This window comes from Nocardia sp. NPDC057668, from assembly GCF_042799795.1.
In the GTDB taxonomy this organism is placed as follows: Bacteria; Actinomycetota; Actinomycetes; order Mycobacteriales; family Mycobacteriaceae; genus Nocardia.
Genome location: NZ_JBHVIC010000002.1, coordinates 915249 through 1030591 on the forward strand (window position 1 = coordinate 915249; position 115343 = coordinate 1030591).

General features: G+C 70.0%; 66 protein-coding genes (2 of these 66 cut by a window edge). 31 read left to right on the forward strand and 35 right to left on the reverse strand.

Going from position 1 to position 115343, the window contains the following annotated elements; translation table 11 throughout:
- Positions 1-707 carry the 5' portion of an NAD-dependent succinate-semialdehyde dehydrogenase gene (locus ACFVBH_RS16990; RefSeq protein WP_354985289.1) on the reverse strand. The gene continues 745 nt to the left of window position 1, outside the view, so 707 of the gene's 1452 nt are visible here — the first part of the coding sequence; its start codon is at positions 705-707; the stop codon falls past the left edge of the window.
- A gap of 161 nt (positions 708-868) precedes the next feature.
- Between ACFVBH_RS16990 and pgi the strand changes: the two genes are divergently transcribed.
- The 3 genes from pgi (at position 869) to ACFVBH_RS17005 (ending at position 8446) form a co-directional block, all read left to right on the forward strand.
- Positions 869-2512 carry a glucose-6-phosphate isomerase gene (pgi, locus tag ACFVBH_RS16995; protein WP_379002360.1) on the forward strand — a complete coding sequence of 548 codons (1644 nt, stop codon included), beginning with the start codon at positions 869-871 and terminating at the stop codon, positions 2510-2512.
- 181 nt (positions 2513-2693) lie between these two features.
- On the forward strand, positions 2694-5366 hold the full coding sequence (locus tag ACFVBH_RS17000; protein ID WP_379002361.1) for an AAA family ATPase: 2673 nt from the start codon (positions 2694-2696) through the stop codon (positions 5364-5366).
- A gap of 347 nt (positions 5367-5713) precedes the next feature.
- Positions 5714-8446, forward strand: coding sequence for a LuxR C-terminal-related transcriptional regulator (locus ACFVBH_RS17005; RefSeq protein ID WP_379002362.1), 2733 nt, complete (start codon positions 5714-5716; stop codon positions 8444-8446).
- A 360-nt stretch (positions 8447-8806) separates the two neighbouring features.
- Here ACFVBH_RS17005 and ACFVBH_RS17010 read toward each other — a convergent pair whose 3' ends face one another.
- Positions 8807-10201 (reverse strand): DUF1731 domain-containing protein, encoded by a 1395-nt coding sequence (locus tag ACFVBH_RS17010; RefSeq protein WP_379002363.1) that lies wholly within the window; start codon positions 10199-10201, stop codon positions 8807-8809.
- A gap of 110 nt (positions 10202-10311) precedes the next feature.
- Positions 10312-11403 carry a CaiB/BaiF CoA transferase family protein gene (locus ACFVBH_RS17015; RefSeq protein ID WP_379002365.1) on the reverse strand — a complete coding sequence of 364 codons (1092 nt, stop codon included), beginning with the start codon at positions 11401-11403 and terminating at the stop codon, positions 10312-10314.
- Positions 11404-11486: 83 nt separating this feature from the next.
- On the opposite strand from ACFVBH_RS17015, the gene ACFVBH_RS17020 reads away from it, so the two are divergent.
- A complete protein-coding gene (locus ACFVBH_RS17020) occupies positions 11487-11681 on the forward strand; it encodes a hypothetical protein (RefSeq protein WP_379002366.1) in 195 nt (64 codons plus the stop codon).
- Between the two features lie 20 nt (positions 11682-11701).
- On the opposite strand, the gene ACFVBH_RS17025 is transcribed toward ACFVBH_RS17020, so the two are convergent.
- Positions 11702-13324 carry an acyl-CoA dehydrogenase family protein gene (locus tag ACFVBH_RS17025; RefSeq protein ID WP_379002368.1) on the reverse strand — a complete coding sequence of 541 codons (1623 nt, stop codon included), beginning with the start codon at positions 13322-13324 and terminating at the stop codon, positions 11702-11704.
- A gap of 29 nt (positions 13325-13353) precedes the next feature.
- On the reverse strand, positions 13354-13980 hold the full coding sequence (locus tag ACFVBH_RS17030; protein WP_354985962.1) for a TetR/AcrR family transcriptional regulator: 627 nt from the start codon (positions 13978-13980) through the stop codon (positions 13354-13356).
- 65 nt (positions 13981-14045) lie between these two features.
- On the opposite strand from ACFVBH_RS17030, the gene ACFVBH_RS17035 reads away from it, so the two are divergent.
- Together ACFVBH_RS17035 and ACFVBH_RS17040 are read left to right on the forward strand one after the other, a co-directional pair.
- A complete protein-coding gene (locus ACFVBH_RS17035) occupies positions 14046-14807 on the forward strand; it encodes a crotonase/enoyl-CoA hydratase family protein (protein ID WP_379002369.1) in 762 nt (253 codons plus the stop codon).
- A 66-nt stretch (positions 14808-14873) separates the two neighbouring features.
- Positions 14874-16112, forward strand: a complete 1239-nt coding sequence (locus ACFVBH_RS17040) for a hypothetical protein (RefSeq protein ID WP_379002370.1) — start codon at positions 14874-14876, stop codon at positions 16110-16112.
- A gap of 12 nt (positions 16113-16124) precedes the next feature.
- Here the strand turns inward: ACFVBH_RS17040 and ACFVBH_RS17045 are convergent, their stop codons facing one another.
- Positions 16125-16811: a pyridoxamine 5'-phosphate oxidase family protein gene (locus ACFVBH_RS17045; RefSeq protein ID WP_354985950.1), complete on the reverse strand. Its 687-nt coding sequence runs from the start codon at positions 16809-16811 to the stop codon at positions 16125-16127.
- A gap of 81 nt (positions 16812-16892) precedes the next feature.
- Here ACFVBH_RS17045 and ACFVBH_RS17050 point away from each other — a divergent pair, with 81 nt between their 5' ends.
- Positions 16893-17606, forward strand: coding sequence for a DUF4184 family protein (locus tag ACFVBH_RS17050; protein ID WP_379002371.1), 714 nt, complete (start codon positions 16893-16895; stop codon positions 17604-17606).
- Between the two features lie 304 nt (positions 17607-17910).
- Here ACFVBH_RS17050 and ACFVBH_RS17055 read toward each other — a convergent pair whose 3' ends face one another.
- Positions 17911-19158 (reverse strand): PucR family transcriptional regulator, encoded by a 1248-nt coding sequence (locus ACFVBH_RS17055; protein WP_379002372.1) that lies wholly within the window; start codon positions 19156-19158, stop codon positions 17911-17913.
- 909 nt (positions 19159-20067) lie between these two features.
- Here ACFVBH_RS17055 and ACFVBH_RS17060 point away from each other — a divergent pair.
- A complete protein-coding gene (locus ACFVBH_RS17060) occupies positions 20068-20934 on the forward strand; it encodes a DNA-formamidopyrimidine glycosylase family protein (RefSeq protein WP_354985947.1) in 867 nt (288 codons plus the stop codon).
- 90 nt (positions 20935-21024) lie between these two features.
- Here ACFVBH_RS17060 and ACFVBH_RS17065 read toward each other — a convergent pair whose 3' ends face one another.
- The 4 genes from ACFVBH_RS17065 to cobF form a co-directional block, all read right to left on the reverse strand.
- A complete protein-coding gene (locus ACFVBH_RS17065) occupies positions 21025-22536 on the reverse strand; it encodes a carboxylesterase/lipase family protein (RefSeq protein WP_379002374.1) in 1512 nt (503 codons plus the stop codon).
- 136 nt (positions 22537-22672) lie between these two features.
- The gene (locus ACFVBH_RS17070) at positions 22673-22918 is read right to left on the reverse strand and encodes a DUF2630 family protein (protein ID WP_379002375.1); all 246 of its coding nucleotides are present in this window, start codon (positions 22916-22918) and stop codon (positions 22673-22675) included.
- 43 nt (positions 22919-22961) lie between these two features.
- Positions 22962-24401: a PLP-dependent aminotransferase family protein gene (locus ACFVBH_RS17075; RefSeq protein ID WP_379002376.1), complete on the reverse strand. Its 1440-nt coding sequence runs from the start codon at positions 24399-24401 to the stop codon at positions 22962-22964.
- A 224-nt stretch (positions 24402-24625) separates the two neighbouring features.
- Entirely contained in the window at positions 24626-25387 is a 762-nt protein-coding gene (gene cobF, locus ACFVBH_RS17080) for a precorrin-6A synthase (deacetylating) (RefSeq protein ID WP_354985943.1), read from the reverse strand.
- A 20-nt stretch (positions 25388-25407) separates the two neighbouring features.
- Here cobF and ACFVBH_RS17085 point away from each other — a divergent pair, with 20 nt between their 5' ends.
- From ACFVBH_RS17085 to ACFVBH_RS17120, 8 genes are all read left to right on the forward strand, one after another.
- Positions 25408-26241: a thymidylate synthase gene (locus tag ACFVBH_RS17085; protein ID WP_354985942.1), complete on the forward strand. Its 834-nt coding sequence runs from the start codon at positions 25408-25410 to the stop codon at positions 26239-26241.
- Between the two features lie 5 nt (positions 26242-26246).
- Positions 26247-26744, forward strand: coding sequence for a dihydrofolate reductase (locus ACFVBH_RS17090; RefSeq protein WP_379002820.1), 498 nt, complete (start codon positions 26247-26249; stop codon positions 26742-26744).
- A 104-nt stretch (positions 26745-26848) separates the two neighbouring features.
- Positions 26849-27175, forward strand: a complete 327-nt coding sequence (locus tag ACFVBH_RS17095; RefSeq protein WP_354985941.1) for a cupin domain-containing protein — start codon at positions 26849-26851, stop codon at positions 27173-27175.
- Positions 27176-27232: 57 nt separating this feature from the next.
- A complete protein-coding gene (locus ACFVBH_RS17100) occupies positions 27233-28273 on the forward strand; it encodes a Dyp-type peroxidase (protein WP_379002377.1) in 1041 nt (346 codons plus the stop codon).
- 3 nt (positions 28274-28276) lie between these two features.
- Positions 28277-29074 carry a family 1 encapsulin nanocompartment shell protein gene (locus tag ACFVBH_RS17105; protein WP_354985939.1) on the forward strand — a complete coding sequence of 266 codons (798 nt, stop codon included), beginning with the start codon at positions 28277-28279 and terminating at the stop codon, positions 29072-29074.
- Positions 29075-29264: 190 nt separating this feature from the next.
- The gene (locus ACFVBH_RS17110; protein WP_354985938.1) at positions 29265-30140 is read left to right on the forward strand and encodes an N-acetylmuramoyl-L-alanine amidase; all 876 of its coding nucleotides are present in this window, start codon (positions 29265-29267) and stop codon (positions 30138-30140) included.
- Between the two features lie 98 nt (positions 30141-30238).
- Complete coding sequence (locus ACFVBH_RS17115; RefSeq protein WP_354985937.1) at positions 30239-30769, forward strand: hypothetical protein; 531 nt, start codon at positions 30239-30241, stop codon at positions 30767-30769.
- A 13-nt stretch (positions 30770-30782) separates the two neighbouring features.
- The gene (locus ACFVBH_RS17120) at positions 30783-31199 is read left to right on the forward strand and encodes an NUDIX domain-containing protein (protein WP_354985936.1); all 417 of its coding nucleotides are present in this window, start codon (positions 30783-30785) and stop codon (positions 31197-31199) included.
- A 20-nt stretch (positions 31200-31219) separates the two neighbouring features.
- Here ACFVBH_RS17120 and ACFVBH_RS17125 read toward each other — a convergent pair whose 3' ends face one another.
- Complete coding sequence (locus ACFVBH_RS17125; RefSeq protein WP_379002378.1) at positions 31220-32896, reverse strand: MFS transporter; 1677 nt, start codon at positions 32894-32896, stop codon at positions 31220-31222.
- Between the two features lie 349 nt (positions 32897-33245).
- Between ACFVBH_RS17125 and ACFVBH_RS17130 the strand changes: the two genes are divergently transcribed.
- Positions 33246-34505: a TerD family protein gene (locus ACFVBH_RS17130; protein WP_379002822.1), complete on the forward strand. Its 1260-nt coding sequence runs from the start codon at positions 33246-33248 to the stop codon at positions 34503-34505.
- Positions 34506-34518: 13 nt separating this feature from the next.
- Here the strand turns inward: ACFVBH_RS17130 and ACFVBH_RS17135 are convergent, their stop codons facing one another.
- Positions 34519-35172 (reverse strand): TetR/AcrR family transcriptional regulator, encoded by a 654-nt coding sequence (locus ACFVBH_RS17135; RefSeq protein WP_354985934.1) that lies wholly within the window; start codon positions 35170-35172, stop codon positions 34519-34521.
- Positions 35173-35390: 218 nt separating this feature from the next.
- Between ACFVBH_RS17135 and ACFVBH_RS17140 the strand changes: the two genes are divergently transcribed.
- From ACFVBH_RS17140 to ACFVBH_RS17155, 4 genes are all read left to right on the forward strand, one after another.
- The gene (locus ACFVBH_RS17140; RefSeq protein ID WP_379002379.1) at positions 35391-36959 is read left to right on the forward strand and encodes an amino acid permease; all 1569 of its coding nucleotides are present in this window, start codon (positions 35391-35393) and stop codon (positions 36957-36959) included.
- Between the two features lie 83 nt (positions 36960-37042).
- Positions 37043-37795, forward strand: coding sequence for a DUF1989 domain-containing protein (locus tag ACFVBH_RS17145; RefSeq protein WP_379002381.1), 753 nt, complete (start codon positions 37043-37045; stop codon positions 37793-37795).
- Positions 37792-38409: an urea amidolyase associated protein UAAP2 gene (locus tag ACFVBH_RS17150; protein ID WP_379002383.1), complete on the forward strand. Its 618-nt coding sequence runs from the start codon at positions 37792-37794 to the stop codon at positions 38407-38409. Before ACFVBH_RS17145 ends, ACFVBH_RS17150 begins: the two co-directional genes overlap by 4 nt.
- Positions 38406-40469 carry a 5-oxoprolinase/urea amidolyase family protein gene (locus ACFVBH_RS17155; protein ID WP_379002385.1) on the forward strand — a complete coding sequence of 688 codons (2064 nt, stop codon included), beginning with the start codon at positions 38406-38408 and terminating at the stop codon, positions 40467-40469. The genes ACFVBH_RS17150 and ACFVBH_RS17155 overlap by 4 nt, the downstream gene beginning before the upstream one ends.
- Here the strand turns inward: ACFVBH_RS17155 and ACFVBH_RS17160 are convergent.
- Positions 40459-40932, reverse strand: coding sequence for a MarR family transcriptional regulator (locus ACFVBH_RS17160; RefSeq protein ID WP_354985929.1), 474 nt, complete (start codon positions 40930-40932; stop codon positions 40459-40461). The genes ACFVBH_RS17155 and ACFVBH_RS17160 overlap by 11 nt on opposite strands.
- Before the next feature lie 109 nt (positions 40933-41041).
- On the opposite strand from ACFVBH_RS17160, the gene ACFVBH_RS17165 reads away from it, so the two are divergent.
- The gene (locus ACFVBH_RS17165) at positions 41042-42184 is read left to right on the forward strand and encodes a GDSL-type esterase/lipase family protein (protein ID WP_379002388.1); all 1143 of its coding nucleotides are present in this window, start codon (positions 41042-41044) and stop codon (positions 42182-42184) included.
- 41 nt (positions 42185-42225) lie between these two features.
- On the opposite strand, the gene ACFVBH_RS17170 is transcribed toward ACFVBH_RS17165, so the two are convergent.
- The 5 genes from ACFVBH_RS17170 to ACFVBH_RS17190 form a co-directional block, all read right to left on the reverse strand.
- Complete coding sequence (locus ACFVBH_RS17170; RefSeq protein WP_379002390.1) at positions 42226-86487, reverse strand: non-ribosomal peptide synthase/polyketide synthase; 44262 nt, start codon at positions 86485-86487, stop codon at positions 42226-42228.
- A 301-nt stretch (positions 86488-86788) separates the two neighbouring features.
- The gene (gene cobM, locus ACFVBH_RS17175; RefSeq protein ID WP_379002392.1) at positions 86789-87547 is read right to left on the reverse strand and encodes a precorrin-4 C(11)-methyltransferase; all 759 of its coding nucleotides are present in this window, start codon (positions 87545-87547) and stop codon (positions 86789-86791) included.
- A gap of 18 nt (positions 87548-87565) precedes the next feature.
- Positions 87566-87991 carry a PPOX class F420-dependent oxidoreductase gene (locus ACFVBH_RS17180; RefSeq protein WP_354985925.1) on the reverse strand — a complete coding sequence of 142 codons (426 nt, stop codon included), beginning with the start codon at positions 87989-87991 and terminating at the stop codon, positions 87566-87568.
- Between the two features lie 54 nt (positions 87992-88045).
- Entirely contained in the window at positions 88046-88684 is a 639-nt protein-coding gene (locus tag ACFVBH_RS17185; protein WP_379002394.1) for a LuxR C-terminal-related transcriptional regulator, read from the reverse strand.
- The gene (locus tag ACFVBH_RS17190; protein ID WP_379002396.1) at positions 88681-89835 is read right to left on the reverse strand and encodes a sensor histidine kinase; all 1155 of its coding nucleotides are present in this window, start codon (positions 89833-89835) and stop codon (positions 88681-88683) included. The genes ACFVBH_RS17185 and ACFVBH_RS17190 overlap by 4 nt, the downstream gene beginning before the upstream one ends.
- Positions 89836-89966: 131 nt before the next feature.
- On the opposite strand from ACFVBH_RS17190, the gene ACFVBH_RS17195 reads away from it, so the two are divergent.
- From ACFVBH_RS17195 to ACFVBH_RS17210, 4 genes are all read left to right on the forward strand, one after another.
- A complete protein-coding gene (locus tag ACFVBH_RS17195; RefSeq protein WP_354985922.1) occupies positions 89967-91016 on the forward strand; it encodes an ABC transporter permease in 1050 nt (349 codons plus the stop codon).
- A gap of 27 nt (positions 91017-91043) precedes the next feature.
- On the forward strand, positions 91044-91772 hold the full coding sequence (locus ACFVBH_RS17200) for an ABC transporter ATP-binding protein (RefSeq protein ID WP_379002399.1): 729 nt from the start codon (positions 91044-91046) through the stop codon (positions 91770-91772).
- Positions 91773-91840: 68 nt separating this feature from the next.
- Positions 91841-92881: a TIGR03617 family F420-dependent LLM class oxidoreductase gene (locus ACFVBH_RS17205; RefSeq protein WP_379002401.1), complete on the forward strand. Its 1041-nt coding sequence runs from the start codon at positions 91841-91843 to the stop codon at positions 92879-92881.
- A gap of 426 nt (positions 92882-93307) precedes the next feature.
- Positions 93308-94411, forward strand: a complete 1104-nt coding sequence (locus ACFVBH_RS17210; RefSeq protein ID WP_379002403.1) for a hypothetical protein — start codon at positions 93308-93310, stop codon at positions 94409-94411.
- Between the two features lie 347 nt (positions 94412-94758).
- On the opposite strand, the gene ACFVBH_RS17215 is transcribed toward ACFVBH_RS17210, so the two are convergent.
- The 6 genes from ACFVBH_RS17215 to ACFVBH_RS17240 form a co-directional block, all read right to left on the reverse strand.
- Positions 94759-95406: a nitroreductase family protein gene (locus tag ACFVBH_RS17215; RefSeq protein WP_379002405.1), complete on the reverse strand. Its 648-nt coding sequence runs from the start codon at positions 95404-95406 to the stop codon at positions 94759-94761.
- 184 nt (positions 95407-95590) lie between these two features.
- Positions 95591-95947: a hypothetical protein gene (locus ACFVBH_RS17220; RefSeq protein WP_379002407.1), complete on the reverse strand. Its 357-nt coding sequence runs from the start codon at positions 95945-95947 to the stop codon at positions 95591-95593.
- 97 nt (positions 95948-96044) lie between these two features.
- On the reverse strand, positions 96045-96776 hold the full coding sequence (locus tag ACFVBH_RS17225) for a hypothetical protein (RefSeq protein ID WP_379002409.1): 732 nt from the start codon (positions 96774-96776) through the stop codon (positions 96045-96047).
- A 162-nt stretch (positions 96777-96938) separates the two neighbouring features.
- Positions 96939-97439: a GNAT family N-acetyltransferase gene (locus ACFVBH_RS17230; RefSeq protein WP_379002824.1), complete on the reverse strand. Its 501-nt coding sequence runs from the start codon at positions 97437-97439 to the stop codon at positions 96939-96941.
- Positions 97440-97441: 2 nt separating this feature from the next.
- Positions 97442-97714: a DUF1778 domain-containing protein gene (locus ACFVBH_RS17235; protein ID WP_379002411.1), complete on the reverse strand. Its 273-nt coding sequence runs from the start codon at positions 97712-97714 to the stop codon at positions 97442-97444.
- 2262 nt (positions 97715-99976) lie between these two features.
- Positions 99977-100417 carry a hypothetical protein gene (locus tag ACFVBH_RS17240; RefSeq protein ID WP_379002413.1) on the reverse strand — a complete coding sequence of 147 codons (441 nt, stop codon included), beginning with the start codon at positions 100415-100417 and terminating at the stop codon, positions 99977-99979.
- 448 nt (positions 100418-100865) lie between these two features.
- On the opposite strand from ACFVBH_RS17240, the gene ACFVBH_RS17245 reads away from it, so the two are divergent.
- The 3 genes from ACFVBH_RS17245 to ACFVBH_RS17255 all read left to right on the forward strand — a co-directional run bounded on the left by ACFVBH_RS17245 (position 100866) and on the right by ACFVBH_RS17255 (position 102620).
- The gene (locus ACFVBH_RS17245; RefSeq protein WP_379002415.1) at positions 100866-101735 is read left to right on the forward strand and encodes a helix-turn-helix domain-containing protein; all 870 of its coding nucleotides are present in this window, start codon (positions 100866-100868) and stop codon (positions 101733-101735) included.
- Positions 101725-101928 carry a DUF397 domain-containing protein gene (locus tag ACFVBH_RS17250; RefSeq protein WP_354985909.1) on the forward strand — a complete coding sequence of 68 codons (204 nt, stop codon included), beginning with the start codon at positions 101725-101727 and terminating at the stop codon, positions 101926-101928. Before ACFVBH_RS17245 ends, ACFVBH_RS17250 begins: the two co-directional genes overlap by 11 nt.
- A gap of 266 nt (positions 101929-102194) precedes the next feature.
- On the forward strand, positions 102195-102620 hold the full coding sequence (locus ACFVBH_RS17255; RefSeq protein WP_354985908.1) for a DUF4254 domain-containing protein: 426 nt from the start codon (positions 102195-102197) through the stop codon (positions 102618-102620).
- Between the two features lie 11 nt (positions 102621-102631).
- Here the strand turns inward: ACFVBH_RS17255 and ACFVBH_RS17260 are convergent, their stop codons facing one another.
- Genes ACFVBH_RS17260 through ACFVBH_RS17285 form a run of 6 tightly spaced genes read right to left on the reverse strand, consistent with a single transcriptional unit; the run spans position 102632 to position 110668 of the window.
- A complete protein-coding gene (locus tag ACFVBH_RS17260; RefSeq protein ID WP_379002418.1) occupies positions 102632-104572 on the reverse strand; it encodes an acetoacetate--CoA ligase in 1941 nt (646 codons plus the stop codon).
- A 25-nt stretch (positions 104573-104597) separates the two neighbouring features.
- Positions 104598-105422: a CoA ester lyase gene (locus ACFVBH_RS17265; protein WP_354985906.1), complete on the reverse strand. Its 825-nt coding sequence runs from the start codon at positions 105420-105422 to the stop codon at positions 104598-104600.
- Complete coding sequence (locus ACFVBH_RS17270; protein ID WP_354985905.1) at positions 105419-105907, reverse strand: MaoC family dehydratase; 489 nt, start codon at positions 105905-105907, stop codon at positions 105419-105421. The genes ACFVBH_RS17265 and ACFVBH_RS17270 overlap by 4 nt, the downstream gene beginning before the upstream one ends.
- Entirely contained in the window at positions 105904-107064 is a 1161-nt protein-coding gene (locus tag ACFVBH_RS17275; RefSeq protein WP_379002422.1) for an acyl-CoA dehydrogenase family protein, read from the reverse strand. The genes ACFVBH_RS17270 and ACFVBH_RS17275 overlap by 4 nt, the downstream gene beginning before the upstream one ends.
- Entirely contained in the window at positions 107061-109076 is a 2016-nt protein-coding gene (locus ACFVBH_RS17280; protein ID WP_379002425.1) for an acetyl/propionyl/methylcrotonyl-CoA carboxylase subunit alpha, read from the reverse strand. Before ACFVBH_RS17280 ends, ACFVBH_RS17275 begins: the two co-directional genes overlap by 4 nt.
- A gap of 5 nt (positions 109077-109081) precedes the next feature.
- On the reverse strand, positions 109082-110668 hold the full coding sequence (locus ACFVBH_RS17285) for a carboxyl transferase domain-containing protein (RefSeq protein ID WP_354985902.1): 1587 nt from the start codon (positions 110666-110668) through the stop codon (positions 109082-109084).
- 111 nt (positions 110669-110779) lie between these two features.
- Here ACFVBH_RS17285 and ACFVBH_RS17290 point away from each other — a divergent pair, with 111 nt between their 5' ends.
- On the forward strand, positions 110780-111370 hold the full coding sequence (locus ACFVBH_RS17290; protein WP_379002427.1) for a TetR/AcrR family transcriptional regulator: 591 nt from the start codon (positions 110780-110782) through the stop codon (positions 111368-111370).
- 82 nt (positions 111371-111452) lie between these two features.
- Here ACFVBH_RS17290 and ACFVBH_RS17295 read toward each other — a convergent pair whose 3' ends face one another.
- Entirely contained in the window at positions 111453-111896 is a 444-nt protein-coding gene (locus tag ACFVBH_RS17295; RefSeq protein WP_354985900.1) for an SRPBCC family protein, read from the reverse strand.
- A gap of 204 nt (positions 111897-112100) precedes the next feature.
- Here ACFVBH_RS17295 and ACFVBH_RS17300 point away from each other — a divergent pair, with 204 nt between their 5' ends.
- Positions 112101-113318, forward strand: coding sequence for a TetR/AcrR family transcriptional regulator (locus ACFVBH_RS17300; RefSeq protein ID WP_379002430.1), 1218 nt, complete (start codon positions 112101-112103; stop codon positions 113316-113318).
- Between the two features lie 62 nt (positions 113319-113380).
- Here the strand turns inward: ACFVBH_RS17300 and ACFVBH_RS17305 are convergent, their stop codons facing one another.
- The 3 genes from ACFVBH_RS17305 to ACFVBH_RS17315 form a co-directional block, all read right to left on the reverse strand.
- Complete coding sequence (locus ACFVBH_RS17305) at positions 113381-113596, reverse strand: hypothetical protein (protein ID WP_354985898.1); 216 nt, start codon at positions 113594-113596, stop codon at positions 113381-113383.
- A gap of 749 nt (positions 113597-114345) precedes the next feature.
- The gene (locus ACFVBH_RS17310) at positions 114346-114561 is read right to left on the reverse strand and encodes an MbtH family NRPS accessory protein (protein WP_354985897.1); all 216 of its coding nucleotides are present in this window, start codon (positions 114559-114561) and stop codon (positions 114346-114348) included.
- A gap of 102 nt (positions 114562-114663) precedes the next feature.
- A protein-coding gene (locus ACFVBH_RS17315; protein ID WP_379002433.1) for a non-ribosomal peptide synthase/polyketide synthase crosses the window boundary here: on the reverse strand, positions 114664-115343 show its 3' end. The gene runs 18445 nt beyond the window's last position; only the last 680 of its 19125 coding nucleotides appear in the window; the start codon falls outside the window, past its right edge; its stop codon occupies positions 114664-114666.

Consider the following 115343-nt stretch of genomic DNA (forward strand, 5'->3'; position numbering starts at 1 on the left):
GACCCGGTGAAGGTGAGCTTGCGCAGGCGCGGATCGTTCAGCAGCGGCGCGGTGACGGCACCGGAACGACTGGTCGTGATGACCGACAGCACGCCCGCGGGCAGCCCGGCCTCGGCACACAGCTGCGCCAGCAGCAGCATGGTGAGCGGGGTCTCCCCCGCCGGCTTGACGATCATCGTGCAGCCGGCCGCCAGCGCCGGGCCGATCTTGCGGGTGCCCATGGCGAGCGGGAAGTTCCAGGGTGTGATGGCCAGGCAGGGTCCGACCGGCTGCTTGTGCACGAGAATGCGCCCGACGCCGCCGGGCGCGGACTGGTACCGGCCGTGCACCCGGGTGGCCTCTTCGCTGAACCAGCGGAAGAACTCCGCGCCGTAGCGGACCTCGTTGCGGCTCTCGGGCAGTGCCTTGCCCATTTCGAGGGTCATCAGCAGCGCGAAATCCTCCGCGCGGGCGGTGATGGCCTCGAACACCGCGCGCAGGATCTCCCCGCGGTCGCGAGCGGGGGTGGCGGCCCACTCGGCCTGGACCGCGACGGCCGCGTCGAGCGCGCGGGTCGCGTCCTCGGGCGTGGCGTCGGCGATCTCGACCAGGGTGTCGCCGGTGGCGGGGTCGCGCACCGGGAAGGTGCCGCCCCCGGTGGCCGGCACGGATCCCCCTATCCAGAGCCCGGTCGGAATGGATTCGAGTAGTTCGCGCGTCGACACCATGCGAACCAGCCTAGGCGCGCCCGCACCGCTGATGGGAGGCCCCGGACGACTTCGCACCCCCGTGCGTCCCGCGCCCGCCCCCGGGTTCCGCACGTCGCCGCGGCCGCGCTTCGTCCAGGGTTACCTGCGCGTAGCAGTGGCGGGTTGTAATCTCGGCGGACGTGAGCAGCGACATCGCCGCATCGGCGGCCTGGCGGAAACTGCACGATCATCATGCGTCCATCGCGGCCCGTCACCTCAGGGACATCTTCGCCGAGGATCCCGAGCGCGGTCGCGAGCTGACCGTGCAGGTGGCCGACCTGCGCATCGACTACTCCAAACACCGCGTCACGCGCGAGACCCTGGATCTGCTGGTCGAATTGGCCGAGACGGCCGGGGTGGCCGCGCACCGGGACGCCATGTTCGCGGGCGAGCACATCAACGTCTCGGAGGACCGCGCCGTCGGCCACGTGGCGCTGCGCGTGCCCGCCGGGCAGGACATCGAGATCGACGGCGAGAACGCCGGCGCGCAGGTGCACGAAGTCCTCGGGCGCATGGGCGAATTCACCGACGCGGTGCGTTCGGGGCGGTGGCGCGGCGCGACCGGCGAGCGCATCGCCACGGTGGTGAACATCGGCATCGGCGGCTCGGATCTGGGCCCGGCCATGGTCTACCTGGCCCTGCGCCACTATGCCGACGCGGGCATCTCGGCGCGCTTCGTCTCCAATGTCGATCCGGCGGACCTGGTTTCGAAGCTGGCGGGGCTGGATCCGGCGACCACGCTGTTCATCGTCGCGTCCAAGACCTTCTCCACGCTGGAGACCCTGACCAATGCCACCGCGGCCCGGCGCTGGCTGGTGGCCGCGCTCGGTGAGGAGGCGGTGGCAAAGCATTTCGTCGCGGTCTCCACCCACGCCCAGCGGGTGGCCGAGTTCGGCATCGACACCGCCAACATGTTCGGCTTCTGGGACTGGGTCGGCGGCCGCTACTCGGTCGATTCCGCCATCGGGTTGTCGGTCATGACGGTCATCGGCAAGGAGCGCTTCGCCGAGTTCCTGGACGGCATGCACCGCGTGGACGAGCATTTCGCGACCGCGCCGCTGAGCGAGAACGCGCCGGTGCTGCTCGGGCTGCTCGGGATCTGGTACACGAACTTCTTCGGCGCGCAGTCGCGCGCGGTGCTGCCCTATTCCAATGACCTGGCCCGGTTTCCGGCCTATCTGCAGCAGTTGACCATGGAGTCCAACGGCAAGTCCGTCCACCTGGACGGAACCCCGGTCACCAGCGGCACCGGCGAGATCTTCTGGGGCGAGCCGGGAACCAACGGCCAGCACGCGTTCTATCAACTGCTGCATCAGGGTACGCATCTGGTGCCGGCGGATTTCATCGGATTCGCCCGGCCCACCGACGATCTGCCCACCCTAGACGGCACCGGCAGCATGCACGACATCCTGTTCAGCAACCTGATCGCCCAGACCAAGGTGCTGGCGTTCGGCAAGACGGCCGAGGAGATCGCGGCCGAGGGCACGCCGCCGAATCTGGTGCCGCACAAGGTCATGCCCGGCAACCGGCCCTCGACCACCGTCCTGGCCCCGCAGCTCACGCCTTCGGTGCTCGGGCAGCTCATCGCGCTGTACGAGCACCAGGTGTTCGTGGAGGGCGCGGTCTGGGGCATCGACAGCTTCGATCAGTGGGGCGTGGAGCTCGGCAAGGCGCAGGCCCTGGCCGTGGAACCGCTGTTGACGAGCGCGGAAGAGCCCGCACCGCAGTCGGATTCCTCGACCGACGCGCTGATTCGCTGGTACCGCGCCGAGCGCGCGCACTGACCTCGGCGCACCGCGCCGACGATCACAGGCCCGGCCGATCCCGCGCGATCGGCCGGGCCTGTGATGTTCGACGCCCGCGTTTCGACAACCCCGAGCTCGGCGTACCGGCTCGCGAAGTTTTGCGAATACGAATGTTCGCAAAACTTTGCCGAATTCCGCCGCGGTGCATAGGTTGTCGCATGTGCTGTACGGTCGTTCCCCCGAAGTGCGGCAGATACGAACGCTGCTCGCGGCCGCCGAGCAGGGACACAGCGGCGCGCTCGTCATCACCGCCGACGCCGGCACGGGCAAGTCCGCGCTGCTGGACCACACCGCGCGGCAGGCCGCCGGATGGCGCGTGCTGCGCTGCGCCGGGGTGGAGAGCGAATCCGAATTGCCCTTCGCGGGTTTGCATCTGCTGCTCGGCGCCGCCCTGGATCGGCTGGACGCACTGCCCGAACCGCAGCGTCGTGCGCTGGCGGGCGCCCTCGGCCTGTGCGTCCCGGACGGCGCGGACCGCTTCCTCGTCGGCATCGCCACGCTGACGCTGCTGGCCGAACTGTCGGCGGACGGATCGGTGCTGTGCCTGATCGACGACGCCCAGTGGCTGGACCGGCCGTCGGCGGACGTATTGCGTTTCGTGGCACGTCGACTCGGGTCCGAGGGCGTGGTCATGATCGTCGGCGCGCGCTCGGGCATCGATCTCGGCCCGCTGCCGGAACTACGGCTGGGGCCGCTGGATCCACCGGCGGCGGCCGAGCTGCTGACCGAACGCTGGCCCGGGCTCGCGGCGGAGCGGCGCGCCCGGGTGCTGCGCGAGGCGGCCGGAAACCCACTGGCGCTCGTGGAATTCCCGGCGATGGATATGGATTCCGCCGGCCCGTTGCCGCTGCCCCAGCGTCTGCGGTCCGGGTACGAGCGGCAGATCGCGGAGCAGACCGCCGAGGCCCGGGCGGCACTGCTGGTCGTGGCCGCGGAGGAGACCGGCGAGCTCGAGGTGGTGTTGCGTGCCTTGGCGACTTTGGGATTCGGCGCGGCGGCGCTGGCCGCCGCCGAGCGGTCGGGGATGGTCACCGTCTCCGGGCGGTCCGCACGCTTCCGCCATCCCCTGCAGCGCTCGGCCGCCTATCACGGCGCGGGTTTCACCGATCGGCTCGCCGTGCACGCCGCCCTGGCCGCGGCGCTGGCGCCGGACCTCGCGCGCAGCGCCTGGCATCTGGCCGCGGCCGGCACCGGACCGGACGAAACCGTGGCCGCCGCACTGGAATCGGCGGCCGAACGAGCCCGCGAGCGCATCGGGCACGCGTCGGCGGCGGCGGCGCTGGAACGGGCGGCACAGCTGACCCCGGATCCGGTGGACCGGGCCCGCCGGTTGACGCTCGCGGCGGAGACCGCCATGGAGGCGGGGCACACCGACCGCGCGCTACGCGTGGCCGAGGCCGCCGCGCACGCGCCGCTCGACGCCGTGCAGCGGGCCCGGGTGCTCGCGGTCCGGGCGCTGATCGAGTTCGAGTTCGGCTCGCTGCGCCGTGCGCATCAGCTCACCCTCGAGGCCGCGGACCAGGTTGCGACGATCGACCCGGAGCGCGCGGCCTGGCATCTGGTGGAGGCGGGCCGAATCGCTTGGAACGCGGGTGATATCGCGGGCGTTCACGATGCGCACGATCGGCTGTCGGCTCTCCCTGCCGACACCGTCCGCACCCCGCGATCGGCCCTGCGCGGCGGGGTCGCGCTGCTCACCGGTGAGCTGCGGCTCGGCATCGGGCTGATCCGCGAGAATGTCGCCTTCGGCGGCACGGTGCCGATCGAGATGATTTCTCTGCGTTTGCCTTTCGCGCTGCAGTCCGCGCTCATCGGCGACATGGACCGTGCCCACGAGAACCTCCGCGAGCTGATCGCACTGGTGCGCGAGCGCGGGATGATCGGCTGGTTTCCGTTCGTGGCCTGCACTCTCGCCAACGCCGAGCTCATCATGGGCAGGCTGCGCGATGCCGAATCGACCGCCACGGCCGCCCTGCGCATCGCCACCGATATCGGGCAACCCGCACGGGTCGCCGGGGCCGAGTCGATCCTGGCGATGCTCGCGGCCCGGCGTGGTGAGCAGGACCGCTGCCGGGAGCTCGCGGAGCGGAATCTGCGCAGTGCCCCCGGGGATGTCAACGTCCTCGACGTCACGCACTGCGAATGGGCGCTGGCACTGCTGGATCTCGGCCTGGGCAGGCACGACCGGTCGCTGGCGCGCTTCGAGGCGCTGTACCACGGGCCCGCCCGGGCCCGCGGGCACTGGATCGACCTGCTCGCCGATCTGATCGAGGCCGCCGTCCGGGCGCGCCGCCCCGAACGAGCGGACCGTGCGCTGGCCGAAATCGAGGACTGGGCAGCCGCTTTGGATACCCCCTGGGCCGAAGGGCTGCTGCTGCGCTGCCAATCGCTGGTGGCGGGCAACGGTGCGAGCTTCGACCGCGCCCTGAAACTGCACGCCGAGGCCGATCGCCGGTACGACCACGCGCGCACCGCGCTGCTCTACGGCGAATGGCTGCGCCGCGAGCGCCGCATGCAGGAGGCCCGCACCCACCTGCGCGCCGCGTTGCACACGTTCGAGCAGCTGGGCGCGGCCCCGTGGGCCGAGCACGCCCGCGTCGAATTGCGCGCCGCCGGCGCGGACGCGGCCCCGGAACGCGGTGACGATCTCGCCGCGCTGCTCACTCCCCAGGAGTTGCAGGTGACCCGGCTGGCCGCCGCCGGAGCGACGAACAAGGAGATCGCGGCCCAGCTGTTCCTCAGCCCCAAGACGGTCGGTCACCACCTGTACCGAGCCTTCCCCAAGCTGGGTGTGAGCAACCGCGTCGAACTCGCCCGGCTGTCCCTGGCCTGAGTACCGAGTCATGTACCGGGGCATGCGCGCCGTCCGCGGGCGGACCGGATCCTCGACCCGGCGCGTGTGGTGGTCACCGCTCCGTGACCGCCGCACTCCCGCTGGTCTTCGTACCGCTGCTCGCGGGCGTGGTCTTCGGCAGCGCGCCCCGGATCGAATCTGCGCCCCGGTGTCCAGCGGTGGATTCCCGGTGCGGTACGGAATCACGCCCGTCCCCGCCCGGTCCTGGATTTGTGTTCGGTTCCGTCGCGACTTGCGGGTATGGGACGCGGGCGCTTCGGACTTCCATTCGTTGGACGAATGCCGTCCGGGCCCGCGTGCCCGGTTCCTACCCGGAGGTGGACTCGATGCTGTACGGACGGAGTGATGCGGAGCGTGTGATCCGGGGCCTGCTGGTGGCGGGCGCGGAGGGGCGCAGCGGGGCGCTGGCGGTGATCGCGGGCGCGGGTGAGGGCAAGTCCGCGCTGTTGGCACAGACCGCGATCTGGGTCCGCACGGGCGAATCCTTCTCGGCTGCACCGGGATCGGAATCCGCGCCGGTGCGTGCCGTGCGGTGGCGGGTGCTGCGGGTCACCGGCGTGCAGAGCGGAGGTGAGATCGCGTTCTCCGGATTGCGGCGGCTGCTGGAGCCGGTGCGGGAGCACATTTCGGTGTTGCCCGCCCCGCAGCGGACGGCGCTGAGTTCGGCGCTGAGTTCGGATCCGGCGGATCCGCCGGAGCGATTTCTGGTCGGGCTCGCGGTGCTGTCGTTGCTGGCCGAGGCGGCGGTCCGGGGGCCCGTACTGTGCTCGGTCGATGATGCCCAGTGGGTGGACCGGCCGTCCGTGGACGCGCTGCTGTTCGCCGCGCGGCGGCTCGGAAGCGACGGTGTCGTCATGCTTTTCGCGGGACGGCCGGAATTCGAGGCCCCGGGTGTCCCGGTGCTGACGCTGCCTCCGCTGGACGCCGACGCGGCCCGAGCCCTGCTCGCGGCGCGAAATCCTGATCTGGCCCTGGAAATTCGCGAGCGTGTGATCGCCGAATCGGCCGGCAATCCGCTGGCCCTGCTGGAATTGCCCGGCATGAACACCGAGTCACCGCCGGTGGGTCCGATGGCGTTGTCCGAAAGGCTGCAGTCCGGCTTCGGCGGTCAGATCGCGCGATTGCCGGAGAGCACCCGCTTCGCGCTGGTGGTGGCGGCCGCCGAGCACGGTGGCGATCTCGGGGTGATCCTCGGGACACTGCGTGAACTCGGTTCGGGCGCAAATGCTCTGGCGGCGGCCGAAGGAACGGGAATGCTGGCGGTCACCGCTCGTTCGGTGCGCTTCCGGCATCCGCTGATCCGTGCGGCGGCCTACCGCTCGGCCACGGCCGCCGAGCGGGTCACCGTGCACGGCGCGCTGGCGGTCGCGTTGGCGGCGGAACCCGAGCGGGCGGTCTGGCATCGCGCCGCCGCCGCGACCGGACCGGACGAAACCGTCGCGGCGGCTCTGGAGGTCACCGCCGAGAGTGCTCGCGGGCGGACCGGCCACGGCGCGGCGGCGACCGCGTGGGAGCGGGCGGCCCGGCTCACCCCGGATCCGGCGCAGCGGACGCGCCGCCTGGTGCACGCGGTCGAGAATGCCGCCGACGCTGGACAATTCACCCGCGCGTGCCTGCTGGCCCGGCAGGCCCGGGAGTCGACGCGCAGCCCGGCGCATCGGGCCCGGCTGGCGGGAGTACTGGCGCACATCGAGTTCGAGCACGGCTCCCCGGTGATCGCGCACCGGCTGCTGCACGCCGGCGCGACGGAGGCGGCGGCCATGGATCCGGCGCTGGCGGCGGCGATGCTGTTCGACGCGGGCCGAATGGCTTGGTTTCTGGGTGATCTCGACGCGTTTCGGGATTCGCGCACGGTGCTGGCAGGTCTCGCGCCGAGCCCGGATCGCGATCGATTCCTGCGGTACTACGACGGCATCCTCGCGCTCTACGGCGCGGATCTGGCGGCGGGTATCCGCCTGATCCGCGGCAATGCGGCCGCGCCGCAGGATGTTCGGCATCATTCGCCACAGGTCCGGTTCGTGCTCGCGACGCAGACCCTGATCGTCGGCGATCTCGACACCACCCGGGAGATTCTGGCCGACCTCGCCGAGGGCTGCCGGGTGCGGGGCCTGCTCGGCTGGCTGGCTCTGGCCGAATTGTGGCAGGGCACTGTCGAATTCATGCTCGGGCACTTCCGGGAGGCGGAGCTGCTCACCACCGAGGGCAGGCGGATCGCCCAGCACATCGGTCAGCCGGTCCGCATCGTGCATGCCGATTCCAACTTGGCGCTGCTGGCCGCGGTGCGCGGCATGGCCGTCGACGGCCCGGCGGGGGCTGCGCGGGGAGCCGCGGGCGGCGAATTCAGTCCGTTCCACCGCGCGCATGTCGACTGGGCGCGCGCCTTGGCGGATATGGGTGCGGGCCACTACGCCCGGGCGCTGGACCGCATGGAGGCCCTGGGCGCGATTCCGACCGCCCGCCACGCGCAGTGGCTGCCCGTGCTCGCGGACCGAGTGGAAGCGGCGGTGCGCCTGGATCAGCGGGAGCGCGCCGTCCAACCGCTCGCGGAACTGCGACTGTGGGCCGAGGCCCTCGAAACGCCCTGGGCCGAAGCACTGCTCCTGCGCGCCACCGCGCTCCTGGACGACGACCCCGCCGCGTTCGCTCGGGCGCTGGAGTCGCACGCCGCCCAGTGCCGCCCCTTCGACCGTGCTCGCACCGGCCTGCTCTACGGGGAGTGGCTGCGCCGCGAGCGCCGCACAACCGAGGCCCGAGCCGAATTACAGGACGCCCTAAGGACTTTCGAACGCCTGGGCGCGGACCCCTGGACCACGCGAACCCGCAACGAACTGCGCGCCGCCGGGGTCGGCACGCTCCCCGCCCCGCAACCCGACCCAACCGCGCAACTCACCCCGCAGGAGCTCCAGGTGGCCCGCCTGGCGGCCGCCGGCGCGACCAACCGGGAGATCGCCGCACTCCTGTACGTGAGCCCGAAAACGGTCGGCCACCACCTGTCCCGCTCGTTCCGCAAACTGGGCGTGGCCGGCCGCAAGGACCTGGCCCGCCTCGAATTGCACTGACACATAATCCGTTCCGCCGGGAGCGGACGATTTGCGCCCCGCACGAAGCGGGCACAGTCGCCGACGACGCTCTCGGCGCGGCGACCGAGAACCACTCGGCGACCATGCACCACGTCGAGACCATGCCCACATCATCTGTATCACTTAGGCACAGAACAGTTTTGCACCGACCGCTGCGAGCACTATTACTGACGACGGTCGGCACAACATTCCGTGACGCCGTCTAACGAGGGTGCGCCGAGGCTATGGCCGGAGGTGAGTCCGTTACCGGGTGGGGACGTGGAGGGGCGGCGGACCGGCGACGTTGCGGACCGGGGCCGACCGGCGGCGCGGCGGCCGTGGCGGAATCGGCGCGCCGGGTCACCGTGTCGAGCGGGTCGGCAGCAGGTCGGTGAGTGCCTCGTCGAGGGTTGGGAAGCGGAAGCGGAATCCGGCCTGTCGCAGGACCTCCGAGGTGGCGTGGCGGCCGGTGAGGCCGAGGGCGGGATCGCTGCGCAGGAACACCGCGCCGAGGGTCAGCGCCGGGGCGGGGGTGGGCGGGGACCAGGGGCGGCGAACCTGGCGGCGCAGGGTGGTCATGAGTTCCCGGTTGCGGACCGGGAAGTCGGTGGCGGCCACCACGATTCCGCCGGGGAGGGTCACCCGGGGGTCCAGGCCCAGGGCGGCACGCACGATCGCGAGCCAGTCGTCGCGATGGATCCAGCTGAACCACTGCCGTCCCGAGCCGACGCTGCCGCCCAGGCCGAGCGTGGCCAGCCGGACCAGCATGCGCAGCGCGGGCGCGTCGGGATCCAGGACAATCGAGGTGCGCAGGATGGTCGAGTGCGCGGCGTTGGCCCCCTCGAAGGCCCGCTCCCACGGTTCGGCGACGCCGGTCATCTGCGGCAGGCCCGGCTGCGGCAGCGGGGTCGTTTCGGTGCAGCGGATTTCGCCCGCGTCGGACCAGATCGCAGTGGTGCTCGCCTGCACCCAGTGGTCGATCGGCCGATCGAGACCCTTGGCCGCGGTCACCAGCGCCCGGGTGGAATCGACACGGCTGTCGCGCAGTTCGGCGATATTGCGCGGGGTGGGCCGCACGTCGACGAGCTTGCCCGCCAGGTTGACCACGGCGGTCGGTCCCGAATTCCGCAGCGCGGCAACCCATTCACCGACCGTGCGGCCGTCCCATTCGTACTGCTCGTACGGCAGTTCCGGGTTCGCGCGGCGGGTCAGGATGCGAACCCGCTGCCCCCGGCAGGTGAGATCGGCGGCCAGGCTTCGGCCCAATGCGCCGGTGCCACCGGCGATCACGACGGTGAGCGCGTCGGCGGCCGGTTCGAGCCCGGCCAGCCGCGCCAGCCGCGCGAAGCCGGTGTGCGCGTCGGCCTGGAGCAGTTCGCCGACCACTTTGCGGGCGATCGGCGCGGTGAGTCCGGTGAAGGTGAGCCGCTGGCGCAGCTCGGTGCCGCCGTCCCGCGGGGTCAGCGTCCAGCGCAGCCGCATGACGCCGGCGGGTTCGGGCTGCTCGATGGTGATATCGCGATCCGGCACGAAGGTCGCGAGCGTGAAGGGCTTCGCGAACCGCCCGTGTATCGCCTCGGTCGCGCGCCCCCGCGGCAGGTAGTCACCGGTCACCCCGACGCCCGGGGCGGCGTGCATCCGCACCGAGGTGACGGCCGGATTCCATTCGGGCCAGCGGGCCGGGTCGCCGAGCACCGCCCAGAGCCGCTGCGGCGGGAGTGCGATCCACTGGCTGTACGTCGTTGTACGAGGCATGCGTCAACGCTATTACCGCAGTGCCCGGCTGGGAAGCGTGTCCTGGATCGCACCGGGGCGGCCCACCCCGGAATATGAAGCGCGCCACCGGGGTCGGCATCCCACCCGTCCTACCGCCACACCTCGCCGAGCGCGGTCATCGCCGTGGGCGCGGGCGCGGGGACCGGGGGCGGGGTCCGGGAGAAGCGCGGGGCGGGGGCGGGCTGGGTCATGCCGTCCAGGTCGAGCAGGGTGCCGCGGGCGGCGAGATGCGGGTCCGCGGCGGCCTCGGTGAAGGTGCGCACGGGGGTGACGCAGGCGTCGACGCCGTCGAACAGTTCGCACCACTGCGCCTGGGTCCGGCTCGCGAACTTCTCGGTGAAGACCTTGCGCAACTCCTCCTGCCCGTCCGGATCCATCTGCGGCGGCAGCGATTCCGGGTCCAGTTCGAGCACCCGCAGCAGTTCGGCGTAGAACTGCGGCTCGAAGGCGCCCACGGCGAGGTGCCGGTCGTCGGCGGTCCGGTAGGTGTCGTACCAGGCCATTCCGGTGTCCAGCAGGTTGGTTCCGCGCTCCTGCGACCAGTGGCCGCCCTGGTGCAGACTCCAGATCGAATGCGCCAGGGCCAGTACGCCGTCGACCATCGCCGCGTCGACCACCTGCCCCCGGCCCGAGCGCTGACGCTCGAGCAACGCCGACAGGATGCCGACCACCAGGAAGACCGAGCCGCCGCCGTAGTCGCCCAGCAGATTGATGGGCGGGACGGGCCGCTCACCCTTGCGCCCGATGCCGTTGAGCACGCCGGTGAGCCCGATGTAGTTGATGTCGTGCCCGGCCTGCTGCGCGCGCGGCCCCTGCTGACCCCAGCCGGTCATCCGGCCGTACACCAGGCGCGGATTACGGTCGGTCACCACATCGGGTCCCAGACCGAGCCGTTCGGCCACGCCCGGGCGGAAGCCCTCGATCAGGACGTCGGCGCGATCGAGCAGATCGAGCACGTCCGCCACGTCCTGCGGATTCTTGAAGTCGGCCTCGACCAGCGTGCGCCCGCGCAGTTGCGCCCGCATGGGCCCCAGCCCGGAACGGTCGCCGCGGCGCTGGACCCGCACCACGTCCGCACCGAGGTCGGCGAGCAGCATGCCGGCGTGCGGGCCGGGTCCGATGCTCGCGATCTCGACGACCCGAATGCCCGCCAATGGGCCCTGTACGGCGCTCAACGTCAACCCCCTGCGGTTCGCGTGCGAATACCCCAGAAGTAGAACACGTTACAGATTGGCCTGCCAGTCGATCGGGCTAAGCTGCGCTGATGACCGACTCGAATCTGCCGCGCGGGATCGGCAACCCGGCGACCAGCGCCTTCGCACTGGCCGGCTACACCCGCCTCGAACAGTTCTCCGGCGTATCGGAGAAGGAGCTGCTGGCACTGCACGGTGTGGGACCCAAGGCCATTCGCGTGCTGCGGGAAACCCTCGCGGCCGAGGGCCTGCCGCCCATGGGTTGATCCACGGCGCGGGCCCGATCTCAGTCGACGAAGGCGCGTTCGAGAATCGCGCCGGTGTCGACCCCCGCGGGCAGGGTGCCGAACGCGATACCCCAGTCGCCGCCGAACCGCGTGGCGCAGAAGGCATCCGCGACAGCCTGGTGTCCGTGCCGCACCAGCTGCGCGCCCTGCAGCACCAGCGCCATCAGCTCGACCACGCGCCGGGCGCGGAACTCGATATCGGCCAGATCGGTGAGTTCCTTGCCGATGCGGTCGATGGCGTTGTCCAGGTGCGCGTTCGCGCCGCGCGCCAGCGACACCTCGTTGAAGTACGCCTCGACGGTCTCGGGCTGGCGCCCCATGGCGCGCAGCGCGTCCAGGGCCGCCACGTTCCCCGACCCCTCCCAGATAGACATGAGCGGAGCCTCGCGGTACAGCCGCGGCATGCCCGATTCCTCGACATATCCGTTGCCGCCCAGGCATTCCAGGGCCTCGGCGGCGTGCACGGGTGCGCGCTTGCACACCCAGTACTTGGTGACCGCCAGGGCGATGCGGCGCAGATTCGCCTCCGCCGGATCGGTCGCGGCCCGGTCGGTCGCACCGGCCAGGCGCATCATGACGGTGGTCGCGGCATCTGATTCGATCACCAGGTCGGCCAGCACGTTGCGCATGGCGGGCTGGTCGATCAGGTTGGCCCCGAACGCCTTTCGATGCCGGGCGTGGTGCACAGCGTGCACCAGGCCGGCGCGCATGCCGGTGGCCGAGCCGATGACGCAGTCCAGGCGAGTCATATTGACCATCTCGATGATGGTCTTCACGCCCGCGCCCTCCGCGCCGACCAGCCAGCCCACCGCGTTCTCGTACTCGATCTCCGAGGAGGCGTTGGACTTGTTGCCGAGCTTGTCCTTGAGACGTTGCAGGCGAAGGGCATTGAGCGACCCGTCCGGCAGCACACGCGGCAGCAGGAAACAGGACAGACCGCCGGGCGCCTGGGCCAGGGTCAGGAACATGTCCGACATGGGCGCGGAGGTGAACCATTTGTGGCCCACGACCCGGTAGGTGCCGTCGGCCTGCGGCGTGGCCACGGTGGTGTTGGCCCGCACGTCGGAGCCGCCCTGCTTCTCGGTCATCGACATGCCCGCGATCAGACCGGCTTTGGACGCGGGATCGCGCAGCCCGTAGTCGTACACGCGCGAGGCTAGCAGCGGTTCGAACGTCGCGGCCAGTTCGGGATTGTGCCGCAGTGCGGGAATCACCGCGTAGGTCATGGAGATCGGGCACATGTGGCCCGCGTCGGCGATGCCCCAGGTGTAGAACTTGGCCGCGCGCGCCACGTGCGCGCCGGGACGCGGGTCCTGCCACGGGGAGCCGTGCAGCCCGTGCTCGACCGCGACCCGCATCAAATCGTGCCAGTGCGGGTGGAATTCGACCTCGTCGATGCGGTGGCCGTAGCGATCGTGGGTCCGCAGCACCGGCGGATGGTCGTTGGCCAGCCTGCCCCACTCCTGCGCCCGCGCACCACCGGCGAGCGCGCCCAGGGTGCGCACTTCGCTCTCGGCCCAGCCCGCGCCCTCGCGGTGCAGGCCCTCCAGCAGAGCGGGATTGCGAGAGTTGTCGAACGGCACCAGGTTCGGGACCTGATTGAACACTTCATGCGTCGGCATGCGGGACTCCTTGTTCCAATTCCATGCGGTCACCGGCCGGGGACGCCGAGTGCGCGCAAAGCGAAGGCGACGAGTTCGGGCACCACCGACTCGCTCTCGAGTTCTTCGGCCAGCGGTCCGACCAGCACCTCGCCGATCGCGCCGACCAGGGCGGTGGCGCTGGTGCGCGCGTCCTGCGGCGGGAGTTGCCCGGTGGCGACACCGGCGGCGATGGCGGATTCGAAGGTCTCGGCGAAAGCCCGCCGGAAGCGCAGGCGTTCGGCGTCGACGGCGGCGTCCACCGGTTCGGCCAGCAGCACGTAGGCCAGCCGGGGGTTCTTGAGGGCGCGTCCGGCGAAGGTCTCGACGGCCGCGGTGACCCGGTCGCGGGCGAAGACGCCCGCGGCGGTCGGTTCGGCGGGTTCGGCGCCGCCCGCCACGGCGACCGCCGCGACCTCGCGGGTGACCACCTCGCGGAAGACCGCCGTCACCAGTTCGGCCTTGCCGCTGAAGCTCTTGTAGACCGTGCCGGTGGCGACCCCGGCCTCGGCGGCCACCGCGGCGACCGACAGTCCGGCGTAGCCGTCGCGGGACAGCACGGTCATGGCGGCCCGCACGATCGACGCGGCCTGGGCGTCGAGGCGGGCCTGGACAGCGGGAGTTCTGCGGTAGGCCACACAAGAAGTGAACCATTGATTCATTTCTTGACGCAAGGCCTGATTTACGGCGTATGGTCGGCCCGGTGAGCGTACGAGTCGAACGCAATGGCCCCGTGACCACCGTGATCCTGCATCGCCCCGAGGCCCGCAACGCGGTGGACGGCCCCACCGCCGCCGCCCTGGCCGCGGCCTTCCGCGAGTTCGACGCCGACCCGGACGCCGCGGTCGCCGTGCTCTGGGGCGACGGCGGCACGTTCTGCGCGGGCGCCGACCTCAAGGGCCTGGGCACCGAGCGCTCCAACCAGGCCACCCCGGAGGGCGACGGGCCGATGGGCCCGACCCGCATGCGCCTGTCCAAACCCGTCATCGCCGCGGTCTCGGGCTACGCGGTGGCGGGCGGCCTCGAACTCGCGATCTGGGCCGATATGCGAATCGCGGAGCAGGACAGCACTTTCGGCGTCTTCTGCCGCCGCTGGGGCGTCCCGCTCATCGACGGCGGCACGGTGCGCCTGCCTCGGATCATCGGCGCCGGGCGCGCCATGGACCTGATTCTCACCGGCCGCGCGGTCGACGCGACCGAGGCGCTGCAGATGGGCCTGGTCAACCGGGTCGTCCCGGTCGGCGAATCCCGCTCCGCCGCAGAGGAACTCGCGGCACAACTGGCCGCGCTCCCGCAGACCTGCCTGCGCTCGGATCGCATGTCTGCCCTGGAGCAGGAGGGGCTGGACGAACCCGCCGCGGTCGCGAACGAATTCCAGCACGGCGTGCGCGCCCTGCTGGACGGCGCGCTCGACGGCGCGGCCCGCTTCGCGGCCGGTTCGGGACGGCACGGGCAACCGAGCTGAAGCACGCACTCCCGCGCTGATCCGGCGGCTCGAACACGTCGGCGCGCCCCGGTACGCTGCGCAGCGATGAATCGGCTGAGCGTGGTGGACGAGATCTTCCTGCGGGCGCACCGGGGCATGGGCACCCCGATCGCCCTGCAGGGCCTGTGGCGTACCGCCGATCCGATCGACGCCGCACTGCTGATCCGGGTGCACGAGGCGCTGCGCACCGGCCCGCTCGGGCGGCGCGTGGTGCGCGGCCGCGTCCCCGGCGCGCGCCCGCGCTGGCAGCCGAACGCGCAGACGCATCCGCTCGCCCTGACCGAGGCCGCGATTCCCGCTGCCGCCCTGCTGGATTGGGCCGATGGCCAGGGCACGGACCTGGATCCGGAATTCAGCCCCGGGTGGCGGCTGTCGAGCGTGAATCTGCAGGGCGGCGGCAGCGTCGCCGCGCTGACCTGCTCGCACAGCCTGGCCGACGGCCGGGCGCTGACCCTGGCCATCGATCACGCGCTGACCGGCACTCCCCTGGCGGATCCGGCGGCGGGCCATTCGGATTGGGCCGACGCCCGGCGGCAGTGGCGCACCGTCATCGGCGGGACCGCCCGCGCGCTGCGGCGCGGGATCCCCGCACGCCCGCCTGCTCCGGCGCCGCGCCCGGCGCCCCGGATACGCGCCGGCGGCGTGACAGCGTCCGCGGCACTGCAGATTCCGGCTCGCGAGTGGAATCGGGTGGCGGTCGCCCAGGACGGCACCGCGAACAGCCTGTTCGTGTACGTGGTCGCGACAATGCTGTGGGACAGCGGTTTCGAGCCGGATACCATCGCCGCCAGCCTGCCGGTGGACACCCGGGACGAACCCCGGGTCGACAACGACATGGCCATGACCGAGATCGCGATCACGCCCGCCGACACCCCGGCCTCGATCCGCCATCGGGCGAGGGCCGCGTACGAACACCGGATGAGCAGTCCGGGCGGCATTCCCGAGGAACTGCTCCAGGTCCTGCCCGATCGCTGGGCGCACCGGCTCGCCGCGGGCGCGGGCGAACGAGACATCCTGTGCTCCAACATCGGAACCCTGCCGGACTCGCTGCTGTTCCTCGGCGCGCACCCGTGCACCGGGGTGGCGGCTCGCGCCATCCACCCCGGACTGCGGGCCGATCGGTTGCCGCGCACCCGGCTCTCGGGCTACTTGACCCGGATCGCGGATGGCTACACGCTGTCGCTGGTGAGTCTGGATCCCGATGCGGTGCCGGACAATTCGGCGCTGTCCGCGCTCGCGACCGGGGTGCTGTCCGGCCTCGGCCTGGACGCGACCGGCTGGTAGCCGGCGCGCCGTTCACACGGCGGCCGCACTCCGCGTCACCCGGGCCAGCACGTGGCCGGGCACCTCGATTCCCGGCTCCAGATCATCCGCCGAGCTGGGTGGCTCCCAGACCTGACGCAGCGGCAGCACGCCCGCCCACACCCCGCCGTTCTCGATGTCGGCCGCGTCGTCCCGGGGACCGCCGGTGCGAACCTTCACCGACGCCTCGGTGAGGTCCAGGGCCAGCACCATGGTCGCGGCCATCTCCTTCTTGCTCGGCGGGCGCACCCCGTCCCAGGCGCCGGGCGCGGCGTGCTCCACGATCACCCGCAACGCCGCCATCCGTTCCTGATAATCGGTGACCTCGACCGGCCGCGCGTGGATGACGGCCGAGCGGTAGTTCATGGAGAAGTGCATGGCCGAGCGCGCGTAGACGAGCCCGTCCACCAGCGTGACCGAGACCGACACCGGCCCGGTCAGCGCGGCTCGCATGTTCCCGGCCCCCGTCGAGCCGTGCAGGTACAGCGTGTCCCCGGACCGGCCGTAGATGGTCGGAATCACGACCGGACTGCCGCCGAGCACCACTCCCAGGTGGCACAGCAGGCCCGCGTCCAGCACGGCGTCCAGCTCCGCGCGGTCGGTCCGCCCCCGCTCCCTGGAGCGGGTCAGGCTGCTGCGCGGGGTGGGCGACAATGGCACCCGTGTCACTTGCTCGGTCATGGGACCAGCATCGCGCGAAGAATGGCCTCACCAAATAGCCAATTCCCCGCCCGATTCACAGACCACTCGGGGAGGAAGTCCGTGCCGTTCACCCTGGCCCACCCGGCGGCGGTCCTGCCGCTGCGCGGCCGCCTGTGGCTGCCCGCGCTGATCGCGGGCAGTCTCGCGCCCGACGCCGGGTACTACGCGCCCATCGGAATAGACGGCGCTCTCACCCACGAGGCACGCGGACTGCCGCTGACCCTGGCGCTCGGCGCGGTCCTGCTGGTCCTGGGCCGGATCCTGTGCCTGCCCGTGCCCGCGCTGCTCGGCCGGGCCGTGGCCTTCCCGGCCAGGCCCGGCTGGTGGCGGGTGATCGCGGCCCTGATCGTCGGCGCCGCAACGCATCTGGCGTGGGACACCTTCACGCACACCGACGGCGCGGCGGTGCGCCACTGGGAACCGCTGCGCGAATCGGTGATCGGACCACATCGCGTCTACAACGTGATCGGCTACCTGTCCTCGCTCACGGGACTGATCATCCTGGCCTGGTTCGCCGCGCGCCGGATCCGCCGTGCCCGACCGGCGCCGGTTGCGCGGCATCGCGGTTGGGTGCTGTCCGGGCTGGCCCTGGCCGCGGTCGCCGGCGGCATCGCGGGCGCGACGGATCCGGCGTCCGTCGCGAGCCATTACGACCTGGTGCGCTGCGTACTCATCGGCGCGGTGCGCGCCGGGGGTGCGGCCTTTCTCGGCTACGCCGTGATCGTGAGCGGCCGTGCGGAATTGGCGGTTCGCCGGGCCGTAGCGGCCAGCTAACTTGCGAGGTCGCCGGCAAACCCTGGGAAACCACGGACATCCGGTGTCATTCCCGCTGACGTTGAGTCTCAGGTGAGACGAACCGAGGGATCTGACCAGCACGGCCCGATTACAGTTCCGGACAGGCGTTCGGCGGCGGAGTCGGATCGCTACCGCCGCGCTCGTGTCCCGGTTATCACCCGGCACGATCGTCTCGAATGCCGGGCGGAATCACTTCCGCTCCGGGCCGTTTCGCCCAAGCGGCCCGGCCCGGCCCCTTTCACCTGCAACGAAGGGGCCGGGCCAACCCGGTTGGCCGGTTCGGTCAGCTGCGGGGCTCAGCGGTGTTGCGCCCCTGTGGATTCCGGCGCGTCGAGGACGCCAGCATCGCCGAGGCCAGCACCCGCGCGTCCGCGGCGTCGGTGGCGTCGAGACCGGTGACCTCCGCTATCCGGCGCAGTCGGTAGGAGTACGTATTCGCGTGCAGGCCCAGCGCTTTCGCCGCCGCCTGCCGATCCAGTCCGTAGCGCATGTTGACGCGCAGGGTCTCGAGCAGATGGGGGTGTTCACGCAGCGGCCCGAGCACCGCTTCCAGGGCGTCCCGCGCGGGCCCGGGGCGGGTGATCTGGTACTCCACCATGAGATCCGATAGTCGGTAGAGCCCGGCGGGCCGGTCCAGCGCCCGTGCCAATTCGTAGATTTCCCGGGCCAATTCGAAGGCGGCCGGAATGGCCTCGACCTCCGCGGCGGGCGCGAGCGCCGCGGTCACCGGCAGCGCGAACGCCGCGGCCAGATCCCGCACCAGCGCCTCCGGCGACACCGAATCCGCCGCGGGCAGCAGCAGCACGCCGCTGTGCCCGTCGAAGGCGACCAGCCGGTGCTCACCGCCGTGCCGCCGCTCGACCAGATCGTGCGCCTGCCGCACCCGGCGCCGCGCGGACGCCAATTCCCCGGTGTTGCCGGGCCGGCTCGGCACCCCGGCGACCGTCAGCGTCACCACCGAGTAGGAGCGCACCAGCGCGAATTCGGCCTGGGCCGCGAGGTTTCCGGCATCCTGGCCGGCCAGCAACGCGGTGCACAGCGCGTGGCGCGCGTCCCGCTCCACACTGGAGACGGTGGCGTGCACGCGGACGTAGGTGGCGGTGATGGCCACCGTGGTCCGGTGCAGGAACGCCAGCAGATGCGCCACAAAGGAATCCACGTCCGCACGGTCCTGCGGCCCGGCCGCCGCGATGACGGCCTGCCACACCACCCGGGCTCCGGTCAGATACGCGTCGAGCACATCCGACAGCGGTATCCGTTCCTCGGCCCGCCGCCCCGCCGACACCATGATGGCCGCCAGATCCCCCGGCCCCGCTTCACGCCCCTGCTCGGCCACCGCCAGAAACGTCAGAAGATGCGACAGCGCAGTGGCATTCAGCTCCGGCCCCGCCAACTCCGCCGACAGCTGCCGATACACCCCCACCTCGGCCACCGCCCCCGACACCGCGTCCTGCGCCAGCCCGGCCAACTGCCCGACCAACCGCCGCAGCAGCGGTGAATCCATCCGGAGCGGCGTCAAAGGCAAAGGCATACAACGAGTATCGCCGCGCCGATCCGGCCCCGAATCGGTTTCGGCCCCGGCACCCGTTACGGGCGGGCAGCCCGGGTCGCAGCGGTCGCGAGCACGCGCCGGGGGTGGTTTGCGGCGTCGAGACGGCAATCGGAGCGGATCCGCCGAATTCGGCGTTGAAGTGACATCATTCTGTGAATTGCTTCGCAATTCGACTTGATGATCTCCGCTCCGTGGCCCGACGATTCATCATGGCCACGACACACAGCCTCGGTTCGCTGCCGAACCCGATCAAGGATTCCGGCAAATACGACGAAGCGAATACGGTTCCGAAAATAACTGCGGCTAACGAGGATTGATGGCGCTTTCAGCGTCCCCACGATCTCAGAATAATCCGGGTCGCACAGCTTCTCCTACAAGCATGAACCGAGTGCTCGTACTTTTTCGCCATCGAGCCTTGACATAGCATCACTATGCAAAATCTTCACATGCGAAGTAGATCTCGAATTCTCATATTTCAGATATCGTCATTCAGACCCTTTCGACCCCATTTCCGGAGGCCGAAAACTGGGCACCCCCCGGGCCCATCGACGCTGCTCGCTCCCGGTTGCCGGACGGAACAATCCGGCCGCTTCCATCGGGCAAACCGACCCGACGAAACTCGGTGCACGCGACCCGATTACGCGTCAGCCGAACCGTATGGGCAAATGCCGGTTCAGAATTCACGACCGCGATGGCGGGCCGGCATCGCACGTCCGAAGCCTTCCCCCGGCTACTTCCACGCCGCTCCCCCACGATTTTCCACGGCAGATAATCCACGAACCGAGCACACTCCGACACCACCGTCACGTGACCGTGCCCACGGGTAATCGGCGACCTGCCCCGCGCGTGTACTCGGCGGCTGTCGGTACCGATCGGTAGGCTGCGGGGGTGCCTGAATTGCCGGAGATTGTGGCGCTCGAGCAGTTCTTGAGCGCCCATGCGACGGGAGCGGTGGTCGGGCGGGTGGATGTCGCCGCGCTGAGCGTGCTCAAGACATTCGATCCGCCGATCACCGCGCTGTCGGGGCGCGACGTCACCGGGGCGGGGCATTGGGGCAAGCACGTCGGGCTGGACTGCGACGGGATTTGGCTGATCACGCATCTGTCGCGGGGCGGGTGGCTGCGGTGGATCGACGAACCCAGCCAGACCCCGCCCAAGCCCGGCAAGGGGCCGCTGGCCCTGCGCGTGCACCTGTTCACCCCCGAGGGCGCGACGCCCGCGTTCGACCTGACCGAGGCCGGGACCAAGAAGCGGCTGGCCGTGTGGGTGGTGCGCGATCCGCAGGAGGTGGCGGGCATCGCCCGGCTCGGACCCGACGCCATGGCGGTGACCGAGCCCGAGTTCGCCGAACTGCTGCGGGGCACCTCGCAGCGGATCAAGAACGCGCTGACCGATCAGACCGTGCTGGCCGGGATCGGCAACGCCTACTCCGACGAGATACTGCACACCGCCAAGCTCTCGCCCTTCGCCACCGCCTCCGGCCTCGACGCCGAACAGGTGGCCCGGCTGTTCGCGGCCATGCGGGCGATCCTGACCGACGCCATCGCCCGGTCGGTCGGGCAGGACGCGGCCCGGCTCAAGGGCGAGAAGCGGTCCGGCATGCAGGTGCACGGGCGGACCGGGCTGCCGTGCCCGGTGTGCGGCGACATCGTGCGCGAGGTCGCGTTCGCGGACAAGTCCTTTCAGTACTGCGCGACCTGCCAGACCGGCGGCAAGATCCTGGCCGACCGGCGAATGTCCCGGCTGCTCAAGTGATCTGCCCGGAGCGGCATACGGGACCGGCCCCCGGAACAGCCCGCCGCGGGCCGGTCGTCAGCCCGGGCGAGTGACCGCCGGAACCTGCGCTCACGCCAGCGCGGGAACCCGAATACCCTGCCAGGCCAGGCGTTTTGCCCGCTCCGGATCGAACTCCACCCGCTGCGGCGAGTCGATGATCATGGTTGCCCGCTCGTCCTCGGTGTAGGCGGGCCAGGCCGCCAGCGGGGCTCCGGTGCGCGCGAAGGACAGCCAGTTCCGCTGGAACTGCTCGGACACCGAGTTGAACGCCCGCTGCCCGCCCGCCGCGGACAGCGCCCGCCCGAACGGCGTGGCCGTCGCACCGAAGACGGGGATCAGGTCCAGCGCGTGCGTCGCCCCGAAGCCCGCGAGTTGCAGTGCGCGCGGGGCGAAGTCGTAGCGGTAGGCGTAGGTGGGCGCGTATCGGCTGTGCCCGGACATGACCTCCACCGACGGTCGCCAGAACGTGAAGTCGCCGCCGGCGCGCACGGCCACCCTCGGCTTGGGAAAGCCCGGGTAGGCCCCGAGCACCCGGGTCTCGGCGTCGCCGCCCACCTGCCGCAGCAGGCGGCGCATGCGCTCGGGCGTGGTGGGCAGGGTGTCGTCGAAGCGGGAGAACAGCGTGCCCTCGTCCCGGTTCGTGCCGATGATGAGCGGCACACGGTGCGCGCTCCCGCCGGCGAAGGCATCGATGATCGGCAGCGGCAGGTAGTCGCCGTCCACCTGCGGCGCGACCGGGAACAGCCCGGGCTGATCGCGCATGACCGCGCTGACGGCGTGATCCACCGCGCTGCGAATCCGGTTCGGGGTCGCGGTGAGCAGCGCCTGCGCGCCGTCGCCCGCACCCGCGCCGAGCTGCTCGACGCAGCGGCGGGCGAACAGCGCGGCGTCGGCCTGCGACGGTCCCCAGTCCGCGGGCGGGCTCTGGGAGATGGCGCGGTGGAACAGTCCGGCCGCCGCCGGGGTGGCCATGAGCGCGAGCACCGCGTGCGCACCGGCCGATTCACCGAAGATCGTGACGTTGCCCGGGTCGCCCCCGAAGGCCGCGATGTTGTCGCGCACCCACTCCAGCGCCGCAACCTGGTCGCGCAGGCCCAGGTTGTTGTCGAATCGGTGTGCAGGCGTGGAGTATTCGCTGAAGTCCACGTAGCCGAACGCACCGAGCCGGTAGTTGACCGACACCACGATCACGTCGCCGAGCAGCGCCAGCCGGCTGCCGGAGTAGAGCCGCAGCGCCGAGGTGCCCAGCAGGTAACCGCCGCCGTGGATGAACACCATCACCGGGCGCGCGGTGGCGGCGGGTTTGTTCGGCGCGGTGACGTTCAGCGTCAGGCAGTCCTCGCCGGTCGGCTGCTGCTGCCGCGGCCCGATCTGCGCGCCGCGCCGATGCTGCATGGCCGCGAACCCGAAGTGGGTCGCGTCGCGCACCCCGGTCCAGGGCTGCACCGGCTGGGGCGCGCGGAACCGCAGCTCGCCGACGGGCGGCGCGGCGAAGGGAATGGACCGCCAGCGCGAAACCCGCTTGCCCCACAGGCCCCGGACGGCGCCGTCGGCGGTCGTGATGTCTGTCGTTGCCACCATGTGCCTACCCACTCGCTCCGCCGGCACCGCGTCGTGCCGGTCGTGACGGCGGCTCGGCCGCGCGTGCGCGCACGGCCGCCGCCGTCCATCGATGGTAGCCACGAGCTCCGCCGGGCCGGCAGAGCGGAACGGCCATCTACTGCAGGTAGCCCTCGACCTGGCGCACCGAGCTCGCCTGCGCCTCGTCGGGGTTGCGGCCCTGGTCGATGCGGGCGCGGCGCTGGCGCAGCAGATCCCAGCACTGGTCCAGCATGACCTCGAGTTCGGCGAGCTGACGGCGTTCGGTCTCCGGGTCGATCTCGCCCTGCCCGGTGGCGGCGCGCAGCTCGTGTTCCTTGTCGACGAGGCCCTTGATCCGCGCGAGGATGTCCTGTTCGCTCATGCTCTCGTACCCACTTCGGTAGTCGTAGGGTGGTCCGCCTGGCTTACCCGGACCACTGTACGACTTCGGCCAGCGCGGCCCCGGCCAGGCGGACCGCCACCGGCAGTTCCGCCCCGGACAGCGCCGCATAACCGAGCGCGATGCCGAAGGTGTGTCGCGGCCCGAGGTGATGGCGGCCCAGTCCGTCGAGGTAGACCCCGCGCGCCCGGGCCGCGTCCAGCGCCCGGTCCTCCTGGTCCTGGGAGTCGAGCAGCACCACGAGATGGGACCCGGCGTCGTCGCCGCGCGCCGCCAGTCCGAAGGCCCGCAGTTCCTCGATGACCAGGGACCGGCGCACCGGCATCTCCCGGCGCAGGCGGCGCAGGTGCCGGGCCAGATCGCCGTTGCGCGCCAGTTCGGCGACGACCTGCTGCCCGGCGGGGGCGGGGCTGGTCCCGGTGGCCTCGCGGTGCGCCAGCACGGCCGCGGCCACGGCGGGCGCGGCGACCAGCCAGCCGATGCCCAGGGTCGGTGTCAGTATCTTGCTGGTGGTGCCCAGGTGCACGACCACGTCGGGGGCGAGCGTGGCCAGCAGCGGCAACGGCGTTGTGTCGTACCGGAGTTCGCCGTCGTAGTCGTCCTCGAGGACCAATGCGCCCCGCCGGCGGGCGAATTCGACGAGTTCGACGCGGCGCACGGCGGGCATCCGCGCGCCGAGCGGAAACTGGTGCGCGGGTGTGCAATACACCGCTCTGGTGTCGTCCGGTAGCAGATCGACCCGCAGCCCCCGCTCGTCCACCGGCACCGGAACCAGCCGCATGCCCGCGGCCCGCAGGGCTCCCACCGCCCGGACGTAGCCGGGATCCTCGATCGCGACCACATCGCCCGGGCGCAGGCACGCGGCGGCGATTTCCTGTACGGCGGAACTGGTTCCGGCGGTGGACAGCACCACCGAACCGCTGCCCGCGCCGAGTCCGCGATGACGGAGCAGATGTTCGGCGACGGCCGCCCGGTACTCGGGCTCGCCCGCTCGATCGCGCCGGATCAGCGGCGTGCGGTCCGAGGCCGCGCGCCAGGCGCGCCGCCACGCCGCCCGGTCCAGGGTCTCGATGCTGGGCGCGCCCGCGCCCAGATCCAGCAGTCCCGCCAGCGGATTCGCCCGTTCGCCCGCCGCGGAGTGCTCCCCCACCGGTTCGGGCGCGGCGGTCAGATAGGTCCCGGACCCGTGCTGTCCGCCGATCCAGCCCTCGGCGTGCAACTGGTCGTAGGCGGCGGTGACCACGGTCCGGCTCACGCCCAGGCGCGCCGCCAGCTCGCGGGACGAGGGCAGCCGGTCCCCGCTGCGCAGCGCGCCGGCCGCGGCGGCCCCGCGCAGCCCGTCGGCCACCTGCACCGCCAGCGGTGCGGCGTCCGCGCGATCGAGGGTGAACGGCAGATCGTCCACCACCGCCCGCCCGCGCCGGCCCCGCGCGATGCGCGCCGGCGGCTGTGCTCGCTCGCTCATGAAGTGGCCTCCGCGCAGTCGGAAATTCGGACCGTTACAGCCTGCCACTCCGCGCGTGTGGAGCCGCGCCGGACCGACCACCCTCCAGCCCGCGGACCCGCCCCGCTGGTCCGCTTCCTCCGGCGGTCCGGTCGTTCGGGCAGTCCCCGTCGACCCGACTGTTCGGGCGGTCCGGTCGGGCGCACCGCGCGTGGGAGCCGCCACGCCCGAGCCGGCCTGGTCCGCTACTGGTAGCGCAGCAGGTAGGTGTCCATGATCCAGCCCTTGGCCTCGCGCAGGGCGGCCCGGCGGCGCACGATCCGCTGTTCCACGATGCGCAGCGGGCCCTCGATGATCACCTCGTCGGGCATGCCGAGGTACGCGCCCCACCAGATGTAGATGTCCTCGCCCGGAATCTGGGTGAACGAGCAGTCCGCGTCCAGCATGACCAGCGTGGACTGCCCGGCGGGCAGCCCCTCTTCGCGCAGGCGGCGGCCGGTGGTCACGTGCATGGGCTCGCCGATCTCGTGCAGCACCATGCGATGCGCGGCGGCCAGCGCCTGCACGCTGGTGATGCCGGGGATGACCTCGAAGTCGAAGTGCACGACCTCGCGCTCGAGGACGCGTTCGACGATCCGCAGGGTGCTGTCGTAGAGCGAGGGATCACCCCAGACCAGGATGGCCCCGATGTCGTCCGCCTCGGCGAACGCGGCCTCCAGGCGCTCGGCGCGGGCCTCGTGCCAGTCGGTGACCGCGCCCCGGTAGGCGTCGTCGGCGTGCGCCCCGGGCACGCTGCGATCGCGCGGGGGATCCGGGATCTCCACCACCCGGTGCGGCTGCTCGGCGTACTCGGCCAGGATGCCGGCGCGCACGTCGACCAATTCCTGTTTCTCCGCGCCCTTGCCGATGACGAAGAACGTGGTGGCCCGGCGTATGGCCTTGACGGCCTGCACCGTCACCTGGTCTGGATTACCGGCGCCGATTCCGATCACATAGAGCTTCCGCACGGTGCGTAAGCTTGCCAGGCGTGAACAGCGCCTCTCGAGACCCCCGGAGCACGGCCGCAGGCGACACCCAATACGAGGATCTGCTGCGGCTCGTCCTCGAGTCCGGTACGCCCAAGGCCGACCGGACCGGTACCGGCACCCGCAGTATCTTCGGGCACCAACTGCGCTATGACCTGTCGCAGGGCTTCCCGCTGATCACCACCAAAAAGGTGCATCTGAAATCGATTGTCTACGAACTGCTCTGGTTCCTGCGCGGTGATTCGAACGTGGCCTGGCTGCACGAGCACGGGGTCACGATCTGGGACGAGTGGGCCGACGCCAACGGCGATCTGGGCCCGGTCTACGGCGTGCAGTGGCGGTCCTGGCCGCGCCCGGACGGAACCCATATCGATCAGATCGCCCAGGTGTTGCAGACCCTGCGCACGGATCCGGATTCGCGGCGCATCATCGTCTCGGCCTGGAACGTGTCCGAGCTCGATCGCATGGCGCTGGCCCCGTGCCACGCCTTCTTCCAGTTCTACGTGGCCGACGGCAAGCTCTCCTGCCAGCTGTACCAGCGCAGCGCGGACCTGTTCCTGGGCGTGCCGTTCAATATCGCGAGCTACGCGCTGCTGACCCACATGGTGGCGCAGCAGTGCGAGCTCGAGGTCGGCGACTTCGTGTGGACCGGCGGCGACGTGCACATCTACGACAATCACGTGGATCAGGTGCGCGAACAGCTGACCCGCACGCCGTATCCGTTCCCGACACTGGCGCTGCGGCCCGCGCCGTCGTTGTTCGACTACGCGTACGAGGACGTCGAAATCCTGGATTATCAGCATCATCCGGCGATCAAGGCGCCGGTGGCGGTGTGAGCACGGTGCGCACGCGGACCGTCGGGCTGATCTGGGCGCAGACCCCGGACGGGGTCATCGGCCTGGACAACGCCATTCCGTGGCGGCTGCCCGAGGACATGGCGCACTTCAAGGAGGTCACCTGGGGGCACCCGGTCGTGATGGGCCGGCGCACCTGGGATTCGCTGCCCGAGCGGTTCCGCCCCCTGGCGGGCCGCCGCAACATCGTCGTGACGCGGCAGGCCGACTGGTCGGCCGAAGGCGCGGAGCGGGCGGGCTCGGTGGAGCAGGCGCTCGAGCTGGCCGGAGACGACCCGGTGTGGGTCATGGGCGGCGGCGAGATCTACCGCGCGGCAATGCCTTTCGCGACAGAACTGGTGATCACCGAGGTCGACGCCGACATCGACGGCGACTGCTGGGCCCCCGCCATCGACCCGCACTGGCACGCCGAACAGGACGCGTGGCGCGAGTCCGCGGCGGGTCTGCGCTATCGCATCCGCCGTTATGGGCGGGCCCTCGTGTAACGCGCGCATCCCGCGTGCACCAATTCCCGCAACGAACGCCCGAAACCGCCGATCGGCCGACACGTGTCCGGCATACTCACGGATACTCCGGCGAAAGGCAGTCCATGGACAAGAAATCGCTGACCGCGGTCGCCCGTCAGCAGCTCAAGCTGGCGGCGACGGCATCCAGCGGGCGCAGCTCGCAGACCATCTACGGCGGGCACGCGCACAGCCTGCGCCAGACCGTGATCGCCATGGCGGCGGGTCAGACCCTGGCCGAGCACGAGAACCCGGGCGAGGCCACGATGGTTGTGATCAGCGGCGTGCTGGCGCTGATCAGCGGCACCAACGAATGGAAGGGATCGGCCGGGGACCTGCTGGTCATCCCCGATGCGCGGCACAGTGTGAAGGCCGTGGAGGACGTGGCCTTCCTGCTGACCGTCGCAAAATAGCGGCCACGCCGCTACCGGTTGGTAGGCGCACTCCGCCGGGCCTCTAGGCTGGAGTGCATGGGTGAGCCGCAGCCGATCCTCAACCCGCTGTCGCCCGCCGCCATATTTCTCGTCGTCACCATCGACGAGGGCGGCGAGGCGGTCGTGCGGGACCTGCTCGCAGATCTGCCCGGTCTGCGCCGATCCGTGGGATTCCGCATCCCCGGGGCCGACCTGGCGTGTATCACCAGTATCGGCCCGACGGCCTGGGATCGGCTCTTCTCCGGGCCCAAACCCGCTGAACTACACGAGTTTCCGGGCTACGTCGGCGCGAAGCACCGGGCCCCGGCCACGCCCGGCGACCTGCTGTTCCACATCAAGGCCGAAACCCAGTACGCCTGTTTCGAATTGGCGATGGCGCTGGGTGACCGCCTGGCCGGCGCGGGGACCATCGTCGATCAGACCCTGGGCTTCCGCTATTTCGAGCAGCGCGATCTGCTCGGTTTCGTGGACGGCACCGAGAATCCCGAGGGGCAGCTGGCCGTCTCGGCCGCGCTCATCGGCGACGAGGATCCCGAGTTCGCCGGTGGCAGTTATGTGATCGTGCAGAAGTACCTGCACACCATGGGCGAGTGGAACGCGCTGAGCACCGATGAGCAGGAGAAGGTCATCGGCCGCCACAAGATGTCGGACTTCGAGCTCTCCGACGACGAGAAGCCCGCCGATTCCCATGTGGCGGTGAACGATCAGGACGATGTCGGCACCATCGTGCGCGCCAACATGCCGTTCGGCAGCGTCAAGGACGGCGAGTTCGGCACCTATTACATCGCCTACGCGGCCTCCCCGAGCGTGACCGAGGACATGTTGACCCGCATGTTCCTCGGGACCGAGGACGCGGCGTACGACCGCATACTCGATTTCTCCGAGGCCGTGACCGGCACGAACTTCTTCACCCCGCCCGCGGGGTTCTTCGACGCCCTGCCGGACGCTCCCGGGTCCATGGAAGCGGGACAAATGGGTAGTACAACCGTTGAGGAGATCCGGGAATCCTCGGCAACCGATGGTGTTGTTCCTTCGGGTAACGGATCCCTGGGCATCGGCACGTTGAAAAGGAGCTAAGGCATGAACAACCTCCACCGCGAACTCGCTCCGATCACCTCCGCCGCCTGGGCGGCGATCGAAGAGGAGGCGAGCCGAACCTTCAAGCGGCACATCGCCGGTCGGCGCGTGGTCGATCTGTCGGGACCGCACGGCGACGACTACTCCGCGGTCACGGTCGGGCGCACCGCGCCGATCACGTCCCCCGGGGAGGGCATCCAGGCCAGGCAGCGCGTGGTGCTCCCGCTGGTCGAACTGCGGGTGCCGTTCGTGCTGAACCGCTCCGAGCTCGACAACGTCGAACGCGGCGCGAAGGACACCGACCTGGACGCGGTCAAGGAGGCGGCGAAGAAGATCGCCTTCGCCGAGGATCGCGCCATCTTCGAGGGCTTCCCGGCAGCGGGCATCACCGGGGTGCGATCCTCGAGCGTGTGCGAACCGGTCAAGCTGCCGGTCGATGAGCGGCTGACCCCCGAGGCCGTCGCCCAGGCGCTGTCCAAGCTGCGGCTGGCCGGTGTGGACGGTCCGTACTCGGTGCTGCTGTCCGCCGATCTGTACACCGCGGTCAGTGAGACCTCGGACCACGGGCATCCGATCCGCACCCATATCGAACGCCTCATCGACGGCGACATCATCTGGGCCCCGGCGATCGACGGCGCGTTCGTGCTGTCCACCCGCGGCGGCGACTTCGATCTGCAGATCGGGCAGGACCTGTCCATCGGCTATCTCTCGCACGACGCCGACACGGTCCAGCTGTACTTCCAGGAGAGCCTGACGTTCCTGGTCTACACCGCGGAAGCCGCCGTGGCGCTGGAGTCCTGACACCGGACCGTCCCGCACCAAGCCGCCGACACGCCGGTCCGCACCCACTCTGGGTGCGGACCGATCCGCGACCGGCCGCGTGAACGAACTCCTGTCGATCGATACTCACCGCGATTCGCGGGCTCATCCGAGACCGCACCGGCTGTCCTGCCGCTGATACCGCGCTGAGTCCGGACGAGCGGGGGAAATCATGGGGTGGAGCGGCGATCCCGTCTGGCTGGCCGATGTATTGCGGGCCGCGGGCTTGCGAGTCCTCGAACACGACGGGTGGAAAGAACGCGGGCACGGCGACTTCCGTGACATCCGCGGTGTCCTGTGCCATCATACGGCCGGCGGCGGCGCCAATGATTGGCGCATCGTGCAGGACGGCCGTCCCGATCTACCCGGCCCGCTCGCCCAACTGGTGCTGGAGCGTGACGGTCTGTATCGGGTGATCGCGGCCGGCGTCTGCTGGCATGCCGGGCGCGGCCGCTGGCCGGGCTGGCCCACCGACAACGCCAATTGGCACACGATCGGCATCGAGGCCGTCTCCCGGGGCGACGGATCGGATTGGACGCCGGTGCAATTGGACGCCTACCGGCGGGGCTGCGCGGCGATCGTGCGCCGGCTCGGCGGGGGCGATGTGGTCGGGCACAAGGAGTACAGCAGCGAAGGCAAGATCGATCCCGCGGGCATCGACATGGATGCGTTCCGCCGGGATGTACGGAACATCATCGACGAAGGTGGCGGGGATATGTCCGACCGGCAGCTCAGCGAGATCCACAACCAGGTCGGCGTGCCGCACGCCGTGCGCACGGTGTTCCAGAAGGTGTTCTACAACATCAAGGACGGTCAGTTCTGGACTCGTGCGGGGCTGGCCGACATCTGGAACGAGACGGTCTGGGACGGGTATGTCAATCCCGTCGACCTGCTCGACGGCAAGGACGACCCGGATCAGAAGCCCGACTCGCCCAATCGCGCTCGGCGCGGTGCGCTGATCTCCTATGTCCTGGCCACCTACCGGGAGGCGACCCTGGCGCGCCGCAACACCGAGACGATTCTGGAGTTGCTGCGACAGCAGAAATAGCGGATCGGGCGCCGGGACCGCTGGAACGCCGCGGCCGCTGCCGGTACGGTGACGACCGGTCGATCGCGGAGGGCGAGCATGTCTAGGGTTGGGGCGCTATGACGATGGTGCGGGCGGGCGTGGTGCCCGGGCGGCGGGCCGCGGCCTACGGGGTCGCGGCGGTGGCGGTGACCGTCGCCGTCACGCTGATCGTGACGGGGGTCTTCGGCTGGAACCGGGTGTTCACCGGTCTGCTGCTCGGCGTCGCCGCGGGGCTCACGGTGCTGTTCCTGCTCTTCGGCCGGGACGGGCTGGTGCTCAGTGATCAGGCGATCGTGCAGCGCACCCCGTGGGGCGCGCTGGGCATCGACTGGGACCGCGTGGTGGCGGGGCGGTTCGCACTCGACGAGAAGGGCCGCTGGTCCCTGGCCCTGGATCTCAACGGCGGCTCCGAGGAGCACGGCGAACTGGTGCTGCTCTCGATCCCGCCGGTGGTGCGCCCGGTCGCCAACGCCTACGACATGCGCAAGCGCGAGCAGGTCAACGAGATCCGGGAACTGCTGCGGAACAAGCGGATTCCGGTGACCCTGCTGCCCGAGATCGCGCAGGCGCTGCAGCAGCACTGGCGGATCGCCCCGCCGACCCGCTGACCCCCGCGGTCCGATGGCTAGGGTGGACGCCGTGATTCGCACAGCGGCACTGGCGTACATCCGGGACCGTCGGCTGTTGCAGGCCAGGTCCACGGGCAAAGAAGTCTTCTACATGGCGGGCGGCAAGATCGATCCGGGCGAGACGCCGGAGTCGGCCCTGCACCGCGAGGTCCGCGAGGAACTCGGGGTGCGGACCCTGGCGGTCCGCGAACTCGGGGTCTTCGAGGCCGAGGCGTACGGCCACGCGCCGGGCACCCGGCTGCACATGACGTGCTACCTCGGCGAGTTGAGCGCGGACCCGCGGGCGTCGGGCGAGATCGCCGAGCTGCGCTACTTCACGCTCGGCGAGTACGCCGCCATGCCGCACGTCGCTCCGGGGTCGCTGCTGGTCTTCGAGCGGCTGCGCGGGCTGGATCTCATCGATCCCTGAGTCTCACCGGGCTCGCGGGATCAGTCGGATTCGCCCGCCGTCGTGGTCTTTTCGAGGCCGGACGGGGTACCGACCGTCTCGGCGGCGGTCGCCCGGTGCGGAATCTTGGTGGCCGCGGCCAGGCCGAGGGCCAGGAAGATGGCCGCGGCCAGCAGCGTGGTGCGGGTGGCGTCGGTGAAGCCCTGTTCCAGCGCGTCCAGCACCGCGGGTGCGCCGCCGTGCTCGCGCACGCCCTCGATGGCCCCGCCCGCGGACTCGCGGGTGGCGGTCGCGACGGTGTCGGCGGCCGCGGCGGGCAGCTCGGTCACGTCGTCGAGGCGGCGCGGCAGATCGTGGCCCAGCGCCACCGACAACAGCGCGCCGACGACCGCGACGCCGAAGGCCGAGCCGAGCTGGCGCACGGTGCTCTGGGTCGCCGAGCCCTGCCCCGAGTACTCGGCGGGCACATCGCCGAGCACGGTCCCGGTGAGCTGCGCCGAGGCCATACCGAGCCCGAGCCCGTAGCCGACCAGGATGACCGCCAGCCACACCGGGGAGATGTGCGGCGTCACGCAGATCGCGGCCACCGCGATGGACACCGCCTCCAGGGCCAGGCCGATCTGCACCACCCGCACCGCGCCGACCTTGCGCACCAGGCCCTCGGCGACGCCGGCCGACAGGAACGCGCCGGCCGCCATCGCGGCGAGCACGTAACCCGCACCGAGCGTGGACAATCCGAGCACGTTCACCATGAACAGCGGCAGCACGAACAGCAGGCCGAATTCGCCGAGCGCGACCGCGAAGGCGGTGATGTTGCCCCAGCGGAAGCTCGGAATACGGAACAGATGCGGGTCCAGCAGCGCCGAACGCCCGATGAGATTGCGGTGCAGCTCCCATTTGATGAACAGGAACAGCGCCAGCGCGCCGAGCGCGAGCAGGATCGGGACCGGGGAGATGGGCGCGGTGGCCGACCAGGTGAATCCGGCGAGCGGGAAGTCGCGCAGCGGCTTCCACCAGCCGTAGGTCTGCCCCTCGATGAGGGCGAACACGATGAGGGCGAACCCGGCCGCGCTCAGGAGGAAGCCGTCGATGTCGAGGCCGGGCGCACTGTGCTTCATCTTGGTTTCGGGCACGAAGAGCACGAGGCCGATGAGCACGAGCGCGCCGAGCGGGATGTTGACCAGGAAGATCCAGGGCCAGGTGTAGTTCGTGGTCAGCCAGCCGCCGACCAGCGGGCCGATGGCCGCGACCCCCGCGATGACCGAACCCCAGATGGCGAAGGCGATGATCCGGTCGCGCCCGCGGAAGAGCGCGTTCATGGTGGCGAGGGTGCCCGGCATGACCGCCGCGGCACCGATGCCCTGCACGATGCGGCCCAGGATGAGCGGCCAGGCGGCGGTGGCCGAGGCGGCCAGCACGCTGCCCGCGAGGAAGATCAGCACGCCGACGGCGAAGACCGCGCGCCGCCCGAGCCGGTCGCCGAGCCTGCCCGCGGTGATGAGCAGGGCGGCCAGCACCACCGCGTAGATGCTCGTGATCCATTGCGCCTGAGTGAAACTCAGATTGAGGTCCGCGATGATGACCGGCAGCGAGACCGTGACGATGGTGCCGTCGAGCACCACCATGGACAGGCCGAGCGCCAATACCGCGAGCGTGATCCATTTCCTGCCGGAATTCCATTCCGGCTCGTCGAGGTCCGCGCGTCGTGCTTCCGTCATCTCTCGCTCCCGCCGCAGTGGGGCCCTTGCCCAAGGACTGATCCCAGTAGGTAGCTATCGATATGCCGTATGACTGTCGCTCAGTGTAGTTGGCGGCGGCCGGTCGGTAGTCCAAGGTCACGGCCGGGCAACGAGTTGCAGGCGATTCGGCTGTTCCGGACCATTTTTCGAATCGAACGAGTCGTTCGCCGCGGCGTGAGGAGGCTGCTCGGCCGCCGCCCGCCGCCGGTTTGCCAGAGACCCGCACGATCGCGAAACGCCGCCCCGACCCGGGCTCGAACGCCGACCGCGGACGGTTCCGGGAGGGGGACAGCCGGTGTCCGAATCGGATACGTTGGAGCCCGTGTCGATGATGAAGGGTTCCAACGTTCCGGTGGCCGCGAACGCGGTGCGTGTCGAACTGGGTTGGGAGGGGGGTCCCGGCGTTCCGGACGCCGATGCGTCGGCACTCCTGCTGGCCGGGGGCCGGGTGCGCTCCGATGCCGATTTCGTGTTCTACAACCAGCCGGCGCACGCCTCGGGCGCGGTGCGTTACGAGGGCAAGCGCCAGGGACCGCAGACAGTCGACGCGCTCTCGGTCGATCTCTCGCGAGTCGAGCCGCAGATCGAGACCATCGTCATCGCCGCCTCGTCCGACGGCGGCACCTTCGCGCAGTTGCGCGGTCTGCACGTGCGCCTGGTCGACGCCGCCGGCGGCGCGGAGATCGCGCGGTTCGACTCCGCCGACGCCTCGTCCGAGACCGCCTTCGTACTGGGCGAGCTGTACCGCCGCCAGGGCGCGTGGAAGTTCCGCGCGGTCGGGCAGGGCTATTCCGCCGGATTGGCCGGGCTGGCAACCGATTTCGGCATCACCGTCGACGATCCGGGGCCGGCGCAGGCCCAGCCCGCGCCGCCGATGCAGCCGAATCACGCAGCACCGCAACAGGGTTACCCGCAGCCGCCGGTTCCGCCGCAGCCGCAGCCCGCGCCGGTGAACCTGGGCAAGATCTCGCTGACCAAGGAAGCGCCGGCGATCTCGCTGACCAAATCCGGTGCGACCGGCGGCATCATGCGGGTCAACCTGAACTGGTCGGTGCCCGGGGCGAGCAGCGGGCTGTTCGGGCGCAAGCGCGGCGGCAACGGCGGTCTGGATCTGGACCTGTGCTGCTTCTGGGAGCTGACCGACGGGACCAAGGGCTGCATCAGCCCGCTGGACACCATGGGCAATCTGCACCGCGCCCCGTTCATCGAGCTGGACCAGGACGACCGCAGCGGCGCGAGCGCGGGCGGCGAGAACCTGTCCATCAATCTCGATCACACCGCGCGGTTCCGCCGCATCCTGGTCTTCGCCTCGCTGTACGAGGGCGCGCAGGACTTCCGGGGCGTGCACGCCACCGCCACGCTGTACCCGCGCAACTCTCCGCCGATCGAGATGGAGGTCAGCGGCTGCGTCGACGACTCCCGCGAGATGGTGCTGGCGCTGATCGAGAACATCGACGGCGAACTGGTGGTGCGGCGCGAGGGCGTGTTCGTGCGCCCGCCGGACGGTCACCGTTTCTGGGGCAAGCTCGCGGTGGACCAGACCTACCGCTGGGAACTGAAGTGGGGCACGTCCAAGGGCAAGTCCTGAGGGGCCTGCCCGGCTAGCCGAGCGATTCGGTTGCGGCGACCCGGATTTCGGCCAGGTCGCCGTTCCACCCCAGTAGCCGGAGCACGGCGTCGGGAATGAGCCGCTCGGCGTACTCGGGTGACTCCCCCTCGTCCGAGCGCATATTGATGACCGATTCGACCAGCCGGAAGGGCAGCAGTTCCGCGCCCGGGACGGCCGTGTCCCCGGCCGCGGCGATGACGGCGGCGGCGAGCGATTCGTAGTGCCGCCGGAGCTCGTCGCGGCGTTCCCGGAAGGCGGCGAAGCGTTCGCTGCGCAGTTCCGGCAGCAGGTACAGCGCGCCCAGATTCCAGCGGGCGCTGCACAGTTGGCGAACGTCGAACAGGGCCAGTGCGTAGAGCCGCACCGCCGGGTCCGTGGCCGCGGCGGCCAGGCGTTCGGCCAATTCCAGTGGCCCGGCGATGGTTTCGGCCAGCAGCGCGTCCAGGATGTCGTCCTTGGAGGCGAAGTGGTGGTACAGCGACGCCTGGCGGATGCCCACCGCGTCGGCGATGCCGCGGGTGGAGGTGCTGCCGTAGCCGTTGGCGGTGAAGAGTTCGGCGGCGGCGTCCAGGATTTCGGCGCGCGGCGTCTGTCCCGCCCGGCGGCGGGGTTCGAGCCTTGGACGTCCGGGTCCGACTTGGGTCACGCCCTCATTCTGTCCTACCCGGCCGGGCCGACGATGCGGCGCGTACCCGCCTCGCGGCCCGTCCGGGCCCGTCGTGAGTTTCCTGTCACTCGATAGAAATACCCGCAATGCAGAAGTTACGCCGGGAGACGTGACAGATACATCCACGTCATCGGATGAGCGATCGCGGTAGGAAAACTTTCACTCGATAGATATTCACCGCTGCGAAAGATCCGCCGATGGTTGCCTCCGCCGAGTCCCGCACCCCCGACCACCCGTCGAGCACCGCCGCCGACGGCGCCGACCTCGCCAGCTTCGGCTACGAACCCGTCCTGCACCGCAAGCTGGGCCGCTTCGCGTCCTTCGCGGCCGGCTTCTCCTTCGTCTCCATCCTGACCACGATCTTCCAATTCTTCGGCCTCGGTTACTCCTTCGGCGGGGCCGCCTTCTTCTGGACCTGGCCGCTGGTGTTCCTGGGCCAGCTGCTGGTCGCCCTGAACTTCGCCGAACTGGCTGCGCGCTACCCGATCTCGGGCGCCATCTACCAGTGGGCCCGCCGCCTCGGCGGCGAGGCGGTGGGCTGGTTCGCCGGCTGGATGATGGTGATCGCGCAGATCGTCACCGCCGCCGCGGCCGCCATCGCGCTGCAGGTGGTGCTGCCCTCGATCTGGGACGGCTTCCAGCTCATCGGCACCGAGACGGCGCTGACCTCGGCGGACGGGGCGATGAACGCGGTGCTGCTGGGCAGCGTGCTGCTGGCGTTCACCACGACCATCAACGTCATCGGCATCGATCTCATGTCGAAGATCAATTCCATCGGCGTGACGATCGAGATCGTCGGCGTCGCCGCGGTGATCGCGCTGTTCTTCACCCACGCCGAGCGCGGGCCCGCCGTGGTGCTGCAGACCGACACCGCCGCGCCCGGGCCGTACTGGGCCGCCTTCCTGGTCTCGGGGCTGATGGCCGCCTACGTCATGGTCGGATTCAATTCCGCCGGTGAGCTTTCCGAGGAGACCAAGAATCCGCGCCAGGTCGCGCCGCGCACCATTCTCAGCGCGCTGACCGCCTCCGCGCTGGGCGGCGGGCTGATCCTGCTCGGCGCGCTCATGGCCGCGCCCAGCCTGACCGACGGCGCGCTCGGCGCCGAGGGCCTGGGCTACGTCATCACCGCCAAGCTCGGAACCCCGGCGGGCAAGGTCGTGCTGGGCTGTGTCGCGGTGGCCGTCATCGTGTGCACCCTGGCGATCCAGACGGCCGGATCGCGGCTGCTGTTCTCCATGGCCCGCGACGGCAAGCTCCCCTTCGCGACCCAGCTGGCCGCGGTGCATCCGCGCTACGGCACCCCGGTGCTGCCCGCGGTGGTCATCGGCGTGCTCGGCATCGCGCTGCTGGTGGTCAATCTCGGGAACCCGGCCATCTTCGCGACCCTGGCCAGCGTCTGCATCGTCATGATCTACCTGGCGTACGCGCTGGTGACCGTGCCGCTGCTGATCCGCCGGATCAAGGGCACGCACGGCTTCGAGCGCACCGACGCCGACGGCACCCCGCTGTTCAGCCTGGGGCGCTGGGGAATTCCGGTGAACATCGCCGCGGTCGCCTGGGGTCTGGCCATGGCGGTCAACCTGGCCTGGCCGCGTCCGGAGATCTACACCCCGCAGGGCGGCGGCTGGTGGATGCTCTGGGCCGCAACGCTGTTCGTGCTGCTCTCGGTGGCCATCGGCGCGGTGGTGTACCGCACCGTGACGACCCGCCCCGCTGTCGCCGAAACCCGCACGCCCGCAGTGGAACCCGCCGTCGAGCCGGCCTGATCCCGGCCCCCGGGCCGAGTACGACATCGCGCAATCACATCCGGCCGCCGCTCACCGGTGAGCGGCGCAGGGAAGGAGTACCCATGACGACGAACACCGCGGACACCACGAGCGCCCGGGCGCATGCCCGGTCGCAGGCAGCGGCCGCGACCCACACCGGGCCGGAGCTGCCCGCGGGGATCGATCCCGCGAGCATCACTCTCGCCCAGCGGATTCCGTCGGGTGGCTACGCGAATGTCGTGCTCGCCCGGGGCACCCGGGTGCGCCTGTCCGACCCGGCGGGGTCGGCCTGCGCGCACCTGCTGCTCCTGCGCGCCGAATCTCCCTGGGAGCGGCTCAATGTCGCCGACACCGTGAAGGTGCCGTGGCAGGCGTACCTGGGGGCGGGTCATCCCCTGCTCTCGGATCAGGGGCGGGTGCTGGCCACCCTGTTGACCGATACCTCCGGACACCACGACACCCTGTGCGGCCCTTCGGACCTCGCGCGCCGGCAACTGCGGATGGCCGGGGTCAAGCAGGGCCTCGAACCCCGCGACATCGGCCCCTCGGTCTCGTTCTTCCGCGGTGTGCGGGTCGAACCGGACGGCGGGCTCACCCCCACCGGCGGCGCGGGCGCGGGGGCGGCGGTCGAACTGCTCGTGCACCTGCCCGTCACCCTGCTCGTGGCCAATGCCGAACATCCGCTCGATCCCGCGCCGACCACCGATCTCGATCTGGTGGCCTGGGCCGCGCCCGCCGATGCCGCCCTTACGCCCAACACCGATCCGGAATACCTGCGCGCGGTGGAGAACACCGAACAGGACTGGCACGCCCGCACTCTGGAGGCCCACGCATGATCACCGCAGCCCGCACCGTCGTCCTGGACGAGGTCGTCCCCGCCAGCGCGCCGTGGTCCACGGTCGTGCGCGCCGGTGAGCAGCTCGAGATCATCGACCTGCACGGCAACCAGGCCGTGGACTGCCTGCTGTACTCGGCCGCCGACCACACCGAGCGCTACAGCGCCCAGGCCACCGTCACCGCCCAGCGCAACATCTTCCTGAGCACCGGCAGCGTGCTGCGCACCGATTCCGGCGCTGCGCTCATGACCGTGATCGCCGACGAGGTCGGCAACCACGACACCGTGGCCGGCGCGTGCTCGCAGGAGTCCAACACCCTGCGCTACGGCCACCACACCCGGCACCAGCACGCCTGCGTGGAGAACTTCCTGTTCGAAGCCATGAAGTGGGGCCTGGGCAAACGGGATCTGGTCTCCAACATCAACTGGTTCATGAACGTCCCGGTCGAGGCCGACGGCACCCTGGGCATCGTGGACGGACTGTCCGCGCCGGGCAAGACCATCACCCTGCGCGCGGAGATCGACACCCTGGTCCTGGTGTCGAACTGCCCGCAGATCAACAACCCCTGCAACGGTTTCGACCCCACGCCGGTGCGCATGGTGGTGACCCGATGACCGCCACGCTGAGCGGCGGCGCGGCGGCGACCACCCCGCACTCGACCGAGCCCGCCGACGGCGACCACAACACCGCACGGGCGGCCGCGCCCACCCTGCACGTGGTGCGCCCCGGCGCGCAGACCACCGTGCAGGACTGGCCCGGCCGCGTGGGCTACTGGCACGTGGGCGTACCGCCGTCGGGTCCGATGGACGATCTGTCGTTCCGGCTCGGCAACCGGGCGCTGGGCAACCCCGAGGGCGCGGCCGGGCTCGAATGCGTGCTCAGCGGTCCGGCGCTGCGGTTCGACGAGCCCACCCACGTCTGCGTCACCGGCGCGCCGGTACCCGTCACGGTGAACGGGCGGCCCGTGCGGCAGTGGCGCAGCGTCCCGGTGCCCGCGGGCGGCGTGCTGGAGATCGGCGCGGTGCGCGGGCCGGGCATGCGGTGCTACGTACTCGTCGCGGGCGGCATCGAGGTGCCCGAATACCTCGGCAGCCGTTCGACTTTCACCCTGGGCAAGTTCGGCGGCGGCAACGGCCGGGCGCTGCTGGCGCAGGACGAGTTCGCGCTGGGCGCGCCGGGCAGGGTGACCGCCGGGGTGCCCGGCGACGATCAGCCGGTGCTCACCCGCCGCTGGGAGCTGGCGGTCACCGAGGGACCGCACGGTGCGCCGGAGTTCTTCACCCGCAACGACTTCGACACCATCATCGGCACCGACTACGAGGTGCACTTCAACTCCGATCGGACCGGCGTGCGGCTCATCGGGCCGAAACCGCAGTGGGCGCGGCCCGACGGGGGCGAGGCGGGCATGCACCCCTCGAACATTCACGACACGGCGTATTCCATAGGCGCGCTGGACTTCACGGGCGACACCCCGATTCTGCTCGGCCCGGACGGCCCGAGCCTGGGCGGGTTCGTCTGCCCGGTCACGGTGGTGGCGGCCGACCGCTGGAAGCTCGGCCAGCTCACCCCGGGCGACAAGGTGCGCTTCGTGCCGGTGCGCGCGGAGCGGGCGGCCTCGCTGCGCGAGCTGGGCGCCGAACGGCGGGCTGCCTGGCCGATCGTGCTGTCCGCCGGTGGTGACGGCGACGACGGGGTGCTGGCCCGCCGCGACGGCTCGGACGGTGACGCGCCCGCGGTCACCTACCGGCGGGCAGGAAACGACGGCCTGCTGGTCGAATACGGCGACATGACACTGGATCTGGAGCTGCGTGCCCGCGTGCACGCGCTGCACCAGGCCATGCTGGCGCGCTCGGAGCCGGGCGTCACCGAACTCACCCCGGGTATCCGTTCGCTCCAGGTGCGCACCGATCCCGATCGGCTGCCGACCCGCAAGCTGCTCGACCTGCTGGCCGAGGTGGAGGACGAACTGCCCGCCGCGGACGAGCTGGTGGTGCCCAGCCGGACCGTGCGGCTGCCGCTGTCCTGGGACGACCCCTCCACCCGCGAGGCCATCACGCGCTACATGCACGGCGTGCGCGCCGACGCGCCGTGGTGCCCGTGGAACATCGAATTCATCCGGCGCGCAAACGGTCTGGCCACCGTCGACGAGGTCTTCGACACCGTCTTCGCGGCCGAGTACCTCGTGCTGGGCCTGGGCGATGTGTACCTGGGCGCGCCGGTGGCCACCCCCACCGATCCGCGGCACCGCCTGGTCACCACCAAGTACAACCCGGCCCGCACCTGGACCCCGGAGAACGCGGTCGGCATCGGCGGCGCGTACCTGTGCATCTACGGGATGGAGGGTCCCGGCGGCTACCAGTTCGTGGGCCGCACGACCCAGGTGTGGAATCACCGGTCCACCGGCGTCGGTGAAGATCCCTGGCTGCTCCGGTATTTCGACCGGATCAGCTGGTATCCGGTGAGCGCGGACGAGCTGCTGGATCTGCGCGCCGACGTGGCGGCCGGGCGCGGTGAGCTGCTGGCCCAGGACGGCGAGTTCCGGCTCGCCGACTATCGCCGGTTCCTGGCCGACAACGCCGGGTCCATCGCCGATTTCCGGGCCGGTCAGTCGAAAGCCTTCACAGCGGAACGCAATTCGTGGCGCGAGGCGGGCGAGCTGACGGCTAGCCGGTGATCCGGGTGGCGTCGGGGTTGGTGGCGTCGCGGATGACGCGCAGCGCGTCGAGCAGGGCCGTCAGCTGGGCGGGGTCGAGCAGGCCGGTGAGCCAGGTGTCGACGCCGTCCAGGTAGGCGGGCAGGGCCTGGGCGACGCTCGCCGCGCCAGCCTCGGTCAGGACGGCGTAGGAGCTGCGCCGGTCGGTCGGGTCCGCTTCCCGGCGGACGAATCCGTTGCGTTCCAGCCTGTCCACCAGGCGGGTGACACCGCTGGTGGACAGGCGCGTCTGCCCCGCCAGATCCGTCATGCGGAGCCTGCGGCCGGGCGAACGGGTCAGGCGCATCAGGGCATTGAGGTCCAGGCTCGAGAGTCCGCTGTCGCGATAGCTGGGCTCGAGCCGGGCCACCAGGCCGGCGTGCGCCTCGAAGAGCAGGCCGGCCGCGGTCAGCCTGGGGTCGTCGAAGAGTTGCTGGGGGTCCACACGAGTCAGCCTAGACCAAGAAGTTTCACTGCGGATAGTTGACATGAGGAACATTCCGGGTATGTTGTTGCTCAAGCAATATTCCGCACTGCAACTAAATGAGGTTTCGATGAGCACACAGGACTGGATCGCCGGCTTCCGCACCCCGCTGGTGAACCCCGCCGAGGAGATTCGGCTGGCGGAATCGCGCGAATTCGCCGGGGAGACGCTGCGCCAGGTGGTGCGCCTGGCCGGTGGCGGCTCGCGACTGCGGGTGCGCCTGAGCAATCGTTACGCCGCAACCGAATTGGTGATCGGCGCGGCGCGCGTGGCGCCGCGCGAGAATGGGGAGGCGATCGTGAGCGCCGACGAGCACGTGCTCCGGTTCGGCGGTGCGACCGCGGCCCGGATTCCGGCGGGCGGCGAAATCGTCAGCGACCCTGTCGATCTGGCCGTGACCGCGGGCATGGACGTCGCCCTGAGCCTGTACTTCCCGGAGCCGACCGGACCCGCGGCCTTCTCCCAGCTGCCGGGTGAGTCCGGCTGGGTCGTCGCCGGTGACCACACCGGCGCGGGCGCGCTGCCCGGCGCCGAGGAGACCACCTCGCGCTACTTCCTCACCGGCGTGGACGTTTTCACCGCGGCGGCGACGCCGGTCCTGGTCGCGTTCGGCGATTCCTGGTTCGAGGGCGTGGGTTCCACGCACGGGGCCAACCGCCGCTCGGTGGATGTGCTCAACGCCCGCCTGACCCGCGGCTGGGCGGTGAACCAGGGCATCTCCGGCAGCCGGCTGCTGAGCGATCAGATCGGCGAGCGCGGCCTGACCCGTTTCGACCGCGACGTGCTCGCGGTGCCCGGCGTGGCCGCGGTCTGGGTCAACTTCGGCATCAACGACCTGATCCTGGCGGGCGCGGCGACCGCGGCCGAATTGATCGCCGGCTACACCGAATTGGCGCGCCGGTCCCACGCGGCGGGCCTGCCGATCTACGTGAACACGATCGGCCCCTTCGCCGGCGCGATCTACCCCGGCCTGACCGTCGCCGACGGCCTGCCGGTCCGCACCGAGGTCAACGCCTGGCTCCGCGATTCCCCCCTGTTCGACGCCGTCTTCGACGTGGCCGCGGCGGTGGAGGATCCGGCCCGCCCCGGCTTCATCCGCCCCGACTACGACAGCGGCGACGGCATGCACCTGAACGACGCGGGCGCCCGCGCCATGGCCGAAACGGCAACCATCCCCGCCTTCACCGAAACCGCCACCCCCGCAACCGTATAGGTCCGCCGGTGGCGATCACCGAGGTGATCGCCACCCGTGGGTCAGGGGGTGGGGATGACGCGGATGTCCTCGCCTGCCTCGGTGGCCGGCTCGCCCGGGGCGGTGAACCAGTGGGTCACCTCGCCTTCCTCGAGATCCGCGGCGAGGTCGCCGGTGGGCAGGACCGAGAGGGCGCCGGCGGTCGCCGACGTCAGGAACTCGGCGATCGCGGCGGGGCCGGCGGTCGCGGTGGTGTAGGTCGTCGACTCGTAGTCGATCTCGTTCTCGGTGCGCAGGGTCGCCGCGCGGTCGAGAGCCTCGGCCTGGGTGAGGGTGGCCCAGGTGTTGCCGGCGGACTGGAAGACGAAGGCCGCGTCGGTTTCGGTCAGGGGGCGGATCCGGTCGGTGTAGGTGACCGGGTGGGCGGGGCGGGCGGCCAGGTCCGCCTGCACCTTGGGATCGGCGGGGACCAGCCAGCGGATGGAGCTGGCGGCCGGATCCTGGGCGATGCCGAAAGCGGCTCCGGCGGCGAGGATGTCGCCGAAGGACAGGCCCTCGGCGAACAGCGTTGCCGCACCGGCCTTCTGGATCGCCCAGACCGCGACCACGGCGTCCACCGAGCGCGGCAGGGCGACGGCGACGATGTCGCCGGGGCCCGCGCCGCGGTCGATGAGCAACCGCGCGAGCTGGGACGAACGCCGGTCCAGCACGTGGTAGGCCAGTTCCTGACCACCCGCGAGCAGCGCCGGGGCCTGCGGATCCTCTTCCACCACCTCGGCCAGCACGTTGGCCACCGTGCGAGCGCCCACGCGCGCCGGTTCGGCGGCGGAATCGTTCGCGGTGACCGCGCTGTCGGCCAGGATGCGGGCGCGCTCGGTGGCATCGAGGATGTCGATGCCGCCGACCAGCGCGGTCGGATCGCCGAGCAGCGCGTCCAGCACCCGGTTCAGGCGCGCGGCGAGGATGGCGACCTCGTCGGCGCTGAACCGCGAATCCAGATAGCGCATCACGATCTCGATGGCCTCGCCCGCCATGACGGCCAGGGTCATCGGGTAGTGGGTGTCGTCGTTCATGCCGACGCCCGCAACCGTCATGCCGTCGATGGAGCTGGCCGCCGCGATGGCGTCCTTGTCCACCGGGTAGGACTCGAACACCACCAGGGTGTCGAATTCCGCTCCGGCCCCGGCCAATCGCTGGATGTCGGTGAGCCCGATGTGGTGGTGCTCCAGCAGGTCGGCCTGTTCGCGCTGCACCCGTTCGAGCAGTCCCTCGATGGAGAGCCGGTCGTCGATCCGGATGCGCACGGGCACCGTGTTGATGAACAGACCCACGATGGATTCCACGCCCGGCAGTTCGGCGGGACGACCGGAGACGGTCGCGCCGAACACCACGTCGCCGCGGCCGGTGAGCCGCCCGACCAGGATGGCCCACGCGGTCTGCACCAGCGTGTTCACCGTGACGCTCAGTTCACCCGCGCGCTTGGCGAGCTGACGGGTGCGTTCGGCGTCGATGTCGAGCACGTGCCGCCCGATCTCGTACTGCTCGTCGGCCTTGCCCGCGGGCGCGAGCTGGGTGGGTTCGGAGACCCCCGCCAGCGCACGGGTCCACGCCCGCAACGATTCCTGCCGATCCCGCCCGGCCAGCCAGGCCAGGTAGTTCCGGTAGGAGACCACGCGCGGCAGCGCCGAGACGTCCCCGCGCACCGCGTACAGCATGAGCAGATCGCGCATGAGCAGCGGCATGGACCAGCCGTCCACCAGGATGTGGTGGGTGGTGATGGCCAGGTGCCACGCCTCGGATCCGGTGCGGAACAACGTGAATCGCATGAGCGGGGCTGCGGACAGGTCGAAGTGGTTCGCCCGGTCCTGCGCCATGAGCTCCTTGAGGCGCGGAATCCGTTCCGTCTCCGGCAGATCGGTGAGATCGACCTCGGACCACGGCGCGACCGCGCCGTCCAGCGCGATCTGGTGCGCCTGCCCGTCCGCGTCGGTGACGAACGCGGTCCGCAGGCTCGGGTACCGGTCAACGATGGCCTGCGCGGCCGCGTGCAGCCGCTCGGTGTCCACCGTGCCGTTCAGATCCAGCATGGCCTGCATGGTGTAGACGTCCAGCACCCCGCGGCTCTGCGCGAGCATGGCCTGGAACAGCAGACCCGACTGCAGCGGCGAGAGCGGCCACACATCGGTGAGCGCCGGGTACGCCCGCTCCCAGCCTGCGATGTCGGTCTGGGTGACCTTGACCAGCGCCATGTCCGACGGGGTGTACCCGCCCGCGTCCGGCCGTTCGGCGTGCGTGGCCAGCGCGGTCAGCGCCGCCACGAACAGATCGGCGAACTCCTGTACCCGCTCGCGGCTGAGCAGCCCGGTCGGGAAGGAGAAGGCCGCGCCCAGCTGCGGGCCGTCCGCGCCGTCGGTGACGATGGCGTTGATGTCCAGCGTGGCGTTGGCGGGCATGTCCAGGTCCATGTCCGCGTCCAGCTGCCCGAGATCACCGGACGGCGCCCAGCCCAGCTGCGCGAGCTGTTCGGGGACTTCACCGCTGGAGACGCGCCCCAGGTAGTTGAAGCTGATCTGCCCGACGCTGCGCAACTGCCCGGCGGTCTCGCCGTTCAGGTAGCGCAGCAGACCGAAGCCGACACCCTTGTCCGGCACCGCGAGCAGCTGCTCCTTGACCGATTTGACGATATCGCCCAAGGCTTCTCCGCCGGCGAAGGCGTCGTCGAGATCGGCTCCGGCCAGATCCAGGCGCACCGGGTAGGCGCTGGTGAACCAGCCGACCGTGCGCGAGAGATCCGAACCGGGAACGACGTCCTCTTCGCGGCCGTGACCCTCGAGCTTGATGAGCGCGGCGGGGTTGCCGTCGGCCCGCCAGCGCGCGACCGCCATGGCCAGCGCCGAGAGCAGACCGTCGTTCACGCCGCCGCGGAAGCGGCCCGGGATCGAGGTGAGCACCGCGTCGGTAACCGCCGCGGGCACGCTGACCTCCACGCGCTCGACCGTGGCGAAGGTGTCCACCTCCGGATCGAAGGCGCGCGCGCCCAGCAGCGGATCGACGGTGTCGACCACGCCCTGCCAGAAGGGCAGTTCCGCGACGCGTTCGGGAGCCACGGCCGCGTCCAGCAGCGCGTGCGCCCAGCGGCGCATGGAGGTGCCGTTGGCCGGCAGGGCGATCGGCTGCCCGAAGGCCAGCTGCGACCACGCCACCGCGAAGTCCGGGATCAGGATGCGCCAGGAGACGCCGTCGACCACGAAGTGGTGCGCGGCGATCAACAGCACATCCGCCCGGCCGCCGCCGAAGGCGAACCACACGAACTGCATCATCGAGGCGTTCGCGGGATCGAGCCGGCCCAGCGCGCCGTCGAGTTCGGAGCTCGCGACCCGCGACAGCTCCTCTTCGGAGATGTCAGCGGCCACCTCGACGCGATGCACCAGGGCGTCCACGTCGACGCCGCCACGTGCCAGCGCCTCGAATTCCCAGCCGTCCGTTGCGTTTCCACGCAGGCGCGAACGCAGCATGTCGTGGTGATCGAAGACCGCGGCCAGGGTGCCGACCAGCGTCGACCGGTCGATGCCGTCGGGCAGGCGCAGCGCCATGGACTGCGAGAAGCGCTGGTAGGCAGAGCCACTCGACAGAATCGCGGTCATGATCGGGGTCAGCGGAATGTCGCCGACTCCCCCGCCGGGCAGTTCGGCCAGACGTTCCTGCTCACCGTCCCCGCCGAGCACGGCGATCTCGGCCAGCCCTGCCACGCTGCGCTTCTCGAAGACCTCGCGCGGGCTGAACAGGATGCCGCGCGCCTTGGCCCGCGACACCAGCTGGATGGACAGGATCGAGTCGCCGCCCAGGGCGAAGAACGAATCGTCCACGCCGACCTGATCCACCCCGAGCACCTCGGCGAAGACCTCGGCGATGAGTGCCTCGACATCGCTGACGGGAGCGCGGAATTCGCGCGGCGCCAGCACCGGGGCCGGCAGTGCGCGCCGGTCCAGCTTGCCCGCCGGGGTCAGCGGGATCCGGTCCAGCACGGTGATCGCGGTCGGCACCATGTACTCGGGCAGTCGCGCGGCGGCGTGCTCGGTGAGCGCGGCGATGTCGATGACGGCGTTCGCGACCGGCAGCACGTAGGCCGCCAGGATCGTCGTGCCCACCTCGGTCTTGTGCCCGACCGTGACGGCGAAGTCCACGCTCTCGTGCGCGGTGAGCGCGGCGTCGATCTCGCCGAGTTCGATGCGGAAGCCGCGCACCTTGACCTGGAAGTCGTTGCGGCCCACGTATTCCACGACGGCGTTGTCGTCGGCGTCGCGCTGCCAGCGCACCACGTCGCCGGTGCGGTAGAGCCGCTCGCCGGGCTCGCCGTACGGATCGGCGACGAAACGCTCGGCGGTCAGGCCCGGGCGGGCGTGGTAGCCGCGCGCCAATTGCGGTCCGGCGACGTACAACTCACCGGCCACGCCCTCGGGCACCGGGTGCAGGCGCGAGTCCAGCACCAGGGCCCGCATGCCGCGCACCGGCCCGCCGATGACGACGGTGTCGCCGGGCACGAGCGCACCGGAGATGTTGGTGGCGATGGTGGCCTCGGTCGGGCCGTAGGCGTTGTGGAAGCGACGCGGCCCGGACGGGTTGACCGACCACTTGGCCACGAGATCCGCGGACACCGCCTCGCCACCGGCGATGATGACCTCCATGCTCGCCAGCTGCGCCGGTTCGAGGGAGGCCAGCACGGACGGGGTGATGAGGCCGACCGTGACGCGCTCGTCGGAGATCAGCCCGCCCAGTTCGTCGCCGCCGTAGGTGCCCGGGGGCACCACGACCAGCGTGCCGCCCGCCCCGAGCGCCAGCAGCAGCTCGAGGATGGAGGCGTCGAACGACGGCGAAGCGAAATGCAGTGCGCGCGACGAGCTGTCGAGACGGTAGCGCTCGACCTGCTCGCGGCTGAAGTTCGCCAGACCCGAGTGGGTGACGACGACGCCCTTGGGCAGGCCCGTCGAACCCGAGGTGTAGATGACGTACGCGGCGGTCGCCGGGCGAATGGCCGACCAGCGTTCGTCGTCGGACACCGCCGCGGGCGAATGCGATTCGATCTCGGCGATGGTCAGCGCGTCGTCGAGGGCGATCCAGCCGGCCAGGCTCGCGACCGGCGGCAGCGCGTCGATCTCGGCGTTCACGGTCAGGCCGAGCACCGCGCCGGAATCCGAGACCATGTGCGCGATGCGATCGGCCGGGTAGGCCGGGTCGACCGGTACGAAGGCCGCGCCCGACTTGGCCACGGCCCACACCGCGAGCACCGATTCGAACGAGCGCGGAATGGCAACGGCCACCCGCACGTCCGGTCCGGCGCCGCGCTCGATGAGCATGCGGGCCAGGCGCGAGGACGCCGCGTCCAGCTCGGCGTAGCCCAGCACCATGCCGTCGAAGACCACGGCCTCGCCGACCGGATTGGCGGCCACGGCGGCGGCCATGATCTCCGGCAGCGTCATCGGCGCGAGCGCGGGCGCGCCGGTGCGGCCGAGCAGTGCGGTCCGCTCGGCGGCGGCCAGCAGCCCCAGATCGCCGACCGGCGTCTGCGCCTGCGTGGTGATCTGCTCCAGCAGCCTGGTGAAGCGCTGCGCGAACTGCACCACCGTGCGCTCGTCGAACAGGTCACGGGCGTACGCGAATTCGGCGTACATGCCGGTGTCCGGGCCCGCTTCGGCAATGGTCAGCGACAGGTCGAATTTCGCGGTGTCGTTCTCGAATTCGACCGCGGCGACCCGCAATCCGGGCAGCTCGAAGGTGCTGTCGGGCAGATTCTCGAACGAGAGCACGACCTGGAACAGCGGGTGGCGCGCGGTGGAGCGCTCCGGGTTGATGATCTCGACCAGCCGCTCGAACGGAATGTCCGCGTGGGCGAAAGCCGCCAGGTCGGCGTCCTTGGCCCGGGCGACCAGCTGGGCGAAGGTCAGGTCCGCGTCCACCGCGGTGCGCAGCACCAGGGTGTTGACGAACATGCCGATCACGTCGTCGAGTTCGGCTTCGCCGCGGCCCGCGATCGGGGTGCCGATGGCGATGTCCTCGGTCCCGGACAGCCGGGCCAGGAACACCGCGAGCGCGGTGTGCACGACCATGAACATGGTCGCGTTCTGCTCGCGGGCGATGCGCTGCAGCCCGCGGTGCAGTGCGGTCCCGATCGGGAAGCGCACCTTGCCGCCGTGGAAGGACTGCGCGGTGGGGCGCGGCCGATCCGAGGGCAGATTCAGCTCGTCGGGCAGGCCGTCCAGCGCGGTCCGCCAGTACTCGGCCTGGGCCGAGATGAGGCTGGCCGCATCCTGTTCCGAACCGAGCACCTGGCGCTGCCAGAGCGAGTAGTCCGCGTACTGCACCGGCAGCGGCGCCCAGCCCGGGGCGACGCCGGCCGCGCGCGCGGCGTAGGCGATCATCACGTCGCGGGTCAGCGGGCCCATGGACCAGCCGTCCGCGCTGATGTGGTGCGCCACGATGACCAGCACGTGCTCGACCGGGGGCCGCTCGGGCGCCCGGCCGCGGCCCGCGCCCAGCACCGCCGCGGCGGCCTGGTCGCCGACCGCGCGCCGGGTCGCCATCTCGAAGGCGTCGGCCGCGTCCAGCATGGCGGCTTCCATGCCGCGCGGTTCCTCGACCGGGGCGGCCGGGGTCTCGACGCGGAACAACCGGGCGCGCACGGGCGCGACGGCGGTCACGTCGAAGCCGGCCGAGATGATCTCGGCGATGCGGTCCCGCACCTGCGCGGGGTCGACCACGACCGGCGTCAGGTCCGGAATCACCTGTGCGGCGGGCACGATCACCTGCGCGGCAGCGCCGTCGACCTGCGGGTACACCGTCCGCAGGGTCTCGTGGCGGCCGATCACGTCGGCCACGGCCTGCTGCAGCGCGGACACGTCGAGTTCGCCGGTGAGGCGCACCGCGACCGGGATGTTGTAGGCCGCGGACGCGGTGTCGAACTGGTTCAGGAACCACATGCGCTGCTGCGCGAGCGAGAGCGGCACCGTGGCCGGACGCGGCTGCGCGGTGAGCGCCTGCCGGTCCCCCGCACCCGCGAACAGCTCGACCTTGGCGGCCAGCCCGGCCACCGAGGACGCCTCGAACAGGGTGCGCACCGGCACCCGGGTGTCCAGGGCCGCGCCGAGGCGGGCCGCGACCTGCGTCGCCAGCAGCGAGTTGCCGCCGAGGGCGAAGAAGTCGTCGTCCGCGCCGACGCGCTCGGTGTCGTCCACGCCGAGCACCTCGGCGAACACCCCGGCCACGATCTCCTCGATCGGGGTGGCCGGCGCGCGGAAGGCGGTGGTCTCGAACTCGGGCTCGGGCAGGGCCTTCCGGTCCAGCTTGCCGTTCACGTTCAGCGGCAGGGCGTCCAGCACCACGAAGGCCGAGGGCACCATGTACGACGGCAGCGCGGCCGCGAGCACCGACTTGACCTGTGCGACATCGATTCCCGCGTCCCGATCGGACGGGACCAGGTAGGCGACCAGGCGGTCGCCGGTGCGCTGATCGGACTTGGCCAGCACCGCGACCTGCGCGACCTCGGCCAGATCCAGTAGCGCGGACTCGATCTCGCCGAGCTCGATGCGGAAACCGCGGATCTTCACCTGGAAGTCGGTGCGGCCCCGGTACTCCAGCTCGCCGTTGCCCGCCCAGGCGACCAGGTCGCCGGTGCGGTACATGCGCTCGCCGTCGCCGAACGGGTTGGCCACGAAGCGATCCGCGGTCAGGTCGGGACGACCGAAGTAGCCGCGCGCCAGCTGCGCACCGGCCAGGTACAGCTCGCCCTCGACCCCGGCCGGAACCGGGCGCAGGCGCGAGTCCAGCACGTAGACCTCGCTGTTCCACTCCGGCAGGCCGATGGACACCGAGCCGCGATCGGCGTCGGTGACCAGGTGGCTGGTGATGGACACCGCCGCCTCGGTCGGGCCGTAGAGGTTGAACAGCCGGGCCGCCGGGTTGGCGGTGCGGAAGCGCTGCGCCACCGAGGCGGGCAGGGCTTCACCGATGGCGAGCACGCGGCGCAGCGAACTCGTCAGCGCGCCACCGTTCTCGGCGGCGGTCAGCAGCGCGTCGAGCATGGACGGCACCACGTGCAGGGTGGTGACCTGCTCGCGGTCCATCAGCTCGGCCAGGTACACCGGATCGCGATGACCGTCCGGCGCGGCGATGACCAGGCGACCGCCCGAGACCGCGGCCGACCAGAACTCCCAGACCGAGAGGTCGAAGGTGGCGGCGGTCTTGAGCAGCACCGCGTCGTCGGCGCCGAGGCCGAATTCCGCGGTCTTCCACTGCAACTGGTTGACGATCGCGGCGTGCGGCAGCGCCACGCCCTTCGGGCGGCCGGTCGAGCCGGACGTGAAGATCACGTACGCGGAGTTCGACGGCAGCAGCGGCGCGACCCGCTCCCGATCGCCGATCGCCTCACCCGCGAGGGCTTCCAGTGACAGCTGATCCAGGCGCACCAGCGGTGCGGCCTCGGTGCCGAAGCGCGCCTCGGCGTTGGTGAGCACGCACACCGGCGCCGCGGTCTCGAGAATGTAGTCGGTGCGCTCGGCCGGCTGGTCGGGATCGACCGGCACGTAGGCGCCGCCCGCGGCCGAGACCGCGTACATGGCCACGACGAGATCGACCGAGCGCCGCAGCGCCAGCGCGACCCGGGCCTCGGGACCGACCCCGATCGAGATCAGGTGCCGCGCCAGGCGATTGACCCGGCGGCCGAGCTCGGCGTAGGTGAGCACCTCGCCGTCCGGGCCGATCAGCGCGACCGCGGTCGGGATGGCGGCCACGGTGGCGTCGAGCATCGAGGCCAGCGTCGCGGAACGATCGGTGCGATGCGCGGTGGCGTTGCGATCGCCGAGCAGTTCGGCCCGCTCGTCGGCGGCGAGCAGCTCGATGTCGCCGACCGGGATGCGCGGCGCGGCGATGATCTCGCCGATGAGCCGGGTGAACCGGTCCACGAAGCCCTGCACGGTCTCGCGCTCGAACAGGTCGGTGGCGTAGGTGAAGAAGCCGGTGATGCCGGCCGCCGCGCCCCCGTCCGCGTACCGGTCGGTCGCGATCAGGTGCAGGTCGAACTGCGAGATGTCGGTGTCGATATCCAGCCCGGACACGGTCAGGCCGGGCAGTTCCAGGCTGGACTGGGCCAGGTTCTGGAACGACAGACCCACCTGGAACAGCGGATGCCGGGCGGTCGAGCGCACCGGGTTGAGCACCTCGACCAGGCGCTCGAACGGCACGTCGGCATTGGCGAAGGCCGCGATGTCGGTCTCGCGCTGGCGGGCCAGCAGGGCGGCGAACGGCTCGCCGGAGTCCACCCGGGTGCGGAAGACCAGGGTGTTGACGAACATGCCGATCATGTCGTCCAGCGCGGCCTCACCGCGACCGGCCATCGGGGTGCCGATGGCGATGTCGTCGGTGCCGGAGAGGCGGGCCAGCAGCACCGCGAGCGCGGTGTGCACGACCATGAACAGCGTCGCGCCCTCCGCGCGCGCCAGATCGATGAGCGCGCGGTGGGTTTCGGCGTCGATGCTCCAGCCGACCCGGCCACCGGTGAAGGACTGCACGGCCGGGCGCGGGCGGTCGGCGGGCAGATCCAGCTGATCGGGCAGCTCGGCCAGCGCGTTGCGCCAGTAGTTGACCTGCTTGGTGGCCAGCGACTCGGGATCGCTCTCGTCGCCGAGCAGTTCGCGCTGCCAGATGGAGTAGTCGGCGTACTGCACCGCGAGCGGCGCCCAGCCCGGCGTCTCACCCATGGCGCGGGTGGCGTAGGCGGTCATCAGGTCGCGGGTCAGCGGGCCGACCGAGGAGCCGTCGCCGGAGATGTGGTGAATCACCAGCGCGAGTACGTATTCCGGGGTCTCGGTGTCCGCGATCCGGAACAGCGCCACCCGCAGCGGCACCTCGGTGGTGACGTCGAAGCTGGTCGAGGTCAGTGCCAGCACCGCGGCGGGCGCGTCGGCGCCGCTGACGGTGCGCACCTCGAGCTCGGGCACGGCCTGTGCCGCGGGCAGGATGACCTGCACCGCGCCGTCCTCGGTCTGCGGGTACACCGTGCGCAGGATCTCGTGGCGGGCAACGACATCGGCGATGGCCGCGCGCAGCGCGTCCACGTTCAGGTCACCGGTCAGGCGCACCGCGACCGGCACGTTGTAGGCCGCGGACTGGTTGTCGAAGCGGTTCAGGAACCACATGCGCTGCTGCGCGAGCGAGAGCGGGATGTGCTCCGGGCGCGGTCCGGCGGCGAGCGCCTTGCGGCCCCCGGCCCCGGCGTCGTGCTCCACCCGCGCGGCCAGCGCCGCCACGGTGGAAGCCTCGAACATCAGGCGCACCGGCACCCGGGTGTTGAGAGCCTCGCCCAGGCGGGCGGCGACCTGCGTCGCCAGCAGCGAGTTGCCGCCCCAGGCGAAGAAGTCGTCGTCCAGGCCGAGGCGGCCGCCCTCGAGGTGCAGCACGTCGGTGAACACGCCCGCCACGATCTGCTCGATCGGGGTGACGGGCGCGCGGAAGACCGCCTTCTCGAAGGTGGGCTCGGGCAGCGCCTTGCGGTCGAGCTTGCCGTTGGCGTTGAGCGGCAACGACTCCAGCGGCATGTAGACCGCGGGCACCATGTAGGACGGCAGTTCGGCCAGCAGCGCCGACTGCAGCGCCTGCTTGTCGATCGTGCCGGCCGCGCCGACGACGTAGGCGACCAGGCGATCACCGAGCACCGGATCCTGGTGCGCGACAACGGCGGCCGAGACGACGGAGTCCTGGCGCAGCAGCGCGGACTCGATGTCGCCCAGCTCGATGCGGAAGCCGCGGATCTTCACCTGGAAGTCGGTGCGGCCCCGGTAGTCGAGTTCGCCGTTCGCGTTCCAGGCGACCAGGTCGCCGGTGCGGTACATGCGCTCGCCGTCGCCGAACGGGTTGGCCACGAAGCGATCCGCGGTCAGGTCGGGACGACCGAAGTAGCCGCGCGCCAGCTGCGCACCGGCCAGGTACAGCTCACCGGACACCCCGACCGGCACCGGGCGCAGTCGCGCGTCCAGCACGTACACCCGGCTGTTCGCCTCGGGTGCGCCGATGGGGACCGAGATCTCGTCCGCGGCGCTCACCCGGTGGTTGGTGATCGAGACCGCGGCCTCGGTGGGGCCGTACAGGTTGAACAGCTCGGTGCGCGGGCTCTCGCGCAGCACCCGCTGGGCCAGCGGCCCGGGCAGGGCCTCGCCGATGGCCAGGATGCGCCACAGCGAGTCCGGCAGACCCGCGGTGACCAGCGCGTCGAGCATGGACGGCACCACGTGCAGGGTCGTGACCCATTCGCGCGCCATGAGCTCGTTCAGGTACGCCGGATCCTTGTGCCCGTCGGGCAGCGCGATGACCAGGCGGCCGCCGCACGCGACGGCCGACCAGAACTCCCAGACCGAGAGGTCGAAGGTGGCGGCGGTCTTGAGCAGCACCGCGTCGGCCGCGTCGAGCCCGAATTCCGAACTCTTCCACAGCAACTGGTTCACCACCGCGCCGTGGGGCAGGGCGACGCCCTTGGGCCGCCCGGTGGAGCCGGAGGTGAAGATGACGTAGGCGGTGTTCGCCGCGGTCAGCTCGCGCACGCGCTCGCCGGCCGTGATCGGCTTGTCCGACCGGGCGGACAGATCGAGTTCGTCGATGCGCAGCACGGCCACGTCCGCCAGCGCCTCGGCGCCGTCACCGGTGATCTCGTAGGCGTCTCGGCCGGTGCTCAATACACAGGCGGGAGCGGCGGTTTCGAGAATGTAGTTGGTGCGCTCGGCGGGCTGATCGGGATCGATCGGCACGTACGCCGCACCGGCCTTGGCGACGGCGTACATGGCGACGACCAGATCGGCCGAACGCCGGATGGCAAGGGCCACACGGTCTTCCGCGCCGATTCCGCGCGCGATGAGCTCGCGCGCCAGGCGGTTGACCCGGGCGTCGAGCTCGGCGTAGGTGATGTTCTCCGCGACCCCGTCGGCGGTGTCGGCCACCAGGGCCACGGCCTTGCGATCGGCGGCCACGGTCGCGTCCAGCAGCGAGACCAGGGTGGCGGTCTCCGCGCCCGGGAACACCGGGTTCAGATCGCGCCCGGTGTCGTTCCAGCGCTCCAGGATCCGCTGACTGTCGCTCTCGCCCAGCAGGTCGATCTCGCCGATGGTGACGTCGGCGTTCGCCAGCACCGCGTCCAGGATGCGGATGAAGCGATCGGCGAAGGCGCGAATCGTGCTCTCGTCGAAGATGTCAGTGGCGTAACCGAATTCGGTGAGGATCTCGGCGGGCGCCCCGCTGTCGGTGTACCGGTCGTAGAGCGTCACGTGCAGGCCGGTCTTGGCCAGCTGGGATTCGAACTGCACCGCGGCCACGTGCAGACCCGGCAGCTCGAACGCGCTCTCGGCCAGGTTCTGGAAGGACAGGCCGACCTGGAACAGCGGATTGCGCGCGGTGGAGCGCACCGGGTTGAGCACCTCGACCAGGCGCTCGAACGGCACGTCGGCGTTGGCGAAGGCTTCCAGGTCGCGTTCGCGGACCTCGGCCAGCATCCCGGCGAAGGTTGCGGCCGAGTCGACCCGGGTACGGAACACCAGGGTGTTCACGAACATGCCGATGAGGTCGTCGAGTTCGCGTTCGCCGCGGCCCGCGATCGGGGTGCCGACCGCGATGTCGTCGGTGCCGGACAGGCGGGCCAGCAGTACCGCGAGCGCGGCGTGCACGACCATGAACAGCGACGCGTTGTTGGCGCGCGCGAGTTCGTGCAGCCCGGCGTGGCGCTCGGCGTCGATGTCGAAGCGCAGCGCCTTGCCCACGAAGGACTGGGCGGGCGGGTGCGGGCGATCGGTCGGCAGCTCGAGCTGGTCCGGCAGTCCGGCCAGCGCGCGCGTCCAGTACGCGACCTGCTGCGCGGCCAGCGATTCCGGGTCCTCTTCCGAGCCCAGGACCGCGCGCTGCCACAGCGCGTAGTCCGCGTACTGCACCGGCAGCGGAACCCACTGCGGCACATCGCCGTTGGCGCGGGCCACGTAGGCCGCCATCACGTCGCGCGACATCGGTCCCATGGAGGAGCCGTCGGCCGAGACGTGGTGCACGGTGAAGGCCAGCACGTGCTGTTCGACGTCGCTGTCGGTGATGCGGAACAGCTTCACCGCCAGCGGCACCTCGACGGTGACGTCGAAGGTGGTCATGGCGAACTCGATGACCTTGCCCAGCAGATCGCCCTCGCGCACGCCCTCCGGGACCAGCATGAGATCGGTCTGCGAGGCGGGCAGGATGACCTGGTGCGGCCCGTCCGCGGTGCGCGGGTAGATGGTCCGCAGCACCTCGTGGCGGCCGATCACGTCGCCGAGCGCCTGCTCGAGCGCGTTGAGATCGAGTGCGCCGGTGAGGCGTACGGCCAGCGGGATGTTGTCGACCGCGGAGGTGCTGGTGTCGAACTGGTTCAGGAACCAGTAGCGCTGCTGCGCCGGGGACAGCGGCACCTGCGCCGGGCGCTCGCCGGCGACCAGGCGCGGGCGGGCGCGGCCGGAGCCGGCGTGCCGCTCGACCCGGGTGGCCAGCGCCGAGACCGTGGAGGCCTCGAACAGATCGCGCACGGCCAGGTGGATGTCCAGCGCCGCGCCGAGGCGGGCGGTGACCTGGGTGGCGATGAGCGAGTTGCCGCCGAGTTCGAAGAAGTCGTCGTCGACGCCGACCCGGCCGACGCCGAGCACGTCGGCGAAGGTGCCCGCCACGATCTCCTCGATCGGGGTGGTGGGCGCGCGGAAGACCTTGGTCTCGAAGACCGGTGCGGGCAGTTGCTTGCGATCCAGCTTGCCGGAGGCGTTGAGCGGGAAGGACTCCAGGATCACGTAGGCGGCCGGCACCATGTAGCCCGGCAGCCCGTCCTGCAGCTCGGCGCGCACGGCGTCCAGGTCGACGGTGTGCCCGGCGGCCGGAACGAGGTAGCCGACGAGCTGATCGCCGAGGCGATCGTCCGAGCGCACCACGACCACCGACTGGGCGATGGACGCGACCGCGGTGAGCGCGGCCTCGATCTCGCCGAGTTCGATGCGCAGACCACGCAGCTTCACCTGGAAGTCGGTGCGGCCCAGGTATTCCAGCTCGCCCGCGCCGGTCCACTTCACGAGGTCGCCGGTGCGGTACATGCGCCGGCCGCCGTGGAAGGGATCGGCCACGAAGCGGTCCGCGGTCAGATCCGGGCGCGCGACGTAGCCGCGCGCCAGCTGCACGCCCGCGAGGTAGAGCTCACCCGCGACACCGGGGGCGACCGGGTGCAGTCGTGCATCCAGCACGTAGACGCGGGTGTTGAAGACCGGGCGGCCGATCGGCACGGACGCGGTGTCGGCCGGGGTGACCTCGTGGTAGGTGACGTCGACCGCGGCCTCGGTGGGGCCGTACAGGTTGTGCAGCTGCGCGCCGGTCAGCTCCAGGAGCTTGTGCGCGGTGGGCGCGGGCAGCGCTTCGCCCGAGGCGAAGACGTTGCGGAGCGAGACGCATTCCGCCGCACGCTCTTCCGCGACGAAGACCGACATCATCGACGGCACGAAGTGTGCCGTGGTGACCTCGTGATCGACGATGAGCCCGGCCAGGTACGCCGGGTCGCGATGCCCGTCCGGCTTGGCGATGACGAGCGTCGCGCCGATCTGCAAGGGCCAGAAGAACTCCCACACCGAGACGTCGAACGTCGCGGGGGTCTTCTGCAGCACCACGTCGTCGTCGAACAGACCGTATTCGGTCTGCATCCACACCAGGCGGTTGACGATCGCCTCGTGGCTGACCGCGACGCCCTTGGGGCGGCCGGTCGAGCCGGAGGTGAAGATGACGTAGGCGACGTTGCCCGCGAGCAGCGGCGCCACGCGCTCGGCGTCGGTGATCGGCGCGGGCGAGAAGGCGTCCAGCTCGAGGGTGTCGATGCGCAGGGTCCGCACGCCGGCTTCGACGCCGTCGCGGGTGGTGGTGAGCACGCACACCGGCTGGGCGATGTCCAGGACGTAGCGGTTGCGCTCCTCCGGATGGTCCGGATCCAGCGGCACGTACGCGCCGCCGGCGGCGATGACGGCGTACATGCCGATCACCAGGTCCAGCGAGCGTCGCATGCCCAGTGCCACCAGCGTGTCCGGGCCGACCCCGGCCGCGATGAGGTAGCGGGCAAGGCGGTTGACGCGCGCGGCGAACTCGCCGTAGGTCAGCGTCTCGCCCTCGAAGACCAGGGCGGTCGCGCCCGGGGTCTGGATCGCCTGGGTCGCGAACATCGAGGCCAGGGTGACGTCGGCGTCGGACTTGCGCCCGGCCAGCGCGACGCGGGTGACGTCGTATTCGGTGTTGTTCCAGGAGCGCAGCACGCGGCGGCGTTCCAGGTCGTCCAGGATGTCGATGTCGCCGACGAGCGCGGCCGGATCGGCGACCACCGCGTGCAGCACGCGCAGCATGTTGCCCGCGAAGCCCGCGATGGTGGCGGTGTCGAACATGTCGGTCGCGTAGGCGAATTCGGCCGTCATGCCCGCGCTGCGACCGTCCGCGCCGACGCGTTCGGTCAGCTCGAGGTGCAGATCGAACTTGGCGGTGACCACGTCCAGCGGCACCCCGGCCACTTCCAGGCCCGGCAGGGTGAAGGTGGCCGCGCCGGTGTTCTGGAACGAGAGCATGACCTGGAACAGCGGGTGGCGGGCCTGCGAGCGCGCCGGGTTGAGGATCTCGACCAGGCGCTCGAACGGCAGGTCGGCGTGGCCGAAGGCGGCCAGGTCGATGTCCTTGGTGGTGGCCAGCAGTTCGGTGAACTTGGCGCCGGCGTCCACCGGGGTGCGCAGCACCAGGGTGTTGACGAACATGCCGATGGCGTCGTCCAGCACCTGCTCGCCGCGGCCGGCCACGGCGGTGCCGATGGCGATGTCGTCGCCGCCCGAGAGCCGGGCCAGCACCGCGGCGAAGGCCGCGTGCACGACCATGAACAGGCTCGCGCCGTGCTCGCGCGCCAGGGTGTTCAGGCCGTCGAGCAGATCGGCGTCGATCGTGAACTCGTGCACGCCACCGCGATTGGAGGCCACGGCCGGGCGCTGCCGGTCGGCGGGCAGATCGATCTGATCGGGCAGCCCGGCCAGGGTGCGGGACCAGTAGCCCACCTGCTGGGCGATCAGCGAGTCCGCGTCGTCCTCCGAGCCGAGCGTCTCGCGCTGCCACAGCGCGAAGTCCGCGTACTGCACCGGCAGCGGAGCCCACTGCGGCACGGCGCCATTGGCGCGCGAGGCGTAGGCGAGCATGACGTCGCGTGCCAGCGGGCGCACCGACCAGCCGTCACCGGAGATGTGGTGCACCACGAAAACCAGGACGTACGTGGGCTGCTCGGCATCGGAGACGCGGAACAGCCCCGCGCGCACCGGCGCGGTCACGGTCACGTCGAAGCCGGTGAGCACCAGTTCGGCGACCCGGTCCCGCAGCTCGGCCTCGGTGACGTCCACGGGCGCGGAGTCCACGGCGACCTGGTCGGCGGGCAGCACCACCTGCACGCCACGGCCTTCGGCGTTCTCCGGGTAGTAGGTGCGCAGCACCTCGTGCCGTTCGAGCACGTCGCCGACCGCGGCCCGCAGCGCCGCCACGTCGAGTTCGCCGGTGAGGCGGACCGCGAGCGGGATGTTGTTCACCGCGGAAGCGGTGTCGAAGCGGTTCAGGAACCACATGCGCTGCTGCGCCAGCGACAGCGGAATCTCGTCCGGGCGCTGCTGGGCCACGAGTTCCCGGCGCGCGCCGGTGCCCGCCTGCACCGCGACGCGGGCGGCCAGGGCCGCGACGGTCGGGGCGTCGAAGAGCGCGCGGACCGGCACCCGGGTGTCCAGGGCCGCGCCGAGGCGGGCCACGACCTGGGTGGCGATGAGCGAGTTGCCGCCGAGCTCGAAGAAGTCGTCGTCCGCGCCGACGGGCTGCTCCAGTCCGAGAACCTCGGCGAAGACCGCGGCGACCGCCGATTCGGCCGGGGTGGACGGCGCGCGGAATTCGCGCGCCTCGAAGACCGGTTCGGGCAGCGCCTTGCGATCCAGCTTGCCGCTGGTGTTGAGCGGGAAGGCGTCCAGGGCCACCACGGCGGCCGGAATCATGTAGACGGGCAGCGACTGCCCGGCCTGGGCGAGCAGCTCGCGCGGCTCGATCTCGTATCCCGGCGCGGGCACCGTGTAGGCCACCAGCTGATCGCCGGTCGGGGTGGGCACCACCAGCACCGCGGCCTGGCTGACCGAAGGCTGCGCCAGCAGCGCGGTCTCGATCTCGCCGAGCTCGATGCGCTGACCGCGGAACTTCACCTGGAAATCGGTGCGGCCGATGTACTCCAGCCGCTGCGACTCCCCGGCCGGCTCGCGCCACACCACCAGGTCACCGGTGCGGTACATACGCTGCCCCGGCTCGAAGGGGTTGGCCACGAAGCGATCCGAGGACAGATCCGGGCGGGCGACATAGCCGCGCGCCAGCTGATCGCCCGCCAGGTACAGCTCACCCGCGACACCCACCGGGGTGGGCCGCAAACGCGAATCCAGTACGTAGACACGGCTGTTCCACTGCGGAATACCGATCGGCGCGGTCCGGGTGTCGGCGGCGGTCACCTGCCAGTAGGTGATCGACACCGCGGCCTCGGTCGGACCGTACAGGTTGTGCACCGCGATGTCGCCGAGTTCACGGACGGCAGCCGCGGTCTCCGGCGGCAGCGCCTCGCCGATGACGAACACGTCGCGCAGCGTCGGCAGCGAACCCGCGGGGGTGTGCGCGGCGAACACCGTGAGCATGGACGGCACGAAGTCGGTGACCGTCACGCCCTGCGCGGCGATGACGTCCGCGATGTACGCGGGGTCGCGATGCCCGTCGTGCGTGGCGACCACCAGGGTCGACCCGACGCGCAGCGGCATGAAGTAGCCCCACAGCGACACGTCGAACGTGGTCGCGGTCTTCTGGAAGTACACGTCCGCAGCACCCATCGGGTACTCGGCCAGCATCCACTCGATCTGATTGTCGATGGCCGCGTGCGTGACCGCGACGCCCTTCGGGCGACCGGTCGAGCCCGAGGTGAAGATGACATACGCGGTGTTGGACGACCGCACCGGTCCCAGTCGTTCGGCGCTCGCGATGGGCGTGCCCGGGTAGCCGGACAGGTCCTCGACGTCGATCTCCAGCACGGCACGATCACCGGCGTCGAAATCGTCACGGCTGGTGGACAGTACGGCGACCGGCTGGGCGGTGTCGAGCACGTGCCCGATGCGCTCGGCCGGATGGTCGGGGTCCAGCGGCACGTACGCGCCACCGGCCTCGAGCACCGCGTACATCGCCACCACGAGATCCAGCGAACGCCGGATGCCCAGGGCCACCAGCGATTCCGGTCCGACCCCGGCCGCGATCAGGCGGCGGGCCAGCTTGTTGACCCGCTCGGCGAACTCGCCGTAGGACAGACTCGTCCCCTCGAACACGACGGCCGTCGCGTCCGGGGTCGCCGCGGCCTGCGCCACGAAGCCCGAGGTCAGGGTGTAGGCGTCGCCGCCGTCCCGGCTCGCACCCGCGTGCAGCGTGTGCCCGGTGTCGTTCCAGTCCACCAGGATCCGGCCGCGCTCGGCCTGCTCCAGCAGCTCGATGTCGCCGATGGCGAGCTCGGGCCGGTCCGCGATGGACCGCAGCAGCAGTCCGAAGCGCTCGCCGAACAGCTCCATGGTGGCGGCGTCGAACAGGTCGGTGGCGTAGATGAGTTCGGCGGTCAGTCCGGTCGGGGCGGCCGCGCCGTTACCCGAGACATCTTGTGCGGCAGCCTGTTCGGTGAGCACCAGTTGCAGGTCGAACTTGGCGGTGTCCAGCGGCAGATCGACGCCGCTGACGGTGAGGCCGGGCAGTTCCAGCACGGCCGCGGCGTGGTTCTGGAATGCCAGCATGACCTGGAACAGCGGGTGGCGGTTCTGCGCGCGAGCCGGGTTGAGGATCTCGACCAGGCGCTCGAACGGCAGGTCGGCGTGCCCGAAGGCCCCGATGTCGGTGGCGCGCACCGACTCCAGCAGCGCGGTGAAGTCCGCGCCGGTGTCGACCGGCGTGCGCAGCACCAGGGTGTTGACGAACATGCCGATCAGGTCGTCCAGGGCGCGTTCACCGCGGCCGGCGACCGGGGTGCCGATGGCGATGTCGGCCTCGCCGGACAGGCGCGAGAGCAGCGCGGCCAGCGCGGCGTGCGCGACCATGAACAGCGTCGCGCCCCGCGAGCGGGCCAATTCGGCCAGCTTGCCGTGGGTTTCGGCGTCGATGGTGAACACGTGCGTCGCGCCGCGACCGCTGGCGGCCGCCGGGCGCGGGCGATCGGACGGCAGATCCAGCTGCTCGGGCAGCCCGCGCAGGGTCTCGCCCCAGTACGAGATCTGCTGGGCGATAACCGATTCCGCGTCGGCCTCGTCGCCGAGCACTTCGCGCTGCCACAGGGCGTAGTCCGCGTACTGGACCGCGAGCGGCTGCCAGCCCGGCTCGCCGCCCTCGACGCGCGCGCCGTAGGCGGTCATGACATCGCGGGTCAGCGGGCCCATCGACACGCCGTCGGCGGAGATGTGGTGCACCACCAGCGCGAGGATGTGCTCGGTCGGGCTGACCTCGAACAGGCGGGCGCGGAACGGCACCTCGGCGGTGACGTCGAAACCGCGCAGCAGGAATTCCGAGAGGGCGCGCGGCATGTCGGCGTCGGCCACCTCGACCGGGGTCAGGTCCGGGATGACCTGTCCGGTGGGAACGATCTCCTGGTACGCGACGCCGTCGATCTCGGGGTAACGGGTGCGCAGGGACTCGTGGCGCGCCAGCACGTCGGCGACCGCGATCTGCAGCGCCTGGCGATCCACCAGACCCGACAGCCGCACCGCGGCCGGGATGTTCTCCACGGCCGACTCGGTGTCGAAGCGGTTCAGGAACCACATGCGCTGCTGCGCCAGCGAGAGCGGCAGTCGCTCGGGACGCTCGCGCGCCACCAGGGCCTGCCTGCGGCCCGAACCCGAGTGCACCTCGGCGCGCGCGGCCAGCGCCGCGACCGAGGACGCCTCGAAGATCTCGCGCACGCCCAGTTCGGTGTCCAGCGCCGCCGACAGGCGGGCCGCGACCTGGGTGGCGATCAGCGAGTTGCCGCCGAGCGCGAAGAAATCGTCGTCCAGGCCGACGCGCTCGAGGCCGAGGATCTCCTCGAAGATGCCCGCCACGATCTGTTCGACCGGCGTGACCGGGGCGCGGAAGACCGCGGCCTCGAACACCGGCGCGGGCAGCGCCTTGCGGTCCAGCTTGCCCGAGGCGTTGAGCGGGAACTCCTCCAGCACCAGCAGGATGGACGGCACCATGTACGCGGGCAGGCGATCTGCCAGCTCCGCGCGCACGGCTTCCACGTCCACGGCGCGGCCGGCGGCCGCGATGACGTAGGCGACCAGCTGGTCGCCGGTGTGCACGTCGCCGCGCACCACGACCACGGATTGAGCGATCGAATCCAGTGCGGTGAGCGCGGATTCGATCTCGCCGAGCTCGATGCGCAGACCGCGCAGCTTCACCTGGAAGTCGGTGCGGCCCAGGTACTCGATCTCGCCGCCGCCGGTCCACATGACCAGGTCGCCGGTGCGGTACATGCGGTCGCCGGACCCGAAGGGGTTGGCCACGAAGCGATCCGCGGTGATGTCCGGGCGCGCCACATAGGCCGTCGCGAGCTGATCACCCGCCAGGTAGAGCTCACCCGCGACACCCACCGGAACCGGCCGCAACCGCGAATCCAGCACGTACACCTGGGTGTTGAACACCGGGCGGCCGATCGGCACGGTGTCGATGTCGGCCACGTCGACCCGGTGGTAGGTGACGTCGACCGCGGCCTCGGTGGGGCCGTACAGGTTGTGCAGCTCGGCGCCGGTGATCTCGCGCAGGCGCTGGGCGGGCTTGGGGGACAGGGCCTCACCGGAGGCGAACACCAGGCGCAGGCTCTCGCAGCGCACGGCGGCGGGCTCGGCCACGAAGACCGCGAGCATGGACGGCACGAAGTGGGTGACCGTCACCCCGGCCCGGGCGATGAGGTCGGCCAGGTACGCCGGGTCGCGATGGCCGTCCGGCTTGGCGATGACCAGCGTCGCGCCGATCTGCAAGGGCCAGAAGAACTCCCACACCGACACGTCGAAGGTCGCCGGGGTCTTCTGCAGCACGACGTCGTCGGCGGCGAGCCCGTATTCGGACTGCATCCACACCAGGCGGTTCACGATGGCCGCGTGCGGCACGGCAACGCCCTTGGGGCGGCCGGTCGAACCCGAGGTGAAGATGACGTAGGCGGTGTTCGAAGCCCGCAGCGGCGCGAGGCGATCCGCGTCGGTGAGCGGCGCGGCCGAGTACCCGGCCAGATCAAGCAGATCGATGCGGACCTGCGCGGTGTCCACCGGCAGATCCTCGCCCGCGGTCAGCACGGTCACCGGGTCGGCGGTGGCCAGGATGTATTCGGTGCGCTCGGCCGGGTGGTCGGGGTCGAGCGGCACGTAGGCCGCACCGGCGGCCGACACCGCGTACATGCCCACGACCAGGTCGATGGAGCGGCGCATGCCCAGCGCGACAAAGGATTCCGCGCCGACGCCGCGCTCGATGAGCCAGCGTGCCAGGCGGTGCACCCGCCCGGCCAGCTCGCCGTAGGACAGACTCGTCCCCTCGAAGACGAGCGCGGTCGCGTCCGGGGTCCGCTCGGCCTGCGCCTCGAACAGCGCGACCAGGGTGGCCGCGGTATCACCGGAGGCGGCGCGCACGCCGCCCTCGGCGTCGTCCTCGGCCGTCCCGCCGCCGGTGAGCACGGCCAGCACGGTGTCCACGTCGTAGGCGGTGTCGTTCCATTCGGACACCACCTGCTCGCGCTCGAAGATGTCGAGCAGCTCGATGTCGCCCACCGCGGCGGCCGGATTCGCGGTGATGGCGGTGAGCACCCGGATCAGGCGATCCGCGATGCGGCGCACGGTGGCCTCGTCGAACAGGTCCCGCAGGTAGCCCGCGCGCACGCGCAGGCGGGTGTCCAGCTGGGCGATGAGCGTCAGCGGGTAGTGGGTGGCGTCGGCGGCCTCGAGGTTGGTGACCCCCATGCCGTCGATGTCGGCGGCCTGCGCCCGGATCCCCTCGGCGTCGACCGGATAGGACTCGAACACCACCAGGGTGTCGAACAGCCCGCCGATGCGCGCCGCCGACTGGATGTCGGCCAGGCCGACGTAGTGGTGGTCCAGCAGGTCGGCCTGCTCGCCCTGGGTGCGCGTGAGCAGCGCGCGCGCCGATTCGGACGGATCGAAGGCGACCCGCACCGGCACGGTGTTGATGAACAGGCCCACCATGGATTCCACGCCCGTGAGCTGGGCGGGACGGCCGGAGACGGTGGTGCCGAACAGGACGTCCTCGCGGCCGGTGAGCCGGCCGAGCAGCAGGCCCCAGGCGACCTGGAGCACGGTGTTCGGGGTGACGCCGATGTCCGCGGCCAGCGCGGTCAGGCGTGCGGTGGCGGTCTCGTCCAGCTCGAAGAAGTACTCGCCGGACAGCGCGGTGATCTCCCGCCCGGCGTCGGGCCGGGTGAGCAGGGTCGGCTCGGAGACCCCGCGCAGGGAGTGCTTCCAGGCGTCGAGGGAAGCCGTACGGTCCTGCTGCGCAACCCATTCCAGGAAGTAGCGGTAGGAGCGCACGGGCGGCAGCACCGCGGCGTCGGCATGCGTGGCGTACAGCACCAGCAGGTCCTGCATGAGCAGCGGCATGGACCAGCCGTCGAGCAGGATGTGGTGGTTCGCCACCGCCAGCTGCCACTCGTCGGCGGCGGTCTGCACCAGGGTGAAGCGGATCAGCGGCGGTTCGGTGAGGTCGAAACGCCGCACGCGATCGGCCTCGAGAATGTCACCGGCGTACCCGGTCTCGGTGCGATCGTGCTGTGCCCAGGCCGCGTGCACCTTGTCCAGCACGACCTGCACCGGCACACCGGCGGCGTCGGAAACGTAGGCGGTGCGCAGGATCTCGTGCCGGTCCAGCAGCGCCTGCGCGGCCGCGCGCAGGCGGTCCGCGTCCACGCGCCCGGTCAGGGTCAGCACCACCTGCGCGGTGTAGACGTCCACCGAGGTGGCCGCCAGCTGGGCGTGGAAGAGCAGACCCGACTGCAGCGCCGACAGCGGCCACACCTGGTCGATGACGCCGAAACGCTGTTCCCAGCCGTCGATGTCGCGCTGGGTGATGCGCACCAGCCCGAAGTCGGACGGCGTATGCCCACCGGCCTGCGCCGATTCCGCATGCCGCGCAACGGCTTCCAGCGCGGCGACCCACAGCGCGCCGAACTCGGCGACGTCGGCCGCGTCCAGCAGCGTGCTCGGGTAGCCGATATTGGCGGTCAGGTGATCGCCGACCACGATGGCGTTGATGTCGAGCGGGGCCATGGCCGGCATGTCGGCGTCGTACGCGCCGCCCAGATCGGCCAGCTCGGCGGCCGGGATCCAGCCGAAGCCGCGCAGCGCCTCGGGCACCTCGGCGGTGTTGACCCGGCCCAGGTAGTTGAAGCTGACCTGGCCGGGCAGCCGCGCCGGCAGCTGATCGGCGGTGGCCTGGTTCAGGTAGCGCAGCAGGCCGTAGCCGATGCCCTTGTCCGGCACCGCGAGCAGCTGCTCCTTGATCGCCTTGATGGCGTGGCCCATGGCCGGGCCGCCGGCCAGCGCGGCGTCCACGTCGATCCGCGACAGCTCGAAGCGGACCGGGAAGATGGCGGTGAACCAGCCGACGGTGCGGGACAGGTCCGCGCCGGGCACGACCTCTTCCTCACGGCCGTGGCCTTCCAGCCGGATGAGCGCGGAGTCGTCCCCCGCGGCGACGCCCCGGCCGGAGCGCCACTTCGCGACGGCCAGCGCCAGCGCGGTCAGCAGACCGTCGTTGACGCCGCCGTGGAACAGCGCGGGCACGGTGGTCAGCAGCGACCTGGTGACCTCGGCGGACAGCTCGACCCGGTGCTTGTCCAGCACCGCGGTGACGTCGACCGCAGGGTCCAGCGGCCGCGCGGTGAGCAGCGGATCCGGACCGTCGACGACGCCGCGCCAGAACTCGAGTTCGGCCACCCGCGATTCGGTGGCGGCCTCGCGTTCGAGCGCGTGCGCCCAGGTGCGCATGCTGGTCTCGGGCGCGACCAGCTCGGGCGACTGCCCGGCGGCCAGCTGTCCCCAGGCGGTGACGAAATCGGGCACCAGGATGCGCCAGGTGACGCCGTCCACGACCAGGTGGTGCGCGGCCACGATCAGGCGGCCCGCGCGCGAGCCGTCGCTCGGGACCAGCCACACGAACCGGATCACCACACCCGCGGTGGGGTCGAGCCGGTCGAGGGTGGCATCGAGTGCGGCGGAGGCGATCTCGACCAGTTCGGCGTCGCTCGCGGCGGCGTCGAACTCGGTGCGGTCGATGAGCGCGTCCACATCGACGGCCCCGGCCGCGGCCGTCTCCACGATCCAGTCCGCGCCCGGCACCCGGCGCAGGCGCGCCCGCAGCATGTCGTGGCGGTCGATGACCGCGCCGACGGTGGCGGCGATGCCCGCGCGGTCGATGCCGACCGGCAGCTCCAGGGCCATGGTCTGGTTGAAGCGCCCGAACGCGCCGGGGCGCTCGACCATGAACCGCACCACCGGGGTGAGCGGCATGACGCCGACGCCCCCGCCGGGCAGTTCGAGCAGCTTCGGCGCCGAATCACCCTGGGCGTCCGCGGTTTCGGCGACGGCGGCCAGCCCGGCGACGGTGCGCTGTTCGAACACGTCGCGCGGGCTGAAGACCACCCCGCGCGCCTTCGCCCGCGACACCAGCTGGATCGAGACGATGGAATCGCCGCCCAGCGCGAAGAAGGAGTCGTCGATGCCGACCCGCTCCAGTCCCAGCACCTCGGCGAACACCTCGGAGATGGTGTGCTCCAGCGCGTTCCGCGACGCCCGGAAGACGACCTCGGTGGCGAAGACCGGTTCGGGCAGCGCCCTGCGATCCAGCTTGCCGACCGGGGTCAGCGGCACCCGGTCGATGACCATGACCGCGGACGGCACCATGTAGGCGGGCAGGCGCTGCTCCACGAACGCGGTGACCGCGGCGATGTCGATCGACTGTCCCGGCGCGGCAACGACATACGACACCAGCGAGGTCGCGCCGGCGGCGTTCTTGTGGCCGACGGTGACCGCGAAGTCCACGCTCTCGTGCGCGGCCAGCGCCGCGTCGATCTCGCCGAGTTCGATGCGGAAACCGCGCACCTTGACCTGGAAGTCCGAGCGGCCCACGTACTCGACCTCGCCGGTGCGGGTCCAGCGGACCACGTCACCGGTGCGGTACATGCGCGCGCCCGGCACGGCCGGGTTGGCGACGAAGCGGTCAGCGGTCAGGGCCGGGCGGGCGTGGTAGCCGCGCGCCAGCTGGATGCCGGAGATGTAGAGCTCGCCCGCGACGCCGACCGGAACCGGGCGCAGCCGGTTGTCCAGGATCAGCGACTGCATGCCGCGGGTGGGACCGCCGATGGTGACCAGATCACCCGCCACCAGCGCGTCGCTGATGTTGGTCATGATCGTGGTCTCGGTCGGGCCGTACCCGTTGTGGAAGGCGCGAATCGTGCCGTCCGCCAGCGGGACCGCCCACTTGGCGACCAGATCCGCCGGGACGGCCTCGCCGCCGGCGACCAGCACCCGCAGCGAGTCCAGGCCGGTGGGATCGAAGGTCGCCAGTGCGGCCGGGGTGATGAACGCGTGCGTGACGCCTTCGGAGCGGATCAGCTCCGAGAGCTCGTCACCGCCGTACACGCCCGGCGGGACGACGACGAGCGTGCCGCCCGCGCCGATCGCCAGCAGGAACTCGAGAATCGACGCGTCGAACGACGGCGATGCGAAATGCAGTGCGCGCGAGGAGGAATCGAGCCCGTAGCGCTCGGCCTGCTCGACGCTGAAGTTGGCAAGACCGGCGTGCGTGACCACCACGCCCTTGGGCAGGCCGGTGGAGCCGGAGGTGTAGATGACGTACGCCGGATGCTCCGGGCGCAGCGGGCGCACCCGGTCCGCGTCGGAAATCGCTTCGGCGGCGACGCCGTCGAGGTCCAGATCCTCCAGGACCAGCCATTCCACCGAATCGGGCAGATCCGCGCGCACGGACGCGACGGTCAGGCCGACCGGGGAACCCGAGTCGGTGACCATGTGCGCGATGCGGTCGGCCGGGTAGTTCGGGTCGACCGGCACGAACGCCGCGCCGGTCTTGGTGACGGCCCATTCGGCGAAGTACGAATCGTCCGAGCGGGGCACCGCGATGGCGACCAGGTTCTCGGTGCCGATGCCGCGGTCGATGAGCAAGCGCGCCAGGCGATTCGAGCGAGCGTCAAGCTCGGCGTAGGACAGACCCGTCCCCTGGAAGCGGACGGCGGTTCCGCGCGGATCGCGCGCCACGGCCGCGGCCAGCAGGTCGGGCAGGGTGGCGGCCGGGATCGCGGGCAGCCCGTGCCGCGCGACCAGATCGGCGCGCTCGTCCCGATCGAGGATGTCGATCGCGCCGACCGGGATCTCCGGGTTCGCGGCGACGGCCTCGAGCACCCGCAGCCAGCGCTGCGCGAAACCGGCGGCGGTGTCCGCGTCGAACAGGTCGGCGGCGTAGGTCAGCGCCAGCGCCATGCCCGAATCCTGTTCGGACAGCGTGAATTGCAGATCGAACCGGGAGATGTTCTCGTCCAGGTCGAGCGCGGCGACGCTCAGGCCCGGCAGCTCGAGGGCGGCGCGATCCAGGTTCTGGAAGGCCAGCATGACCTGGAACAGCGGATTGCGCGCCTGCGACCGCTCGGGGGCCAGCAGTTCGACCAGCCGCTCGAACGGCACGTCGGCGTTGCCGAAGGCGTCCAGGTCGGCGTGCCGGGCGCGATCGAGCAGGTCGGAGAACGACTCCGCCGGATCGATCCCGGTGCGCAGCACCAGGGTGTTGACGAACATGCCGACCAGGTCGTCCAGCGCGGCCTCGCCGCGGCCGGCGACCGGGGTGCCGACCGAGATGTCGTCACCGCCCGACAGCCGGGCCAGCAGCACCGCCAGCGCGGAGTGCATGACCATGAACAGCGAGGAGCCGCGCCCGCGGGCGAGTTCCTCCAGCGCGCCGATCAGCTCGGGGCTCAGCGCCCGCTGCACGGTCGCGCCGCGGTGGGTGGCCACCGCGGGCCGCGGGCGATCGGTCGGGAGCGCCAGCTCCTCCGGCGCGCCGGCCAGCACCCGCTGCCAGTACCCGACCTGGCGGGCCATGATCGAGCCCGAATCCTCCTCCGAGCCGAGCACTTCGCGCTGCCAGACGGCGAAGTCGGCGTATTGCACCGCGAGCGGAGCCCAGCCGGGCACCGCACCCTGGGTGCGCGCGGAGTAGGCCACCATCACGTCGCGGGACAGCGGGGCCATGGAGAAGCCGTCACCGGCGATGTGGTGCACCACGACCACCAGGACGTGCTCGCGGCCACCGGCCTCGGGCTCGCCCTCGGCGGCGGGCGCGCCCACCCGGAACAGCCGGGCACGCAGCGGAACCTGGTCCGCCACATCGAATCCGACGGTGGCGAAGGCGGTCACCGTGTCGATCAGCGCCGCCGGGGCGACCGTGACCGGGCGCAGATCCAGGGCGATCTGCTCGGCGGGCACGACCACCTGCATCGGCGTGCCGCCGTGCTCGGGGTAGCGGGTGCGCAGCGACTCGTGCCTGCGCACGACATCGGCGACGGCCAGTTCCAGTGCGGCGGTGTCGAGTTCGCCGGTGAGGCGAATCGCCAGCGGCAGGTTGTAGGCCGCCGAGGAGGTGTCGTACTGGTTCAGGAACCACATGCGCTGCTGCGCGAACGACAGCGGCGCGGGCGCGCCGGGCACGCGCGGGCGCGCCACGAGCTTGGCGCGCGACGCGCCGTCGGCGTGCGATTCGATACGCGCGGCGAGGGATTCGACCGTGGTCGCCTCGAAGAGCGTGCGCACCGCGACCGTGGTGTCCAGAGCCGCGCCGATGCGCGAGACCACCCGGGTGGCGATGAGCGAGTTGCCGCCCAGGTCGAAGAAGTCGTCGTCCAGGCCGACCCGCGGCAGGTCCAGGACCTCCGCGAAGACGGCGGCGACCGTCTCCTGCGTCGGGGTCTCCGGCGCGCGGAACGCGCGCGCCTGCACCGCCGGGGCGGGCAGGGCACGGCGATCGAGCTTGCCGTTGACGGTCAGCGGAATGGCGTCGAGGGTGACCACCGCGGCGGGCACCATGTAGGAGGGCAGTCGCTCCCCCGCACCGTCGCGCACCGCGAGCAGCCAGGTCTCGGAGACGGTTTCGCCGGTCTCGGGCACCACGTACGCCACGATGCGCTGATCGCCCGGCTGATCCTCGCGCACGATGACCGCGGCCTGGGCCACGCCCGCCTGCGCCAGGACGGCGGCCTCGATCTCGCCGAGCTCGATGCGGAAACCGCGCACCTTGACCTGATCGTCCGCGCGCCCGAGGTATTCGAGCTCACCGAAGCGGTTCCAGCGCGCGACGTCGCCCGAGCGGTAGAGGCGGCTGCCGTCGGTACCGAAGGGAGCGGCCACGAACCGGGCCGCGGTCAGGTCCGGGCGGCCCAGGTAGCCGCGCGCCAATTGCGCACCGGCGACGTACATCTCGCCCGCGACGCCCACCGGCACCGGATGCAGGCGCTCGTCGAGCACGTACACCCGCAGGCCGGCGATGGCGCGGCCGACCACGCTGCCGGTGGCGGCGGCGATGGTGTCGGCGTCGAGCACACGGTGCGAGACGTGCACCGTGGTCTCGGTGATGCCGTACATGTTCACCAGGTACGGGGTGGAGTCACCGTGCCGGGCAACCCAATCCGAGAGCCGGCGCAGTTCGAGGGCCTCGCCGCCGAAGATCACGTAGCGCAGCGCCAGCGCGTCCGGGCCGGTTCCGCCGCCCGCGATGCGATCGGCCTCGGCCAGCTGGTAGAACGCCGACGGCGTCTGGTTGAGCACGGTGACCCGTTCGCGGCGCAGCAGTTCCAGGAACTGCTCCGGCGAGCGCGAGACGTAGTAGTCGACGACCACGAGGGTGCCGCCGTACAGCAGCGGTCCCCACAGCTCCCAGACCGAGAAGTCGAAGGCGTAGGAGTGGAACAGCGTCCACACGTCGTCCGGTCCGAAACCGAACTCCCGATCGGTGTTGGCCATGAGCCGCACCACGTTCCGGTGCGCCACCGCGACGCCCTTGGGGCGGCCGGTGGAACCCGAGGTGTAGATCACGTACGCGACGTGATCGGGGTGCAGCGGGGCGATCCGATCGGCGTCGGTGATCGGCCCGTCCTCGGCGTCCTCGATGTCGCCGGCTTCCACGCCGTAGCCGTCCAGCAGCACGGTGGGCAGTCCGGCCGGCACCCGCACCTGCACGGTGGAATCGAGCACCACGCTGGTGGGCCGGGCGTCCTCGAGCACGAAGGCGATGCGATCGGCCGGGTAGCTCGGATCGACCGGCACGTAGCCCGCACCGGTCTTGATGACCGCGAGCAGCGCGACGACCAGGTCCAGCGAGCGCGGCAGCAGCACCGCGACCAGCGACTCCGGGCCCGCACCGTCCTCGATCAGCCTGCGCGCGACCACATTCGCGCGCCGGTCCAGATCGGAGTAGGTCAGCTCGTCCGCGCCGAAGCGCACGGCGATCCGCTGCGGATGCGCGGCCACGGCCCGATCGAAGAGTCCGGACAGGGTCGCCTCGGACGCCGCGAACGGACCGGTCAGCGCACCGACCGGATCGGCGAAAAGACCGGTGTCCGAGCCGAACACGCTCTCGGCGATGCTGCGGGTGACCGCGCCGGTGGTGGCCGCGGCCGTCAGGCGCGCGGCGTCGGCCAGCGCGACGATGTCCGCGCCCGCCGAGACCCAGCGCTCGGAGACGTCCAGGCGCTCGCTCTCCCCGAGCAGATCGATGTCGCCGAGCAGGACGGCCGGATCCTCGGTGACCGCGTGCAGGATCCGGACGAGGCGCTCGGCGAACGAGGCCACGGTCTCGGGATCGAACAGATCGGTGGCGTAATTCCAGGACAGGCCGAGCGAACCGTCGGCCCGCTCCCCCACGGTCAGCTGTACGTCGAACTTCGCGGTGCCTGCGTCGAATTCGACCGGCTCGACCACGAGTTCGGGCAGTTCGAGGGCGATCGAGTCCTTGGCGGCGCCGAATTCGCGGCCCGCCGCGGACGCCGCCTCGAAGGTCAGCGCGACCTGGAACAGCGGATGGTGCGCCTGCGAGCGCACCGGGCTCAGCACGTCGACCAGCCGCTCGAACGGCACGTCCGCGTGCGCGAAGGCGGCCAGGTCGGTGCGCCGCACCTCGGCGAGCAATTCCCGGAAGGTGTTGTCCGGCAACACCGGGGTGCGCAGCACCAGGGTGTTGACGAACATGCCGACGAGGTCGTCCAGCGCGCGCTCACCGCGCCCCGCGATGGGCGTGCCGACCGCGACGTCGATCGAACGGGACAGGCGCGCGGACCACGTCGCCAGCGCGGCGTGCAGCACCATGAACAGCGTGACGTCGTGTTCGCGCGCGAGCGCGGTCAGCGCCCGGTGCAGTTCGGCGTCGACCGCGAACTCGTAGGTGCCGCCGGCGTTGCTGGCGACCTCGGGACGCGGGCGGTCCGCGGGCAGTTCGATCTGCTCGGGCAGATCGCGCAGCTGCTCGGACCAGTAGGACACCTGCTGGGCCGCGATGGATTCCGGGTCGCTCTCGACGCCGAGCACCGTGCGCTGCCACAGCGCGTAATCGGCGTACTGCACCGGCAGCGGCGCCCAGTCCGGCGCCTGCCCGCCGCCACGGGCGAGATACGCCCCCACCACGTCGCGCAGCAGCGGCCGCAGCGAGAAGCCGTCCGCGCTGATGTGGTGCAGCACCAGCACCAGCACGTGCTCGCCGGGATTCAGGCTCAGCACCGTCGCGCGGAAGGGCAGCTCGCGGGTGACGTCGAAGTACACGGTGGCGAGTTCGGTGATGCGCGAGGCCAATTCGCTCGCGGTGACCGTCTCGGACCGCACCTGGAAGTCGAGTTCGGCGGGATCGAGCACCCGCTGGAAGCCGTCGCCGGCGACCTCGGGATACACCGTGCGCAGTGCCTCGTGCCGGGCCAGCACGTCGCCGACGGCCGCCCCGAGCGCGTCGAGGTCGATGGCGCCGGTCAGCTTCAGCGCCACCGGGATGTTGTTCACCGCGGTCCGGTTGTCGAACCGGTTGAGGAACCACATGCGCTGCTGCGCCGGCGACAGCGGCGCCAGCGCCACCGTCTCCCCGGTGGGCAGGGTGGTGGCCGCGGGCCGCTCCTGCGGCACCAGCGGCGCCCGGCTGCCGGTGCCGACGCGCGACTCCAGCTGCGCCGCCAGCCCGGCCACCGTGGCGGTCTCGAACAGCGCGCGCAGCGGGATGTCGGCGTCCAGCGCGGCGGACAGTCGCGAGATCACCTGGGTGGCCACGAGCGAGTTGCCGCCGAGCTCGAAGAAATCGTCGTCCAGGCCCACGCGCTCGCCGCCGAGCACGTCGGCGAACACGCCCGCCACGGTCTGCTCCACCGGCGTCACCGGGGCGCGGTACACCTTGGCCGCGAAGGCCGGGGCGGGCAGCGCCTTGCGATCCAGCTTGCCCGAGGCGTTGAGCGGGAAGGCGTCCAGCACCACGTAGGCGGCGGGCACCATGTAGGCCGGAAGCCGCTGCGACAGTTCGTTCTTGACGCTCTCGGTGTCGATCGCGCCGTCGGCGGGCACCAGGTAGGCCACCAGCTGATCGCCGGTGCGCTCGTCGGCTCGCACCACGACCACCGACTGGGCGACCGCGGGCAGCGCCGCCAGGGCGGCCTCGATCTCGCCGAGCTCGATGCGCAGACCGCGCAGCTTCACCTGGAAGTCGGTGCGGCCCAGGTACTCCAGTTCCCCGGTACCGGTCCACACCACCAGGTCGCCGGTGCGGTACATGCGCTGGTTCGCCGCGAAGGGGTTGGCCACGAAGCGATCCGCGGTGATGTCCGGGCGCGCCACATAGGCCGTCGCGAGCTGATCACCCGCCAGGTAGAGCTCACCCGCGACACCCACCGGAACCGGCCGCAACCGCGAATCCAGCACGTACACCTGGGTATTGAAGACCGGGGCGCCGATCGGCACGCTCACCGTGTCGGCGTCGACGACCTCGTGGAAGGTGACGTCGACCGCGGCCTCGGTCGGGCCGTACAGGTTGTGCAGGCGCGCACCGGTCAGCGCGCGCAACTGCTGCGCGGTGGTGGCGGGCAGCCCTTCACCGGAGGCGAACACGTTGAGCAGGTTGGAGTTCTTGCCTCCGCCCCGCTGCGCCGGGTCCAGGGCCGCGACGAAGACGGCGAGCATCGACGGCACGAAGTGGGCGGTGGTGATGCCCTCTTCGTCGATGACGCCCAGCAGGTAGGCGGGATCGCGGTGGCCGTCCGGCTTGGCGATCACCAGGCGGGCGCCGACCTGCAGCGGCCAGAAGAACTCCCACACCGACACGTCGAAGGTGGCCGGGGTCTTCTGCAGCACCACGTCGTGGCCGGCCAGCCCGTACTGCGCGTGCATCCACACCAGGCGGTTGACGATCGCGGCGTGCGAAACGGCCACACCCTTGGGGCGGCCGGTCGAACCCGAGGTGAAGATGACGTAGGCGGTGTTGCCCGGGCGCAGCGGGGTCCGGCGCTCGGCGTCGCTCAGCGGGGTGTCGGCGAAGCCGGACAGATCCAGCTCGTCGATGCGAACCTGCTGTGCCGCGATGCCTTCCAGGTCCGCTCCGGAGGTCAGCACGCACACCGGGCGGGCGGTGTCCAGGATGTACTGCGTGCGCTCGGCCGGATGATCCGGATCCAGCGGCACGTACGCGCCGCCGGCGACCGCGACGGCGTACATGCCCGCCACCAGATCGATCGAACGGCGCATGCCCAGCGCCACATAGGTTTCCGGGCCGACGCCCGCGGCGATGAGCCGGCGCGCGAGTTTGCGCACCCGGGCGGCGAACTCGGCGTAGGACAGACTCGTCCCCTCGAAGGTGACCGCGGTCGCCTCGGGGGTCTGCGCGACCTGCGCCTCGAACAGCGCGACCAGGGTCTGGGCCGCACCCTCGGCGACGTCCGGCAGCGCGGCGTCCAGCTCGAACGCGGTGTCGTTCCAGCCGTGCAGGACCCGCTGGCGCTCGTGATCCAGCAGCAGTTCCACATCGCCGACGCGCACGGCCGGATCGGCCACCACCGCGGTCAGCATGCGCACGAAACGCTGCGCGAACGCATCCGCGAACGCGGCGTCGAAAAGGTCGGTGGCGTAGACGAGTTCGGCCTCCATGGCGGCGGCGTCACCGGCGGCGGGCGCACGGTCCGCCGCGGCGTCGGCGACCTCGCTCAGCGTCAGTTGCAGATCGAACTTGGCCGTCTGCTGGTCGATCTCGAGTTCGGCGACCCGCAGGCCCGGCAGTTCCAGCGCGGTCCGGCCCAGGTTCTGGAAGGAGAGCATGACCTGGAACAGCGGATGGCGCGCCTGCGAACGGGCCGGGTTGAGCACCTCGACCAGGCGCTCGAACGGCAGATCGGCATGCGCGAACGCCTGCAGGTCGCGCTCGCGCACCGTGCCGAGCAGATCGGCGAAGCTCGCGGCGGTGTCCACCGGCGAACGCAGCACCAGGGTGTTGACGAACATGCCGACCAGGTCGTCGAGCGCCTGCTCGCCACGACCGGCCACCGGGATGCCGACGGCGATGTCGTCGGTGCCGCTGGAGCGCGCCAGCAGCGCCGCGAAAGCGCTGTGCACCACCATGAACAGCGTGGTGCCGTGCTGCTGCGCGACCCGCGTCAGCCCGCCGATGAGCTCGCCGGGCACCTGGAACCGGTGCGTGCCCGCGGCGTAGGTGGCCACCGCCGGGCGCGGCCGGACGGACAGGCGCAGTTCGTCCGGCAGCCCGGCCAGGGTCTCGCGCCAGTAGTCGAGCTGTTCGGTGCTCAGCGAACGCGGATCGTCCTCCGCGCCCAGGGTTTCGCGCTGCCACAGCGCGTAATCGGCGTACTGCACCGGCAATTCGGCCCAGCCGGGCGCCTCGCCGCCGCTGCGCGCCACGTAGGCGGTCATGAGATCGCGCACCAGCGGGTTCATCGAGAAGCCGTCGGCGGCGATGTGATGGGCGACCAGCACGAGCACGTGCTCGTCGGCGGCGGTCCGGAAAGCGCGCACACGCACCGGCGGTTCCGCCGTCACGTCGAATCCGCGCCCGGCGAAACCCCGTACCGCGGTGAGCAGTTCGGCGGCGGCCACTTCGGTCACGTCGAGCTGCGGCACCGCGCGGGCGGTGGGCAGCACCCGCTGGTACGCGCGGCCCTCGTGCGAGGGGTAGATCGTGCGCAGCGACTCGTGCCGCGCGACCACGTCCGCGACCGCGGCCCGCATCGCGTCCAGATCCAGTGCGCCCGAGAGCCGCACGGCCGCCGGGATGTTGTTCGCGGCCGAATCGGTGTCGAAGCGGTTCAGGAACCACATGCGCTGCTGGGCGAGCGATAGCGGCGGGTACTCGGGGCGGGTGCGGGCGGTGAGCGCCTGGCGCACACCGGTTCCGGCGTGCGACTCGACCCGCGCGGCCAGGGCCGCCACGGTCGGGGCCTCGAACAGCGCGCGCACGCCGATCTCGGCCTTCAGCGCACCCGAGAGCCGGGCCACGACCTGCGTCGCGACCAGGGAGTTGCCACCGAGCTCGAAGAAGTCGTCGTCCACGCCGATGCGGTCGGCGCCGAGCAGATCGGCGAAGATCTGCGCGACGATCTCCTCGATGGGCGTGGAGGGCGCGCGGAAGCGCTTGGTCTCGAAGACCGGCGCGGGCAAGGCCCGGCGGTCCAGCTTGCCCGAGGCGTTGACCGGGAAGGCGTCCAGCACGACCAGGGCCGCGGGCACCATGTAGGCCGGCAGCGACCGGCCCAGCGCGGCCTTGACCGCGTCGGCGTCGACGACGGACTCCGCGTCGGGAACCACGTAGCCCACCAGCTGATCGCCGGCGTGCGCGTCGGTCCGCACCACCACCACGGACTGGGCGACACCGGGTTCGGCCAGCAGCGCGGCCTCGATCTCGCCGAGCTCGATGCGCAGACCGCGCAGCTTCACCTGGAAGTCGGTGCGGCCCAGGTAGTTCAGCTCACCGGCCGCGGTCCAGGTGACGAGGTCGCCGGTGCGGTACATGCGCGAACCCGAGTCGCCGAACGGGTCGGCCACGAAGCGATCGGCGGACAGGTCCGGGCGGCCCAGGTAGCCCCGGGCGAGCTGATCGCCCGCCAGATAGAGCTCACCCGCGATACCCGGGGCGACCGGGTTCAGGCGCGCGTCGAGGACGTAGGTCCGGGTGTTCCAGACGGGCCGGCCGATCGGCACCGCGACGGCGTCGGCGTCCACGACCTCGTGGTACGTGACGTCGACCGCGGCCTCGGTGGGGCCGTAGAGGTTGTGCAGGCGCGCACCGGTCAGCTCGCGCAGCTTCTGCGCGGTCGGCGCGGGCAACGCTTCACCCGATGCAAAAACTTGGCGGAGACGGAGTTCTTGGCCTCCGCTTCGCTCCGGCGGGTTCGCGGCGCTGGAGGTCTCGTTCTTCCCTCCCTCCGCTCCTCCGCTTCGCTCCCCCGCTCCACTCAGTCCAGAACGAGACGCGCCGCGAACAGGCGGGGATTGCCCATCGCGGGATTGCCCATCGAGAGATTGCCCTTCGAGGGCCGCGGTGAAGACCGCGAGCATGGACGGCACGAAGTGGGCGGTGGTGATTCCGGCCTCGGCGATGAGGTGTGCGAGGTAGGCCGGATCGCGGTGGCCGTCCGGCTTGGCCACGACCAGGCGCGCGCCGGTCTGCAGGGGCCAGAAGAACTCCCACACCGACACGTCGAAGGTGGCCGGGGTCTTCTGCAGGACGGCGTCGCTCGCGTCGATCGGGTACTCGTGCTGCATCCACAGCAGGCGGTTCACGATGGCGCGGTGCTCGACCGCGACGCCCTTGGGGCGGCCGGTGGAGCCGGAGGTGAAGATGACGTACGCGGTGTTCTCCGGCGAGATCGCCTGTCCGCGTTCGGCATCGGTGACCGGAGCGGCCGAGTACCCGTCCAGGTTCAGCGTGTCGATCTCGAGCACGGGCACGTTGCGCCCCGTCACGAAATCGTCCCGGCCGGTGGTCAGGATCGCGGCCGGGCGGGCGGTGTCCAGCACGTAATCGATGCGCTCGTCCGGCTGATCGGGATCCAGCGGCACGTACGCGCCGCCGGCCTCGAGCACGGCGTACATGGCCACGACCAGGTCGGTCGAGCGCCGGATGGCAAGGGCCACCGGCGATTCCGGGCCGACGCCGGACGCGATGAGCTTGCGCGCCAGCCGGTGCACCCGCGCGGCGAACTCGGCGTAGGACAGAGCTGTCCCCTCGAATTCGACGGCGATCGAATCCGGGCTGCTCAGCGCCTGTTCCTGGAACAACGACACCAGCGTCGCGGCCTCCGGTCGCATGCCGACCGGCAGCGCGCGGGCGAGGTCGTACGCGGTGTCGTTCCAGCCCGCGAGCACCTGTTCGCGCTCATCGTCGGCGAGCAGATCGATGTCGCCGAGCGGCCGTTCCGGATCGGCCACCACGGCGGCCAGGATCAGATCCAGCCGCCGCGCGAAGGCCGCGATGGTGTCCTCGTCGAAAAGGTCACGCGCGTAGGAGAACTCGGCGGACATGCCCGCGTTCTCGCCGTCCGGGCCCTGCGCTTCCTGCAGGGTCAGCTGCAGATCGAACTTGGCCAGTTCGGCGTCGTAGTCCACGCCGTTGACCGAGAGCCCGGGCAGTTCCAGGCTGGCCTGGCGGGTGTTCTGGAAGGTCAGCATGACCTGGAACAGCGGATGCCGCGACTGCGAGCGGGCCGGGTTCAGCACCTCGACCAGGCGCTCGAACGGCACGTCCGCGTGCGCGAAGGCGTGCAGGTCGGTGTCGCGGGCCTGGGCCAGCAGATCGGCGAAGGTCCGGCCCGACTCCACCTCGGTGCGCAGCACCAGGGTGTTGACGAACATGCCGACCAGGTCGTCCAGCGCGGCCTCACCGCGGCCGTGCACCGGCGTGCCGATGACGATGTCCTGCGTCCCGGACAACCGGGCCAGCAGCACCGCGAGGGCGCTGTGCAACACCATGAACAGCGAGGCGTTGTGCCGGCGGCCCAGCTCCACCAGGTGCTGCTGGGTCTGCGCCGAGATGGCGAACGGGTAGGTGCCGCCGCGGTAGCTCGCCACCGCCGGGCGCGGGCGATCCGAGGGCAGCACCAGCTCGTCCGGCAGCGCCGCCAGGGTGTCGGCCCAGTAGCGAATCTGCTTGGCGATCAGCGAATCCGGATCGTCCTCCGAACCCAGCACCTCGCGCTGCCACAGCGAGTAGTCCGCGTACTGCACCGGCAGTTCGGACCAGGCCGGGGCCTCCCACGAGGTGCGCGCAGCGTAGGCGACCATGACGTCGCGGGCCAGCGGGCCCATGGACCAGCCGTCGGCGCTGATGTGGTGCACCACCATGCCGAGGATGTACTCGGTCTCGCTGATCTCGAACAGCGCCGCGTGCATCGGCACTTCGCCGGTCACGTCGAAGGCCATGGTGGCCAGCTCGACCAGGTGATCGACCAGATTGTCCTCGGTGACCAGCACCGGGGTCAGGTCGGGCACGATCTGGGCGGCGTCCAGGACCTGCTGCACCGGGCCGTACGGGGTCTCGGGGAAGACCGTCCGCAGCGACTCGTGCCGGTCGATGACGTCGATGACCGCGACCTGCAGGGCCGCGACGTCCAGATCACCGGACAGCCGGATGGCGACCGGGATGTTGTTCACCGCGGAAGCGGTGTCGAACCGGTTCAGGAACCACATGCGCTGCTGCGCAAGGGAAAGCGGGATGTCGGCGGGCCGTTCGCGGGCCACCAGCGCCTTGCGCGCGCCCGCGCCGACCTGCGACTCCACCCGGGCGGCCAGCGCGGCCACCCCGGACGCCTCGAACAGCATGCGCACCGGCACCTTGGTGTCCAGCGCGGTGCCCAGGCGGGCCGCCACCTGCGTGGCGATCAGCGAGTTGCCGCCGAGCTCGAAGAAGTCGTCGTGCGCGCCGACCCGGGCGCCGGGCCCGAGATCGAGCACCTCGGCGAAGATCTGGGCGACGATCTCCTCGATCGGCGTTGCCGGAGCCTGGAATTCGCGCACCTCGAAGGTGGGCGCGGGCAGGGCGCGGCGATCGAGCTTGCCGTTGGGGGTCAGCGGGATCTCACGCAGCAGCACGAAGGCCGAGGGCACCATGTACGGCGGGAGATTGCGCTGCAGTCCGGCCTTGACCGCGTCCAGGTCCATGACGCCGACCGCGGGCACCAGGTAGGCCACGATCTGATCGCCGAGCCGGTCGTCCGGCCGCACGATGACCGCGGCCTGGCTGACCTGCGGGTGCGCCAGCACCGCCGCCTCGATCTCGCCGAGCTCGATGCGGAAGCCGCGCACCTTGACCTGATCGTCGGCACGGCCCAGGTACACCAGGTCGCCGTCGGCGCTCCACTTGGCGACGTCGCCCGAGCGGTACAGCCGCGCGCCGGGATCCCCGAACGGGCTCGCGACGAACCGGCCCGCGGACAGGTCCGCCCGACCCAGGTAGCCGCGCGCCAATTGCTCACCGGCGACGTAGATCTCGCCCGGCACGCCCACCGGCACCGGCCGCAGGCGGCGGTCCAGCAGGTACACCCGCAGGCCCGGGATCGCCTGGCCGATGAGGCTGCCGTTGGCCGCGGCGACCGCGGCGCGATCGAGCGGGCGGTACGTGACATGCACCGTGGTCTCGGTGATGCCGTACATGTTGATCAGGCGCGGCGCGTCGTCGGGATGCCGCGTGTACCACTCGTTCAGACGCCGGAGTTCCAGCGCCTCACCGCCGTACACGACATAGCGCAGTGCCAGCGGGGCGGTGCCGCGCCCGGCGCGATCCATCTCCGCCAGCTGGTAGAACGCGGACGGGGTCTGGTTCAGGACCGTGACCCGCTCCTCCTGCAGCAGTTCCAGGAACTGCTCCGGGGACCGCGAGGTGAAGTAGTCGACCACGACCAGGGTGCCGCCGTACAGCAGCGGGCCCCAGAGTTCCCAGACCGAGAAGTCGAAGGCGTACGAGTGGAACATGGTCCACACGTCGTTCTCGTCGAAATCGAACCAGGCGTCGGTGTTGTCGAACAGCCGCACCACGTTCCGGTGCGGGATCAGCACGCCCTTGGGACGGCCGGTCGAGCCCGAGGTGTAGATGACGTAGGCGATGTTCTCCGGGCGCAGCGCGACCGGGCGCTCGGCGTCCGAGATCGGAGCCGAATCCACCAGTGCCAGTTCGGGATCGTCCACCGCGAGCACGGGAACCGCCGCGGGCAGCGACATCTCGTGCCGCAGGGTGCTGACGACGCAGATCGGCTCGGCGTCCGAGAGCATGAACTCGATGCGCTCGGCCGGGTAGGTCGGATCGACCGGCAGATAGCCGCCGCCGGCCTTGAGCACGGCGAGCAGGGCGACGACCAGTTCGGTCGAGCGCGGCAGCGCCACCGCGACCAGGGTGTCGGGCCGCACGCCCGCGCCGATCAGCGCGCGCGCCAGCTGATTAGCGCGCTCGTCGAGTTCGGCGTAGGTCAGGCGCTCGCCCTCGAAGACGACCGCGGTGCGATCGCGATGGGTGCGCACGGTGGCGTCGAACAGCTCCAGCAGCGTGGATTCGCGCGCGACATCGGGTCCCGCGGAGGTCCATTCGCCGGTGACCAGCGCGCGTTCGGCGGATTCGAGCAGGTCGATATCGCCGATGAGGCTGTCGGGGGCGGCGGTGACCGTCTCCAGGATGCGCCGCAGCCGGGTGGTGAAGGTGACGATGGTGGCTTCGTCGAACAGGTCGGTGGCGTACTGCGCCACCGCCTCGATGCCCTGCGGTTCGCCCGCGCCGCCGCGCCTTTCGGTGAGCGTCCACTGCAGATCGAACTTGGCGATGTCGACTTCGAGCTCTTCGGCGGTGACCGCCAGCTCCGGCAGCTCGACCGTGGCGTGCGACATCTCCTGGAAGGAGAGCATCACCTGGAACAGCGGATGGCGCGCCTGCGAGCGCGCCGGGTTGAGCACCTCGACCAGGCGCTCGAACGGCACGTCGGCGTGCGCGAACGCGGACAGGTCCGACTCGCGGGTGCGCGCGAGGAAGTCGCTGAACCGCTCGCCGCCGTCCACCTCCGACCGCAGCACGAGGGTGTTGACGAACATGCCGATCAGGTCGTCCAGCGCCTGCTCGCCGCGACCGGCGATCGGGGTGCCCACGGCGATGTCGCCGGTGCCGCTGGACCGGGCCAGCAGCACCGCGATGGCGGCGTGCATGACCATGAACAGGCTGACGCCCTGGGCGCGCGCCAGGTCGGTGAGCGAGCGGTGCAGCTCCGCGTCGATGTCGAAGCGCACCCGGCCGCCGCCGAAACTCGGTTCGGCCGGGCGCGGCCGATCCGAGGGCAGGTCGAGCTGATCGGGCAGACCGGCGAGAGTCGAACGCCAGTAGGCGATCTGGCGCGCGGCCATGGACTCGGGATCGGACTCCGCGCCGAGCAGCTCGCGCTGCCAGATGCTGTAGTCCTGGTACTGGACCGCCAGCGGCGCCCAGCCGGGCTCGACCCCGCCGACGCGGGCCAGGTAGGCGGCGATCATGTCGCGCGCCAGCGGCCCGAACGACACGCCGTCCGCGGCGATGTGATGCACGACGAAGGCGACGGCGTACTCGGGGTCCGAGCCGTCGTTCGCGATCTCGTACACGCGCACCCGGATGGGCAGCTCGGTGGTCACGTCGAAGCCGGTGGCCGCGAATTCGGTGAGCACGCCGGGCAATTCGTCGGCGGCGATGGTGCGCACGGCGATGCCGAGGTCCACCTCGTCGGCGGGCACCAGCTGCTGGAAGCCGCCGTCACCGGACTCGGGGAAGATGGTGCGCAGGGCCTCCTGGCGCTCGACCACGTCCATGAGCGCGGCGGTCAGCGCGGGCAGATCGACCCGGCCGCGCAGACTCACCACGAACGGCAGGTTGTAGGTGGGCGAGGTGGGATCGAACTGGTTGATGAACCACAGGCGCTGCTGCGCCAGCGACAGCGGCACCCGCGCCGGGCGCTGCTGGGCCACCAGCGGCGGCCGCGCCGAAATATCGGACGGGCCTTCGGCTTCCACCCGCGCGGCCAGCCCGGCCACGGTCGGGGTCTCGAACAGCGCGCGCACGCCGATCCGGGTGCTGAACGCGGCCGAGACACGGGCCACCACCTGGGTGGCGACCAGCGAGTTGCCGCCCAGATCGAAGAAGTTGTCGTCCACGCCGACCCGGTCGTGCCCGAGCACGTCGGCGAACACGCCCGCCACGATCTCCTCGGCGGCGGTGCGCGGGGCGCGGTAACCGGCGGCGTCCGCGCTGAACACCGGCTCGGGCAGGCCCTTGCGGTCCAGCTTGCCGGAGGTGTTGAGCGGGAAGGCTTCCAGCACCATGATCGAGGCCGGGACCATGTAGGTCGGCAGCTTCTCCGCCGCGAAGCGGGTCAGCGCGGCCGGATCGATGCTCTGGCCCGGCACCGGAACCACGTAGGCCACCAGCTGCTGACCGGTGGCGGTGTCCATGACCAGCACCGCGGCCTGACTCACGGTCGGATGCGCGAGCAGATCGGTCTCGATCTCGCCGAGCTCGATGCGCTGACCGCGGAACTTCACCTGGAAGTCGGTGCGGCCGATGTACTCCAGCGCGCCGAACGTGCCGGACTCGTCACTCGCGATGGTCCAGCGCACCAGGTCGCCGGTGCGGTACATGCGCTCGCCGCCATCGGACAGCGGGTTCGCCACGAACCGATCCGAGGTCAGATCCGGGCGGCCCTTGTACCCGCGCGCGAGCTGCCGCCCGCCCAGGTACAGCTCGCCGGCCGCGCCGATCGCGGCCGGGCGCAGCCGCGAATCCAGCACGTAGACTTCGACATTCCATTCGGGCACGCCGATGGGCACCGTGACGGTGTCGGCGGCGGTGTTCTCCCAGTAGGTCACCGAGACCGCGGCCTCGGTCGGGCCGTACAGGTTGTGCAGACCCGCGCCGCTGATGGCGCGGAAGCTCGCGCCGGTCTCGGGCGGCAGCGCCTCGCCGATGACGAAAACGCTCTTCAGCGTGGCGCATTGGGCCGCGGTGGCGTGCGCGACGAAGACCGTCAGCATGGACGGCACGAAGTCGGTGACGGTGACCCCGTGCCGGTGGATGGTCTCGGCCACGTACAGCGGGTCGCGATGCCCGTCCGGCGTGGCGATGATCAGCTTCGCGCCCACCATGAGCGGCAGGAAGTAACCCCACAGCGAGACGTCGAAGGTGGTGGCGGTCTTCTGCAGGTACACATCGTCCGCGGTGAGCCCGTACTCGTCGAGCATCCACAGTTCTTGATTGACGATGGCGTGGTGGGTGACCGCGACGCCCTTGGGGCGGCCGGTCGAACCCGAGGTGTAGATGACGTACGCGGTGTTGAACGGCCGCAGGGGGGCCAGGCGATCCGCGTCGGTCACCGGGGCGTCGGGGTGGTCCGACACATCGAGGGTGTCGATCTCCAAGCGCCGCACGGACTCCGGCAGTTCGAGCTCGTCGCGCGCGGTGGTCAGCACGCAGACCGGTGCCGCGGACTCGAGGATGTAGGCGGTGCGATCGGCCGGGTGATCCGGATCGATCGGGACGTACGCGCCACCGGCGCGCAGCACCGCGTGCATGCCGATCACCAGGTCGAGCGAGCGCCGCATGCCCAGTGCGACAAGCGATTCCGGGCCGACGCCGTCGGCGATCAGGAAGCGGGCCAGCCGGTTGACGCGCGCGCCGAACTCGGCGTAGGTCAGCGTCTCGCCCTCGAACTCGAGGGCGATATTGTCCGGCGTCAGCGGGATCTGGGCGTCCAGCAGCGCGGGCAGCGTGGTGTCCGGGACCTCGTGGCCGGACTCGTTCCACTCCAGCAGGCTGCGGGTGCGCTCGGCGGCGGTGGTGATGGGCAGACCCCACACCGGCTGCTCGGCGCCCGCCTCGAGGAAGCGGTCGAAGAACTCGAGGAAGCGCGAATGATGCTGCGCCGTCTCGGATTCGGAGTACAGGTTGGGGTTGGTCTCGAAGTCGATGTGGTTCCGCGCGCCACCCCGGGACTGGTACAGGTTGACGCCGAGATCCTCGATGGAGCCGGTGGAGAGCACGCTCAGCTCACCGGTCACGTCACCGAGGGTCACCTCGTTGTGGAACATCATGATGTTGACCCAGGGACCGAAGAACTCCCGGGTCACCACGCCCTCGCCCGCGCTGTCGCGGCGAATGTCCTCGTGCCGGTAGCGCTGATGGCGCAGCGCGCCGGACACCTCGACGGTGACGGCCTTGAGCAGTTCGCTCACCGTGGTGCCGTAGCCCACGCGCAGGCGCAGCGGCACGATGTTCGACACCGCGCCGCCGGAGCGGCGCATGGCGGCGGTGGTGCGCGCGGTCACCGGCAGGCTGAGGATGACGTCCTCGGACCCGGTCCACTGCGCCAGGTACGCCGCGAAGCCCGCGATCAGCAGACCGGCGGGCGAGTTCTCGTGCCGCGCGACCGCGTCGTCCAGCAGGGCGGTCTGATCGTCGGTGAGCGCGGCCGTGGCGATGCCGTTGATGGCCGCCGGCGGGGCGGAGCGCCCGGACAGACTGGTGCCGTCCTCCAGACCGGCGACGCGCTCGGTCCAGTACTGCTTGTCGCCCTGGAAACGGGTGCTGTCGCGGTAGGCGAACTCCTGCTCGACCAGCGTGCTCAGGTCGGTGGCCTTGCTGGGCGCGAGTTCGGTGCCGTGGAAACGGGCGGTGTAGACCTCGGCGACCCGGTTCATGTAGGTCATGGCGCCGAAGCCGTCGAGCACGATGTGGTGGACGCGGGCGTACCAGTAGTAGAGGTCCTCGCCCACATGCAGCACCGCGCCGCGAATCAGGCGATCGGCGGTGATGTCCATCGGACGGCTGTAATCGGCGCGCATCCAGGCCAGGGCGGCCGCACGCGGATCCGCTTCGGACCGGAAGTCGGCGCGATGAATGGTGCGATCCAGGCTGGGATCGACGACCTGCAGCGGCTCGCCGTCCCGTTCGACGATGCGCAGGAAGCCGGAACCGACCTCGAGGGAGGCTTCGACCATGGCGGCTTCGAGCAGCGGGACGTCGATCTCGCCGCGCAGTTCGACGAACTGCGCGATATTGATCGGCACCTGCGGGTCGAGGTGCTGGGCGTACCAGATGCCCAGCTGAGCGGGCGACAGCGGGAAAGCCTCGCCCGATCCCGGCGCGATTTCGCTGCCAGCTTCGTCGTTGCCGCCGAAATCTAGCCGGTCCAACCCAAACCTCGTTTCCGGAACACCACGCAGCGCTCCCCACCGAAAACCCCAACAGGACGCCACACCGACCAGCGTGGCGTCCGATGCTCGAGGCTCACTTCACGTAACAATCAGACAAAGATGTACTTTGGGCTATCTCTTCAGGCAGCCGATCTTGTTACAGCGGCGAGCCCGTACCCACCGGCCATCGCCACGCCGTTTTCCTAGTCCTGCTGCTGAACACCCGAACCAATCTACCGTCCGGCGCGCCCACGCAACCACGAAGGGCCATAGCCCTGCGCTATCGCCGCATTTCGTGGTCTCAGCGAGTGATATGCGTCCTGTCGCGGCTCGGGTCGTAGAGATGCGACTGAGCGCAATCGACACTTTCGGCCAGCGCCGGGCCCACCAGAATCACTGCCGCCTGGCGCAATTCGGCCGCCTCCACGCGATCGGCGATATCGGCCAGGGTGCCGCGCAGCACGAGCTGCTCGGGCTGGCTGGCCCGGTAGACCACGGCCACCGGACAGTGCGCGCCGTACTCGGCCGCCAACTCGGCCGCCAGCGCGCGAACACGGGTTATAGCCAGATGCAATATCAGGGTGGCGCGGGTGCGCGCGAAGTTCGCCAGCGCCTCGGTCTCGGGCATCGCCGTCGACCGCGCGTGCGTGCGGGTCAGGACCACCGATTGCACCTGCTCGGGCACGGTCAACTCCGCCCCGAGGATGGCCGCCGCGGCCGCGTAGGCCGGAACGCCGGGGGTGACGTCCCACGGGATGCCCGCCGCGTCCAGCCGGGCCTTCTGCTCCGAGAGCGCCGAATAGACGGACGGATCGCCCGAGCACAACCGGGCCACGTCCTTGCCCTCGGCGTGCGCCCGCACGCAGTGCGCGATGATCTGATCCAGATCCAGGCCCTGGGTATCGATGAGCTCGGCCCCGGGCGCGCAGTGCGCGAGCACCTCGGGGTCGAGGTAGGTCCCCGCGTACAGGCACACCGGGGCGGACCGCAGCAGGTTCACCGCGCGCACGGTCAGCAGATCGGCCGCGCCCGGTCCGGCCCCGATGAAGTGCACAGTCATACCGGGGAGTCTGGCAGGTCAGGCCGAGACGTCGAAGTGCGCCTGCACCTTGTCCGGCCGCAACCGCACCACCAGCTCACCGGGCACGCCGTTGCGCCTGCCGAATTCCGCGCCGCGATCGGCGCCCATGTACCGCGCGCCGATGCGGGTGGCCGTTGCCACCAGATCGTCCAGGTCCTCGGAAATCTCCGCGACCCCCTGCACCTGCACGAAGGCGTACGGCGGCGTCTCCAGGTCCACCACCAGGCACAGGCGGGGATCCCGCGCGATGGCCTTGCCCTTGGCGGTGTTCGCGCCGGTGTTGAAGACGACGGCGTCGTCCTCCAGGACGAACCAGATCGGGGTGACCAGCGGCCGGCCGTCCGCCGCGACGAACGCGACCTTGCCGGTCCGGGTGCCTTCTTCGAGGAATGCGCGCACTGTCGGATCAGAGAGTGAGGCCATGGGAACACCGTAGGCCGCGACCCTCGCGAACCGGATGAACCAGGCGGGGTCCGCTCAGATCGCGCCGCGTTCGCGCGCCCGGGCCACCGCCGAGGTCCGGGATTTCACCCCGAGCTTGGCGTAGATGTGCACGAGATGGGATTTGACCGTGGTCTCGCTCAGGAACAGCCGGCGGCCGATCTCCCGGTTGGAATGCCCGTCGGCCACCAGCCGCAGCACCTCGATCTCGCGCGGGCTCAGGGTCGTGTCCGGCTTGCGGACCCGGGTCATCAGCCGCGAAGCGACCGACGGCGACAGCACGCTCTCGCCCGCCGCGGCCGAGCGGACCGCGGCCAGCAGTTCCGCGGGCGGGGTGTCCTTGAGGATGTAGCCGCACGCGCCCGCCTCGATCGCGCCGAGGATGTCGGCGTCGGTGTCGTAGTTGGTGACCACCAGAACATTGGGGGGCGAAGGCAATTCGCGTAGCGCGGCGGTGGCGTCGGCGCCCGAGCTGCCCGGCCCGAAGCGCAGATCCATCAGCACCAGGTCCACGCCGGTGGTCGCGCAGAACGCCACCGCGTCCTCGGCGGTCGCCGCCTCCCCCACCACCTCGATGTCCGCGCCGGAATCACTTTCGGCCACACCGGAATCCAGCAGCGCGCGCAGGCCCGCGCGCACGATGGCGTGATCGTCGGCGAGCAGAATGCGAATCATGGCTCCTCCACGGGGAACGACACGGTGACCGCGGTGTGGCCGGGTTCGGACTCCACGTTCATGGTGCCGCCCTGCTGTTCCACCCGGCTGCGCATGGCGGTGAGACCGAAACTGCCCGAGGGCGATTGCGCGAGCACCGCCGGTGCGATGCCCACCCCATCGTCCACCACGTCCAGGTGCACCGCGTCCCCGGCGTAGGTCAGGGTGACCCGCATCCGCCGTGCTCCCGCGTGCCGCACCACGTTCGACACCGCGCTCTGGGTGATGCGCACCAGCGCGGCCTCCACGGACATGGGCAGCGCGTGGGGTTCACCCTCCACCAGGACCTGCGCGTCCAGGCCGGGGGCGGCGGCGCGCTGGGTGATCCGGGTGAGCGCACTCGCGAGCGACTGCCCCTCCAGCGCGGCCGGGGTGAGTTCGGCGATGAGCTGGCGGGTTTCGACGAGACTGTCGGCGGCCGTCTCGCGGGCCAGCCGAATCTTCTCCAGCGCCGGATGATCCGGGGCGGCGCGCTCGACCGCGTGCAACAGCAACTGAATGCTGCTCAGCCCCTGGGCCACGGTGTCGTGGATCTCCTGTGCCAGGCGTTCGCGCTCGGCCATCTTGCCCGCCGTGCGCTCCTGCTCGGCCAAAGTGTTTCGGGTGGCCAGCAATTCGTCGATGAGCCGCTGCCGTTCGGCGGCCTCGCGGAACAGCGCCTCGTATCCGAGCCCGATGGCCACGGCCACCAGGGCGCCCAGCAGCGGCCCGATCACCCCGCCCATCGACCAGCCCCGGTGCCAGGCGAACCCGAACACCGAGAGCACCGTCGCCGCCAGCACCGCGAGCAGACCCCAATTACGCGGCAGCAGATGCAGATACAGGAAGAACAGCCCGAAGACCAGGTACACCGCGATGGGTTCGACGATCACCAGTCCGAGCCACATGACGGTCAGCGCGAGCAGCCACACCCGGGCCGCGGTGAGCCGTCGCCGGAACAGCCCGCCGGTGAAGTACACGCCCAGGAACGCGCCCGCGAGCACCAGCACCGCGTAGGGGTGCGAATCGGCCACGAACGCCCGCCCGACCACCACCGCCGTCAGGGCGACCACCAGCACGTGCAGGCCGACCTGGAGGCCGGAGAAGACGGGGGTCAGGGGCGAACGGTGCACGCCGACCAGCTTATGCCGGGCAACTCGGGCGGCATCCATCGAAAGTAGGAAACGCCGACCCACCGATGGCAGCCCCCGGATTCCTCCGGCGGCGCGATGGTTTCCGGCCGCCGCCGCGACAGGCTGGAGTCATGTTCGTCGCACTCCGAGATCTGCGGGCCGCCCGCGGCCGTTTTCTGCTCATCACCCTGGTGGTGACCCTGGTCGCGCTGCTCGTCACCTTCTTGAGCGGGCTCACCGCCGGGCTCGCGCACCAGAACATCTCGGCGGTGGAGTCGCTGACCGCCGAGTCGGTGGTCTTCGCCGACACCGGTTCCGGCCCGTCCTTCGACGCCTCCAGCCTCGGCCCGGACCAGGTGCGCGTGTGGCAGGAGGCGGGCGGCACGGTGGATCCCGTGGGCATCAGCCGTGCCCGCGCCACCGCGGACGGGGCCGGGGCCACCCAGGTGGCGCTGTTCGGCGTCGAAGGAACGCCTTTCGGCAATCGCACGGCAACCGAACCCGGCCGGGTGATCCTCAGCAGCGCGGCCGCCAAGGACCTGGACGCCGTGGCCGGCGACACCGTGGGGCTGGGCAGCGGCAATTTCATCGTGCAGGGCGTGACCGGCGACGACTGGTACGCGCACACGCCGGTGGTGTGGATGACGCTGTCCGACTGGCAGGCGCTCAACCCGCGGTCCGGGGCGGCGACGGTGCTGGCGGTCTCCGGGGTCGGCGACATGGCGGCGGTGAACGCGAAGGCGCGCACCACCGATACCTCCGCCGCGGATTCGCTGTCCGCCATGAGCTCCTACCAGGCCGAGAACGGTTCGCTCACCCTGATGACGGTCATGTTGTTCGCGATCTCGGCACTGGTCATCGGCGCGTTCTTCACGGTGTGGACGGTGCAGCGCATGCCCGACGTCGCGACCCTGAAGGCGCTCGGCGCGACCACCGGTTCGCTGGTCCGCGATGCGCTGGGCCAGGCTCTGGTGGTCCTGGTGGCCGGTGTGGGAGCGGGTTTGGGCGGCACGGTGCTGGCGGGCGTGTTCATCGGCGACGCAATGCCTTTCACCCTCACGCTGAGCACCACGCTGCTCCCCGCGACGGCCCTGGTCCTGCTCGGTCTGCTCGGCGCGGCGTTCGCCCTGCGCTTCCTGGCCACCACCGACCCGCTCACCGCCCTGAACCAGGCCCGCTGACAAGCCTTGTCCCCCAGGAGATTCGCCATGACCAACACCCTGACCGTCACCGACCTGACCCTCACCTTCCCCGACGGCAACGAGCGCGTGACCGCGCTCGACAAGGTGAATCTGCGGGTGGGCGGCGGCGAGATAGCCGCCATCACCGGCCCCTCCGGATCCGGTAAATCCACACTGCTGGCGGCGGTGTCGACCCTGGTCCGCCCCGACTCGGGCCGCATCGAGCTGGACACCGACGGCGGCCCGGTCGACCTGGCCTCGCTGTCACGCCGAGCGGCAACAGCCATGCGCCGCAACACGATCGGGATCGTGTTCCAGCAGTCGAACCTGATTCCCGCCCTCACCGCCCTGGAACAGCTCGAAGCCATGGCCCACCTCGGCCAGTCCCTGCTGGTCTCGCCCGCCCGCCGCCGCGCGACCCGGGCGCACGCCCGCGAGCTGCTCGACGCGGTGGGTCTGTCCGGCCACGAGAACAAGCGCCCCGCGCAGCTGTCCGGCGGTCAGCGCCAGCGCGTGAACATCGCCCGCGCCCTCATGAACGAGCCCGCCCTGCTGGTGATCGACGAACCCACCAGCGCCCTGGACCAGGAGCGGGGCGCGGCGATCATCGAGCTGATCGTGCGCATCGTCCGCGAACACAACGCCGCGACTCTGCTGGTGACCCACGACCGCGCCCACCTGCACCGGATGGACACCGTGCACCGGATGGTCGACGGCGTGCTGACCCTCGGGAGTACCGCGACAATCGCCGCATAACCGGCGTGCGACTATCGGCAAGCACCCGCTTGCCGCCCCCGGCGAGCACGAGAACGAAAAGGCTCGCCGTGGAAGTTGTGACGTCGCTGCCCGCGGACACCCCGCTGTCACAGGTGGCCGCCCGGATCCGCCGCATCGAGGCGCTCGGCTTCGATACCGTCCACGTCTCCGAGACGATCCACGACCCGTTCGCCGTCTGCGCGCTGGCCGTGGAACACAGCACCCGCCTGACCATCCGCACGTCGATGGTCGTGGCCTTTCCCCGCAGCCCGATGGTGACCGCTTTGGCGGCCTGGGACCTGGCCGGGTTCTCCGGCGGCCGGTTCCAGTTGGGGGTGGCATCCCAGGTGCGCGGCAACATCGTCGGCCGCTTCTCCACCCCGTGGACCGACCCGGTGGCTCAGCTCGGCGACTACGTCACCGCGCTGCGCGCGATCTTCGCGGCGTTCCAGCACGGAACGCCCCTGGACCACCACGGCAGCCACTACGAATTCAACCGTCTACAACCGTTTTTCAACCCGGGACCGCTCGATGTCCCGGTGCCGCCCATCTATATGGGCGCGGTGAACCGCCGCATGTGCGAGCTCGCCGGGGCACTGGCCGACGGTTTCGTCGCGCACCCGACCGGGTCGCATCCGCTCTCCCTGGAGAACCATGTGCTGCCGACCCTCGGCACTGGCGTCGTGCGCGCGGGACGCGCCGACGGCGGACCGCGAATTGTCGTGGTGCCCAAGGTGATCACCGGCCGCGACGAAGCGGCCCTGACGGCGCTACGGCACGAGCGCCGCTCCGAACTCGCCTTCCTGTACTCGACGCCCGCCTACCGGGGCACGCTGGACCGGCTCGGGCTGGGCGACATCGCCGACCAGCTCTCGGCCGGTGCGGCGGCCAAGGAGTGGGGCGCGCTGCCGGGGTTGCTGACCGACGACATGGTGGCGACGCTGGTGCCGCAGGGGACGTACGGGGAACTGCCCGCGGTGCTGGATTCCTGGTACGGGGATCGGTGTCATGGGATCGCGCTGGACGTGCCGGCGGAGCCGCACGAGGACGGGGAGTTCGGGGAGATGCTGGCCGGGATTCGGGAGATTTCGGCTCGTGGGAGTCGGTAGGAACGAGGCGCCGGGTTCGGCGTCGGCCGCGCCACTGCCTGCCGCTGCCACCGCGAGGGGATGAAAGCCGGCGCGTCAACGTGCCCCACGCTCACCGGATGGGCGTCGGTCGTTGGCTGGCGAACCCTGAATGTCAGCGCGTCTGTCGAACATCCGCTCATGCCAACGAGGGGTCTCCATCGAACGCTGCGCTGCTCGCTTCGAACGGCAGTTCCGATCGGCACTATCACGCCAGTTTATTCGGGTGTGCCTGCACCGCCTTCGGCGTACAGTTACTGCGTGATATCCCGGTGCTCGATCGTGTGTCCCGGATGCAATGTGACATTCGTGGTGAGGTTGGGCATCGCGCCCACCAAGATGACACGATTCTATGTCCCGTGTCCGGCCTGCAAACTTCCAATCCGTGGCCGATCACATGGCGAGGCTTTGGACACTTTCAAGGTTGAGTTCGAGGCCACACAACTCGCCGACGATGCAAACCACGAGATGGTAGTGACTGTTGACCCTAACGTGCCGAGTCGTTATCAATCGGTTACGTTTGACGGTCTCGGATCCGGCCCATCGCTGACTCTACTAATGCTTGCTGGAAATGATCGAATCCAAGATCTCATGATGTGCCTGTCGCGGGGAAATTACGCGGCCGAAAATCTATGGCCACAGGCCCGACGCCTATACGAATACTATCTGGAGGGCGATTGGGTAAGGTTCAACAAGATCGCCGAGGAGTTTTTCGGAGACGAGTGGACGCGAGGCGAGACTACTCATGAGCGCGCCTCTGTGGCACACCATGCGGTCGGCACGGCTTTGGCCAATATGATCGATGACCACCATGAAGCCTCATCCATCTTCATGAGGAGATTTCTCCGAAAACACATGGCAGCGATACAGAATGATCGCTACCGGGCCTTCGCAGTGGCGGAATCAGAATCAGGACGGATCAGCGCACTCCAACGATCACTACTCGACGTTACTGACCACTTCGTTCAGCGCTTCGAATGCTGGACAATGGGCGTACTGGGCAGAGTAATTCCCGATGGAAATCGCGAGGCCCTCGCTGATCTTCGATTATTCAGGGATGAATTCGACATTTTGCGCGATCTCTATCAGCAAGGCTTTGAGATTGCCTGCAAATTCTTGCGGTACCTGGTTGCCGTGCAGAATGTCATAAAGCGTGGAGATCCCGAACTTTTTGGCATCGACGTTCCCGCAGGCTTGAGCCGGAAAAATAATCCAACCGGAATTGATTCTTTCGAGAAGATGGCGAACGCGGATAAGCTGCATTACATCTCGGCCGTACCGGGCTGGGAAGGCTGGGCAAGCCTGTTAAGCAACAAGACTCGCAACGACATAGGGCATGCAACAGCAAGGCATGATTTGCGACGCGGACTGATTGTCAGCAGTGAAAATCCTGCTGGAATCCCATATATTGATATGGTAGCAAAAGTCTATGGAGTATTCGATGTACTTGCGACTTGCTTTCAGATAGTTCGCCAGATCCGTGTCGTATCTTCGCCGGACTTTATCGACTGACCGCCGACGCGGCTAAAATGTTCGGTGGAGTCTCTGCTCCACCGCTGGCAGGTATGTTCGATTTGAGATGCCACAGTGCAGTCGAAGTGACTTTGCTCTGACGAGGGTCGGCGCAGTTCAACCGATTGGGTGTCGGCAACCCATGACCGGTGCAATGGGGCGCGACCTTCCATGATGCTCTGCGGTCCGTGTGAATACGGGTGGACAGTCAGGGGTGTTGGTTGGAACGCACTGAAATGCCGCTACCGCGCGTTCCGGTTCGGTCAACGCTGGCGCGCTGACCGAACCTGCCAGCGCGGAGCACTGTCGATTCGTGCCTATCTCGTGCTGATGCAGTCAAGCTGACTTCATGTACATCCCCTGCTCGGATTTGCGACGTACACCGCTGGAGCGATTCGATCAGGACCTCGCCTGGCATCGAAGCCGTCGTGAACCACATCGGCCGCCTTCCGGCAGCGGTGATCCAAGCGGGCCGAAGGTTGTCCCTCGGCTCGATATCCAACGGTGATCGCGCCGATCGGATGGTAGTCCGCGGGCACCCCGAACTCGGCCCGAAATCGGTCGAGGTCGCGGGGCATGATCACGAGGAAACACGCTCCGAGTCCGTCGACTGCAGTTAACAGCATCGCGAACGCGGCCATCCCGGTATCGATATGCCAGTACGGCGCCGGCCAGCACGCCTCGTCCCGATCGGTCCACTCCTTGTCCTCCTCGGCATATCGATCGAGATAGATGTTCTTGTTCGACATCGGCACGATGATCATTGGCGCGTTCTGGATCGCCGGGTTCGCTCGGTACGCGTGTGGGGCGAACTTCCAGAACCGCTCACGGTCTGACTCGAGGGTGAGCACGAGAAACGCCGATCCCTGCGAGAACCCAGCTGAAGGAGCGCGCAGTGCCGCACTTACCACCCGATCGATGACATCTGCGCTCAGCAGCTCGTGGGTGTAGTTCCAAGCCATTCGCCGCTGCCGCAAGACCTCGGAAAAACCCACCGCCGCAGCCTATTCCGCACCGAACCGCCGCCGCGCCCGCTCTCGGAACCGGCTACGCGCAAACTCGGCCGCGAAACGTCCGCACATGCTGCTGATCACGCGGCTCGGCGCACGCCAGCGCGCTCTGCCGCGATCGCGAGCTCCGCGGTAGACGTGCACTCCACCGGTACGCCTGTCCGCCGATCTACGCCACCCGTCGTGGCGCGGCCTGCGCTTCGACCGCACCCTGTCCGGATCCGACAAGATCGCGCTGCCTCTCGGTGAGCACATCGCCCAGCGATACGGCGGCTGCGGCGTCGACCACGACGACCCGGTCCAGGTCGGCAAAGCCCTCAACGTCTCCCAGATGCAGGTCTCCCCCATTCTCGCCCGCACTCTCGCCGCGCTCCGCGAGCGCGCCCTGGACGAACGGGTCCTCGAGGTCGCCTAACCCATCGCGAAATCGCTGGCCGCGCAGAAGGACCGGTACCGACGCGTCGTGCTGGGCCGACGCGCCCGACCCCGGCGCGTCGACTACCGGCCTCGCGTTCCGCCGCGACAACCGTGTCCACGGAGGTGAGAGGCGGCCGGTGTGAACCAACCCCGCGTGGTCGAACGGCCCGGGTCGAAGCGTTCCGAATATCGGGCTGGGTCGCCGGCTAAGCGAGAAGAAGGTCGGCCCAGTCCTGTTGCAGGTTGACCATGTCGCAGGCCATGCCCATGGTGACCCGTTGAGCCGCGCCTGCACGGATCACGTCCTCACCGGATGCCGGGGACACGGTGCTGCGGGGAGCCTTGATGAAATTCAAGCGTGACCGGTCGGCGAACCAGACCGCCGCGGTCCGATCAAGACCCGGGAAGTACGCGCCACCACGCTCCATGAGCGCCTCTTCGACATTGTCGGACTCCAGCGACACGATGGTGTTGGCGAGCCAGTGGTACCGGGCGCGGAATTCCGGTTTGCGGTTGTGGTTCGCGAAGCCGAACGTCGCCTGTGTGTTTCTGTCCGGGCGAATGTTCATGGCCGCGTACTGATCCTCGAAACAACGACTGAGCTCGTACATCGCCTGGTGATAGCAGCCATCGGCGTCCTGGTACTGCCCGCGTGCCAGGCGATGGAGCGTCTCGACCACTGGCGGCTGGTCTGGGTTGGCCGGGTTGAAGTGGCTGCGGCGGACCGTGGAATTCACGAGTTCGATCCGCTGGTATCGGCGCCGGTGCAGGGGCTTTCCCCCCGATGCCAGGTAATCCGCGAGCGTGCCGATCCGGATGTTCAGCGCGATCGACCAATCGACATACCGATCGTTCCGGACCCCGTAGCGCACGTGCAGCTCGGTGACCTCGTTACCGTCGGCGGGGCCCACCGCGCCGACGAACTCGTTGTATTCCACACCAGGCGGGACCTTGTACGGCCGGGGTGTCGTGCTGGTACGGCTGCCTCGCCGCTTGCCCTTCGGGGACATTCCTGCCTCTGAGGATCGCAGTTATAGTGCGCGACTTGTGTTTTCGCCCGGGGAAGGCGGGATGGGTTCGGGCCGGCCGACCGCGGGGGCTCAGCCCACGCCGAAGGTGGCCAGCGCGGTCGACATCTTCATGACCAGACGCCCAGGGGTGAGCTCAACCGGGATGAAGTCGTGCCGCTCGTAGAAACTGAACGCATCGTCATCGATCGCGTCCACCACGATCAGTCGGCCGCCCGAGGCCTGCGCGGCGCCCATCATCTTGGACACCGCGTCGACGAGCAGCTCGGTGCCCAGGCCTTGCCCTTGCAGGGATTTGTCGAGCGCGAACTTGGCGAGCAGGAACGCGGGAACAGACCAGAACCCCGCGGCCATACTGGAGGAGATGCCGTCTTTGGCGCGGTCGACCAACGTCGGGGCGATGGCGTAGTACGCCTTTACCGCGGGATCCTCGTCGAACGCCCACACGTAGGTCTTGCTGGTCATCCCTTTGTCGGCCGAGAGAGCTCTGGTCTGTAGCCATTTGTTCAATACATCTTTGCCGCAATCGAATTGCGACAGATCGTGGTCGGCGGTGAGGCCGGTCGAGTACATCGTCACTTGCGTGTGTACCTACGGGGTTGGGCCACCGCCTTGGCGAGGGCGGGGGCGGGGTCCGGAACATCGAGCGAGTTCAGCATGGCGTCGAACTGCTCGGGTGCCATGAGGGTGCGGCTCGATAGCGCCAGCACTCTGTCGGCGCGTTGGATGGCCGCATTGCGGACGAAGTCAGAGAGAGTTTCGCCGACGGCTCCTGCCGCCGCCTCGATCTGATTGCGTCCTTCTTCGGCCAGTCTGATCTCGAATCGTCCTGACTTGGTGGTGCTCATCGCGTGACCTCACATGGAGTTCTGACGACCGCCCGGTGAGCTGGGGTGAAGCTTGGCGAGACATTGTCGTGGTGATCGGCGGGGATGAGTTGTTGGCTCATCCATCAATGGATGTCCTCAATGTACGGGCAATGTACGGACAAATCCAGAGATTCAGTGCAACGGACACAGAACTGTTGCGAACAGCACGCCATCTAACGCGCAGGTCAAGCCACCGTGCGACAGCCCCGCACCCACCACCGCCCGTGCCGCGGCCGCCCCACTCACACGGCGTTCCCGCGTCTGGTTGCGGCCCCGATGTCAGCGCACACGCCGAATCGATGGCAAGATGGGGCCTCTGGAGAGCGGCTTCCCAACCACATCTCTCCAGAGGCTGGACCACCTCTCAGCAGGTCACGCCTTCTCACCGCTGGTGATCAGGCGCCGGTAGGCGACCTCGCGTTTCCGCCAGTAACACGGCGGGAACGCGCGGTACTGCTCATGGGTCGTTCGGCACCCATGCTGATCCACGTAGTCCCCATCCTCGGGAACTCGTTGGCCCGTTTTCCACGTGTCGTGTGGGCCTTTGGGGTGGTGCCGTCGCTTGCTCGCCGGCATCGCGACTCCTTTCGTTGACCTGCGCGAACAGCGCCACCGTGGCGCATCGCAGGAGATGAACTGATATGCCCCGCGAACGGGAGTGAACGCTTCTTCCTCCCGTACCGGGAGGGGCGCGGGTTCCGAACCGTGACGCCGGTGCGGTGAGAACACCTCGCAATAGCCGAGCTACCCGCTACCGCGATATCCCCCGGCGCCCCGACCGAAGGACTGCTACCAGCGTCCGAACTGGCGCTAGGCGCGAATGCCCGGGAATGCACCGGGACCAGTGGCGTGAGCCATAGGCGCGACCGAATCCTTTCGAAACCACTATCGCCTTCGGGTGTGACCCGATGAATAGACACTACATCTAGTGTCCGACAGATACACACGACACGACATGTTGCGACTAACAAACGTGGGATTCGCATCCGTGAAGTCCCAGGCAGCCTCATGCACAACCCCGGACAAATGCGACTCAAGTCACAAAAGGAGCGATTGGCAAACCTACAGCGAATATCACGTCGTTCCGGCTCACTAAAACCCCTCTCGAGCTGCGCGAATACCGGTAAAGGCTCTGCTCGCGTCAGGCCAACTCGGTTGGCGCACAACGATGTCCACGCCCATGCCAACGGAGGCGCGCACCGCGCCCTCCGGTCACGTTCGGGCAGAACGCAAGAACACCCGCACCCCAGCACAACTCACCTCCCGCAGCACCGCAGGGATATCGCTGACCGCGCGCACTGCCCGTCTGCGTGCCGGACTGCGAGAGCCTCGAATCGGTCGACCCTTCTCTAGGAAGGGAATTCGTGACCGCCGATCTCGTTCCGGCACCGCCCAGCGTGCTCGTACCCGCCGACCTGGCCGCCCGGCTCGACCTGCTCGACGCCGTCGCCGTCGCACGTCGCCCGTCACTGTGGACACGTACCGGGTCCGCCTGGCCGAGACCAGCCAGACCTGCGGCCGAGGTAAAGCCGCCGCGATCAACCTCGCTCAACTCCGCCAAGTCTGCAACGCCATGCCCGTCACCCTCGCCGGACACCGCGACTGCGCCATCGTCCTGGTCGGTTTTACCATCGCTGCGCGCCGCTCGGACCTGGCTGCCCTGGACGTCGCCGACATCACCGAGCACGCCGAGGGCCTCACCGTGCACGTTCGGTACAGCAAGACCGGCCCCGCCACGCCGCGGTGGTCCGCAGCTCCCACCCCGCCACCTGCCCCGTGCGCGCGGTCCATGACTGGCTCGACACCTCCGGCACCGCCGAGGACCCCGGCCCGCTGTTCCGGCCCATCGACCGGAACGGCAACCTCGGCGCCGCCCGCATGTTTCCCCACACTGCGGGGAGATCGTCATCCGCGCCGCCGCGACCGCGTAGGTGAACACGTACCTGACCGGACACAGCCTGCGCGCCGGACTCGCCAGCGAAGCTCGCCGCGCCGGACACGACGCCAAAACCATGGCCGCACAAGGCGGCTGGTCACCGAACTCGGCGCAGCTGTACGGGTACCCCGACGGACGGCTCCGGCCAGATCCGAGCACGGTGATGACACCGACCCGGCCCGGGGTAACGACACCTCCGCCGATCTACGACCGGCCGGAGCCGTCGCGCTGCTCGACCGGGCGAAGGTCGCCGGTCACGCAGCCGACGTTGTACGCGCCGGGGCTGTGGCTGTCATCGAGATACGTCAGTCCACCACCCTCAGCGCGGGCCGTTGGGGGGCGACGGGCTGGTGGCGCGGGTACCGGATCCCGGTCGCGACCAGAACATCGACGTACTCGCGCAGCCTTGTCAGGCCACCGCAGAGATCCGACAGCGCGGACACGAGCACCACGTCGACCGGGCTCTCATCGATGTCCTCGATGATGTGGTCGACCGGGCATTCGGTGTCCTCGTCGATCAGGATCAAGTCCCTGGCGGTCGGTTTCGTCATGCCGGAGCGCCAGTGAAGGCCCCTACTGCGCCGCACATGGTCGAGCCACTCCTCCGACGCGTCCACGTCGAGGGCGACGAACGCCTCGTGGATGACCGCCACGGCGGTCTCGCGGGCGGGTAGTTCCACCACCGTTTCGACCACGCGCAGCGACGAGGTCCCGCCGCCCCGGATCAGCGTGAACGGCCGCGTCATTCGGCACCGCCCACTCGGGCGCTGAGCACATTCGTTCCGAGCGCCTGCCGAGCACGCAGCGCCACCATGCAGGAGTCACCGCAATCCTGATGCAGCCCAATCAGTTTCGTAGCCGCGGCCAGCGAGAGCGAGCCGGGATCTTCACATTTGAGTAGTCCAGTGCCGGTAATCATCGCTATCGCGTCCTCCCAGATGCGCGACGAGGGTGGAGGTGCCCAGGTCTCACAGATTCGCCTCGAGCTGTCCGCCCGGGTGGTGATCCGTTGGACTGGGCGCACTCTCATGCAACACCGGCATCACCCCTGATCACGGCATAAATCGGAAATTCTGAAACAGAATTTCCGAAAGCCCAGGACGCGTTCCGATTTCATGGCACGATCGTTCTGATTCGGAATGTTTGGCGTTCCGAATCAGAACGCGAAACGTTCCGAAATGGAGGGGACGTAGGATGGCCAGCGAGGGAAAGAGTCTGCCCCTGAGGGAACTTGGTCGTCTCTTACGGAGGTGGCGCGAGGATCAGGGGCTGAGCCTGGAGGAAGCGGCGAACAGCATCCGGGGCATCAAGAAGACCGCCCTACACACGCTGGAGAAGGGTGGCAAGGCCAACCCGAAAGAGAACGACATCTTGGAGATCTGCAGGACGTACGGCATGGATGCTCACAGCACGGCCGCCGCCGTGGGGCTCGCCACGCAAGCCGCGAGCGCCGACTGGTGGTGGCACCCGTACGGAGGTCTCATCCCCGCCGAGTTCGATGTGTACATGGGCTTGGAATCGATGTCGCACAAGCTCACCTCCTTCCAGCCCAACCTGATCCCCGGACTGCTCCAGACTTCCAGCTACGTGCTGGCACTCCTGCGCAAAGAACGCCCGAGCGCCGACCCGGACGACTGGGAGAAGCGCGTTCAGATCAAGGCCGGCCGCAAGCGAATCCTGACCCGAGCCAACCCCATCGAGTTCGATGTCGTCATCGGCCAGGCTGCCCTGCATCACGTCGTCGGCGGGCCGGACACGATGGCCGCGCAACTTCGGCACCTCACCGAGATGACCGGCCTTCACCCCAACATCTGCTTGCGGGTCCTCCCATTCGAAGCGGGGTTCCCCAGCGGAGTCGCCGTCCCACCTTTCGTGATCCTCGAACGCCCCGAACAGCGGACCGTGTTCCTGGAGAACGTGCGGGGCGGCATCTACCTGGAGAAGAAGGCCGACCTCGATTTCTATGACCTGACGTACGAAACCATCCGTCAGGCATGCAAAACCCCCCAGGAAAGCCAGAGCCTGCTCACGCGGATTGCAAAGGAGTACGACCGTGAACGATGAACTGAACACCGCCGTCTGGAAGAAGAGCAGCTTCAGCCAGCCTTCTGGAGAGTGCGTCGAGGTGGCACGCCTTTCCGGCGGAAGAGTGGGCGTACGTGACAGCAAGAACCCCGGCGGCCCGGCGCTGGTCTTCACCCCGGGCGAATGGAACGCGTTCATCTCCGGTGTCGAAGGCGGCGAATTCACCCTCTGAGGGATACGGACGACCATAATCGTTCACATGCCGGAAGACACCGAAACCCCCGGTACACCTGGGGGTTTCGTCGCTCCTGCCGCCTGGCGGCGAAGCAGGCCGGGGTCGAACCGCGGGCGTCATCGAGCGGTGGATTTCGGGGGTGTTAATCGCCGGTTCGTCCTCACCACAACAACCTCCCCCTGTTGGAAAACAGGTCATGTTCCCGTCACATCCACTGGTTAGTCTTTTCGGAATTCGCAGTTCGCGGTAGAGGAGTCGTCACAATGACGGACACACTTCCGAGCAAGACCCAGGTGCTTCGCGCCTGCCGAGGCACCCACTCCCCCGGCCACCCGGTGCTACGCGCTGCCCACGATCTCACCGAGATCCACGAACGGCGATTAGCCGCGCTTCCGGAGCATCTAGCCGAATTGGAGCTGATGCGAACCGATTTGGTGCGCGTCATCGACTGCTGGGTGACGGCGCAATTACCGCCCTCGCACGGCGCGGCCAGGGTGCACACCGAAACCATGGGGGCCGTCATCGATCGCCTGGCGCAATTGACCGCCAGCGCCTATGCCGCACTGGCACACGCCACCGGCAAGGATCTCGCCATAGTCTGGGAGAACCTCGCCGAATTGGCCGTGGGCTACGAGGATTTGGCCTCGGAGGTCTGCACCGGCCGCCGCCGGTTACCCGGTACGCACTGAGTCCGCGGCGGCTACTTCGCCGGCGGGCGCAGCGTGGCGTACCAGTCGAGGAGTTCGGGAGCGTCCACCGCGGTGGGCGCTACCACCTTCGCCGGATCCGCACCCTGGAAGATCTTCTTGATCGGTACCTCGAGCTTCTTGCCCGTGCGCGTGTGCGGGATGCCCGGTGCCTCGAGAATGTGATCGGGCACGTGCCGGGGCGAGACCTCGGTGCGAATGGCGGCATTGATGCGAGATTTCAGCTCGTCGGTGAATTCCGCACCGGGAGCCAGGGTTACGAACAGCGGCATCCAGTAGCCGCCGTCGGGCTGTTCCGCGCCGATGACCAAGGCTTCGGCGATTTCGGGCAGTCGTTCCACCGCCTGGTAGATGTCGGCACTGCCCATGCGAATGCCGTGCCGGTTCAGCGTGGAATCCGAGCGGCCGTGCACGATGACGCTCTCGTGCTCGGTGAGCGTGATCCAGTCGCCGTGCCGCCAGACGCCGGGGTACATGTCGAAATACGCGTCGCGGTAGCGGGATCCGTCCGCGTCGTCCCAGAATGCCACCGGCATGGACGGCATGGGCGCGGTGATCACCAGTTCCCCGACCTCCCCGTGCACCGGTTTGCCGGATTCGTCCCAAGCCTCCAGGGCTACACCGAGATACGGCGCGGAGAGTTCACCGGGCCACACCGGAACGGTGCGTACGCCACCGATGAAGGCCGACACCACGTCGGTGCCACCGCTGATCGAGGCCACCGGCACGCGGTCACCGACATTGTCGCGCAACCACAGTGACGAGGACGGCGGCAGCGATGATCCGGTGATGCCGACCAGGCGCAGCGCGGACAGATCATGATCAGCGCGGGGCACCGATCCGGCCTTGGCGCACGCCAGCACGTAGCCGGGGCTGGTGCCGACGACGGTCGCTCCCACGCGAGACGCGATGGCCCACAGCGCATCCGGGGTGGGCGCCGACGGACTGCCGTCGTAGCAGACGATGGTCGCGCCCACCAGCAGTCCGGCGACCTGGAAGTTCCACATCATCCAGCTCGGGCTGGTGTACCAGAAGAACGTATCGTCCGGACCGATATCCGACTGCAGCGCAACCGCTTTCAGATGCTCGAGCACGACTCCGCCGTGCCCGTGCACGATGCCCTTGGGCTTGCCGGTGGTGCCGGAGGAGAACAGCACCCACAGCGGATGATCGAAGGCGACGGGTTCGGCGACCAGCGTCGCCGAATCCCCCGCGCGCTCGATGTCCGCCCAGGACAGCGCATCCGGCACGTTTCCGCCGAACCGCGACACCACCACCGTGGCGGCCAGGGACGGCAATCCCGCGCGCAGCGCCGCGATGTCGGCGGTCTTGTCGTGCGTCTTCCCGCCGAATCGATACCCGTCCGCGGTGATCAGCACCTTCGGTTCCAGCTGCCCGAGCCGATCCAGCGCGGCCTGGGCGGAGTAGTCCTGCCCGCACGCGCTCCACACCGCACCGATGCTCGCGGTGGCGAGGAACGCGATGACCGCTTCCGGGATGTTCGGCAGATAGCCCGCGACGCGATCCCCGGCCGCCACGTCGTGCGCACGCAATACCGCCGCGAAAGCCGCTGTCGCACCGATCATGTCGGCCCAGGACAGTTCGGTGACGCTGCCGTCCTCGTCCACTCCGAGGATGGCCGGGCGATCGGTGCGCGCCCGGCGCAGCACGTGATCGGCGTAGTTCAGCTCGGTGCCCGGAAACCACCGCGCGCCGGGCATTTCCGCCGATTCGAGCACTTCGTCCCCGCGCTCGCCGACGTCGAAGTAGTCCCAGAGCGCACCCCAGAAACCGGGCAGATCGGCGACCGACCACTGCCACAGCGATCGATAGTCCGGCGCCTGTACCCCGGTTCGCCGCCGCACGAAATCCGCGAAATCGGTGACCCGCGCACCGGCGATATCCGCCGTGCTCGGCACCCACTGTGGTTCCACCGTCAATCCTCCTACGCTGCGCTGCCTACGACGCGGATTCGGCGGTCTGCGCCCGCTGCACGATCCGCTCGGCCTGCCGGATGACCGGCATGTCCACCATGCGGCCTTCGAAGGTGAAGACCCCGGGCTGATTCGGCACTTCCGCCAGTAGCCTGCGCGCCCAGTCGACCTCGGCGGGCGCGGGCGCGTACGCGCGGCGGATGACCGGTATCTGACTCGGATGAATGGCGACCTTGGCATCGAAACCGATGGCGATCGCGTCCTGTGCTTCCGCTGCCAGCCCGTCCAGATCCGGGATGTCCAGGTACACCGAATCGAGCGCGAGTTTGCCGTACGCCTTGGCCGCCAGCAGCGATTGCGAGCGCACGTGCCGGCACACATCCCGGTAGCTCCCGTCCGCGTGCCGCGATGCGTTGCCGCCCAGCGCCGCGATGAGATCCTCCGCGCCCCACATCACGCCGATGGCGTTGCGCGCCATGAGCGCTCGTCCCACCGCCATGGCTCCCAGCGGGGATTCGATCAGCGCGATGACCTCGTGGTCCCCGAGTTGGGTGATCTGTTCGGCCGATTCGCATTTGGGCAGCATGATGCGCCGATAGTCGGTGCGCGCCAGCGCATCCAGGTCGAGCATGTGCTCGAGCGTGCCCGCCGCGTTCACCCGGACAACGGTACGTTCGGGGTCCTGCGGGTGCTCGATGAGCGCGGTGCGGGCGGCCGCCTTGTCGATGTCGGCGACCCCGTCCTCCAGGTCGATGATCACCACATCGGCCGCGGCCAGGGCCTTGCCGTAGCGCTCGGGCCGGTCGGCGGGACAGAACAGCCACGCCGGTCCCGGCATGTCCCAGCTCATGCCGGCCGCTTTCGCACGAGCGTCTTGCGATGGGCGGTAGCCACCACGTCCCCGTGTTGATTGCGTCCGGTGTGCGCGAATGTCACGATGCCCTCCCCGGGCCTGCTCTTGGACTCCCGCAGGTCCGCGATCTCGGTTTCCGCGTACAGCGTGTCACCGTGGAACAGCGGCTTCGGGAATGCGATGTCGGAGAATCCGAGATTGGCGACGATGGTGCCCTGGGTGAGCTGCGCGACGGAGAGTCCGACCAGGGTCGAGAGCGTGAACATCGAGTTCACCAGGCGCTGGTTGAACGGCTCCTGGGTCTCGGCGAAGGCCGCGTCCAGATGCAGCGCCTGGGTGTTCATGGTCAGCGTGGTGAACAGGACGTTGTCCGCCTCGGTGATGGTGCGCCCGGGCCGGTGCTCGTACACCACGCCGAGTTCGAATTCCTCGAACCACAATCCGCGCTGCACGACTCGCCGCCGGGTCCCGTTGTCGGTCACAGGCCCAGCTCCCGCCCGATCAGCATCAACTGCACCTCCGTGGTGCCCTCACCGATTTCCAGGATCTTGCTGTCGCGATAGTGCCGCGCCACAGCGTAGTCGTTCATGAAACCGTAGCCGCCGAAGATCTGGGTGGCGTCGCGGGCGTTGTCCATGGCGGCTTCGCTGGCGACGAGTTTGGCGATGGACGCCTGCTTCTTGAACGGCTTGCCCGAGAGCATGAGTGCGGCCGCGTCGTAGTAGGCGGTGCGGGCCATATGGGCGCGCACCTCCATGCGGGCGATCTTGAAGGCGATGGCCTGGTTGCTGCCGATCGGCCGGCCGAACGCCTCGCGCTCCTTCGCGTACTTGACGCTCTCGTCCACGCAGCCCTGGGCCGCGCCGACCGAGAGCGCGGCGATGGCGATGCGGCCCTCGTCCAGGATCCGCAGGAAGTTGGCGTAGCCGCGCCCCTGCTCGCCGAGTAGGTTCTCCGCGGGTACCCGGACGTCGGTGAAGCTCAGCGGATGGGTGTCCGAGGCGTTCCAGCCAACCTTGTTGTAGGCGGGCTCGGCGACGAATCCCGGTGTGTCCGTGGGGACCAGGATGGTGGAGATCTGCTTCTTGCCGTCGGTGGTTCCGGTGACGGCGGTGACGGTCACCAGGCGGGTGATGTCGGTGCCGGAGTTGGTGATGAACTGCTTGCTGCCGTTGATGACCCAGGTGTCGCCGTCCAGCACCGCGGTGGTGCGGGTGCCGCCCGCGTCGCTGCCCGCGCCGGGCTCGGTCAGGCCGAAAGCGGCCAGGGCGCGACCGGAGGTCAACTGCGGCAGCCATTCCCGCTGCTGCTTCTCGTTGCCGAAGCGGTAGATCGGCATGGCGCCCAGTGAGACACCGGCTTCCAGGGTGATGGCCACGCTCTGGTCGACCTTGCCGAGTTCCTCGAGCGCCAGGCACAGGGCGAAGTAGTCGCCGCCCATGCCGCCGAATTCCTCCGGGAACGGCAGGCCGAACAGGCCCATGTCCGCCATGCCCGCGATCACTTCGTACGGGAAGCTGTGCTCGGCATCGTGCTTCGCGGCGACCGGCGCCACCACCTGGTTGGCGAAATCGCGCACGGTGAGGGCCAGTTCGCGGTACTCGTCCGGCAGCGTGCCGGTGGACAGGAAGTCGGTCATGAGGGCGTGTGCTCCTGGTTTTCGGCGGTGATGATGCGGGCGAGCGGCTGATCCAGGCGGACCTGCGCACCCGGTGCGACGAGAAGTTCGACGCGCCCCGCGACCGGGGCGGTGAGCGCGTGCTCCATCTTCATGGCTTCGACCACGACGACGGCGGTTCCGGCCGCGACCTCGTCACCGGTGGCGACCGGGGTGGCGATGACCGATCCGGGCATGGGGCTGGTGATCTCGGCATCGCCCACATGCGCGCCGGCACTGCGGATATCGGCCTCGGCGACCTCGCGCAGCAGCGCGACGCCGGTGGCGTCGGCGACCCAGAGCTGTTCGTCCAGCGCGGCGACGCCGACCCGGGTGCGCAGACCGTCCAGGGTGAGGATCACCTCGCCGTCCGTCGAGGTGGCGGTGAGGGAACGCTTCGCACCGTCCTCCAGCCACACCTGCGCGTCGCCGGGGGCGCCGGTGAGGTGCACGTGTTCGGTGCGATCGCCGCCGACCAGCCGGAAGGTGGTGGGCGCGGGTGCGCCGACCCGCCAGCCGGTCGGGGTCGCCCACAGGTCGCCCGGGGTGCTCGGCCAGCGCCGCAGCCACAGCCGGACGGCCGCGGCGATGAACTGCTCGTCGGTGACCGGGGCGGGCGTGAAGTCGCCCGCGCGGCGGTCCAGGAGACCGGTGTCCAGATGTCCGGCGCGGACATCGGGGTCGGCGATCAGGAAGCGCAGGAAGTCGATATTGGCGCGAACACCCATGATTCGGGTATTCCGCAGCGCGGTATCGAGTTTCGCCAGCGCCCGGGTGCGATCGGGGGCGTACGCGATGACCTTGGAAAGCATGGGGTCGTAATCGGTGCCGACCACCGTGCCCACGCGCAGGCCCGAATCCACCCGGACGCCATCGCCTTCGGGTTCGGACAGGTCCAGCACGGTGCCGCCGGTGGGCAGGAAGCCGCGGCCCGGATCCTCGGCGTACACCCGCGCCTCGACGGCGTGGCCGGTGAGGCGGATGTCGGACTGCTGCACGGACAGCTTCTGCCCGGCGGCGATCCGAACCTGGCATTCCACCAGGTCCACGCCGGTGACGAGTTCGGTGACCGGGTGCTCCACCTGCAGGCGGGTGTTCATCTCCATGAAGAAGAACTCACCGGGATTGTCGGCGGAGACGATGAATTCGACGGTGCCCGCGCCCACGTAGTCCACGCTGCGCGCGGTATTGCAGGCGGCCGCTCCGATGCGGGCCCGGGTCTCGGCGTCCAGCAGCGGGGACGGGGCCTCCTCGATCACCTTCTGGTGGCGGCGCTGCAGACTGCATTCGCGTTCGCCCAGGTGCAGCACGTGGCCGAACTCGTCGGCCAGGATCTGCACCTCGATATGCCTGGGGCGGTTGACGAATCGCTCCAGGAACAGGGTGTCGTCACCGAAGGCCGCCCCGGCTTCGCGGCGGGCGCTGATCAGCGCGTCCGGGAGCAGGGCGGGGTCGTCGACGCGGCGCATACCCTTGCCGCCACCGCCCGCGGACGGCTTGACCAGCACCGGGTAGCCGATATCGGTTGCGGCGGCGATCAATTCGTCGTCCGTCAGGCCCGGGCGGGCGATACCCGGCACCACCGGCACGCCGTAGGCCGCGACCGCGTTCTTGGCGGCGATCTTGTCGCCCATGACCTCGATGGCGCGCGCGGGCGGCCCGAGGAAGGCGATGCCCGCCTCGTCCAGCGCGGCCGCGAAGGCCGAATTCTCGGACAGGAAGCCGTATCCGGGGTGCACGCCCTGTGCGCCCGAGCGCACGGCGGCGTCGACGACCTTGGCGATGTCCAGGTACGACTCGCGGGCCGCGGCCGGGCCCAGGCGCACGGCCACGTCGGCCTCGTGCACGTGGCGGGCATCGGCGTCGGCGTCGCTGTACACCGCGACCGAGCGAATTCCCATGGTGCGCAGCGTGCGAATGACGCGGACCGCGATCTCGCCGCGATTGGCGACCAGCACCGTGTCGAACCCGACGGGATGGGCTTTGTTCATCATCTCGATCACATCCGGAAGACGCCGTAGGAGACGTCTTCCAGCGGTGCTTGTGCACACGCCGAAAGCGCCAGGCCGACAATGGTTCTGGTATCCGCGGGGTCGATGACGCCGTCGTCCCAGAGGCGCGCGGTGGAGTAGTAGGGATTGCCCTGTGCCTCGTACTGATCGCGGATGGGGGCCTTGAAGGCCTCCTGATCCGCCTCCGACCAGGGCTTTCCGTTGCCGTCGAGCTGGTCGCCGCGCACGGTGGCCAGCACGGAGGCGGCCTGCTCGCCGCCCATCACCGAGATGCGGGCGTTGGGCCACATCCACAGGAAGCGCGGGGAATACGCGCGCCCGCACATGGAGTAGTTGCCCGCTCCGTAGGAGCCGCCGATGACCACGGTCAGCTTCGGCACACGCGCGCACGCGACGGCGGTGACCATCTTCGCGCCGTGCTTGGCGATGCCGCCGGCCTCGTAGTCGCGGCCGACCATGAAGCCGGTGATGTTCTGCAGGAACAGCAGCGGGATCTTGCGCTGGTCGCACAGTTCGATGAAATGCGCGCCCTTCATGGCGGATTCGGCGAACAGCACGCCGTTGTTGGCGACGATGCCGACCGGATGGCCGTGGATGCGCGCGAAGCCGGTGACCAGGGTGCGGCCGTATTCGGCTTTGAATTCGGTGAATTCGCCGCCGTCGACCACGCGGGTGATGACCTCGCGCACGTCGTACGGGGTGCGCAGGTCCACCGGCACGACGTCGTACAGCTCGTCCTGGGGTGCGATGGGATCCACGGTGGGCGCCACGTCCCACGGCACGGGGGTCTTCGGGCCCAGGGTGGCGATGATGTTGCGCACGATGCGCAGCGCGTCCTGATCGCTGTCCGCCAGATGGTCGACCACGCCGGAGGTGCGCGCGTGCAGATCACCGCCGCCGAGTTCCTCCGCGGTGACGACCTCGCCGGTGGCGGCCTTCACCAGCGGCGGGCCGCCCAGGAAGATGGTGGCCTGATCTCGCACGATGACGGTCTCGTCGCTCATGGCCGGGACGTACGCGCCGCCCGCGGTGCACGAACCCATGACCGCCGAGATCTGCGCGATGCCCTTGGCGCTCATGTTCGCCTGGTTGAAGAAGATGCGGCCGAAGTGCTCGCGGTCGGGGAAGACCTCGTCCTGGCGGGGCAGGAACGCGCCGCCGGAGTCGACCAGGTAGATGCACGGCAGGTTGTTCTGCAGCGCGATCTCCTGCGCGCGCAGGTGCTTCTTCACCGTCATCGGGTAGTAGGTGCCGCCCTTGACCGTGGCGTCGTTGGCGATGATCACGCATTCGCGCCCGGCGACGCGGCCGATGCCGCCGATGACGCCCGCACCCGGGCATTCGTCGTCGTAGAGACCGTTGGCCGCGAGCGGCGAGAGCTCCAGGAAGGGCGATCCCGGATCCAGCAGCTGGTCCACGCGCTGGCGGGGCAGCAGCTTGCCGCGGGCCAGGTGGCGTTCACGGGACTTCTCGGGTCCGCCCAGCGCGCTGACCGCCAGCCGTTCCCGCAGTTCTCGCACCAGCGCGAGATGCGCGGCCCGATTACCGGTCCGCACTTGTTCGGTGACCGTCATGCGCTGTACCTCTCCACGGGGTTGATCCTGACGCTCGGTTAATCCCCACTAACTCGAAAATAAGATAATCTTCACTAACTGAGTTGTCCAGGACCGGCGAAGGGAGCAGCGGTGACCAGCAGCGATACCGTCGCCCCGACGCGTCGCGAACAGCTCAAGGCACAGCGCAGGCAGCAATTGCTGGAGGCGGGCGCCCGCCTGATCGCGGATCGCGGGTTCCTCGGCATGCGGCTCGACGATCTGGGCGCGGCGGCCGGTATCAGCGGACCGGCGGTCTATCGGCACTTCCCCAACAAGGAGGCCCTGCTCGTCGAACTCCTGGTCGGCATCAGTCAGCGCCTGCTGGAGGGCGGCCGCGCGGTGTCGGCGGCAGCGGACTCCCCCGCCGCGGCCCTGGACGCCCTCATCGACTTCCACCTCGACTTCACCCTCGGGGAGCCCGAGCTGATCCGCATCCAGGATCGCGATCTCGAGAATCTGCCCGAGGGCGCGCGCCGCCAGGTACGCCGCACCCAGCGCCAGTACGTCGAGGTCTGGGTCGCCGTTCTGCGCGACCTGCACCCCGATCTGCCCGAGGCGACCGCACGCGTCCAGGCCCACGCCACCTTCGGCCTGATGAACTCCACCCCGCACAGCGCGCCGCCGGCGACCCGCGCGCGGCCGATCCTGCGCCGCATGGCCTCGGCCGCGCTGCGGCCATAGGCGGCGTCCACCCGCGTCGCCGCGAAATGCGCTGAAGCAGAACACCGGAACGCTCCGTGCCGCCGCACACGGCCGGCCCGGCTCAGATACCGCGGAGTTCGCTCTCGGCCGTGCGCAGGACCATGTGGAAGCCCGTGCGGATGACCGGCAGGAACATCGCGGTCCAGAGGCCGGGCAGGATCGGCGACGCTATCTCGAAGGTCGAGAACCAGCGGACCTGGGTGCCGTGCGGGACGGCCTTGAAAGCGATGAAGCCTTCCTGATGTCGCAGGGGCGGAACCGATTTCAGGAGCCGGTAGCGCACGAGTTCGGGTGGGTTGTACTCGACTATCTCCTCGGTGAGACGGATGAGGGGGGTGACTATGAGACGCACCGCGCCGACGCCGTGACCGTTGGTGTTGCCGGGACGGACCAGGGTGACGCGGCGGCACATCGGGACGCGCTGGAAATTGGTGGCGTCGGTCATCCAGTCGAAAACGTCGGGCAGGGGGGCTCGGAGGGTGCGCTCAACATCGACCGTGCGCATGCCGGCTCCGTTCTGCTCTGCTCGGATCTCTGGGCAGCCTAGGGGATCCGGGGGCCCGGCCGCGAAGGAAACGCTGCGAATACTCGAATCCGGCGGCTCGATTCGGGTGAGCGCCTTGGTCTTTCGCTGCCGAGCGGGCCACGGCGGAGCCGCCGGGCCGAACCCGGCAGGGCTGCAAAAGACCTGGTGACTACCATTGCCGATATGAATGTCGAGGAGCAGCGCGTTATTCGCCGCCGCCCGAAGAATCGGCGTGCCCAGATCGCCGCCACCTCGGCGGCCGCCTTCGGCTCGCTCGGCTATCACGGGGTCAGCATGGAGGACATCGCCGCACGCCTGGGGATCTCCTCCGCCGCGCTGTATCGGCACTATCCGAGCAAGTACGCGCTGTTCCGCGAGGAGTTGCTGCGGCTCGGGCAACTCACCGTCGATTCGGTCACCCCGCCGCCGGACACCGGCGAGCTGACCCCGCTCGAACGCCTGAGCGTCGTACTGGACCGGGTCATCGCCGAAACCGTCGGCAACCGCGCCACCGTCACGCTGGTGCGCTGGGAACAGCGCTACCTCGACGAGACCGATCATCGGACGCTGGCCGAGCAGTTCGCCGCGGCGCTGGCCACCCTGCGCGGGCTCATCGCCGACATCCGGCCCGATCTCGACGACGCCGACTGCGCGGTCCGGGCGGTCGCGGTCTTCAGCGTGGTCAGCAGCATCGGGGATCATCACGCCGCGCTGCCGGTGAAACCGCTGAGCGCGCTGCTGCATTCGACGGCGCTGTCCCTGGTGACCGCGGAACTGCCGCCGCCCGGCATCACCACCAGCGCGCCGCGCGCGACCGAGATTCCACAGTCGTTCAAGCACGAACTGCTGCTGAAGAAGGCGGTCGAGCTCTTCCACCAGCGGGGTTATCCGAATGTGAGCGTGGAGGACATCGCCTCGGCGGCCGATCTGTCCGCGGCCTCGGCGGTGTACCGCTACTACCGCAGCAAGGGCGATCTGCTGGCCGCGGCGTTCCGGCGCGCGGCCGATCGGGTGTCCGGCGCCATCGGCCCCGCGGTGGCCTCCTCGGCCGGGCCCGCCGAGGCGCTGACCAAACTCGTGGACCTCTACGTCGCGGGTTCCTTCGCCGAGCGCGAGCTGACCTTCGTCTACTACGCGGAGTTCGGGCACGTCTCGGCCGAGGAGCGCACCATGCTGCGCAACGTCCAGCGGCTCATCGTGGCCGAATGGGTGCGCCTGCTGGTGGCGGTCCGGCCCGAACTGTCCGACGGCGAGGCCAGGATCCTGGTGCACGCCGGATTCGGCCTGGTGGTCGATCTGGGGCGGGTCTTCGGCGACGATCAGCGAGTGTGCCCGCAGGAGCGCGTGATTCGGCTCATGGAGGTCACCCTCTTCGGCGCGGTGCCGGGCCGGCGGGCCTGAGGCCGCGGTGACGCCCGCCTGATCGGCTCGAGCCGATCAGGCGGCGCCGCGATCCGGGAAACTCAAGTGGCCGCGAGTACCGACACGGGAGTGAAGGGCGCGTAATCGCACACATGTCCATTATCCCAATCCCAGAGTGAGATCGGGTCCACGGCAACGCCGCTTTGCAGAATCAGTCGCCAACCGGCGTCCTCGCGCTGCCAGATGTCACCGTCGCGGTCCCAGTACAGACCTACGGCGCTCGGCTCGAGCATTTCGTCGTGGCTCATGCTGTTCATCCCCACTGCTCTTCCTTCCCACTTCGTAGCTAACGGCCAGCGAGTGCGCGAAGAGATACACCGCAGCGCCTACAAGCACTTTCGCGGTGGTTACAGCTCAACTACCACTTCAATATATTTGCCAATCATTCGCCCCCTAAGTAAGCGCGCTGGGCGAGTTGCACATTGTCCGAGAGTTGCGGCGATTCGCCGCAACAATTTTCGGCGACGGACGCATTGCCATGTCCGAATCGTCCGGTTACCCAGGGAAATCGGGGCGTCACCCGCCAACGAACCTAGCCGCCAGGGCGGAATGCCCTGGCGGCTGGAAGCTTTGACCCGACGGTTCGGCCCGAGCGCGGGATCGGACCGGCGCGAACGACTAGTTCGCGGGGAAGGTGATCGGCGGGATCTCGAACGTAGAGCCGGTACCCAGCATCTTCGCCAGTACGCCGAGGAAATTGTCTACAGCACTGCCGGTCATGACGAGGCCTAGACGACGGGCGGGGTCACGGGCGGGGTGCCCGGGGTGACGGACAGATCCGAGCCCGAGCTGATCAGGTGGGCGATAGCCTGCAGGAGGCTGGTGAAGCCGGCGCTTCCGAGGTCCATGTGGTTATTCCTTTACAGCACAGAGGTTCTAGAGGGGGACTGGATCAGGCCAGCTTCGGGTCGTACCCGATTTTCGAGCCCGTTCCGAGGAACGTCAGGATCTGAGCCAGCACGGCGGTGATGTCGACGCCTTCCATGACGTCTCCTTTCAATCGTTGTTATTCGGATTCCGACATCGCTTCGACGAGCGAGGCCGGCCGCATGTCGGTCCAGTGCGACTCCACGTATTCCAGGGAGTCCGCGCGCCGTGCGGGTCCGAAGGCGATGGTCCATCCGCTCGGAATGGCGGCGAAGACCGGCCACAGCGAGTGCTGGGCCTCCTCGTTCACCAAAACATAGAACTGAGCGTTCTCATCATCGAAGGGATTGCTCAACGAACTGCCTTTCTTCACCGACACAGCAAGCTGTGAAAACGATGCATTTCAGAATGTACATCAGGCGTCAGTTCGACGCACCTGAATCTTCGAACTGTGGAATTACCGGTGATCCACCTGCCTGCGCAGGGCATTGAGCACCCGGGCGACGCGCGCCAGGGCCTCGGGCGAGGCCATCTGCCAGTGCGTGGCCTCGACCGCGTAGCTGTGCACGATGCCGTCGATGACGTCGCGCCAGCCCGAGACCCCGAGCGCGCCGCTCGGATCGTCCAGGGCCGCGGCGAAGTAGAGCAGGCTGCCCTTGAAGCTGCGGGGCTCGTAGGCGCCGATCAGGCCCAGCGAGGCCAGACCCGAGTCGATGATGCGCTCCACCCGCTCGGCGGTGACCGAGGCGAACGGCTCCGGCAGCGCCGACAGGCGTTCGGCCAGTGCCACCGGGTCCGGCTCGGCCGACTCCGCACCGGAGTCCGCACCGAGCAGTCCGCCGAGCAGTTCGGCGACCGGCAGCCGCACCGGCCCCTGCACGTCCGCTTCCAGCGAGCTGTCCAGCATGGCCAGCGTCGCGACCTCCTGACCCTGCTCCTGCAACTGGACCGCCATGGCGTGCGCGAGCACGCCGCCCAGCGACCAGCCCAGCAGGTGGTACGGGCCCTCGGGCTGGACCGCGCGGATTTCCTCGACGTACCGGCGGGCCCAGCTCTCGATCGAATCCGGCAGCGGCGCATCCGATCCCAGCGTCGGGGACTGCAGACCGTAGATGGGCCGGTCCTCGTCCAGCTCGG

What these genes read in the sequence shown, in the direction of transcription:
- ACFVBH_RS17005 (WP_379002362.1), top strand. Translation starts at nt 5,714, where the DNA reads ATGCTGTACGGACGGAGTGATGCGGAGCGTGTGATCCGGGGCCTGCTG.
- ACFVBH_RS17010 (WP_379002363.1), bottom strand. Translation starts at nt 10,201, where the DNA reads ATGCCTCGTACAACGACGTACAGCCAGTGGATCGCACTCCCGCCGCAG.
- ACFVBH_RS17020 (WP_379002366.1), top strand. Translation starts at nt 11,487, where the DNA reads ATGACCGACTCGAATCTGCCGCGCGGGATCGGCAACCCGGCGACCAGC.
- ACFVBH_RS17025 (WP_379002368.1), bottom strand. Translation starts at nt 13,324, where the DNA reads ATGCCGACGCATGAAGTGTTCAATCAGGTCCCGAACCTGGTGCCGTTC.
- ACFVBH_RS17040 (WP_379002370.1), top strand. Translation starts at nt 14,874, where the DNA reads ATGAATCGGCTGAGCGTGGTGGACGAGATCTTCCTGCGGGCGCACCGG.
- ACFVBH_RS17045 (WP_354985950.1), bottom strand. Translation starts at nt 16,811, where the DNA reads ATGACCGAGCAAGTGACACGGGTGCCATTGTCGCCCACCCCGCGCAGC.
- ACFVBH_RS17055 (WP_379002372.1), bottom strand. Translation starts at nt 19,158, where the DNA reads ATGCCTTTGCCTTTGACGCCGCTCCGGATGGATTCACCGCTGCTGCGG.
- ACFVBH_RS17065 (WP_379002374.1), bottom strand. Translation starts at nt 22,536, where the DNA reads ATGGTGGCAACGACAGACATCACGACCGCCGACGGCGCCGTCCGGGGC.
- ACFVBH_RS17070 (WP_379002375.1), bottom strand. Translation starts at nt 22,918, where the DNA reads ATGAGCGAACAGGACATCCTCGCGCGGATCAAGGGCCTCGTCGACAAG.
- ACFVBH_RS17075 (WP_379002376.1), bottom strand. Translation starts at nt 24,401, where the DNA reads ATGAGCGAGCGAGCACAGCCGCCGGCGCGCATCGCGCGGGGCCGGCGC.
- ACFVBH_RS17095 (WP_354985941.1), top strand. Translation starts at nt 26,849, where the DNA reads ATGGACAAGAAATCGCTGACCGCGGTCGCCCGTCAGCAGCTCAAGCTG.
- ACFVBH_RS17100 (WP_379002377.1), top strand. Translation starts at nt 27,233, where the DNA reads ATGGGTGAGCCGCAGCCGATCCTCAACCCGCTGTCGCCCGCCGCCATA.
- ACFVBH_RS17105 (WP_354985939.1), top strand. Translation starts at nt 28,277, where the DNA reads ATGAACAACCTCCACCGCGAACTCGCTCCGATCACCTCCGCCGCCTGG.
- ACFVBH_RS17110 (WP_354985938.1), top strand. Translation starts at nt 29,265, where the DNA reads ATGGGGTGGAGCGGCGATCCCGTCTGGCTGGCCGATGTATTGCGGGCC.
- ACFVBH_RS17115 (WP_354985937.1), top strand. Translation starts at nt 30,239, where the DNA reads ATGACGATGGTGCGGGCGGGCGTGGTGCCCGGGCGGCGGGCCGCGGCC.
- ACFVBH_RS17120 (WP_354985936.1), top strand. Translation starts at nt 30,783, where the DNA reads ATGGCTAGGGTGGACGCCGTGATTCGCACAGCGGCACTGGCGTACATC.
- ACFVBH_RS17125 (WP_379002378.1), bottom strand. Translation starts at nt 32,896, where the DNA reads ATGACGGAAGCACGACGCGCGGACCTCGACGAGCCGGAATGGAATTCC.
- ACFVBH_RS17130 (WP_379002822.1), top strand. Translation starts at nt 33,246, where the DNA reads ATGATGAAGGGTTCCAACGTTCCGGTGGCCGCGAACGCGGTGCGTGTC.
- ACFVBH_RS17140 (WP_379002379.1), top strand. Translation starts at nt 35,391, where the DNA reads ATGGTTGCCTCCGCCGAGTCCCGCACCCCCGACCACCCGTCGAGCACC.
- ACFVBH_RS17145 (WP_379002381.1), top strand. Translation starts at nt 37,043, where the DNA reads ATGACGACGAACACCGCGGACACCACGAGCGCCCGGGCGCATGCCCGG.
- ACFVBH_RS17150 (WP_379002383.1), top strand. Translation starts at nt 37,792, where the DNA reads ATGATCACCGCAGCCCGCACCGTCGTCCTGGACGAGGTCGTCCCCGCC.
- ACFVBH_RS17155 (WP_379002385.1), top strand. Translation starts at nt 38,406, where the DNA reads ATGACCGCCACGCTGAGCGGCGGCGCGGCGGCGACCACCCCGCACTCG.
- ACFVBH_RS17165 (WP_379002388.1), top strand. Translation starts at nt 41,042, where the DNA reads ATGAGCACACAGGACTGGATCGCCGGCTTCCGCACCCCGCTGGTGAAC.
- cobM (WP_379002392.1), bottom strand. Translation starts at nt 87,547, where the DNA reads ATGACTGTGCACTTCATCGGGGCCGGACCGGGCGCGGCCGATCTGCTG.
- ACFVBH_RS17180 (WP_354985925.1), bottom strand. Translation starts at nt 87,991, where the DNA reads ATGGCCTCACTCTCTGATCCGACAGTGCGCGCATTCCTCGAAGAAGGC.
- ACFVBH_RS17185 (WP_379002394.1), bottom strand. Translation starts at nt 88,684, where the DNA reads ATGATTCGCATTCTGCTCGCCGACGATCACGCCATCGTGCGCGCGGGC.
- ACFVBH_RS17195 (WP_354985922.1), top strand. Translation starts at nt 89,967, where the DNA reads ATGTTCGTCGCACTCCGAGATCTGCGGGCCGCCCGCGGCCGTTTTCTG.
- ACFVBH_RS17200 (WP_379002399.1), top strand. Translation starts at nt 91,044, where the DNA reads ATGACCAACACCCTGACCGTCACCGACCTGACCCTCACCTTCCCCGAC.
- ACFVBH_RS17230 (WP_379002824.1), bottom strand. Translation starts at nt 97,439, where the DNA reads ATGTACTCGACCGGCCTCACCGCCGACCACGATCTGTCGCAATTCGAT.
- ACFVBH_RS17235 (WP_379002411.1), bottom strand. Translation starts at nt 97,714, where the DNA reads ATGAGCACCACCAAGTCAGGACGATTCGAGATCAGACTGGCCGAAGAA.
- ACFVBH_RS17240 (WP_379002413.1), bottom strand. Translation starts at nt 100,417, where the DNA reads ATGACGCGGCCGTTCACGCTGATCCGGGGCGGCGGGACCTCGTCGCTG.
- ACFVBH_RS17245 (WP_379002415.1), top strand. Translation starts at nt 100,866, where the DNA reads ATGGCCAGCGAGGGAAAGAGTCTGCCCCTGAGGGAACTTGGTCGTCTC.
- ACFVBH_RS17255 (WP_354985908.1), top strand. Translation starts at nt 102,195, where the DNA reads ATGACGGACACACTTCCGAGCAAGACCCAGGTGCTTCGCGCCTGCCGA.
- ACFVBH_RS17265 (WP_354985906.1), bottom strand. Translation starts at nt 105,422, where the DNA reads ATGAGCTGGGACATGCCGGGACCGGCGTGGCTGTTCTGTCCCGCCGAC.
- ACFVBH_RS17275 (WP_379002422.1), bottom strand. Translation starts at nt 107,064, where the DNA reads ATGACCGACTTCCTGTCCACCGGCACGCTGCCGGACGAGTACCGCGAA.
- ACFVBH_RS17280 (WP_379002425.1), bottom strand. Translation starts at nt 109,076, where the DNA reads ATGATGAACAAAGCCCATCCCGTCGGGTTCGACACGGTGCTGGTCGCC.
- ACFVBH_RS17285 (WP_354985902.1), bottom strand. Translation starts at nt 110,668, where the DNA reads ATGACGGTCACCGAACAAGTGCGGACCGGTAATCGGGCCGCGCATCTC.
- ACFVBH_RS17295 (WP_354985900.1), bottom strand. Translation starts at nt 111,896, where the DNA reads ATGCGCACGGTCGATGTTGAGCGCACCCTCCGAGCCCCCCTGCCCGAC.
- ACFVBH_RS17300 (WP_379002430.1), top strand. Translation starts at nt 112,101, where the DNA reads ATGAATGTCGAGGAGCAGCGCGTTATTCGCCGCCGCCCGAAGAATCGG.
- ACFVBH_RS17305 (WP_354985898.1), bottom strand. Translation starts at nt 113,596, where the DNA reads ATGAACAGCATGAGCCACGACGAAATGCTCGAGCCGAGCGCCGTAGGT.